88 protein-coding genes and 31 pseudogenes (1 of these 119 cut by a window edge) are annotated in these 115,343 nt (G+C 58.7%); 48 read left to right on the top strand and 71 right to left on the bottom strand.

What is annotated here, in order from left to right; genetic code table 11:
- Positions 1-263: 263 nt before the first annotated feature.
- Positions 264-701 carry a helix-turn-helix domain-containing protein gene (locus B0G69_RS39085; protein WP_121325359.1) on the bottom strand — a complete coding sequence of 146 codons (438 nt, stop codon included), beginning with the start codon at positions 699-701 and terminating at the stop codon, positions 264-266.
- A gap of 72 nt (positions 702-773) precedes the next feature.
- On the opposite strand from B0G69_RS39085, the gene B0G69_RS39080 reads away from it, so the two are divergent.
- From B0G69_RS39080 to B0G69_RS39055, 6 genes are all read left to right on the top strand, one after another.
- Positions 774-1,634: a methyltransferase domain-containing protein gene (locus tag B0G69_RS39080; RefSeq protein WP_121320451.1), complete on the top strand. Its 861-nt coding sequence runs from the start codon at positions 774-776 to the stop codon at positions 1,632-1,634.
- 314 nt (positions 1,635-1,948) lie between these two features.
- Positions 1,949-2,479, top strand: coding sequence for a DUF6151 family protein (locus B0G69_RS39075; protein WP_121325358.1), 531 nt, complete (start codon positions 1,949-1,951; stop codon positions 2,477-2,479).
- A gap of 519 nt (positions 2,480-2,998) precedes the next feature.
- The gene (locus B0G69_RS39070) at positions 2,999-3,985 is read left to right on the top strand and encodes an aldo/keto reductase (protein ID WP_121325357.1); all 987 of its coding nucleotides are present in this window, start codon (positions 2,999-3,001) and stop codon (positions 3,983-3,985) included.
- A 357-nt stretch (positions 3,986-4,342) separates the two neighbouring features.
- On the top strand, positions 4,343-5,503 hold the full coding sequence (locus tag B0G69_RS39065; protein WP_121325356.1) for an IS30 family transposase: 1,161 nt from the start codon (positions 4,343-4,345) through the stop codon (positions 5,501-5,503).
- 314 nt (positions 5,504-5,817) lie between these two features.
- Entirely contained in the window at positions 5,818-7,581 is a 1,764-nt protein-coding gene (locus tag B0G69_RS39060) for a serine hydrolase (protein ID WP_121325355.1), read from the top strand.
- A 256-nt stretch (positions 7,582-7,837) separates the two neighbouring features.
- On the top strand, positions 7,838-8,398 hold the full coding sequence (locus B0G69_RS39055; protein WP_241991743.1) for a hypothetical protein: 561 nt from the start codon (positions 7,838-7,840) through the stop codon (positions 8,396-8,398).
- A 227-nt stretch (positions 8,399-8,625) separates the two neighbouring features.
- Here the strand turns inward: B0G69_RS39055 and B0G69_RS39050 are convergent.
- The 13 genes and pseudogenes from B0G69_RS39050 to B0G69_RS38990 all read right to left on the bottom strand — a co-directional run.
- Positions 8,626-9,138 (bottom strand): annotated as a pseudogene (locus B0G69_RS39050) (IS21 family transposase); the annotation flags it as partial.
- A 169-nt stretch (positions 9,139-9,307) separates the two neighbouring features.
- The gene (locus tag B0G69_RS39045) at positions 9,308-10,549 is read right to left on the bottom strand and encodes a hypothetical protein (protein WP_121325354.1); all 1,242 of its coding nucleotides are present in this window, start codon (positions 10,547-10,549) and stop codon (positions 9,308-9,310) included.
- A gap of 22 nt (positions 10,550-10,571) precedes the next feature.
- A complete protein-coding gene (locus B0G69_RS39040) occupies positions 10,572-11,189 on the bottom strand; it encodes an acyltransferase (RefSeq protein WP_121325353.1) in 618 nt (205 codons plus the stop codon).
- An 8-nt stretch (positions 11,190-11,197) separates the two neighbouring features.
- Positions 11,198-12,574 (bottom strand): oligosaccharide flippase family protein, encoded by a 1,377-nt coding sequence (locus tag B0G69_RS39035; protein WP_121325352.1) that lies wholly within the window; start codon positions 12,572-12,574, stop codon positions 11,198-11,200.
- Positions 12,571-13,848: a capsular biosynthesis protein gene (locus B0G69_RS39030; protein ID WP_121325351.1), complete on the bottom strand. Its 1,278-nt coding sequence runs from the start codon at positions 13,846-13,848 to the stop codon at positions 12,571-12,573. The genes B0G69_RS39035 and B0G69_RS39030 overlap by 4 nt, the downstream gene beginning before the upstream one ends.
- A gap of 58 nt (positions 13,849-13,906) precedes the next feature.
- A complete protein-coding gene (locus B0G69_RS39025) occupies positions 13,907-14,638 on the bottom strand; it encodes a WecB/TagA/CpsF family glycosyltransferase (protein WP_241991742.1) in 732 nt (243 codons plus the stop codon).
- An 85-nt stretch (positions 14,639-14,723) separates the two neighbouring features.
- Positions 14,724-15,596 carry a glycosyltransferase family 2 protein gene (locus tag B0G69_RS39020; RefSeq protein WP_121325349.1) on the bottom strand — a complete coding sequence of 291 codons (873 nt, stop codon included), beginning with the start codon at positions 15,594-15,596 and terminating at the stop codon, positions 14,724-14,726.
- A gap of 24 nt (positions 15,597-15,620) precedes the next feature.
- Positions 15,621-16,760, bottom strand: a complete 1,140-nt coding sequence (locus tag B0G69_RS39015; protein ID WP_121325348.1) for an NAD-dependent epimerase/dehydratase family protein — start codon at positions 16,758-16,760, stop codon at positions 15,621-15,623.
- Positions 16,757-17,782 (bottom strand): dTDP-glucose 4,6-dehydratase, encoded by a 1,026-nt coding sequence (gene rfbB, locus B0G69_RS39010; protein WP_121325347.1) that lies wholly within the window; start codon positions 17,780-17,782, stop codon positions 16,757-16,759. The genes B0G69_RS39015 and rfbB overlap by 4 nt, the downstream gene beginning before the upstream one ends.
- Positions 17,782-18,672 carry a dTDP-4-dehydrorhamnose reductase gene (gene rfbD / locus B0G69_RS39005; protein WP_121325346.1) on the bottom strand — a complete coding sequence of 297 codons (891 nt, stop codon included), beginning with the start codon at positions 18,670-18,672 and terminating at the stop codon, positions 17,782-17,784. The genes rfbB and rfbD overlap by 1 nt, the downstream gene beginning before the upstream one ends.
- A gap of 52 nt (positions 18,673-18,724) precedes the next feature.
- Positions 18,725-19,300 carry a dTDP-4-dehydrorhamnose 3,5-epimerase gene (rfbC, locus tag B0G69_RS39000; protein ID WP_121325345.1) on the bottom strand — a complete coding sequence of 192 codons (576 nt, stop codon included), beginning with the start codon at positions 19,298-19,300 and terminating at the stop codon, positions 18,725-18,727.
- The gene (gene rfbA, locus B0G69_RS38995; RefSeq protein ID WP_121325344.1) at positions 19,297-20,199 is read right to left on the bottom strand and encodes a glucose-1-phosphate thymidylyltransferase RfbA; all 903 of its coding nucleotides are present in this window, start codon (positions 20,197-20,199) and stop codon (positions 19,297-19,299) included. The genes rfbC and rfbA overlap by 4 nt, the downstream gene beginning before the upstream one ends.
- Positions 20,200-20,262: 63 nt before the next feature.
- Positions 20,263-21,678, bottom strand: coding sequence for an undecaprenyl-phosphate glucose phosphotransferase (locus tag B0G69_RS38990; RefSeq protein WP_121325343.1), 1,416 nt, complete (start codon positions 21,676-21,678; stop codon positions 20,263-20,265).
- A gap of 574 nt (positions 21,679-22,252) precedes the next feature.
- On the opposite strand from B0G69_RS38990, the gene B0G69_RS38980 reads away from it, so the two are divergent.
- The 11 genes from B0G69_RS38980 (at position 22,253) to B0G69_RS38930 (ending at position 34,321) form a co-directional block, all read left to right on the top strand.
- Complete coding sequence (locus tag B0G69_RS38980) at positions 22,253-22,504, top strand: hypothetical protein (protein WP_121325342.1); 252 nt, start codon at positions 22,253-22,255, stop codon at positions 22,502-22,504.
- A gap of 126 nt (positions 22,505-22,630) precedes the next feature.
- Positions 22,631-23,212 (top strand): YjbF family lipoprotein, encoded by a 582-nt coding sequence (locus B0G69_RS38975; protein ID WP_121325341.1) that lies wholly within the window; start codon positions 22,631-22,633, stop codon positions 23,210-23,212.
- 103 nt (positions 23,213-23,315) lie between these two features.
- Positions 23,316-26,177 carry a YjbH domain-containing protein gene (locus tag B0G69_RS38970; RefSeq protein WP_241991741.1) on the top strand — a complete coding sequence of 954 codons (2,862 nt, stop codon included), beginning with the start codon at positions 23,316-23,318 and terminating at the stop codon, positions 26,175-26,177.
- A 161-nt stretch (positions 26,178-26,338) separates the two neighbouring features.
- On the top strand, positions 26,339-27,403 hold the full coding sequence (locus tag B0G69_RS38965) for a polysaccharide biosynthesis/export family protein (RefSeq protein WP_241991740.1): 1,065 nt from the start codon (positions 26,339-26,341) through the stop codon (positions 27,401-27,403).
- Between the two features lie 3 nt (positions 27,404-27,406).
- Positions 27,407-27,844 carry a low molecular weight protein-tyrosine-phosphatase gene (locus B0G69_RS38960; protein ID WP_121325338.1) on the top strand — a complete coding sequence of 146 codons (438 nt, stop codon included), beginning with the start codon at positions 27,407-27,409 and terminating at the stop codon, positions 27,842-27,844.
- A gap of 61 nt (positions 27,845-27,905) precedes the next feature.
- Positions 27,906-30,146, top strand: coding sequence for a polysaccharide biosynthesis tyrosine autokinase (locus B0G69_RS38955; RefSeq protein ID WP_121325337.1), 2,241 nt, complete (start codon positions 27,906-27,908; stop codon positions 30,144-30,146).
- The gene (locus B0G69_RS38950) at positions 30,124-31,179 is read left to right on the top strand and encodes a hypothetical protein (protein WP_241991739.1); all 1,056 of its coding nucleotides are present in this window, start codon (positions 30,124-30,126) and stop codon (positions 31,177-31,179) included. The genes B0G69_RS38955 and B0G69_RS38950 overlap by 23 nt, the downstream gene beginning before the upstream one ends.
- Positions 31,180-31,248: 69 nt before the next feature.
- Complete coding sequence (gene kdsA / locus B0G69_RS38945; RefSeq protein WP_121325335.1) at positions 31,249-32,115, top strand: 3-deoxy-8-phosphooctulonate synthase; 867 nt, start codon at positions 31,249-31,251, stop codon at positions 32,113-32,115.
- Positions 32,112-32,615 carry an HAD hydrolase family protein gene (locus tag B0G69_RS38940; RefSeq protein ID WP_121325334.1) on the top strand — a complete coding sequence of 168 codons (504 nt, stop codon included), beginning with the start codon at positions 32,112-32,114 and terminating at the stop codon, positions 32,613-32,615. Before kdsA ends, B0G69_RS38940 begins: the two co-directional genes overlap by 4 nt.
- Positions 32,551-33,429: a 3-deoxy-manno-octulosonate cytidylyltransferase gene (gene kdsB / locus B0G69_RS38935; protein WP_241991737.1), complete on the top strand. Its 879-nt coding sequence runs from the start codon at positions 32,551-32,553 to the stop codon at positions 33,427-33,429. Before B0G69_RS38940 ends, kdsB begins: the two co-directional genes overlap by 65 nt.
- Positions 33,386-34,321: a KpsF/GutQ family sugar-phosphate isomerase gene (locus tag B0G69_RS38930; protein WP_121325332.1), complete on the top strand. Its 936-nt coding sequence runs from the start codon at positions 33,386-33,388 to the stop codon at positions 34,319-34,321. Before kdsB ends, B0G69_RS38930 begins: the two co-directional genes overlap by 44 nt.
- Positions 34,322-34,365: 44 nt before the next feature.
- Here the strand turns inward: B0G69_RS38930 and B0G69_RS38925 are convergent, their stop codons facing one another.
- Positions 34,366-35,391 carry a helix-turn-helix domain-containing protein gene (locus B0G69_RS38925; RefSeq protein WP_121325331.1) on the bottom strand — a complete coding sequence of 342 codons (1,026 nt, stop codon included), beginning with the start codon at positions 35,389-35,391 and terminating at the stop codon, positions 34,366-34,368.
- Positions 35,392-35,815: 424 nt separating this feature from the next.
- Here B0G69_RS38925 and B0G69_RS38920 point away from each other — a divergent pair, with 424 nt between their 5' ends.
- Together B0G69_RS38920 and B0G69_RS42920 are read left to right on the top strand one after the other, a co-directional pair.
- Positions 35,816-36,931, top strand: coding sequence for a hypothetical protein (locus B0G69_RS38920; protein ID WP_121325330.1), 1,116 nt, complete (start codon positions 35,816-35,818; stop codon positions 36,929-36,931).
- A 411-nt stretch (positions 36,932-37,342) separates the two neighbouring features.
- Positions 37,343-37,663: an acyltransferase family protein gene (locus B0G69_RS42920; protein WP_277873623.1), complete on the top strand. Its 321-nt coding sequence runs from the start codon at positions 37,343-37,345 to the stop codon at positions 37,661-37,663.
- Here B0G69_RS42920 and B0G69_RS38910 read toward each other — a convergent pair.
- A pseudogene (locus B0G69_RS38910) lies at positions 37,606-38,397 on the bottom strand (IS3 family transposase); the annotation flags it as partial. The gene B0G69_RS42920 and the pseudogene B0G69_RS38910 sit on opposite strands and share 58 nt — an antisense overlap.
- On the opposite strand from B0G69_RS38910, the pseudogene B0G69_RS38905 reads away from it, so the two are divergent.
- The 6 genes and pseudogenes from B0G69_RS38905 to B0G69_RS38880 form a co-directional block, all read left to right on the top strand.
- A pseudogene (locus tag B0G69_RS38905) lies at positions 38,396-38,554 on the top strand (ATP-binding protein); the annotation flags it as partial. The pseudogenes B0G69_RS38910 and B0G69_RS38905 overlap by 2 nt on opposite strands.
- A gap of 675 nt (positions 38,555-39,229) precedes the next feature.
- Complete coding sequence (locus tag B0G69_RS38900; RefSeq protein WP_121325328.1) at positions 39,230-39,604, top strand: DUF3564 family protein; 375 nt, start codon at positions 39,230-39,232, stop codon at positions 39,602-39,604.
- A gap of 82 nt (positions 39,605-39,686) precedes the next feature.
- Positions 39,687-39,836: a hypothetical protein gene (locus B0G69_RS41255; RefSeq protein WP_158609063.1), complete on the top strand. Its 150-nt coding sequence runs from the start codon at positions 39,687-39,689 to the stop codon at positions 39,834-39,836.
- Positions 39,833-40,694, top strand: a pseudogene (locus B0G69_RS42625) (IS110 family transposase); the annotation flags it as partial. The gene B0G69_RS41255 and the pseudogene B0G69_RS42625, both read left to right, overlap by 4 nt.
- A 277-nt stretch (positions 40,695-40,971) precedes the next feature.
- Positions 40,972-41,514, top strand: coding sequence for a hypothetical protein (locus B0G69_RS38885; RefSeq protein ID WP_121325323.1), 543 nt, complete (start codon positions 40,972-40,974; stop codon positions 41,512-41,514).
- A pseudogene (locus B0G69_RS38880) lies at positions 41,504-41,806 on the top strand (SDR family NAD(P)-dependent oxidoreductase); the annotation flags it as partial. The gene B0G69_RS38885 and the pseudogene B0G69_RS38880, both read left to right, overlap by 11 nt.
- A gap of 208 nt (positions 41,807-42,014) precedes the next feature.
- Here B0G69_RS38880 and B0G69_RS38875 read toward each other — a convergent pair.
- Positions 42,015-43,457, bottom strand: a complete 1,443-nt coding sequence (locus B0G69_RS38875) for a PHB depolymerase family esterase (protein ID WP_241991736.1) — start codon at positions 43,455-43,457, stop codon at positions 42,015-42,017.
- A 493-nt stretch (positions 43,458-43,950) separates the two neighbouring features.
- Here B0G69_RS38875 and B0G69_RS38870 point away from each other — a divergent pair.
- Positions 43,951-44,865, top strand: a pseudogene (locus B0G69_RS38870) (IS5 family transposase); the annotation flags it as partial.
- Positions 44,851-45,427, top strand: a pseudogene (locus tag B0G69_RS41610) (IS6 family transposase); the annotation flags it as partial. The pseudogenes B0G69_RS38870 and B0G69_RS41610, both read left to right, overlap by 15 nt.
- 184 nt (positions 45,428-45,611) lie before the next feature.
- On the opposite strand, the gene B0G69_RS38865 reads toward B0G69_RS41610, so the two are convergent.
- Positions 45,612-46,358, bottom strand: coding sequence for a beta-ketoacyl-ACP reductase (locus B0G69_RS38865; RefSeq protein ID WP_121325324.1), 747 nt, complete (start codon positions 46,356-46,358; stop codon positions 45,612-45,614).
- Positions 46,348-46,890 carry a hypothetical protein gene (locus B0G69_RS38860; RefSeq protein ID WP_121325323.1) on the bottom strand — a complete coding sequence of 181 codons (543 nt, stop codon included), beginning with the start codon at positions 46,888-46,890 and terminating at the stop codon, positions 46,348-46,350. Before B0G69_RS38860 ends, B0G69_RS38865 begins: the two co-directional genes overlap by 11 nt.
- 337 nt (positions 46,891-47,227) lie before the next feature.
- On the opposite strand from B0G69_RS38860, the pseudogene B0G69_RS38855 reads away from it, so the two are divergent.
- Positions 47,228-47,380, top strand: a pseudogene (locus B0G69_RS38855) (IS6 family transposase); the annotation flags it as partial.
- A gap of 416 nt (positions 47,381-47,796) precedes the next feature.
- Here B0G69_RS38855 and B0G69_RS38840 read toward each other — a convergent pair.
- The 6 genes from B0G69_RS38840 to B0G69_RS38815 are packed head-to-tail and all read right to left on the bottom strand — an operon-like array spanning position 47,797 to position 54,298.
- On the bottom strand, positions 47,797-48,954 hold the full coding sequence (locus B0G69_RS38840) for a PLP-dependent aminotransferase family protein (RefSeq protein ID WP_121325321.1): 1,158 nt from the start codon (positions 48,952-48,954) through the stop codon (positions 47,797-47,799).
- A gap of 18 nt (positions 48,955-48,972) precedes the next feature.
- Positions 48,973-50,556 carry a class I tRNA ligase family protein gene (locus B0G69_RS38835; protein ID WP_121325320.1) on the bottom strand — a complete coding sequence of 528 codons (1,584 nt, stop codon included), beginning with the start codon at positions 50,554-50,556 and terminating at the stop codon, positions 48,973-48,975.
- A 1-nt stretch (position 50,557) separates the two neighbouring features.
- A complete protein-coding gene (locus tag B0G69_RS38830) occupies positions 50,558-50,893 on the bottom strand; it encodes a cupin domain-containing protein (protein WP_121325319.1) in 336 nt (111 codons plus the stop codon).
- Positions 50,894-50,909: 16 nt separating this feature from the next.
- On the bottom strand, positions 50,910-51,689 hold the full coding sequence (locus tag B0G69_RS38825; RefSeq protein ID WP_121325318.1) for a phytanoyl-CoA dioxygenase family protein: 780 nt from the start codon (positions 51,687-51,689) through the stop codon (positions 50,910-50,912).
- Between the two features lie 40 nt (positions 51,690-51,729).
- Complete coding sequence (locus tag B0G69_RS38820) at positions 51,730-52,971, bottom strand: MFS transporter (protein WP_121325317.1); 1,242 nt, start codon at positions 52,969-52,971, stop codon at positions 51,730-51,732.
- Between the two features lie 4 nt (positions 52,972-52,975).
- Positions 52,976-54,298 (bottom strand): SidA/IucD/PvdA family monooxygenase, encoded by a 1,323-nt coding sequence (locus B0G69_RS38815; RefSeq protein WP_121325316.1) that lies wholly within the window; start codon positions 54,296-54,298, stop codon positions 52,976-52,978.
- 496 nt (positions 54,299-54,794) lie between these two features.
- Here B0G69_RS38815 and B0G69_RS38810 point away from each other — a divergent pair.
- Positions 54,795-55,917, top strand: a pseudogene (locus B0G69_RS38810) (IS3 family transposase).
- Positions 55,918-56,205: 288 nt separating this feature from the next.
- Here the strand turns inward: B0G69_RS38810 and B0G69_RS38805 are convergent.
- A complete protein-coding gene (locus B0G69_RS38805) occupies positions 56,206-57,276 on the bottom strand; it encodes a porin (protein ID WP_241991734.1) in 1,071 nt (356 codons plus the stop codon).
- A 298-nt stretch (positions 57,277-57,574) separates the two neighbouring features.
- Between B0G69_RS38805 and B0G69_RS42620 the strand changes: the two are divergent.
- Positions 57,575-58,058, top strand: a pseudogene (locus B0G69_RS42620) (transposase); the annotation flags it as partial.
- Between the two features lie 166 nt (positions 58,059-58,224).
- Here the strand turns inward: B0G69_RS42620 and B0G69_RS38795 are convergent.
- On the bottom strand, positions 58,225-59,523 hold the full coding sequence (locus B0G69_RS38795; RefSeq protein ID WP_121325313.1) for a cytochrome P450: 1,299 nt from the start codon (positions 59,521-59,523) through the stop codon (positions 58,225-58,227).
- Between the two features lie 435 nt (positions 59,524-59,958).
- On the opposite strand from B0G69_RS38795, the gene B0G69_RS38790 reads away from it, so the two are divergent.
- On the top strand, positions 59,959-60,984 hold the full coding sequence (locus B0G69_RS38790; RefSeq protein WP_121325312.1) for an IS630 family transposase: 1,026 nt from the start codon (positions 59,959-59,961) through the stop codon (positions 60,982-60,984).
- Between the two features lie 119 nt (positions 60,985-61,103).
- Here the strand turns inward: B0G69_RS38790 and B0G69_RS38785 are convergent.
- From B0G69_RS38785 to B0G69_RS38765, 4 genes and pseudogenes are all read right to left on the bottom strand, one after another.
- Positions 61,104-61,859: pseudogene (locus B0G69_RS38785) on the bottom strand (IS4 family transposase); the annotation flags it as partial.
- 73 nt (positions 61,860-61,932) lie between these two features.
- Complete coding sequence (gene istB / locus B0G69_RS38780) at positions 61,933-62,748, bottom strand: IS21-like element helper ATPase IstB (RefSeq protein WP_121315180.1); 816 nt, start codon at positions 62,746-62,748, stop codon at positions 61,933-61,935.
- Positions 62,745-64,244, bottom strand: a complete 1,500-nt coding sequence (gene istA, locus B0G69_RS38775; RefSeq protein ID WP_121315179.1) for an IS21 family transposase — start codon at positions 64,242-64,244, stop codon at positions 62,745-62,747. Before istA (B0G69_RS38775) ends, istB begins: the two co-directional genes overlap by 4 nt.
- A gap of 464 nt (positions 64,245-64,708) precedes the next feature.
- Positions 64,709-65,589: pseudogene (locus B0G69_RS38765) on the bottom strand (IS5 family transposase); the annotation flags it as partial.
- 111 nt (positions 65,590-65,700) lie between these two features.
- Here B0G69_RS38765 and B0G69_RS38760 point away from each other — a divergent pair.
- Positions 65,701-65,865, top strand: a pseudogene (locus B0G69_RS38760) (transposase); the annotation flags it as partial.
- Positions 65,866-66,070: 205 nt separating this feature from the next.
- Here the strand turns inward: B0G69_RS38760 and nodU are convergent.
- The 3 genes from nodU to B0G69_RS38745 all read right to left on the bottom strand — a co-directional run bounded on the left by nodU (position 66,071) and on the right by B0G69_RS38745 (position 70,644).
- Positions 66,071-67,792, bottom strand: a complete 1,722-nt coding sequence (nodU, locus tag B0G69_RS38755; RefSeq protein ID WP_121325311.1) for a nodulation protein NodU — start codon at positions 67,790-67,792, stop codon at positions 66,071-66,073.
- A gap of 16 nt (positions 67,793-67,808) precedes the next feature.
- Complete coding sequence (gene nodS, locus B0G69_RS38750) at positions 67,809-68,438, bottom strand: nodulation methyltransferase NodS (RefSeq protein WP_121325310.1); 630 nt, start codon at positions 68,436-68,438, stop codon at positions 67,809-67,811.
- Between the two features lie 193 nt (positions 68,439-68,631).
- On the bottom strand, positions 68,632-70,644 hold the full coding sequence (locus B0G69_RS38745; protein ID WP_121325309.1) for a carbamoyltransferase: 2,013 nt from the start codon (positions 70,642-70,644) through the stop codon (positions 68,632-68,634).
- A gap of 490 nt (positions 70,645-71,134) precedes the next feature.
- On the opposite strand from B0G69_RS38745, the gene B0G69_RS38730 reads away from it, so the two are divergent.
- A complete protein-coding gene (locus B0G69_RS38730; protein WP_121325308.1) occupies positions 71,135-72,082 on the top strand; it encodes a LysR family transcriptional regulator in 948 nt (315 codons plus the stop codon).
- 59 nt (positions 72,083-72,141) lie between these two features.
- On the opposite strand, the pseudogene B0G69_RS38725 reads toward B0G69_RS38730, so the two are convergent.
- A pseudogene (locus B0G69_RS38725) lies at positions 72,142-72,312 on the bottom strand (IS3 family transposase); the annotation flags it as partial.
- A gap of 12 nt (positions 72,313-72,324) precedes the next feature.
- On the opposite strand from B0G69_RS38725, the pseudogene B0G69_RS38720 reads away from it, so the two are divergent.
- Positions 72,325-72,501, top strand: a pseudogene (locus B0G69_RS38720) (nitrogen fixation protein NifQ); the annotation flags it as partial.
- Positions 72,502-72,660: 159 nt separating this feature from the next.
- On the opposite strand, the gene B0G69_RS38715 reads toward B0G69_RS38720, so the two are convergent.
- The 14 genes and pseudogenes from B0G69_RS38715 to B0G69_RS40890 form a co-directional block, all read right to left on the bottom strand.
- Positions 72,661-73,146 (bottom strand): hypothetical protein, encoded by a 486-nt coding sequence (locus B0G69_RS38715; protein ID WP_121325307.1) that lies wholly within the window; start codon positions 73,144-73,146, stop codon positions 72,661-72,663.
- 122 nt (positions 73,147-73,268) lie between these two features.
- Positions 73,269-73,523, bottom strand: a complete 255-nt coding sequence (locus B0G69_RS38710; RefSeq protein ID WP_121325306.1) for a ferredoxin family protein — start codon at positions 73,521-73,523, stop codon at positions 73,269-73,271.
- Positions 73,520-74,294, bottom strand: a pseudogene (locus B0G69_RS38705) (NAD(P)-binding protein). The gene B0G69_RS38710 and the pseudogene B0G69_RS38705 overlap by 4 nt, the downstream one beginning before the upstream one ends.
- Positions 74,291-75,414 (bottom strand): annotated as a pseudogene (locus tag B0G69_RS38700) (electron transfer flavoprotein subunit alpha/FixB family protein). The pseudogenes B0G69_RS38705 and B0G69_RS38700 overlap by 4 nt, the downstream one beginning before the upstream one ends.
- Entirely contained in the window at positions 75,411-76,049 is a 639-nt protein-coding gene (locus B0G69_RS38695) for a nitrogen fixation protein FixA (protein WP_347232546.1), read from the bottom strand. Before B0G69_RS38695 ends, B0G69_RS38700 begins: the two are co-directional and overlap by 4 nt.
- 95 nt (positions 76,050-76,144) lie before the next feature.
- A pseudogene (locus tag B0G69_RS43055) lies at positions 76,145-76,189 on the bottom strand (hypothetical protein); the annotation flags it as partial.
- A gap of 89 nt (positions 76,190-76,278) precedes the next feature.
- Positions 76,279-76,616, bottom strand: a pseudogene (gene nifW, locus B0G69_RS38690) (nitrogenase stabilizing/protective protein NifW).
- A gap of 42 nt (positions 76,617-76,658) precedes the next feature.
- On the bottom strand, positions 76,659-77,795 hold the full coding sequence (gene nifV, locus B0G69_RS38685) for a homocitrate synthase (protein WP_121325305.1): 1,137 nt from the start codon (positions 77,793-77,795) through the stop codon (positions 76,659-76,661).
- A gap of 142 nt (positions 77,796-77,937) precedes the next feature.
- The gene (locus tag B0G69_RS38680) at positions 77,938-78,375 is read right to left on the bottom strand and encodes a glutamine synthetase (RefSeq protein WP_121325304.1); all 438 of its coding nucleotides are present in this window, start codon (positions 78,373-78,375) and stop codon (positions 77,938-77,940) included.
- Positions 78,376-78,945: 570 nt separating this feature from the next.
- Positions 78,946-79,992, bottom strand: coding sequence for a chitooligosaccharide synthase NodC (gene nodC / locus B0G69_RS38675; RefSeq protein WP_199731511.1), 1,047 nt, complete (start codon positions 79,990-79,992; stop codon positions 78,946-78,948).
- Positions 79,970-80,662 (bottom strand): chitooligosaccharide deacetylase NodB, encoded by a 693-nt coding sequence (gene nodB / locus B0G69_RS38670; RefSeq protein WP_121325303.1) that lies wholly within the window; start codon positions 80,660-80,662, stop codon positions 79,970-79,972. The genes nodC and nodB overlap by 23 nt, the downstream gene beginning before the upstream one ends.
- Positions 80,659-81,252, bottom strand: coding sequence for a NodA family N-acyltransferase (locus tag B0G69_RS38665; protein ID WP_121325643.1), 594 nt, complete (start codon positions 81,250-81,252; stop codon positions 80,659-80,661). Before B0G69_RS38665 ends, nodB begins: the two co-directional genes overlap by 4 nt.
- A 35-nt stretch (positions 81,253-81,287) precedes the next feature.
- Positions 81,288-81,935: a hypothetical protein gene (locus tag B0G69_RS40895; protein ID WP_147440842.1), complete on the bottom strand. Its 648-nt coding sequence runs from the start codon at positions 81,933-81,935 to the stop codon at positions 81,288-81,290.
- A 115-nt stretch (positions 81,936-82,050) separates the two neighbouring features.
- Positions 82,051-82,293: a hypothetical protein gene (locus tag B0G69_RS40890; protein WP_147440841.1), complete on the bottom strand. Its 243-nt coding sequence runs from the start codon at positions 82,291-82,293 to the stop codon at positions 82,051-82,053.
- A 142-nt stretch (positions 82,294-82,435) separates the two neighbouring features.
- Between B0G69_RS40890 and B0G69_RS38655 the strand changes: the two genes are divergently transcribed.
- The gene (locus B0G69_RS38655) at positions 82,436-83,383 is read left to right on the top strand and encodes a LysR family transcriptional regulator (RefSeq protein ID WP_121325301.1); all 948 of its coding nucleotides are present in this window, start codon (positions 82,436-82,438) and stop codon (positions 83,381-83,383) included.
- Positions 83,384-83,657: 274 nt separating this feature from the next.
- Here B0G69_RS38655 and B0G69_RS38650 read toward each other — a convergent pair.
- Together B0G69_RS38650 and B0G69_RS38645 are read right to left on the bottom strand one after the other, a co-directional pair.
- Positions 83,658-84,232: pseudogene (locus tag B0G69_RS38650) on the bottom strand (IS6 family transposase).
- 120 nt (positions 84,233-84,352) lie between these two features.
- A pseudogene (locus B0G69_RS38645) lies at positions 84,353-84,700 on the bottom strand (ATP-binding protein); the annotation flags it as partial.
- Between the two features lie 44 nt (positions 84,701-84,744).
- Between B0G69_RS38645 and B0G69_RS38640 the strand changes: the two are divergent.
- Positions 84,745-85,551 (top strand): IS5 family transposase, encoded by an 807-nt coding sequence (locus tag B0G69_RS38640; protein ID WP_121315303.1) that lies wholly within the window; start codon positions 84,745-84,747, stop codon positions 85,549-85,551.
- Between the two features lie 8 nt (positions 85,552-85,559).
- On the opposite strand, the pseudogene B0G69_RS38635 reads toward B0G69_RS38640, so the two are convergent.
- Together B0G69_RS38635 and istA (B0G69_RS38630) are read right to left on the bottom strand one after the other, a co-directional pair.
- Positions 85,560-85,982: pseudogene (locus B0G69_RS38635) on the bottom strand (ATP-binding protein); the annotation flags it as partial.
- Positions 85,979-87,643, bottom strand: coding sequence for an IS21 family transposase (gene istA / locus B0G69_RS38630; RefSeq protein ID WP_241991762.1), 1,665 nt, complete (start codon positions 87,641-87,643; stop codon positions 85,979-85,981). The gene istA (B0G69_RS38630) and the pseudogene B0G69_RS38635, both read right to left, overlap by 4 nt.
- A 450-nt stretch (positions 87,644-88,093) precedes the next feature.
- Here istA (B0G69_RS38630) and B0G69_RS42610 point away from each other — a divergent pair.
- Positions 88,094-88,309 (top strand): annotated as a pseudogene (locus B0G69_RS42610) (integrase core domain-containing protein); the annotation flags it as partial.
- Between the two features lie 636 nt (positions 88,310-88,945).
- On the opposite strand, the gene B0G69_RS38615 reads toward B0G69_RS42610, so the two are convergent.
- Entirely contained in the window at positions 88,946-90,106 is a 1,161-nt protein-coding gene (locus B0G69_RS38615) for an IS110 family transposase (protein ID WP_121325298.1), read from the bottom strand.
- Positions 90,107-91,167: 1,061 nt separating this feature from the next.
- On the opposite strand from B0G69_RS38615, the gene B0G69_RS41605 reads away from it, so the two are divergent.
- Complete coding sequence (locus B0G69_RS41605) at positions 91,168-91,479, top strand: alpha/beta hydrolase (protein WP_199731524.1); 312 nt, start codon at positions 91,168-91,170, stop codon at positions 91,477-91,479.
- Between the two features lie 403 nt (positions 91,480-91,882).
- Here B0G69_RS41605 and B0G69_RS38600 read toward each other — a convergent pair whose 3' ends face one another.
- From B0G69_RS38600 to B0G69_RS40885, 6 genes are all read right to left on the bottom strand, one after another.
- Positions 91,883-93,013: an FAD-dependent oxidoreductase gene (locus tag B0G69_RS38600; RefSeq protein WP_121325295.1), complete on the bottom strand. Its 1,131-nt coding sequence runs from the start codon at positions 93,011-93,013 to the stop codon at positions 91,883-91,885.
- Positions 93,006-94,643 (bottom strand): methionine--tRNA ligase, encoded by a 1,638-nt coding sequence (locus B0G69_RS38595; RefSeq protein WP_121325294.1) that lies wholly within the window; start codon positions 94,641-94,643, stop codon positions 93,006-93,008. The genes B0G69_RS38600 and B0G69_RS38595 overlap by 8 nt, the downstream gene beginning before the upstream one ends.
- 43 nt (positions 94,644-94,686) lie before the next feature.
- Complete coding sequence (locus tag B0G69_RS38590; protein WP_121325293.1) at positions 94,687-95,751, bottom strand: FAD-binding oxidoreductase; 1,065 nt, start codon at positions 95,749-95,751, stop codon at positions 94,687-94,689.
- The gene (locus B0G69_RS38585; RefSeq protein WP_241991732.1) at positions 95,748-96,104 is read right to left on the bottom strand and encodes a cupin domain-containing protein; all 357 of its coding nucleotides are present in this window, start codon (positions 96,102-96,104) and stop codon (positions 95,748-95,750) included. Before B0G69_RS38585 ends, B0G69_RS38590 begins: the two co-directional genes overlap by 4 nt.
- 170 nt (positions 96,105-96,274) lie before the next feature.
- Positions 96,275-96,958, bottom strand: a complete 684-nt coding sequence (locus B0G69_RS38580; protein WP_147440839.1) for a putative adhesin — start codon at positions 96,956-96,958, stop codon at positions 96,275-96,277.
- A 100-nt stretch (positions 96,959-97,058) separates the two neighbouring features.
- Positions 97,059-98,018: a hypothetical protein gene (locus B0G69_RS40885; protein WP_147440838.1), complete on the bottom strand. Its 960-nt coding sequence runs from the start codon at positions 98,016-98,018 to the stop codon at positions 97,059-97,061.
- 296 nt (positions 98,019-98,314) lie between these two features.
- On the opposite strand from B0G69_RS40885, the pseudogene B0G69_RS38565 reads away from it, so the two are divergent.
- From B0G69_RS38565 to B0G69_RS38560, 3 genes and pseudogenes are all read left to right on the top strand, one after another.
- Positions 98,315-98,494 (top strand): annotated as a pseudogene (locus B0G69_RS38565) (IS110 family transposase); the annotation flags it as partial.
- 63 nt (positions 98,495-98,557) lie between these two features.
- On the top strand, positions 98,558-98,752 hold the full coding sequence (locus tag B0G69_RS41600) for a hypothetical protein (RefSeq protein WP_199731510.1): 195 nt from the start codon (positions 98,558-98,560) through the stop codon (positions 98,750-98,752).
- Positions 98,722-99,330 (top strand): annotated as a pseudogene (locus B0G69_RS38560) (IS256 family transposase); the annotation flags it as partial. The gene B0G69_RS41600 and the pseudogene B0G69_RS38560, both read left to right, overlap by 31 nt.
- Positions 99,331-99,473: 143 nt before the next feature.
- On the opposite strand, the gene B0G69_RS38555 reads toward B0G69_RS38560, so the two are convergent.
- Together B0G69_RS38555 and B0G69_RS38550 are read right to left on the bottom strand one after the other, a co-directional pair.
- Entirely contained in the window at positions 99,474-100,556 is a 1,083-nt protein-coding gene (locus B0G69_RS38555; protein WP_121325288.1) for an IS630 family transposase, read from the bottom strand.
- 441 nt (positions 100,557-100,997) lie between these two features.
- On the bottom strand, positions 100,998-103,487 hold the full coding sequence (locus tag B0G69_RS38550) for a phospholipase D-like domain-containing protein (RefSeq protein WP_121325287.1): 2,490 nt from the start codon (positions 103,485-103,487) through the stop codon (positions 100,998-101,000).
- 220 nt (positions 103,488-103,707) lie between these two features.
- Here B0G69_RS38550 and B0G69_RS41250 point away from each other — a divergent pair, with 220 nt between their 5' ends.
- Positions 103,708-103,857, top strand: a complete 150-nt coding sequence (locus tag B0G69_RS41250; RefSeq protein ID WP_158609061.1) for a hypothetical protein — start codon at positions 103,708-103,710, stop codon at positions 103,855-103,857.
- Positions 103,858-104,026: 169 nt separating this feature from the next.
- Here B0G69_RS41250 and B0G69_RS41245 read toward each other — a convergent pair whose 3' ends face one another.
- From B0G69_RS41245 to B0G69_RS38515, 7 genes and pseudogenes are all read right to left on the bottom strand, one after another.
- Positions 104,027-104,200, bottom strand: coding sequence for a hypothetical protein (locus B0G69_RS41245; protein ID WP_158609060.1), 174 nt, complete (start codon positions 104,198-104,200; stop codon positions 104,027-104,029).
- Positions 104,201-104,282: 82 nt separating this feature from the next.
- Positions 104,283-104,636, bottom strand: a complete 354-nt coding sequence (locus B0G69_RS38545) for a hypothetical protein (protein WP_121325286.1) — start codon at positions 104,634-104,636, stop codon at positions 104,283-104,285.
- A 607-nt stretch (positions 104,637-105,243) separates the two neighbouring features.
- Positions 105,244-106,227, bottom strand: a pseudogene (locus tag B0G69_RS38540) (IS110 family transposase).
- Positions 106,187-106,291, bottom strand: coding sequence for a helix-turn-helix domain-containing protein (locus B0G69_RS42605; protein ID WP_121325285.1), 105 nt, complete (start codon positions 106,289-106,291; stop codon positions 106,187-106,189). The pseudogene B0G69_RS38540 and the gene B0G69_RS42605 overlap by 41 nt, the downstream one beginning before the upstream one ends.
- A gap of 349 nt (positions 106,292-106,640) precedes the next feature.
- A pseudogene (locus B0G69_RS38530) lies at positions 106,641-106,985 on the bottom strand (transposase); the annotation flags it as partial.
- Positions 106,986-107,022: 37 nt separating this feature from the next.
- Entirely contained in the window at positions 107,023-108,045 is a 1,023-nt protein-coding gene (locus tag B0G69_RS38525; protein ID WP_121325284.1) for an IS30 family transposase, read from the bottom strand.
- Between the two features lie 163 nt (positions 108,046-108,208).
- Positions 108,209-109,231: pseudogene (locus tag B0G69_RS38515) on the bottom strand (IS3 family transposase).
- A gap of 572 nt (positions 109,232-109,803) precedes the next feature.
- Here B0G69_RS38515 and B0G69_RS38510 point away from each other — a divergent pair.
- From B0G69_RS38510 to B0G69_RS38500, 3 genes are all read left to right on the top strand, one after another.
- A complete protein-coding gene (locus B0G69_RS38510) occupies positions 109,804-110,424 on the top strand; it encodes a helix-turn-helix domain-containing protein (protein WP_241991731.1) in 621 nt (206 codons plus the stop codon).
- Positions 110,425-110,784: 360 nt separating this feature from the next.
- The gene (locus tag B0G69_RS38505) at positions 110,785-111,063 is read left to right on the top strand and encodes a hypothetical protein (protein ID WP_121325282.1); all 279 of its coding nucleotides are present in this window, start codon (positions 110,785-110,787) and stop codon (positions 111,061-111,063) included.
- A gap of 31 nt (positions 111,064-111,094) precedes the next feature.
- The gene (locus B0G69_RS38500; protein ID WP_121325281.1) at positions 111,095-112,117 is read left to right on the top strand and encodes an IS30 family transposase; all 1,023 of its coding nucleotides are present in this window, start codon (positions 111,095-111,097) and stop codon (positions 112,115-112,117) included.
- A gap of 126 nt (positions 112,118-112,243) precedes the next feature.
- On the opposite strand, the gene B0G69_RS38495 is transcribed toward B0G69_RS38500, so the two are convergent.
- The gene (locus B0G69_RS38495) at positions 112,244-112,651 is read right to left on the bottom strand and encodes a group II intron maturase-specific domain-containing protein (protein WP_121325280.1); all 408 of its coding nucleotides are present in this window, start codon (positions 112,649-112,651) and stop codon (positions 112,244-112,246) included.
- Here B0G69_RS38495 and B0G69_RS38490 point away from each other — a divergent pair.
- The 3 genes and pseudogenes from B0G69_RS38490 to B0G69_RS38480 all read left to right on the top strand — a co-directional run.
- A pseudogene (locus B0G69_RS38490) lies at positions 112,620-113,005 on the top strand (transposase); the annotation flags it as partial. The gene B0G69_RS38495 and the pseudogene B0G69_RS38490 sit on opposite strands and share 32 nt — an antisense overlap.
- A 128-nt stretch (positions 113,006-113,133) precedes the next feature.
- Entirely contained in the window at positions 113,134-114,153 is a 1,020-nt protein-coding gene (locus B0G69_RS38485; RefSeq protein WP_121317783.1) for an IS110 family transposase, read from the top strand.
- Between the two features lie 272 nt (positions 114,154-114,425).
- Positions 114,426-115,274 (top strand): annotated as a pseudogene (locus B0G69_RS38480) (IS3 family transposase); the annotation flags it as partial.
- A 21-nt stretch (positions 115,275-115,295) separates the two neighbouring features.
- On the opposite strand, the pseudogene B0G69_RS38475 reads toward B0G69_RS38480, so the two are convergent.
- A pseudogene (locus B0G69_RS38475) lies at positions 115,296-115,343 on the bottom strand (reverse transcriptase domain-containing protein); its annotated part runs 177 nt beyond the window's last position; the annotation flags it as partial.

The following is a 115,343-nucleotide window of genomic DNA, read 5'->3' as shown; positions in this document are numbered from 1 at the left end:
ACGGCAGTTGCGGGTCGAGGCTGTGTGAAAACGCAAAAGTACTCGGTTTTCGGGTGTCGCTTTACCCTTCCCAAGTTGCTGCCAAGCCGATACGGCGCGATCTGAAGGGTCAGTTTTTCAGAACGCCGCGTTCAGCATGCGTTTTCACACAGCCTCGGTCGATTTCTGCCAACTGGGCCGGGCAGGAGTCGACCTTGGTTGTATCAGATCTCGCGGCTTTCCCGGCCAGAGTGTCGCGACCGCGCCCGGTCGAACGCCAGAAACTAGTTCCGTCCTCGCTTCGGAGCCTTCTTCCTTTGGACGCCCATTGCGCCAGACCCGGCGGCACGCAGGATGCGACGAAAGGTGGGGCACTCCATGTGGCTCGATGCGGGACAGGCAGCGGCGTGCCGCAGCCCGTCGCGCATGGCGGTCAGTCTGCGGATCGTGCTGTCCAACTCCGCAGCCTTGGCCGCGAGCATCTGCCGATCGATGCGCGGTGGCCCCTCGGGCGCGAACATCAGCGCAATCTCATCGAGCGAGAAGCCTGCGGCGCGCCCCAGCGCGATCAGCGCCAGCCGTTCCAGTACGCCGGAATCGAACACGCGGCGCAATCCGCGCCTGCCGGTAGAGGCAATTAGCCCCTTTTCCTCGTAGAACCGCAGCGTGGATGCGGGAACGCCGGACTGCTGCGCCACCTCGGCTATGTCTAGCTTGATCACCTCTTGACCTCAAGTCGACTTGAACTAGCATAGTTTAGCTTCCGCTCTGGGAGCTAGCTAAGGACGACAACCATGACTCTCAAACACCAGACCGAAAACGAGCAGACGGCGCTGTGGAACGGCAGCGCCGGACGTGCCTGGGTCGCCGAGCAGGAGGTGCTCGACCGGATGTTCAAACCTTTTGAAGACCTGCTCGTCGAGATGATGGGCGGTGACGGCGGGCACTGCGTGCTCGACGTTGGCTGCGGCACCGGCAGCACGACGCTGGCATTGGCGCGGCGGCTCGGCGTGAAAGGCCATTGTATCGGCGTCGATGTTTCGACTCCGATGCTCGCCACCGCCCATGCGCGCGCCGAACGGGAGGGATCGACCGCAAGCTTCATCCGCGCGGACGCGCAGACTTATGCCTTCGATCCGCAGAGCTTCGACAGGATCATGTCGCGCTTCGGCGTGATGTTCTTCGATAACCCGGTCCAGGCGTTCGCGAACCTGAGGCGCGCCGCGAGGGACGACGCCGAACTCCGGTTCATCGCCTGGCGGAGTGCCGCTGAAAATCCGTTCATGACGACGGCCGAGCGCGTCGCGGCACCGCTGTTGCCAAACCTTCCCGTCCGCAAGCCGGATGCGCCGGGACAGTTCTCCTTCGCAAAACGAAGTAGGGTCACCTCGATCCTGGAAGATAGCGGTTGGGCCGAGATCGACATTCGTTCGGTCGATGTTGGCTGCATCATGCCGGAAACGGAACTGATCGGTTATCTCACCCGGCTCGGTCCCGTCGGTCTGATCCTTCACGATGCGGACGAGGGGACGCGCAAGCAAATCATAGAAACTGTCCGCACCGCCTTTGATCCCTATGTGCACGGAACTGAAGTTCGCTTCACGGCTGCCTGCTGGTTGGTCAGCGCGCGAGCCGGCCTGCGTCACTCGCGCTAAAGGAGGCAGCCAGGGGGCTGAGGCCGTGGAATATCGGGTGTCCGCGCTTCCGGTCGGGAATATCCGCTTGGGCCAATGCTAGTTGCCCATCCGACTCCGAGGGATCAATGACCGCTATATCGAAGAGCCGCTGAACGGAGGCTTTGCGGTGCGGCGATCGCAGTGGGTCGAATTCTGCTCGTTGTCCTCTACCGGCAGGGCCCGGCCAGTTTCGGTCGCTCGTCGCCATGCAACTTGCGGCTTTGACCTCTCTTGCCAACTGCGTCGCCTTTAAACTGTCGGGTGAGATAGTCAAACCTCACTGAGTGGAGCCTATGGCCACAAGAAATCCAACACACGTGGCGCATTGCCAATGTGGCGCGGTCGAGATCAGCGCCTGGGGTCAGCCCATTATGGTCAATGCGTGCTACTGCGACGACTGCCAGACCGCAGCCCAACGTCTCGCCACATCCGTCAATTCAGGGCGAGCGTCCAGCGTCGACGGTGGCACGGAGTTCATTGTGTTCCGCCGCGATCGCATTGCCTGCACGCGCGGCGCAGACCGACTCCAGGCGATGAGGCTGACTGCCCCCTCGAAGACCAGACGCATGATCGCAAGTTGCTGCACAACACCGATGTACATGGCCTTTGACGACAAGCGGCCCTGGGTGTCAGCGTTCCGCGTCCCTTTCGGAGCGGATGCGCCGCCGGTGGAAATGCGGATCTGCACCCGATTCAAACGCTCGGAACTGGAGGCCGATGACGGCTTGCCCAGCCATCCCGGATACCCTCCCGCAATGATGGTCCGGATCCTGGCCGCCTGGCCGTTCATGCTGTTCAGCAAGCCGGTCGGCGCTTTGCCGTAGCGCGATTGTTGGATGCCATTGGATGCGCCAATGACCGCCTGGGGTCAAACTGTGCCGATCGCGGCGGTCGGCGGTCGGCCGTCTTCGGCCCTTCGACCGCGCGCCGGCCGGCCATCATGTAACTCGTAGCCATTGACGGAGGGCGGAGGCCGGCGACGCGATACCCTGAGGTGCTGAGTACGAGGCCTGCTTACGCTGAAACGGCTGGACGGACGGGCACCGTGAACTGAAAGATGGCGCCGTTACCGCCAGATTTTGCACGGATCGAACGATTACCCCGAGATCAAGGCGGGCACGCCGGCATGTAATCGCGCGCGGTTAACACACGGCTTGAGTGCGTTGCCGGAGTCGGTAGGCTAAACACCGGCTGGGTTTAAGGTCTGTCTTGGTCGAGAAGAAGTTACGACTCTCATTGCGCGCCTGTCCGGAACAATCAGGCAATGAATCAAGAGGATCTGACTAACATCCCCTTCCTGCATATGCCATCATAAACGGAGCACTTTTCGATGGAGGAGCAGCATGCTTAAGACTCGGAAGCTTGGACGTGAAGGACTTGTGGTGTCGGAGATCGCGCTGGGCTGCATGGGCATGTCCTTTGCATACGGCACGCCGGACGACGAGGAATCGGTCGCAACGATCCATCGGGCGATCGAACTGGGTTGTACGTTTCTCGATACTGCGGAAATCTATGGCCCGTTCACCAACGAAGAACTGCTCGGCCGTGCGTTGAAGGGGCGCCGGCACGAGGTCACGATCGCGACCAAGTTCGGGTTTGCCTTTGAAAATGGTGTTCGCGGCCTCAATAGCCGCCCCGAGCACATCAAGGGAGTGATTGATGCTTCGCTAAAGCGCTTGCAGACTGATCACATCGATTTACTGTATCAGCATCGGGTCGATCCCGATGTGCCGATCGAAGATGTTGCGGGCACGGTAAAGGATGCGATCGCGGCCGGCAAGGTGCGCTTTTTTGGCTTGTCCGAAGCGAGCGTCGATACCATCCGGCGTGCGCACGCGGTGCAACCGGTTTCCGCCCTGCAGAGTGAATATTCGCTGTTCGAGCGCGGTGTCGAAGACAAGGTCTTGCCGGCGCTTCGTGAACTCGGCATTGGTTTTGTGCCATATAGTCCGCTTGGCCGCGGGTTTCTGACCGGCGCGGCGAAGCGGGCGGAAGAGTTGCCCGCCGATGACTGGCGTGCTGCCAACGATCCGCGAATTCAGGGCAGCAATTTCGACGCGAACATCAAGCTCGCCGACTTCGTCAAGGCGCTGGCGAAGGACAAGTCCGTGACGCCGGGCCAGATTGCCCTCGCATGGCTGCTTCATCAAGGCGACGATCTTGTGCCGATCCCGGGCACCAAGCGGCGCAGGTACCTCGAGGAAAACCTTGGGGCGGCTTCAGTCACGCTCACGGCAGCCGAGCTGGAAAGCATTCGCGCTTTCCTCTCGCAGCACAAGACGGCGGGTGCGCGCTACCTGCCGGCGATGCTATCGAATCTCGATCGGTAGCGCAGCACGGACGATCAGGCGAACTCCGCGAGGCAAGCCTCGAGGGTGGCGATCAGGCGGTCGACGTCAGTCGTAGAGGTTTGGTTTGTTTTTATTGAGCGCGTTGTAGTACCTTCGACAGTTCCACATTCTGATGCATTGGCGCTGGATGATCGTCAGGTCATCCAGCTGCTCCTGACGAGCGACAACGCAAATAGCAGCCTTGGCCAAGCGTGCTTGACTCGTACACCGTGAACGTCTGCTCTACCTCGGGAAGAGCCGTAGATGGCTCGCCATGTCGAACGTCGGTTCAGGGTTGCGGATTCAACCGGTCGATGCAACACAATAGAAGCTGCGTGAGCGGCGGGAGTGTTGCAAATGAAGTACCGAACCCGGATCTATTACAGCGAGAGCCAGAAAGCGTTAATGTGGGAACTCTGGCGGAAAGGTGAATCACTCCAGCATATTGCGCAACTGTTCGATCGGAATCACTCGTCGATACAGGGAATTCTCGCGGAGACAGGCGGAATACAGCCGGCACCGCGACGTCGTTCCAGACTGGCGTTGACGTTAGCCGAGCGCGAGGAGGTATCGCGCTCACTGGCAGCCGGGGACTCGATCCGTTCGGTGGCCAGCCGGCTTGGAAGAGCACCGTCCACCATCGGTAGGGAAATCAGGCGAAATGGTGGATCTCAAGGCTATCGGGCGAATCAGGCTGATGCGCTTGCCTGGGATCGTGCCCGTCGTCCCAAGGAATGCAAGCTCGTCAGGAACCGCGAGCTCGCCCGGGTTGTGGCGAGCAAGCTCCAGTTGCAGTGGTCGCCAGAACAGATTGCCGGTTGGCTCAAGCACTCATACGCGGTCAACGGGGACTATCAGGTGTCGCACGAGATTATCTACCGGAGCCTTTATATACAGGCCCGCGGCGCACTAAAGAAGGAACTGCTGGAGCATCTGCGCCGGACCCGGGCGATGCGTCGTTCACGTCACCACACCATGAAGACCGACGATCACGGCAGAATCTGCGACGCCGTATCGATCAGTGAACGCCCCGCGACAGCGGAAGACCGTGCGATACCCGGACATTGGGAAGGCGATCTGCTGTTTGGTAACGCGAACAGCCAGATTGCCACGCTCGTCGAACGTCAGACGCGCTACGTCATGCTGGTGAAGATTGCCAGCAAGGATACAGAGACCGTCGTCAACGCCCTCATAAAACATGCTGGTAAGCTGCCTCAGGAACTGTACAGGTCACTGACCTGGGATCGGGGCAAAGAGATGGCTGGGCACAAGCGCTTCACGGTGGCTACTGACATCGCAGTTTACTTCTGCGATCCGCAGCATCCATGGCAACGCGGCTCGAACGAAAACACGAATGGATTGCTGAGGCAGTACTTCCCGAAAGGGACCGATCTCTCCGTCTACTCACAGGCCCGGCTTAATGCAGTAGCAAGGCGGCTCAATGAACGCCCCCGGAAAACACTAAACTTCGACACACCAGCTGAGCGATTTCATCAAACTGTTGCATCCACCGGTTGAATCCGCAACCCACAACGGTCGTTCAGCTTTCTCCATAACGGCCGCTCGTTCGGGAGTGGAAGCGTTTTGTAAGCGCTCATCAATCCGAGTGCTCTTTTATTGTCCACTGTAAAGTTTCTTGCAGGTTTTGACTTGCTCCAGTCTCCACAGCCTCACATCAAAAAGCCATATCCCTCAAGGCAGGATGAGTGCCTTCAAACGGCTGCTTGAGTAGCACAAGCTAGCGCGACGGATTTTGCCATTTACTCCGCGCTCGTAAAGGAACATGAGAGTAACCTCTCTCGACAATTGGCTTTCGAACCTAAGGACGGTAGATGCTAAGCGATCTGGGTGATTTCGACGATTACATAAATTCGCAGGTGCATGAATGGAATGCGCCCGGCATAGGCGTCAGTATTGTAAAAGACGAAGAAGTCATCTTCACGAGACGCTATGGTTACCGCGACTATGCAAACAGACTGCCGTTTTTATCTTCGACTTTGTTTCCTATCGCGTCGAACACCAAATTATTTACAGCCATTGCGGCCGGCATTTTAGTCGAGAAAGGCGCGCTGACCTTCGACCAGCCGATTCGCGACGTTGTCCCGAGTTTGCGCTTTTACGACAAGTCGCTTGATGCCGCGGTGACACTACGCGATATGCTCGGCCATCGTACCGGCGTGCCGCGGTACGACATGATCCTGCATAGAGCCGAGTTCTCAAAAAAGGAACTATTCGACCGGATCCGATTCATGAAGCCTGTCGCTCCGTTCCGGTCGAAGCTTATCTACAACAACATGATGTACGAGGCTGTGGGCCACGTCATCGAGTTGCTAAGCGGCAAGTCGTGGGATCAATTCATTCGCGACGAGGTTTTGACTCCTGTGGGTATGCCACAGACTGCTTTCACCATTGCCGACATGCTGGCTCATCCGAATCATGCGGTACCGTTCACGGAGATGCGCGATAGTGAGGAGCTCTGGCAGACACCATATCCAGAGATGAACTGGTCGAGTCCAGCGGGCAGCATCGTCTCCAGCCTCGATGATATGAGTCGATGGCTGGCCATGTTGATGAACAACGGAGTGATGGCTGGAAAGAAGGTGCTTCCCGAGCAGGTACTCCGGGCTACTTTGGCGCCGGGGCTCGCATTTCCGGACCCGCTGGGTGACGTCCTAGGCTTTCAGCCGGAGATCAATTCAATCTATGGGATGGGCCGGCAAACCTCTTCGTATCGGGGACATCTGCTTGCAAGTCATGGCGGCGGTCTCCGCGCCTTCCATTCGCAGGTCTCGTATTTGCCACGCGAGAAATTGGGCGTAGTCGTGTTCGTGATCGGCGACCACTGCTCAATGCTGCGAAATGCCGTCGGCTACAACGTCTATGACCGCCTACTGGGACTGGGTGAGTCGAGTTCGATGGATGCATTGCGCGAGTTCCATTCGAAAGCAAAGCAGAATATGCGCGAGTCGCGCGAACGGGTAAAGCCAAGCGCCATTCCAGACACACGACCCTCACACGATCTCGCAGACTACGTCGGTCGCTACGAGCATCCTGCCTACGGGCAACTGTATATCCTGCTCACGGATTCCGAGCTTCAGTTTCGCTTCCGTCAAACGAAGCTGCCATTGCATCATTACCACTATGACCGGTTCGATACCGACGATGACGAGGCTGAAGGCGCATGGTCCATGTCGTTTCTGACCAGTCCACTCGGCGATATCGACCGCGTCAGTTTGTGGCTCGACGCGACGGATGCCGTGTTCGTCCGGATTCCAGATGCGCCTTCGCCGAGTGTGCTCAGGCAGCTCACCGGCACGTACCAGGCTGCTTTCGGCGCCAAGTGCTCGATCAAGCTGCGGCGGGACAACCAGCTCATGCTGCACTTTCCAGAGGCTCCCCCGGAAGTTTTAACTCCGTTCAAAGATCTTCAGTTTCGCAACCCGAAATGGCCACAAAGGACATTCGAGTTCGTGATGGAAGACGGGCGAGTGACCGCATTGAGGCACTGGAACTCGGTAGCCGAGTTTGTTTTAACTCGGGTCGAGAATGCTGAATCCGCCGATACGATGGAGGACGAAGAGCCGATCGCCGATTAAACCAGGCGGCCCATCCGCATTCGAGAGGCGTTGTATCGAGGAATGCGCTGGTGGTTGAGATCTCGTGAGCTTGTTCGGGCTGACTTCTGCTGAAAGCATCCTGCTCATGTCGAACCACATAGGAAGGTCGCATTGGTTGGTCCAAGACATCCATCCAAATGCATCACGCAGAACTCTGCCGCCTGTCAGGCTGTCATCAATGCCTGATGGTCAAGGAGCCGTAAAGCTTGTCGCCTGGATAGATGGAGCCAACACGATGACTATAGCTGCATGTCCGATTGATCCGATCACCGGTATTCTCGAAGCTTGCAGATCCCACAATGTCGTCGCGATTTGCGACGGCGGCCACGGATGTGAACAGGCTTATGCTTTTCGGATTTCGCTGATCCGGGACCCCAGATTTGCTTATATCGTGAACGATATCGTCGTTGAGAGCGGCAATTCCCTTTATCAGGAGATGATGGACCGGTTTGTTGCGGGGGAAGACATACCCGGAAATCAACTACGCCAAGCCTGGCAAAACACTACGCAACCCCACGATGTGTGGGATCGTCCCGTCTTTGAGGGGCTTTTTCGTGAAGTCCGTCATCTCAATGCCTCGCTTCCAAGAGAGCGTCAGATCCGGGTATTGCTGGGCGATGCGCCGATAGACTGGTCGAAAATCAATAGCGCCGAGGAACTCGATAAAGCTTGGCGAGCGTTAGGCGACCGTGACGGTTGTGCAGCGGAAATTATTCAACGCGAAGTGCTGGGCAAGCGGCGCCGCGCCCTGGTCGTCTACGGCGGCATGCATTTATTGCGTAAGAAACTTTTCTGACAAGCGAAGAACCCGGAAAAGGCGGAACAACAATTCAGCCCCCTACCAAGTAGCCTGGTTTCGTTGCTGGAAAGCCAAGACGCTAAGGTCTATTCTGTTTGGGTGCCGGTGTTTGTTGATTTGGCGACTCTCCAGTCCGAAGCCTCGTCATGGCACAGGCCAAGCCTTACGCTCATCCGAGGCACACAACTTGGAGAAGCAAGCTTCCGATCGTATTATCCGCACCCGTGCCCCTGGCTCGGATAGGCAACCAGCCAGAACGCCCGCGACGCACACAGCTTCATGTGCGACACCTGCAGCTTGCGGTAAATGCCGCCGACAACCAGTCCTTCCTCGGACCAGTCAAACTGGAATGCCTCGCCCAGCTCGAATCGCAACGGCACAAACGCCGACTTCAAAGCCGCCTTGCCTTCACCTTGCCGCCAGGCCCGGATGAAATCGGTGACCCGCGAGTAACAGCCGTCGTAGCCGCCGCCCTTGATCTCCTGGAACAGCATCCAGGCGGTGCGCCGCTCCTTCTTCGGTCGCCGCGCGTCGACACTGAGCGCCTGCACCAGCACCTCATGAAACGGCGTTAACCGGGTCGGCTGGGAGCGCCGCTGATACTTCGGCTCCTCCTGAACATCCATGTTCAGATATTTACTAATCGTGTTGCGCGACAGGCTTGTGAGACGCGCTATCTCGCGTACCGACTTGTTCTGGCGGTGGAACATCCGCCGCACCTTGCCAATCATCGTCATCGGGATCATCCCCAAACACCCTGCCAGAAAAACTAGCGGGATAGGTTGATTGCCCGGCTCAGTTTTCAGTCGGCGCGATCCCTACATGTGGCTGAATTTTCGGTCGGCGTAAACACGCGTTGCGAGAATGTTTTGTGCCAATGTTTCTGATAGATTCATACAAAAATGCTTACGCGGAGGACGATGCCGGAGACATATCAGCTTTACGTTCTACGACCACCTGTTCGTTGGTGAATGAGACGTTGATCGGCGTGGGACCATCCCGGTACGCTAGCAGCATGAACATAAAGATAGACAGGCCGAGCGGTTCGATCATGAGCAGGCCACACCATGCGCCGAAGACGATGGGCGCGACACTCCCAAAGTCGCGCCTGACACGCCGCCACAAGACTGCGCAATAGATCAGCGCAACGGGTACGCCGAATTTGTATACGAGCGATGTCAGAGAGTTCGAAATGCCGCTGTCTTCCATCTTTACGTATCCGAACTCATCGAGAGCGAGTGCGTTGTAGGCGTCCATGTCGCCGCTTGGTCTGCCAAGCAGCAGGCTATCGGATGCGGCGCGCAAACCTAGCGTCAGATCGTTGATGCGCACAAGGATGCTGGCATCATTGTTGACACTGCGTCCAAACAGCACCGTGAACGCGTCGCCTATAATGCTGGGGAGCGATATTGCCGCGAGCACCAGCAGGACGACCGTGGCGGCAAGGATTTTGGCAAGTTTGGGCTGTCGTGAGTAGATGTAGAGAAAACCAGCCAACGGGAGCAGAATCGAGAGAGCACCCATCGATTGCGTCGTTGCCGCTGCAAGCAGGAACACAATGTTGCGCCGCCTGCGAAACATCAATGCGTTGTAAATGTAGGCGAGCGTCAGCATCACGCCATACACGCCAGCCTCCCAGAAGAAGCCCTGATTCCGATAGTGGGCAAAACGTTCGAAATCCGTCGCTCGAACGTAGAGCAGGCCGAACACGGTGCTGTATTCGGCGTCGATATGACGCGCGATGCCTGGTGCAAGGTAAGCGAGCGGGTACAGAACGAGAGAAATAATGGCGGTGTAGTACATCACGTCGACGAACAGTTCCCTGAAGTCAAGGCGACACCGCTTGAAATGGATGCAGGCGATCATCGCGATGATGCCTTTGAGAAGGATAAATAGCTCCTTGTCGTCGATTGAAAGATCCTGCGCGAAGCTTGCGATGAAGATGAAACCAAGGAGCAGCACGGACATGCCGCTGACGGAGCGAGGAGACCGAGAAGACCCGAGGAACCCGCAAAGAAGTATGATCGATATTGCAGCAATCAGCGGGGCATTGCCGACGCGTACGACAACGATCCAGCCCCCACTCGCGAGCAGAATGGCGATCAAGAGCAACGCATTGGCGCCGTGGTTTCCAAAACGGATTTTCATATGGAGCTGCTTGCAAAGCGGGTTAGTGATGAACCGACGTGACGGGTGACGAGTCCCGTACACGCGCCCATTCCCCCGATTTTGGGTTCCACCGTCGGATGACCTTGGCGGGTGCGCCGACAGCTACGCAGTAGTCTGGGATATCCGCCGTTACCACCGAGTTGGCTCCTACCACACTGTTGCGTCCGACCTTGCAGCCGATCAACGAGACATTTTCACCGATCCATGCACCGGTTCCGATGCGTACGGGGGCACGAGGCGTCAATGGTTGATGCTTGATCGGCGTCTCGGTGTCGTGATACCCGTGAGCGTAGTCGGCAATGTAGACGCGATCGGCAATGAGAACGCCGCTCTCGATGACAACCGATTGCGTCACGATAATGTGACAATGATTGCCGATGTAGACGTCTGGCTGGATCTCAAGCACCGGATCCCGGTTGAAAAATGCAATCGCTTCGATCCAGGCGCCGTTGTTGATGAACACGCCTGAGCCGATCGACATGTTGCCGGATCCGCTGATCCTCAGTGGGCGGAGAATACGTGTGCCTCGGCCGAACCTGGCGAAGAATATCGGAAACAGTACACCTTGCAGGCACGTACTGATGCGATTGCGAATCTTGAACCAGATACCCATGTCCATGGTTGGTCTCATGATCGTTGTCCGTGGTTTCGGGCCAGCCAGGTCCTCACATGCAGCGCGTAAAGTGCGACCGAAGGAAAGACCAGGATGCCAAGCCTGCGGCGCGCAACGACACCTTCGATGATCTTCTCGCCCGCGAGCGCAAGCGACGTCGCGATTGCGGCCCCAAGAGGGCCGATGTACGGGAGGAGAAGAAAGCACAGGACGATGCAGCACGTCGCTGCCCCGACCATTGCGTTGCGGATGGCTTTTTCCATGCCGTGCACGACGAGCAACGGTCGTATCGAACCGCTCGCGACAATTACCAGTTGGCCGAAGGTCAGGCACACAAGCGCACCATAGCCTTCACCAAATTCGTTGCCGAATAGCTTCAGGATTTCCCGGCCGAACAGCAGGATGAGAGCAAAAACTACCGCGGCAACGATAAAGAGCAGTGACGAGATGCGTCGGACCATCTCCTCGATTTCATCGCGCGTCTTGATGCCTCGCATGACCGCGATGCGTGGGCCCACGAGGGCGTCGATAGGGGGCAGGAGGAAGCCGGACAACGTCAACGCGACCCGTTGTGCGATCGAGTATGCACCCACTGCGCGCGGCGAAGCCGATATACCCACCGCAAACACCGCGATCCAGAGCAAGGCGATCTGACCCACGTTGCCGATGAGCAGCGGCACGGCCGCAGCCAACAGAGGGGATGGCTGCACCGCTTGCTCTTCGTTGCTGTGGCCGCTGCGACATGCAATAAAGCTGCGCCATTGTGCGTAGGCAAACGCTGCATTGAACACGCAGGCCACAAGGTAGATCTGTGCACCCTGAACCCCAGTTTGTGGATGGATGAGAAGTATCAGCGGCAACGAAACCAGGGGTATCCACAGGCTGAGGACAGCGATGCTCCCTTCGGGGCGGTGGATGATCTGCAGGAAAGGCACGTGCATCAACGCATACGCGAGGGGAATGATCGAGGCTGCAAACCACGGCATGACGTCTCCGAGCGAATCTTGATGAAAGACGTAATGCGCTAGTGGGTTATTGATGAGCAGAAGCAGAGCAGCAATCGCAATGCTGACGCATAGGGACAACGTTAGTGCGCGACGGTATAGACAGCGCAGCGCATGCCATTGGCTGTCGCGCACGAGTGGACCGCCCTCCCGAATGACGATCTGTTCCAGCCCCAGGCGTCCGATCGTCGAAAGCAGCGTTGCCGCGCCCAAGCCGATCATATATATGCCTGTCTGTGCGGCTCCGAGATATCTACCCAGATAGATGACGAATGCGAGATTGGCCACGGCGCCGAGCACCCGTGACAGGAAACTCGAAGCGATGCGCCGAACCATCGCGTTGGGCGGAAGCGAGGCAGCGATGTGTGCGAACCGGGACTGGGTCATGTCGCCGCTGGCAGTGAAGCAAGAACCCGCTGCGCGATGGACCGTGTGAACGTAAGGTCGATGTCCGTAAAGTGTCCTTTGAAGAAGTATCCGTCTATGAGCGGCCCAATCAGTTGCGCGCGCTTGGCGCCTGGCGTCACGTATTCGCCGATGAGGAGTTCCCGCAATTCCGCTTTTGACCGCGCGGTCAAGATACCCGGAATATGATCGTAGAACGACTCGCCGAGCACGATGACACGATGTTCTTTAGCAAACGCATCGAGCCCTGTCATCGAGTTGACCGTCACCGTGGTGCGGCTTCGTTCAAGATCTTGTGAAAGCGACGCGGCGCTCAGAATTACGTTGCCGGATGCAGCAATGAGGTCGTAGAAAGCGTGCGAGTATTTTCGGCGATACAGCGGATGCTCTCGGACCACGATCGTCCACGAGGGATCCGCGCTCGCCAGTACAAATTGCAGAAGCCCCACATCGTCGAGGCGTAGTGGATTATGGTAGATATTGTTCGCATCCTCGGGCACTTGCATGGCCACGAGGACCACTTTGCGCGCGTCGGCTTCCACGAATTCTTTGGAGCTGAGACTCGCATAGCGTGTCCGTGAACACTGGCGCAGACGGTACGGAATCAGGTCGGGCGGTACGAGCCCCGTGATTGCTCCTTGCGCGAGAGCGAAGCGGTCGAGCAGCGTGTAGGCTTTGTTGCTCCATCGCATGGCGTCCGTGACAGGTGGCTTGAACGGTGTCCCTGACGCTTCGAGGCGAGCGAGCTCGCGCCGAAACGAACAGTTTGCATTGACGCCTTGCCGATCGAGGACCGTGGTGCGATACGGTCCCTGCTCGAAATACCAGGTCACAGCTCTTGTGCCTTTCAACGCATGCATGAGCGATTCGGCGGGTAGCCGCGTATCGCCGCTGACGATCGCCACGTCGGGATCGAATTGCGTCACCAATAACTCGCAAAGACCCAACATCTTGTGGCCCTGTCGCTGCAGCTTTTTTTGCTGCGCAGGCGCGATGTTCGGGTCGGACGCATGGAACCGGATCAGGCTTTCAAGTTCATCGTCCGACAGTGCGGCACCGGGAGCCAGACTCGCATGAGCACGCCAGGAAAGCGGCACAACCTGTCGCCCGTGTATCTTGAAATAGGCCCACGCGCCTGGAAAAACGGCGAGGTGCAGAAACTGTGCGTCGGGTTCGAGCTGTTTCCATGCGTCTTCAATCGCGCAAAAGAAGCGAGCCATGGAGTGGTAGTAGACAAGCGTGAGGATCTTTTTCATCGGTCTGTGCGGAATGCGATAGTGTTAGGCGGGCTGCCGCGGCAACCAGAGCCCCGTGTCAAACGAGCGCTTGCCCTTCCTGACGAACACGCCTCAACGAACGCCGTATTCGTATCGCGCGGAACAGGAATATGGCGTTGCCCATCACATATCGGCGAAAGAGTCGCTTCGGTTCTTGTGCAAGGCGGAAGAGCCATTCGAGATGGAGCGACTGAACCACATTCGGAGCGCGGGTTACACGGCCCGAGATGAAGTCGAGGATGGCGCCGCCGTTGACGATCAGGCACGGCCACGTGACAGCGTTTTTCAATGCAAACGCAACGCGCTCCTGCTTGGGCATACCCATCGCTAGAATCACGATGTCGGGCCTGCTCGAAAGAATGGCTTCCACATAGCGATTTTCAGGATGAAATCCATCGAGCTTGAGTGCGATCGGTATGCCGGAAGAAGCGAGCTTGTCGGCGGCTGTGGATAGATAGGGATCGCGTGTGCCCAACAGGGCGACGCGTCCGGTGGAGCGCTCGAGCATCTTGGGAATCAGGTCGGTCCCGTTCATGTTGATTCCGGGATGGATGCCGAGCATGGTCAAAAGGATCGAGACGCCGACGCCATCACGAAACAGGACATCCGATTCCACGAGACTTCGTCGGAATTCTGTCTCCTTCCACGCCAGATTGAAAGCTTGCGCGTTCAGAAATGACACGATTACAGGTCGTTGCATCTGGCGCATTGATTCGAGGATGCGCTCATGCTCCCGCTCGCTCTTCACGAGCGTCAGTTTTCTTATCACGCTGTTTCCGCGCATATGGTATCGATAAACCACATCTCCTCCCGATTACCTGTAGTCCGTATAGCCAAGAGGTCGCACAAAGACATCAACCTTTTGATAAGGCACGCGTCATTTGCAGCGCGTCGCGCATCGCGCGCATCTCGATCTTGTTGCGGGCGAGGAAATGGAATCCACCAAGGGCGAACGCGGACAGGAGCACCGCAAGGTTGCGACGTCTGATGCCCCAGTAGAGCCAGTTGCGGGTCATGAAGTAGCGGGAGAACTCCGACTTCGCACCGCCCGTCGACGAACTGATCTTGTGCCAGAGATGAATTCTCGGCGTGAAGTAAATCCGGATCCCGGCTTGAGTCAGTTCATGGCAGAAAACGGTGTCATCGTAATAGACGAAAAGCTCTTCCCACATCCGGATCCCGGCATCGCGCAGCGGCCAGGTCTTGACGATGAGCGAACAGGTGGGCGCGTAGTCCACGCGATACAACGCTTTGCGAGTGAGCCGGTCGCGTTTGTTGTGTCCGAAATGACGGCAGCCTCCCTTGAGGTAGCTCAGCTTGCCGCCCGCATACCAGACCTTTCCGTTCGGCTTGTAATAGAACATCTTTGGCGCGAGCGCATCAATTTCCGGGTGATCAGTCAGAACGTCGACCTGCTTTTGCAGGAAGTCCGGATTGACTTCGATGTCGTTATTCAGGAACAGAATGTGCGTGTACGTTGCGTCACCAAGAAAGAAGTCAATACCCTGATTGTTGCCCGCCGCGACACCCGCGTTCTCCCGATTACGTACGAAGGTAAAGGGAACGGTCAACTCATTTCCGATCGCCTGCTCGCAATGGAAACTGGCGACGTCGTTCTCAACAAACAGAATGTGGAAGTCGCGGAACGATTGAGCGTTCATGCTCTCGATGAAACCATCAATGACGCTGTCTGACTTGAACAGAACCGTCACGATGCCGATTTTCACAGACCTCACGGCTCGACTCGCTTGTTAAGTTACGGACTGGTTCATCAAACCGCGTGCACGCATCTCGGAGACTGACCGTTCATAGCCCGCGTCTTCGATCGTTTGTGATCGCACCCATTCGCAGAAGCGCGCTGCGCCTTCGCCGAACGACACGCCTGCCTGAAAACCCAGTTCGTCACGAATCCTGGTCACGTCCGCGAAGTTGTGGCGAATATCGCCGAGCCGGAAATCGCCCGTGACATTTAATTCGCCCGCGACGCCATAGATCCGCTTCAGCGTCTCGGCGACTTCGAGCACGCTCGTTGCCACGCCGGAGCCGACGTTATATGCGGCTTGCCGGATGTGCGCGGCATCGAGCGCGAGAACGATGGACTCGACGACGTCATCGATGTATACGAAGTCGCGCGTTTCCCGCCCGTCTTCGAAGATGTTGACGTTCTTGCCCTGAAGCAAAAGGGTCGAGAAGATCGACAGAATGCCGGTATACGGATTCCGGAGCGACTGCCCGGGGCCATAGACGTTCTGAAAGCGCAGCGCCGCGGCACCGATTCCCATTCCGGCACACACCAGGAGCACCAGTTGCTCCTGCACGAGCTTCGTGATGCCGTAGACAGAGCTCGGATGGGTCTTGGACGTTTCGTCAGTGGCGACGACCATGAGTGGTTCGCCCGTATCCGGATCCAGACACTCGAACCGGCCGTTGCGCATATCATGCGCGCTGCGCGTTACCGGGTAGAGGAACCCTTTAGGGCCCAGATACTTTCCTTCCCCATATATCGATCGAGAAGACGCGACGACCACGCGCTGAATCGTATTTTCCGGCCGCGCCAGGTGATCCAGAAGCAGCGACGTGCCGCGGATGTTGGTCTCAACATAACGATCGACCTGATACATTGATTGCCCCGTGCCCGTCTCGGCAGCGAGATGGACAACGGCATCCTGACCATCGAGCGCGCGTTCCCAATCGTTCCCGCTGCACACGTCGCCCTTGATGAAGCGTACCTGACTGGGCAGCTTTTGAAAAAGCGGTGATGCGTTCGGATTCTTACCGTGAATCTGCGGAGAAAGATTGTCGAGCACGGTGACGGTATCGCCCCGAGCGACGAGTACATTCGCGAGTGCGCTGCCGATAAAGCCCGCGCCTCCGGTGATGAGCGTCCTCATTGTGTCAATCCCAGTTGCCAGTCGATCGTCTTTCTGATGCCGCTCTCGAGGTCCTCAGCGGGACCCCAGTCGAGCGTGCCGGTGATCTTTTTTGTGTCGATTGCGTAGCGCCGGTCGTGTCCCGCACGGTCGGTCACGAACTCGACCAGCCGTTCGTGTGGGGCTTGTCCAGGCAGCCTTTCGTCGAGCAGACCGCAGATCAGCGAAACGACATCGTTATTGCGCCACTCGTTGCGGCCGCCGATGTTGTACGTCTGTCCCAGCTCTCCATGCGTGAGTACACGGTGAATGGCGCGGCAGTGATCATCGACGTAAAGCCAGTCGCGAATGTTCTGGCCATCGCCATACACGGGGACACACTTGCCTTCGAGGCAGTTGCGTATGACGGTCGGAATGAATTTCTCCGCGTGCTGGCGTGGACCATAGTTGTTGGAGCAGTTCGTCGTGACGACGGGCATTCCGTAGGTATGGAAATACGCGCGCACCGGATGGTCCGACGCAGCTTTGCTAGCCGAGTAGGGCGAATTGGGTGCGTAGGGCGTCGTCTCGGCAAATGGCGGATCTTCCAAGGTCAGCGTTCCGAAGACCTCGTCGGTCGAGATGTGATGAAAGCGCCGTGTGCGGGCAACTTCCGGGGGCTTGACGCCCTTCGCGCCAAGCCAGGCGGATCGTGCGGCTTCGAGCAGCGTGAAGGTGCCGTTCACGTTCGTGCGCACGAATTCACCTGGATCGGCGATCGATCGAACGACATGGCTTTGTGCGGCAAAGTGCACGACCGTGTCGATCCGATGTTCATCGAAGAGCTGCGCGACGAGCGATGAGTCGCAGATGTCGCCGTGCACGAACACGTGACGCTCCGGCGCGGGCAGATCGGTCAGGTTGTCGAGCGTGCCAGCGTACGTCAGCAGATCGAGATTCACGATCCGCACAGTATGATCGGCGCGCAGCATGCGGTGCACGAAATTCGATCCGATGAAGCCGGCACCGCCGGTCACGAGAATGGTGGAAGGAGTGTAGCGCATCAATGGGCAGCCCAATGGTCAAGTACTTCGATGAGGCCGTCTTTCCATGGGCGCGCTTCGAAGCGGAGCAGGGCTCTTGTCGTACCCATGTCGAGTGCGGAGTTTTTCGGTCGGGGCGCTGGCAGCGGGTATGCTTCTGTCGGGATGGGCCGCAGAAGCGGTATCTCGTCGATCATTCCGCGCTCCGCCGCGTATGCGAGCGTCGCGCTGGCCAGTCCGTGCCATGTCGTCACGGGCGACCCGGTGTAGTGATAGGTGCCCCAAGGAAGCGAGGTGTTGCGGCCTACGCGAAGGTGCTGGTCAGCGAGTGAGAGCAGCATTTCGGCAATGGCACCCGCGTACGTCGGTGCACCGAACTGGTCGTTGACGATGTTGAGTTCGCGACGTTCACGAGCGAGACGCAGCAGCACGGCTTTCACGAAGTTGTTGCCGTGCGCACCGAACACCCACGAAACGCGCAGAATCACGTGTTCCCGCAGCCGCCTACGGATTGCCTCTTCACCTGCCCACTTGCTCTTTCCATAGATGCCGACGGGCGTTCCGGGAGCGTCGGGCGCGTACGCAGCGCGATGCGAGCCGTCGAACACATAGTCCGTGGACAGATGGAGGAGGGGCGTGCCGGTTCGCGCGAGCGCGCCAGCCAGTACGGCGACAGCGTCGCGATTGACGGCGAAGGCGCCTTCGGCATCGCTCTCGGCGCGGTCGACAGCCGTATACGCGGCCGCATTGATGACGATGCGCACGTCATGCACGCGCAACGCTCGCGTCACGGCATCGCGGTCCGTGATGTCGAGGGCATGCCGGTCGAGCCCGACGACCTGGCGATGGCCCGCGCGCAACACGAGTTCGCGACCCACCTGACCTCCTGCACCCAGAACGAGGATCGTCATCGGGTATCTCCTCGTGCAGCGTGGATCGCGCCGCAGGCGTGGTCCATGAGGCTCATATCGTGACCTCGAGGGACGTAGCCACCTTCAGTGGTTCCAGTTCCGACAGCAGAGGGAGCGCGCGATCCTTGTCGGACAATTTCGGGGTTGTGTCCGTTGGCACGAGCCATTCGATCCCGATGGCCGGGTCGCTCCAGCGCACGCCGGCGTCCGAATGCGGGTCATAGTAGGTCGTGCACTTGTAGGCAAAGTCGGCTTCCTCGGACAGCACGCAAAAGCCGTGCGCGAAGCCGGGAGGAATCCAGAGCATTTCGTGATGCACGTCGTCGAGGATCACGCCGACCCATCGGCCAAAGGTCGGCGAGCCCTCGCGGACGTCGACAGCAACGTCGAACACAGCGCCGCGGGCCACGCGTACGAGCTTGCCTTGCGGGTTGAGCCGCTGGAAATGCAGGCCGCGTAGCACGCCGCGGCGCGAGCGCGACTGGTTGTCCTGCACGAACGTGACATTCACGCCCGCGGTTGCGAGCCATGCTTCGCGGAAGGTTTCGACGAAGAAGCCGCGTTCGTCGCCGAACACATTCGGCTTGACGATCAGCACGCCGGGAAGATCCGTTTCGACGATGTTCAAAGCGCGACCTCCTGCCGCAACAGGTTGACAAGATATTGGCCATAGCCGTTCTTCAGAAGAGGTGACGCGAGGCGTTGCACGTCGTCGCCGCCGATCCATCCGCGTCGCCAGGCTATCTCCTCCGGACATGCAATCTGGAGACCCTGGCGCGCCTGCATCAGATGGACGAAGTTGGCGGCATCGAGCAACGATTCGTGCGTTCCGGTGTCGAGCCGGGTGTAGCCGCGACCCATCAGTTCGACGCTGAGCTGGCCGTGCTCGAGATACGCGCGATTCAGGTCGGTAATTTCAAGTTCGCCGCGCGCCGATGGCCTGATCTCGCGCGCCATCCGCACGACGTCGCGATCGTAGAAATAGAGGCCCGTCACTGCATAGTTGCTGCGCGGCGCGCGTGGCTTCTCTTCGAGGCCGGTTGGGTTGCCGTTGTCGTCGAGCGTAACGACGCCGTACCGCTGAGGGTCGCTTACGTAATAGCCGAAGATGCTTGCGCCTACCTGCCTCGCGCAGGCACGCTCGAGCAACGCGGTGAGACCCGTTCCGTAGAAGATGTTGTCGCCGAGGATCAGTGTGGACGGGCTGTCGCCGAGAAACTTCTCGCTGATAAGAAATGCCTGCGCGAGGCCCTCCGGCTGCGGCTGGACCGCGTACGAAAGATTCAGGCCCCAACTGGAACCGTCCCCGAGCAGCGCGGAGAAAACTTCGCTATCGTGCGGGGTCGTAATGATGAGGATGTCTCTTATCCCGGCGAGCATCAGCGTCGTGAGCGGGTAGTAGATCATCGGTTTGTCGTAAACAGGCATTAGTTGCTTGCTGACAGAACGTGTGAGGGGATGCAGGCGCGAACCGGTTCCTCCGGCGAGGATCAGGCCCTTGCGGGTGACGAGGTGCGTGACGGTCATGGCAATCTCATGCGTGAGAGAAGGAACGCGGAAAGAAGCAGAGCGACGTGAGGGGGTGTCGCGTCAATAGGCATGCAATCCCCTGAATCCGCGCAGGAGCGTCAGCAGGACGATCTTCAAGTCGAGGCTAAAGGTCCAGTTCTCGATGTAGTTGAGATCGAGGGCGACGCGGCACTGCATCTTGTCGATGTGATCAGTCTCGCCGCGATAGCCGTTGATCTGTGCCCAGCCGGTGATGCCCGGCTTGATGCGATACCGGCACATGTAGCCGTGTACGAGATCCTTGTATTGCTCGTCGTGCTGAAGCGCATGCGGGCGTGGCCCGACAACCGACATCTCGCCACGCAGCACGTTGATGAACTGCGGCAGCTCGTCGAGGCTCATACGTCGCAGAAATGCGCCAACAGCCGTGACGCGCGGATCGTGACGCCTCGCCTGAGTGAGCTTGCCGGCGTCTTCGGCGTGCACGACCATGGTTCGGAACTTGTAGATCTGGAACTTGTTGCCGTTGACGCCCTTGCGCCATTGCCTGAAAAACACCGGACCCGGCGACGACAGCTTGACCATGATCGCAATCGCGATCATCAGCGGCAGGATGCTGATGAGCGCCGCCGCCGCGAAGAGCCGGTCGAACACTTCTTTAGGCAGGAAGCGATGATCGGCGGGTGGAGACGCCAGCAGGTTGATTGCGGGCACGCCGATCACTTCGTCGACGGCATGGTTGAAAAGCGGCGAGCCTTCGACGTTCGGGATAAAGCGGATGTTGACGAATTCGTGCTTGAATTCATGCAGAATTGCCTGAATGCGCGCTTCTTCGCGGAAGGTCACGAGCCACAGCTCGTCGATCACACCACCGCGCACCGCGACCGCGAGCGCATCCAGCGAGCGGACGACGGGCAATCCGCAGGTGAACTGCTCGGCTTCAGGGGTATCGTCGAACACGGAGACGCACTTGAAGCCCCCGGTGGGCGTGCGGTTCAGTTTCTCGATGAGTTGCCTGCTGTACGCGTTCGCGCCGACGATCGCGACTGGCTTCATCTTCACGCGTGTGTGGGACTTCGCGACACGGAACAGGCGATGATTGGCCGAGCGCACCATAATCAGCAGCGCGAGCGTGACGGCGAACCACGCGCAGCACCAGAGCCGCGATACGGAAAACGCCTGTTGAACAGCGACCATGAACGCAATGCCGATCACAAAAACAGTCGTCCAGCCAACGATTATGCGCATTGCAACATGCCATAATGAATCACGGTCCGATGCTTTATAAATGCCGAGCGCTGGAAAAAGGATTGCACTCATTGCGGTATTGAATGCAACGAGCACCATAATGGGTTGCGTCCATGACATGAAAATATCAAAACGCATAGAAAATGCGATCGCGGCACCAATAAGAACGATGCAAGCGTCGAGCGTGCGCGAAAAGAAACCCAGGCGGTAAACAATGGGATTGCTTTCCAGAAAGCGAACCGCTTGCATGACGTTCCCCAATAGTTGTGAGTGCCAGTATTAACGGAAACACGTAATCTCACCACGCCGGAAAAGCACAAATAAGCCTGCCCTCAGTGCCGCTCCCTGGCCTGTCGCACATAGTCTCGCGTTCGTGTGTCGGACGAATCCACAACGTCTGCTTATTACCGAATGCTCGGCCGACGTTCCATTTCAATTCAAATGAGTCGCCGAAATTTCGTTGACTGGTATCAACGAAGTGCCAATGCTATTTTGCGTTGCATCATACACAAGCAAAAAAACGGGAAACCCGTAGTGACGAAAAAGGCCAAGGTATTGACGGAGAAAATCAACCAAATTGGCAATGAATGCCTGTGGGCTGCATTCGCACGACAATGGTATTTCCATTTGTCGTCAAAATCTTGCAGTTTTTGGTCACGGACGTCGATTGCACTGCAGCAAATGTACTATTCGCCTCATTGCGACAGCGCCGACATAATCCCGTCGCTTCCGCATCGCAGCGACCGGTCGCCTTTGGCTGATTCAAGGCGGCGGATACCCGTCCTTCAAGTGCGGCTCATGTCGCCATCCAACGAGGTGATCTATGAAAAAGCTCCTTACGCTGGTCTCGGCAGCAGCGCTTGCGTTGCCTTCACTTTCATTCGCACAGGGCGAAGAGGGCGCAGCGGCGGCTGTGACCGTCGCGACGCCGGGTGGCATCAGTGGCACCGCGTTGGTGGTGGCCGGCGTCGTCGCGACGGCTGCCGCTGTTGCTGCCGTCGCGAGCGGTGGCGGCAATGGCACGTCCTCAACGGGCACGACGGGGACGACGGGCACCACTGGCACGACGCCCTGATCCTTGCGCATTACAGAACTGGCGGCTCGTGCCCGCCCCCGCCCATATGTACAGCGGTATCCGGCGACGCTCGCGAGAAGTCTGGTCTGCGCGTCGATCACTTTGCTGTGCGCCTGCACCCACCCCATGCGCGCGATATCCGACAGCTACGCTTTTCTCCGTCAAACCAGCGAGGCGCAAGTCGAGCGTACGGTCCTTGCGATAGGTCATCAATATCTTAAGGTTTCCTCACAGGGACGCGCTGCGCTTCTCGTGCTGGGCAATGTCGAGCGCGATCCGCAGGGCGATATCGAGGTGTGGTACTCCGGGGCGCGCGAGGTGCTACGCATTCAGAACGGCCGCCTTCTGGGCGCTACCGGCCTGTCGACGGAATGGATGAATGTGCGGCTTGCGTCGCCGCCGGACTGGCTCTCGGTTGCGGGGCCGACATCATATGTGCGCCGACGCGACATGATGCCGGGCTACGACTTCGACGAGTCCGACAAGGTGACGGTGCAGCCAATCGGCATGCCTTCGGACACCCGCTACACGGGCCCTGGCGCTGCGCGTTTGCGCTGGTACGTCGAGCATTCGCAGGGACGCATCGCATTGCGCGACGCGCGCTACGCCGTCACGCAAAAAGATGGCAGGGCTGTGGTCGTGTACGGCGAGCAGTGTCTCGATCCACGGCTATGTATCAGCTGGCAGCGTTGGCCCGCCGAAGCTTGACGTCATGGCCAGCGGAATTAAGGACGCGCTGGAGCGCGGAAGAGTCTATGCGTTTTATTGTTTGCTATCGTGCACAAGCCTGCCCGCATTCGGAGAGCATGTCGTGACCATCAGCACATCCGTGCGACTGGGCGACTGGCTCGCCGAGCGGCTCGCCCTTCCGCGGGGGCGGGAGCGGGATATCTACGTGACTGGCATCCAGTGGCAGTCGGCGCGCGAGCGTACGTTGCAGCAAGGAGCAAGGCAGACGCTGCTCGACCAGATCGACTATCTGTCAGGACCACACGTACCGCCCCAAGCCAACCGGGACGGCCTCGCTGCACTTGTCGCATCTCGAAAGGCGACGGGTCGCGTCGTGCTAAAGCGTGCCGATCCGCGCTGGCTGCAGGCCAATCCGAGCGACGATCCGATCCTGAATGCCGGTGACGCCGTCGCCATTCCTGAGCGCCCGTCGAGCGTCACCGTGATCCGCAGCGATGGCTCACTATGCGCCGTGCCTCACGTCGTGCAGGCCGAGGCCCTCTATTACATCCGTACTTGTGATCCAGATGCGGCGCCAGACTGGGTCTGGGTCGTACAGCCCGACGGTGTGGTGCAGAAGGCGGCCGTCGCGCTATGGAACCGGGCACCGCAAGACCCGCCCACGCCCGGCGCATGGATCTGGGCGCCCGGCCGTTCTTCGGGCTGGCCCGAGTCGCTCTCGATCCGCCTCGCTACATTTTTTGCGACGCAGGGGCCATCGGGACTCGACGACGCGGGACACGACGTTGAGGCCGACGTCGCGCCGCAACAGCCGGGACCCGCACAGGCAGTGCCGCAACTGGCGCAGTTTCACGCGCGCGGCCTGCCTGTCACGGCCAGCGACTGGGGCACGGCCGGCCTCCTGCAAACCCCTACCGCGCGCATGAACGAAGCAGGCGAAGCGTCGATTAGCGTTTCGTCCACGTCGCCATACACGCGGTTCAACGTGATGCTGCAGCCGCTCGACTGGCTCGAGTTCGGCTTCCGCTATACCGACATCAGTTCGCAACGGTATGGCTCCGTGGCGCTCAGCGGCACGCAAAGCTACAAGGACAAGAGCATCGATTTCAAGGTTCGCCTGCTGAAGGAGACGGCAACGACGCCGGCGCTCGCATTCGGGATGCGCGATGTCGGCGGGACCGGTCTTTTCTCCGGCGAGTATTTCGTTGCGAGCAAACGCACGGGAGATTTCGACTGGAGTCTTGGCATTGGCTGGGGCTATCTTGGCGCACGCGGCAATATTCCCAATCCGCTATCCGTGTTCAGCGACCGGTTCAGGAACCGGCCCACGGCGGACGTGAATGTGTCCAACGCAGGGACGTTCTCGCGGTCCTATTTCCGCGGACCGATGTCGCTGTTCGGCGGCGTGCAATATCAGACGCCGTGGGACAGGCTGATCCTGAAGCTCGAGTACGACGGCAACAATTACCAGAACGAACCGTTTCACCAGCGATTCCCGACGCGCACGAGCTTGAATTTCGGCGCGGTGTACCGCGTGAACTCGAATATCGACGTGACGGCCGCGCTCGAGCGCGGGAACCGCGCCATGTTCGGTGTGACGCTGCACGGCAACCTGAGCAACATCGGCACGCCGAAGGTGAGCGATCCGTCACCGGTACCGCTCGCGATCCCGTCTGCGGCGGTCCCCACGACATCGTCTGCGGCAACGTCCACAGCGTCGTTTGCGGCACCGCCCGTGGCACCGCTCGCGAATGCGGATGCATGGAGCGGGACCGCGCGGGAGCTGGAGCAGCAAACCGGCTTCTCTGTGCAGAGCGTCTATCGCGATGGCGCGCAACTGATCGTCGTGTTCGACCAGGTCGACGCGTTCTACCTTGAGGACAAGGTCGATCAGATCGCGGCCGTGCTGAACCGGAATGCGCCGCCAGAGGTGAGCGTCTTCCGTATCGCGCTGCGCTCACGCGGTCTGCCCGTCACTGGTTACGCGGTGGTCCGCGACGCATGGGTGACGAACCATACCCGTGCATTGCCGCCCATCGACAGACAGCAGGCCTTGTACACATCGCCGCCTGCGAGCGTGCCGGCCGACGACTCGCGCCGGTCGGACGTCTACGAGGGTTCGCCGCAGCGCTTCTATGTCTCCGTGGGTCCGGCGTACCAGCAGACCCTCGGCGGGCCGAACGGATTCGTGCTCTATCAGATATCGGCGAATGCCTATGCGGAAGCGCGTCTGCGACGCGATACTTGGCTCGCAGGCGATTTTAATCTTGGCATCGTCGACAACTACGACAAGTTCACCTATACAGCGCCGAGCAATCTGCCGCGCGTGCGCACGCATCTGCGCGAGTACCTGACTACATCCCGCTTCACGATGCCGCTGCTGCAACTCACGCATGTGGGTGCAATTGGCCGCGATCAGTTTTACAGCGTCTATGGCGGATACCTGGAAAGCATGTTTGCGGGGGTCGGCGCGGAATGGCTCTATCGACCGTGGGGCAGTTCGCTTGCACTCGGCGTCGACGTCAACCGCGTGCGTCAGCGTGACTTCAGACAGGACTTTTCGTTGCGCGACTACTCAGTGACGACGGGCAACGTGACGCTGTATTGGGACACCGGCTGGAACGGCGTGCGTGTCGAACTAAGCGTCGGGCAGTATCTGGCGAAGGATCGCGGCGCGACGCTGGATATCAGCCGTGTCTTCCGCAACGGCGTGACCATCGGTGCGTATGCGACGAAGACCAACGTGTCGAGCAAACAGTTCGGTGAAGGGAGTTTCGACAAGGGCATCTACGTGACGATTCCGTTCGATGCGCTGTTCACTCGCTCGACGGGCGGCGTCGCGGCGATTCGCTGGTCACCGCTGACGCGCGACGGCGGTGCAAAGCTAGCCCGCCAGTTCGCGCTGTACAACATCACGGACAAGAGCAATCCGCGCAATTTGTGGTTCGCGCCGCCGTCGGCTGCGCAGACAGGCTCCGAGTAGCGCCCTTTGCGTCCGATTGCCAGGGGCGGCCGAACCATCCGTGATTACGTGTACTGACTGCACTATCCAATCTGCTGACTATGAAAATAATCACGTCGTCAAAACTGACTCTTGCCTTCTTCCTTGCCCTTACGCTCGGCGGGTGTATGTTCGCACCCGGCATGGGTTTCGACGCGTCGCGGCCCGTTGACCCAGGAGATCCGAACTCGTTTCCGATCGTGACGCCGATCACCGTCGCGCTGATCCAACGCGATCTGCTAGACAGCCGCGAGCGCGTCAAGTCGGACGATAGTTACACGCCGCTCGTCGGTAAGCCGAAGCCCTACCGGATCGGCCCGCAGGACGTGCTGTCGATCATCGTCTGGGACCATCCGGAGCTGGTGATGCCGAACCTCACCTACGACGTTGGGGGCGGCATGGCGGGCGGCGCGGGCATGGCCTCGCAGGTCGCGCCAGGCTTCATCGTGGACGACCGGGGTTACGTTCAGTTTCCCTATGTGAAGCAACTTCGGGCTGCGGGGCTGAGCGAACAGCAGTTGCAGCGCGTGTTGATCGACAGGCTCGCCCCCGTGATTCCCGATCCGCAGGTCAGCGTGCGGGTGGTCGGCTTTCGCAGCCAGAAGGCCTATGTCGACGGGGAGGTGCGCAATCCCGGCGTCAAGCCGGTCACCGACGTCCCCAGCACGCTCGCGGAATTGCTGAACCAGGCAAACGGCATTCCGCCGACGGGTGATCCCTCGCGCATCCAGCTGACGCGCGGCTCGGTGACGTACCGGATTGATTTGCCACAGATGCGCGCGAAGGGGCTGAGCCTCAACGATATCGTTGTGGAAAACGGCGATGTTATCCGGGTGCCGCCGCTCGCTGAGCATCGCGTCATCGTAATGGGAGAAGTGGGCAAGCAGAGCCCCGTTCCGTTTCGCACCGACGGGCGTCTCTCGCTAAGCGATGCGCTGGGCGATGCCGGTGGGGTCAGCCAGGTCACGGGCGATGCGAGCGAAATCTACGTGATACGCCGCAATGTGGAGGCCGCTCTGCCGATCGTTTATCACCTCGACAGCAAATCGCCGTCGGCCATGTCGCTCGCAAGCGGTTTCCAGCTCCAGGCCGACGATGTTGTTTACGTAGGCGCGCCCGGCGTGATCCGTTGGGACCGCTTCATTACGCCACTCCTGGGCAGCACGACGGGGGCCTATTACTTGCAGCGCACTGCACGAGGCAATTGACGCATGATTCGATCGATCCTGACCGTTTGCATTGGCAACATCTGTCGCAGCCCGATGGCCGCAGGTCTGCTGCGCGCACGCCTGCCGAAGTACCAGATCCCGTCCGCCGGTCTCGGGGCCCTTTCCGGCATGCCGCCCGACCGGCTCGCCCGCGAGCTGATGCATGAGCGCGGCATCGACATCGACGCGCACCGGGCGATCCAGCTCGGCGCGCTGCATTGCTCCAGCGCGGACATGATTCTCGTCATGGACGGCGAACAGAAGCGAATGATCGAGGAGCGCTATCGGTTGACGCGCGGCAAGGTCTTTCGGCTCGGCAACTTTCAGGACCGCGACATCTTCGATCCCTATGGCGGCACCCGCGCGGACTTCGAGCGCTGTCTCGAACTGATCTCACTCGGAGTCGACGAGTGGGTCGAGCGGATCAAGCTCACTGCGTGAATCGTGGCACGACTTTCGTGCTTCCACTGTATTGGTGCATTGCTTACCTTGGCGTAATTGAATGAACGTAATGACCCGTCCTCCCTCGCATCCCGTCGATGAAGAAGAGCAGTTCGACCTCGTCACGATCCTGGATGTCGTCATCGAAAACCGCTGGCTGATCGGCATCGTGGCCTGCGCGTGTCTCACGCTCGGCGTGCTGTACGCGTTCATCGCAGAACCGGTCTATCAGACCGACATCATGATTCAGGTCGAGGAAAGCCCCGACGCGTCTGCGGCCAAGAGCATGCTGGGTGACGTGTCGTCGCTTTTCGACGTGAAATCGACGGCCGCCGCCGAAAGTCAGATCCTCGCTTCGCGGCTCGTCGTGACACGCGCGGTCGAAAAGCTGCGCCTCTACATCGACGCCAGTCCAAGGCGCTTTCCACTCATCGGCAGCTGGCTCGCTCGTGACCGAAGCGAGCTATCGAAGCCCGGTTTTTTCGGTTTCGGCGGATATGGATGGGGCGCCGAACGTATCGACGTGCCACGCTTCGACGTGCCCCAGACGCTGGAGGGCGAGCGTTTTCGCGTGACGGTCGTTGACGCGAACCACTACCGTCTGTCGGGCAGCGGCCTCGATGAGCCTTTCGTCGGTCAGCCTGGCAGGCTCGAGACCATTCCGTCGGCGTATGGAGCTCTGTATCTCCGCGTTGACACACTGCGAGGCAATCCGGGAGCGAAGTTCAATTTGACTCGTTATTCGAAGGTCAAGACGATTTCGAACCTGCAGGACAAGCTCGACGTGCAGGAGAAGGTCAAGCAGTCGGGTGTTCTAATCGCAAACTTGCAGGATAAGAATCCGCTGCGCGTCGCCAGCATACTCAACGCAATCGCCGAGCAGTACGTCTTCCAGAACGTCGAGCGGAAGTCGGCCGAAGCGGCTCAGTCGCTCAGGTTCCTCAACACACAACTGCCCGAAATCAAGTCGCGGCTTGAACAGGCGCAGGCGCGCTACACCGCCATGCGGGACAAGCGCGGCTCGCTCGATCTCACCGAGGAAGCGAAGATCGCCCTCGGCCAGTCAGCCGACGCGAAAACACGGTTGCTCGAATTGCAGCAGCGGCGCGATGAACTGGCCCGGCGCTTCAACCCAGGGCATCCCGCAATTCGCACAATCGATGCCCAGATGGCAAACCTGCGCCATTTCAGCGACGAAACCTCCGCGCGGATCAAGGCACTGCCCGATGCACAACAGGATATCGTGCGGTTGATGCTCGATGTGCAGGTGAACACGGATCTCTATACGTCGTTGCTGAACAATTTCCAGCAGTTGCAGCTCGTCAAGGCTGGCAAGACGGGCAATGTGCGGCTCGTCGATCGGGCCAGCATTCCTGAAGATCCCGTAAAACCGAAGCGGGTGCTCGTGATTGCCGGGGCGGCGCTGGTCGGCGTGTTTCTTGGCGTTGTCGTCGCCTTCGTGAGGAATATGCTGTTCCGTGGCATCAGCGATCCAAACGAGATCGAGCGGCGCAGCGGATTACATGTCTACTCGACGATTCCGCTGAGTGAGCTTCAGCCTGATCTTTACCGTCGCATCCGTGCAAAGGAACCGGGGGTCAAGTTGCTCGCAGTCGATGCACCGGAGGACCCCACCATCGAAAGTTTCAGAAGCCTGCGTACTGCGCTTCAGTTCACAATGTTCAATGCGAAGAACAACGTCGTGCTGATTACCGGTCCGGCACCCTCGGTGGGCAAGTCGTTTGTCTCGGCGAACTTTGCCGCTGTGCTGACGACGGCGGGCAGACGTGTACTCCTGATCGACGCCGACTTGCGCAAAGGTTACCTGCACCAGTATTTCGGCTTCGAGCGCGGTATTGGTCTGTCCGAGATCATCTCGGGGCAACAGACGGTCGAATCGGCGTTGCACAGGAGCGTCTTGCCAAATCTGGACTTCATCGCGACGGGCGTGCAGCCGCGCAACCCCGCTGAGCTTCTGCTCAGCGAGCGCGTACCCAACCTGATTCGCGAAGTCTCGGCCATGTACGACATCATTGTGATTGATACGGCACCTGTATTGGCGGCTGCCGATGCAGGCATCCTCGCGCCGGCTGCGGGAACTGTGTTCCTCGTTGCGCGAGCGACAGTGACGAAGATGGGCGAACTCACGGAGTCTATGAAGCGCCTCGCGCAGAATGGCGTTTCGGCGACAGGCGTACTCTTCAATGGTCTTAATCTGAGGCACGCGAAGTACGGATATGGCTCAAAGTACGGCGCCTATCGTTACGCGGCCTATACCTATGAAAGCGATGCCACGAAATAGACGCGTGCGTGAAGGATCGGCCAACGAGTGGATGGGTCGCATTGTGTCGGCTTGCGTGTTTGGAGCCTTGCCGATTCTTGCGGCCGCACAGGCAGCGAGCGCCAGCGGAGATACTGCGCCGGCGCCGGCCGGCAGCGCGGGCTATGTTTCGCACACGTTTCATAGCCGCTTTACGGCCGGATCTGTCGACTTGCAGGATGAGCGCACGGCGAACTTCCAATGGTTCCGCGGGCGCTTCTTCGGTTACCCGCCGCTTGAACGCTCGGCCGTATCACTGGCTAATGGGGGGGAGGGTGTCGTGCTGGCCGACAGCCGTCGCGCAAATTACGGCATTGCGACGGCTGCCCCCACCCGGGACGGAAAAGGCTGGGTTGGTATTGCTTTTGGCGGCGGGGCTTATATCGAGGCGCAACTCCAGTTAGATCCCGCCGCGTCCCGTGAAGCGCCGCAGAAGGGCTGGCCGGCGTTCTGGGGGATGGCGATCGAACATTTGGCGGCGTTGCCTGGCGAGCAATGGCCCGGCCAGCCGAAGGGCTATCAACGCTTTATCGAGGTGGACATTTTCGAGTACGACCTCACCCGCTTTGGTCTTCCTGATGCGTGGTACGGAAGCGCGATTCACGACTGGTACGGACGCTACCAGGCGACATGCACGGGAGGCTACTGTCATCACTCGACGGCAACTCCGGACGTGCGCATGAAGCCGCCGCCCGCAACCGATTTCAACTGCTTTCATACGTACGGCTTCCTCTGGATTCCAGCGACCGCGCATACACCCGGACGCGCTCAGTTCTTCTTTGATGGCAAGCCCATCGGCAAGCCGACTAGGTGGGAACGTCACACGGATCGCGAGCCTGAACTGGAGATGAAATCCGCCGGGTTCAGTGTGCTCGACAAGAATCATCTCGTGCTGATTCTCGGCACCGGCCGCACCCAGCCTATGACAGTGCGCACCGTTGACGTGTGGCAGGCATCGCCCGCGGCCAACCTGGTTTGCGGCGGGGCGGCCGCGGACGCTTGCGGGACAAACTGACTTTTGCGTCTACGCCACGACGCCCGGGGGCGGGCGCTGAATACGCATTTGATACCGGAGATATACGACATGAATGCTAGTCAACAAGAGCTGGTCATCGCGAACAACGTGACCGTTTCCAATCAGGATCCGTTCGTGCTGTTCGGGGGAATCAATGTGCTGGAAGACCTGGATTCGACCCTTACCGCATGTGCGCGATACGTGGACGTCACGCGACGTCTCGGCATTCCCTTCGTGTTCAAGGCTTCGTTCGACAAGGCCAACCGCTCATCAATTCATTCATTTCGTGGCGTCGGGTTAGAGGAGGGGCTTCGGATATTCGAAGTGGTCAAGCGCGAATTCGACTTGCCCGTGCTGACCGATGTGCACGAGATTGACCAGGCCAAGCCGGTCGCCGAGGTAGTGGACGTGTTACAGGTGCCCGCGTTCCTCGCGCGTCAGACTGACCTCGTCGTCGCGATCGCACAGACGGGGCGCGTCGTCAATATCAAGAAGCCGCAGTTTATGAGCCCCGCACAGATCAAGCATGTCGTGGGCAAATGCCGTGAAGCGGGCAACCCGCGTGTCATTCTTTGCGAGCGGGGCAGTTCATTCGGTTACGACAACCTCGTCGTCGACATGCTCGGTTTTCGGACCATGCGTGAAGTGTCGGACAACTGCCCCGTGATCTTCGACGTCACGCACAGCCTGCAATGCCGCGATCCATTCGGCGAAGCATCCGGGGGACGTCGCAAACAGGTATTTGAACTCGCACGTGCCGGTATTGCGGCGGGCGTCGCGGGATTGTTCCTCGAGTCGCACGAAAATCCCGATCAGGCACGTTGCGACGGACCGAGCGCGTTGCCGCTCGACCTGCTCGAACCGTTCTTGACGCAAATGAAGGCATTGGACGATCTCGTCAAGTCCTTTGTCTCTGTCGAGGAAGGCCGGCTGTGAGTCCGCAATATCGCGGGGCAATCCGGCTGGTGCTGTTCGACGTGGACGGCGTGTTAACGGACGGCTCGATCTATCTGGATGGCGAAGGCGAGTGTATCAAGCGCTTCAACGTGAAGGACGGCGTCGCGGTCGCATTGCTTCGCTCGCACGGCATCGCGACAGGAATCCTGTCGGCAAACTCGAGCCCAGCGTTGACGCTGCGGGCCAGTCAACTGAAGTTCGATGTCGTTGTGACCGGGTGCGATCGTAAGCTGGTGGCGTATGAGCAAATCAAGGCCGAGCGGAACCTGCTGGATGCACAGATCGCTTTCGTCGGCGACGATGTCATCGACCTTGCCGTGATGCGCGTTGCCGGGTACGCGTGCGCACCGGCTGACGCGCATCCGCTCGTGCTGCGCGCGGCGGCTTACGTCGCGCAATGTGGTGGTGGTCACGGTGTCGCGCGACGCCGCCTATGCCCTCTCATCGAATCATGGAGCCGACATGACGTCACCCAATAACGCGTCACGCTTGCATGTCGTGATACCTGCGCGATACGGATCGACGCGTCTGCCCGCCAAGCCGCTCATTGAACTGGCGGGCGTACCGATGATCGTTCGCGTGTATCGGCGCGTCAGGGAAGCGTTGGGTGCCGACGCGCAGATCATCGTCGCGACCGACGACAGCCGCATCGCGACTGTGCTCGTCGACAGGGGGATTCCAACGCTCATCACCGATGTTCAACATCAGTCGGGCACCGACCGGACTGCAGAAGTCGCACGGCGGCTCGGCTGGCACCCGAACGACATCGTCATCAACGTTCAGGGAGACGAGCCGCTTATTCCAACGGCGTTGCTGAAAGAGTTCGTTGATTTCTGCGTCGCCGACCCCGCATTGCTCATGGGTACCATCGCTGCGTACGTCACGGAGCGTACGCATCTGCATGATCCAAATGTCGTGAAGGTTGTCCTCAATGCACGTGGCGATGCTGCACTTTTCTCCCGCTCAGCCGTCCCTCACTTTCGTGATTTGAATCCCGACCAATGGCCTTTGTCAGGCTTTCTGCGCCATATCGGAATCTACGCGTATCGGCGCGATGTCATCGACACATTGACGCGGGCACCTGTGTGTGTGCTCGAACGGTCGGAGAAGCTCGAGCAATTGCGTGCGATCTGGCTCGGCATTCCGATCAGGGTCATGACGTGGCCTGAAGCGCCGCCACATGGCGTCGACACCTGGGACGACGTGCAACGCGTAACCGATTATCTACTTGCTATAGCGGAGGTTCGTCATGAGCAATCCAGGGTTTGTTGCGTCGGCCGCACGCGTATTTGAGGTCGAGGCGCGTGCCGTCGCTGCGCTGGCGGCGCGGCTCGACGACAATTATTCGAAGGCTGTGCGGACGATTATCGACTCGACTGGCCGAGTGATCGTGTGCGGAATGGGCAAGTCTGGCATCGTCGGACGCAAGATTGCGGCGACCCTGTCGAGCACGGGCACGCCGGCGTTCTTTATGCATCCAGCGGAGGCGTATCACGGCGACCTGGGCATGGTGCAACAGAGCGACGTTTTCATTGCGATCTCGAACTCGGGAGAAACCAATGAGGTGATTCAACTCCTACCGTTTCTCAGGCAGAACGGCAACAAGATGATTGCTTTTACAGGCAATCCGTCTTCAACGTTGGCTAAAGCTGCCCATTGTCATCTGGACATAGGCGTGGAGACCGAAGCGTGTCCGTTACAGCTCGCGCCCACCGCTTCGACGACAGCCGCGCTTGCAATGGGCGACGCGCTTGCTGTGACGCTGATGGAGGCTCGCGATTTCAAGCCTGAGAACTTCGCCCGCTTTCACCCCGGAGGCTCGCTCGGCCGTCGACTGCTGAGCATGGTCGAAGACGAGATGGTCAGCAACAATCTGCCCTTCGTTGATGGGACGGCCAAGGTCATGGAAGTCCTGTCAGTGATGACGAAGAGCAAGCTTGGTCTCGCCATCGTCAGAAATGAGGCGGGTGACGGGCTCATTACCGACGGCGACGTCCGCCGCTTGCTTGAAGAGCACGAAGAGACCGCGTTCGAGAAGTCCGCAACGGAGTTCATGTCCCGCGATCCCGTCGTGGTGCAAATCGGCACAAGGGTGGAAGATGCGCTTGTGCTGCTGGAGCGACATAGGATCACGTCGCTAGTGGTTGTCGATCACACGGGGATCGTCGGAATATTCAAGAAGTAACGCTGGGAAGTGGGCCCGCGGTCGCGCGGTGCCACCCCCGTCGCTCATTTATTGTCGAAGTCGGTTCGCGCGAAAGTGCGGTAGTCGCTCGCCGAGACTGCCAGGCGACGTTTGAAAATCTTTGCGAGGCGAATGCCATTGCCCATGCCGCATCGCCTTGCGATCTTGTCGATCGGCAAGGTCGTGGTAATGAGAAGCCTGCATGCGATGTCCAGCCGTACGCGCAGCAGATACTCCGAAGGCGGCATTCCTATTTCTGCCTTGAAATGCCGCAGGAACGTCCGATCGCCCATAGAAACGCTCCGTGCCATGTCGTGCGCGGTAATGGGACGTGCACAGTTCTCCTCGATCCAGCGCGCAGCTTCCTTCATGGTCGATGCAATGTTTGCGTTAGGCGCATCCCCGAGAAGCGGTGCAAGCCAGCGGCCAGAGAAGGGCATGAGTTGTTCTGCAATGCCTTCTGCCGTTTCATAGTCGAAGTCCGTTTTTACAAGCGAGAGCGCGGTGAGCATCAACGAGCCGGCGTTGATATCGAGCTGGAGGTTATTCTCCGAAACAGTGTTCAGGCGGGTGCCCGCCGGGCTGATCGGGACGATCATGCCACGTGCGCTTGGAAGTTGCGCTCCTTTGAGAAGTAGCGCTCCATTTCCCGAGGCCTGCACGACCTTGACCGTCTGGAATACTCGCTTGAGCCAGTCGGTGGTCCGTTTATCGTCGGCAGCCGCTGATGCCCCCTCTCCGTCAGCAATGAAGAGCACGTCATATGAAGCAGGTTCCGTCGCGTCCAATGATTCGGTTTCGACGGTGATCGAGTTCGTGCAACGAATCTGGCCTCCCTTGCTTGACAGCAACGACACCGCATACGGATGAGCCGTTTGCTCGTGCCAAGCCACCGCCACAGAATTGGCAAGGCTGAAAATTTCAACGACCAGTCCGATGTCCAGGAATGAGCAGTTCTCGAACAGCAAAAGCCCTATGCGCTTGTCCCGCTTTTTCGCTGTGCGGAAGCCGGTTTGCGGAATCGAGACCGCGCGCGACTGAAATACTCGGGAGTGTGCTTCTTGCTTCATTATTGTTCTCATTGAAGGTGCATTGCACCAATTCTATCCAGGTGAAAAAGAATCAATCCATGCTTGACGACAAAGGGCATGACTTTGTCTGATATAGATAAACGTATAACCATATAATTTGTTGTACACGAATTCATTTGCTTGACAAGTTGACCGTTCAGGACATTCGACGCAAGCTGATGATTAAACGATTTCGTCGAAATTAAGATCAATGAAAACAGGTGATCGGGGGTGTCGTTTTGGAAACTGAACACAGGAATACAGGAAGGACGTTAGGTTACCGCCTAGTCGGTTGATTTTTTCTTAAGGTCGCAAACGCTTTCCTGGCAATAAATGCGATTTTCATGGAATCATATGCAATACGTCCCGCATGAAAAACAATATGACTGTTTCAGCGGCGGGTGAAAAAATCTCGAGGCATTGAATGTTGCTACGACGATTAATCGACGGTAACGAGGGAAAATTGACATCAGAATTATTTTTTGTAATCCCCGTCGTCCGGCGCGGCACGCTTGAATTGGTGATGGACGGGGTGAAAGGGATTCGCTCGATTTCTGGAATGGGGATTAAAATCATTGCTCCGTTCAACGACGAATTTTTCAGCTGCTATTCGCCGGCTGAGGAGCTTGAGGCGGTCGATCTGGTCGACGTTGGGAATATCGAGTGCAATACATTCAGGTCCAACGCTGCGAACACTCCGTTGCTTGCGGCGTTGACGTGCGCAGCGGCCGTCGCGGAGGAAGGTTGTCCGGATATACTTATATTTGTCGGACTCGAATCATGCTCCGACACCCTCGCTGACTATGAGTTTCTGCTGAGGCGGCGCCTTGCTCCGGCACGTGTATTCGTGCTGGATACCCAGCACACGACATCGACAAGTTTGCTCTCCACTGACATGGCGCGCGGGTGCTCCCTTCGTGCGTCGTCAACGATCAGGCTTTTGCCACCGCAACAAAAACGCGTCGAACGTGGCGCGCGCGAAGGAGCAAGAGCTGCGTTCGGTCTGACGGATAGGGACTTCGCCGTCCTTATTCCAGACGATGAGAGCGTCCGGGAAGAGTCGAGTCGCATTGCCCGGTTCGTACGTGCATTGTCGAAAGCACAGAATACGCATTTTCTGGCCGGTACGAGCGTGCTCCAATCATGGCCGTCCGTCGGCGTGCCGCTTGTAGATGCGGATATCAAGGCGCCCTTTGTGGCTGCTGCGCTCGGCGGCGCAAACGCGATCGACGCAGCAGACATGATCGTGAGTTTCGGGAGCGGGAAGGGTATATCGTGTTGCTTCATCGACGCGGACGCTGGAATTTTCCTCGCCGTCCGCAACAACCACACCGAGAAGTTTGCCGTTCTCGCAGACAGCGACGCGTGCGACGCGATCGACGATTTCATTAAAGCAATTGACATGTTACCGAGCGACACAGATCGATCGGCCGAGATGTTGCGATGTGCGCTCGTTAGGGATCTTCAGGCTCGAGCGAGTCGTGGCTTCGGGAGAAGCCTGTTTCGGGCGATAACGCAAAATCACGGGGCGCATGCGTAACTGGTGGACGCGTGCAATGGGGGGCAGTGATTCATTTTGGGGCTTTGTTTCGTGTCGCGGTGCTGAAGCTCACGAAAGGTTTGCCAAGCCAAGTTCATCGACTTGTTTATTCGTTTCACATATCGGCGTTAATCCCAAAGCCGCGTCTACGGGAGTCCTGCGCGACGAACTACCGCGGAAGATCACGGAATTATTGCCTTTTCGTCCGAAGCGCGTCGATTGATCATGGAATCGGACTGGTTCGGCAGACCCGAAAACCACGGGCATCAACGAATACTTTCCGGTCCCCGTCAAACTATTTCCTTTTTCCGTCCGAAAGGATGCGAAAGTAATTGGAGGGAGTTATAAGGATTCGTTGGTCGCTCAACCTGGCCCGGTCGGCGACATAGCTCAGTGACAAGAGAGTGCTATATGGGGAAAAATCTGCCGATCCAGTATCTACGCGCATTCGCGGCACTACTGGTCGTCGCCTTTCACGCGCCCGCGACGATTGCCGCATTTGGCAACTCGCTGCCCCTGCTGCGGGCGGGCGCGTACGGCGTCGACATATTCTTTGTCATCAGCGGATTCATCATGGGAGCGACCGGCGCTAGTGGTGGATCGAGCCGTGCAGAGAGAGGTGGCCTCGTTCGTTCGGACAGGAGCTGCGAGTTTTTAAGTGGAATTCTGGGTAATCAAGCTGCCGATTTTATCGCTGGCAGCGTGGCGAAGTATGCTTCATCCGGTGTCTGATCGGCCAGCCTGGAATGAGGCCGATTCTGGTTATACCAGTTCAGGTAATTGTCGATCGAGCGGCGCGCGTGGCCGACCGAGTCGTACGCTTTCAAATAAACCTCTTCATATTTGGCGCTGCGCCACACCCGTTCGACGAACACGTTGTCACGCCAGGCGCCTTTCCCATCCATCGACAGAAGAACCTTCCGGCTGAGAACCGCGTCGGTGAATTCGGTTGCGGTGAACTGGCTTCCTTGATCCGTGTTGACGATCTCAGGCAGGCCGCATTTCGCAAACGCTTCCTCCAGCGCCTCGACAGCATGGCAGCTCTCCAGCGTGATCGCCACCCGGTGTGCCAACACCCGGCGGCTCGCCCAGTCCACGACGGCCGTCAGATAGACGAAGCCGCGCGCCATCGGGATATAGCTCGTATCAAGCGCCCAGACCTGATTGGCCCGGTCGATCTTCCGGTTGCGCAGCAGGTACGGCCAGATCCTGTGGGCCGCATGCTTGCGGCTCGTGTTCGGCTTGCGATACAGCGCCTCGATACCCATGCGCTTCATCAGGGTGCCGACGTGCCTGCGTCCGAGCTTGATGCCTTCGCGACGCAGCAGCCGTGCCAGCATTCGCGCTCCTGCAAACGGATGCTCGAGATGAAGCCCGTCAATCCGGCGCATCAATTTCAGATCCGCTTCGCTGACTCCACGCGACTGGTAATAGGCACTCGAGCGGCTTATGCCTAACAGCCGGGCGAAGATGACCATGGCATAGCTGGACCGGCTGACGCATCACTGCCACATCGTGGAGACCGGCAACGAAAGCTACCGTTTCCGCCATAGCAGCGCCAGTGCAAAGAAGTATATCCGCTCGCGCAGAGCCGACGGTGCGAGCGAGAACGAATCGGCCTGATCGTTGCTTGCCGCGCAGTGGAAGCCGCTACGGGCTACGCTCTTCGCAGCTTCTACTGCGCAATGCCACCTCACACGAAGGAGGACAAGCACTCCCCAAACTCATACACTTATCCACAACCGGTCTTTCTTCAGACCGGTCTCCACCCCGGCTCAAAGCCCGGTCGGCGCGTTAGCTTAAAATTCATTCGGCGCGGACACCGCCGCGCGCCAGCCATCAGCATAGGCGCTACCACAACACGTCAAATACACGCACATTCTCGGCTTGATCGAGATCAACGACGCGGTCGGTGGCCGGCCGTAAACTGAACTCGTACCCTAGCGTAGGAGCGCGTACCATCAATGCCTGCCCCGCAGCTCGCAGCTCGCATATACCGCGTTATTCGTATGTGCCGCCGCTGCCGCGCATGCCGACCCCCTAACCGGCCGCCTTAGTGACGAGCGTCACTGCACATTTTGTCGTACACGCGACGCGCAGTGCGCGCACACGCTGATCCTCCTCGCAAGATGCATTGGGGGAGATGGCGATACCCCTACGGGCCGGTCGGGTGGCCCGACATAGACGTACGACTCGCATGCGCTGATGCAATGAGCACTCGGTCAGTGATTTCGCGGCAAGCGCCGCGATTTTCTCGGTACGTCTCAGCTTGGCGGAATATATGTTCGGAGAATCTTCATGCGTCTTACTGTCCAGCTCGACATGTTCAATCGGGCCCATCCGATGGCATTTGCAATCCTCTGGATCGACAAGGAAAAGCGGCAATGGTCGCGCGAAGGTCATTTTGGACTTGAACTGCCTAAATGGGGCTCGCTGCACGTGGATTGCGGCAATACGCTAGTGTGCGAGCCCAACGACAGGGCACCAGTATATGTTCTAGAAGGACTGAATCTAGACTGTTGCTACGGACTCTTCCAAGGTGAAGCTGGACGCGTGCAGTGGTACACGGAAGGCGACCTCGCTCTGATGTCCGGCCATTGGCGTGTGCAGTGTATCGACAACGAACGGGCGCAGCCGGAACACGGACTGTTCGCTACCGCTGGCGACTCCTAACGCAATCTGGGTTACAGGTTGTGTCTCACTAAGAGACGGGCGGTAGAATCCGGCTGATACAAAGTCGCTGGTGGGTGAATCGATGAAGACGCCGAGCCCGGGGTTGGCCAAGGTACTGAAGCGCCTGCATTATCCGCTGGAGGTGATTCTGGCGGGCTTTGGCCCTTCGGGGTTCGGCATGTGCCAAAGTGAAGAAGTCGTGACTTCCACGGCAAAGGAGCGTTCATCATGAAGATTGCCACTGTCGGACTGGATCTTGCAAAGACTCTATTCCAGGTTCATGGAGTGGATTCTCAGGGGCATGTTGTCGTACGCAAGCAACTGCGCCGCGCTGATGTACTGGCGTTTTTCGCGAAGCTTGAACCGTGCGTGGTCGGCATGGAGGCATGTGGGTCGTCGCATTATTGGGGCTGGGAACTCACGAAGCTTGGACACACGGCGTGCCTGATTGCCCCGCAGTTCGTTCGACCTTACGTAAAGAGCAACAAGACCGATGCAGCCGATGCTGAGGCAATCTGCGAGGCGGTAGATCGACAGCACATGCGCTTTGTGCCGATCAAGACGCAGGCGCAACAGACGATGCTTTCACTGCATGGGGCACGCGCCGGGCTCGTTACAGCAAATCCCGTACGGCATTGGCCAATCAGATTCGCGGTTTGCTGAGCGAGTTCGGTATTGTCCTGCCGCAAGGCATCCGGCTGCTCGGACAAAGGGTCATCGAAGCTCTTTCCAATCGCGAGCATGAGCTTTGTGAACAGTTCCGGACCCTGATCCAGTTACTTGTGGAGCACTTACGCGAACTGGGCAATAAGGCACTGAACTGGAGGGGCGCATCCGCGCGATGCATCGTACGGATGCGGCTGGGCAACTTCTTGAAACGATTCCCGGAGTCGGGCCGCTCACCGCTTCCGCGCTGGCAGCATCAATCGGTAGCCCCCGAGCCTTTCGGGACGGCCGTGAACTCGCCGCATGGCCGGGTCCGGTCCCGCGTCAGCACTCCTCGGGTGGCAAACCACGTTTGCTGGGCATCAGCAAGCGTGGCGATACAGCACTACGAACGCTTCTGATTCACGGCGCTCGTGCTATTATTCGTAATCCTGAGGGAAAACCCGGGGCGCTTCACTCTCCACTCTGGCATAACTCTCTCGCTGCGTAGCGGGAGTCGTCCGTCACGTCAGAACGTACGGCGAAACGGCCGACGGACAGCGCAAAGCGTTCGCGCTCGCAGAAAACTATCTCGCGGTTGACACGAGTCAACCAACTTCTGACTGCCTCGTGTACATTGGACGCACTGTTGCCGCGCACACATTTGCCGCAGCCTCCCGTTGCACGCATGCGGACCGCTTCATCACGTCAGGAGAGCCATCATGGCAGGAAAATCCGTCACACCCTTCGATCTGTACCGCGCGAATCTCTCGTTTGCGCTGCAAATGGGGAGTTTCAGCCACGAAGCCCGGCAGTGGGTTTCCGAGTTCGAGATGCAGCGCATCCGGCGCGATCTGGCGGCGGCGCATGCCATTCGCAACGCGGTGTCGACCGCTCATGACTGGAGCGAACTCTCGGCGTCTTACCAGTCCGCGGTGCGCGATTACATGGCGACCACCACAAACCTCTGGCAGCAAGGGCTGGACTCTGCCGTGCGGCTGCAAAGCGGATTTAGCGAAGGCCTGCGCGAAGCGTCGGCGACCTGGCAATCGGCCTGGAGCGAGCAATGGCCGACGCATGCCCCCATGAATCCGCTCATGCTGCCGTGGCAGGAATGGCTGCGACGTATGGAAAGCACGGCGGCGGGCATGGCCTGCGGACAAGCGGGCCGAGGCGGCGTCTCCAGTCAGGTTACGCCGGAGACTTCGGCTAAATCGCCGGCCTCCAGCAACCGTCCGAAGCAGGGCGAGCATCATGCCGGCTAAGCGCGTAGCTTTCATTACCGGTGGCATGGGTGGCTTGGGCGCCGCGATCAGCCGGCGTCTTCACGATGCGGGCATGGTGGTCACCATGTCGCACTCCGAGCGCAACGATCACGTTGCCACCTGGCTCATCCATGAACGCGATGCCGGTCGCCATTTCGTCGCCTATGAGGCCGACGTCTCCAGCTTCGATTCGTGCGCCCATTGCGCCGAGCGCGTGCTCGCCGAATTCGGTACGGTGGACATTCTGGTGAACAACGCGGCCATCACCCGCGACTCGACTTTTGTCAGGATGAACGCGCCAAACGTTTACTCCGGGCCAATTGCTCAGGAGCACGAACAACGCGCGCGACGTCGACACCTTCCTGTTCCGCCCGCACGACGGGGCGATCAGGAGCGCGCAAATGGTTGAATCCCTCAATGCGCTGCGCACGCAACCCGGGCGCAAGCTGGTGAAGATCAGCAAGAAAGATACCGGGTGCCCCTCGGGAAGGCCCGGGCCATTATGGACAACTGCCGATCACGTAATACCCTGCTGCGATTTGTGCGAGAGTACTCGTGTAGTATACGTTATCGAGTCCCATGTTCTGGTTGGAGCCGTTGGCGTAGGCAGTACCAAGGTCGTCGTGCGCACGGCCGGCCTGCACGTGCGCGTAATTGGTGGCCGTCGTAGCGGTACAGGCGTAGCCGGATTGCGTCGTGGCCGTAATCGCTGTCGATTGGGCGCTTTCTCCGCTAGTCGGGTCAATTTCGGTCACCGAATAAGTGTAGCTCGTACTCGCGATCAGGCTCGAATCGGTATAACTCGTCGTGGTGGATGACCCGACCTTCGCGCTGTTGCGGTAGACGTTGTAGCTGGTCGCGTTCGGCACCGGATTCCATGTCAGGGAGACGCTCGTCTGCGTCGTTCCCGTGACGGTCAGCCCGGTCGGCGGCGTGCCTGTTGGCTGAGTGCCGCCGCTGCCCGCGCGCAGATTGTTGGTGGTCCAGAAATCGATCACGAACTGCGGGTAGTTGATGTGCGTGGCGTCCACGTAGTTGGTATTACCGCCCCCAGCGCCGGCCGGCCATGCGTGCGCCATGCCTGAAACGGTAATTTCATGTGTGCGGACCTTACCGTTGCTGTCCGTGTAGGGCGTATTGGTACCTCCGCCAGCAATTGAAGCAGCGGAGCCTTGCGTGAATGTGCCGCCATAGAGTTGTCGGAATGCGGCGGTATCGATCGGGCCGTAGCCTTGCGCCACGGTGTAATCCGACGTACCCCACACGGCACCCGCGATCTGCGTAGCGAAGCTACCCGAGTTCGATCCGGCCCATGCCCGGCACGCGTTGGCCGCCGTCGTCGCCGTATATCCTGACGGTACATAGCTGATTTGTGCCGTCGTCGTACCCGGCGGCGGCCCGGCGTTAATGCCGATGCCAGCGAAAACGTCGGGCGCGATACAACCCAGCACCATCGTCATTCCGCCACCGGACGAGAGCCCCGCGACATAAACCTGATTGGGGTCGACCGCATACTGAGCGTTCGTGACAAACCGGTTCACGAGATCGAGCAATACGCCGACATGCCCCCTGGTGCGGGTCGGTGAGGTGTTCGCATAGTCCCAGCAATGGTTGCTGTAGACATTGCCAGTGGCATTGGGCGCGAGGATCACTGCGCCATATTTGTCGGCGATGGTTTTCCAGTTGAACCCCCCGCCGTTTGAATTGGCGATGACGTCGCCCGACGCCGTTTGCTGGCATCCGTGCAGCACCAGAACAAGGGCGCGTTTGCCGTTTGGCGTGCTCGGCTGGCTCGCGGGCCAGTAGAAATAGCCGGTCAGATTTCCGCCGTTGACGGTGTCGGCCGCCCAGGTCTGTTGACTACTCCAGGTGCCGGGGCCTGCCGTGACCGTGGCGTGTACTGAAGTTGCGGTCAATAGTGCCAGCCAGAAGACGGCCAGCATCTTCCTCCATAGACTTTCTATGCAAAATGATTTCATTCCCAATTTCCTTATTCAGTTTTTATGAGGCGTCGCGAAAAGACGTCCAATATGCGCCGGGTAGGCGTACAGGACATCGCACGACAAGGCGCTTTCTTAACTTCGCCAGGTTTTGGAACGGGACGACAGAAACGTTGCTCCGGGACGCGCGGGTCACGGACGGGGAAAAACGTTGAGACTACATGGACACCGCAGCCTGGCTCTGCCTGGGCGCATTACTCTAAGCACCGCGCAAATGATGGTGGCATGCTGACAAGAAGCGCGTCAACCCGTGTTTTAACTTAAGGAAGGTCTGCACAACTCGTCTTCGAAGTGCCTCCCTTGCGGTTTCAGCGTGGCGTCAACGTTGAGAGAATGTTAGGGCTTTAGCAGGTTGCGGAAATACCTCGCGCGGAAGTCATCGCGACGGATAGTAAAAGCGTTGATATGAGAAGCTCACCTGCCCCCCAAGGAGATCATGCGCGGCGCCGACACGTTCACCGAAAGTCTGTTTTCCGTGCGTAAGCTGGACGATTTCGTTCCGGACTCGCATCCGCTGCGCTCGATTCGCGTCATGGCGAATGAGGCGCTGGCGAAGATGGACCGGTTGTTCGCCGGAATGTATGAGGCTGACACCAAGGGAGGTCGGCCAAGCATCGCGCCAGAGAAACTGCTGCGGGCGATGCTGCTGCAGGTGCTGTACAGCATCAGGTCCGAACGCCAGCTCATGGAACAAACGCAATACAATCTGCTTTTTCGATGGTTTATCGGCCTGTCGATGGACGATTCAGTGTGGGTGCCGACGGTGTTCACGAAGAACCGCGAACGTTTAATCCGGCACGACGCGGTGGTCGAATTCTTCAACGAAGTGCTGGCCATCGCGCAGAAGAAGAACTGGTTGTCGGGCGAGCACTTCAGCGTGGATGGCACGCTGATCCAGGCGTGGGCGGGGCACAAGAGCTTTGTGCGCAAGGACAGTGACGACAGCGATAACGACGGTGGCAGTGGCGACGGCGGCTTCAGGGATAGCAGGCGAAGCAATGACACGCACGAGTCCCGGACCGATCCCGATGCACGGCTTTACCGCAAGGGCAAGACGGCTAGCGAACTGCGTTACATGGGCCACACGCTGACTGACGACCGTCATGGACTGGTGGTCAACGCCCGCGTGAGTCGTGCTGACGGGCATGCCGAACGTGATGCGGCCAAGGTCATGATCAACGATGCGCGGCAAACGGCGCGCGATGCGGCTGCGCCAATCACGCTGGGTGCGGACAAGGGTTACGACGCGCAGGAATTCATCGAAGCGTGCCAGCAGATGAAGGTCACGCCGCACGTGGCACAGAACACCTCGGGTCGTCGTTCAGCTGTGCCCGATGCCATCGCGCACAGCGTGGACTGTTGGGTGAAGCGCTTCACGCCGGAGTTCGTCAGGCGCTGGAATCGTTTTGGCATACCCACAGGGCGGTCATGGCGCGTTGACGAAACCTACCTGAAGGTTGGTGGCAAATGGGTCTATCTGTACCGTGCGGTAGATCGAGCCGGCCAGACGATAGACTTCATGCTCAGAGCGAAACGTGACGTGGTCGCGGCCAAAGCCTTTTTCAGCGAGGCAATCAAACATCAGGGCCAGGCGCCGGAGACGATCACGCTCGATCGGTATGCCGCCTCACACCGGGCGGTGCGTGAAAATGAAAGCCGACGGCCTGCTGCCAAAGGGCACAAAGATCCGGTCCTCGAAGTACCTCAACAATCTGATCGAGCAGGATCATCGAAACATCAAGTTCAGAACGAACCTGATGCTCGGCTTCAAACGATTCAGGAATGCCATGACCACGATTTCAGGCATCGAATTGACGCATCATATTCGCAAGGTTCAGTTCAACTTCTCCATGCTCGGGCTTAAAGATACCGCTGCTCCCGCTGTCTGGAATGCCGTCCTTTTCAATCGATAAGGTATCCATACCGATAGGAAAAATATCGGCCTGACCAGCCATTTGCACCAGAACCGCCGTATGAACCGTCCGTGCCTCCTAGCCTCGAATCATGAGGCAGGCACCGCGCCGAGTCCTGCCCGTTGGCCGGGCAATGCCGCTGTCCTAGCCGGAAGTTGTGTGACGCGCGCCAGATTGTCGTCTTTCATCGCATGTGCATGCCGCCGTTGATGGCGAAATCCGCGCCGGTGACAAAACCGGCGTCGTCAGAACAGAGAAAGTCTACTAGGGCTGCGATTTCGTCCGGTTGACCGAGGCGGCCCAACGGAATCTGCGGGAGGATCTTCGTTTCCATCACGTCCTTTGGGACCGCCGCGGTCATCGCCGTGGCAAGGTAGCCAGGTGATACCGTGTTGACGGTCACGCCGTGTCTGGCCACCTCCAGCGCGAGCGACATCGTGAAGCCGTGAATGCCTGCCTTGGCCGCCGCGTAATTGGTCTGGCCGAACGCGCCGCGCGCGCCGTTCACCGAACTGACATTGACGATCCGCCCGAACTGCCGCTTGAGCATTCCGCCGAGCAGCGGTTTGGTCATGTTGAACATGGAATCGAGATCGGTGCGCAGCACCTTGTCCCAATCTTCCTTGTTCATCCTGACAAAAGTCGAGTCGCGGGTGATGGCCGCGTTGTTCACCAGAATGTCCACCGTACCGAATTCGGCGAGCACGCGCTCGGCGCAATGGGCGCACGAATCGAAGCTGGAGACGTCGGCCTCATAGGCGACGAAATGGCGACCGGCATCGCGTTCATGGATGAGCCAGGTGGCAACGTGATCGTTGCGCTCGGAGTGCGACATGGTGACCACCATGCCCGCATCGTGAAGACGCCGGCTGATCGCGGCGCCCAAGCCACCCATGCCACCGGTAATGAAAGCTACGCGCTTAGCCGGCATGATGCTCGCCCTGCTTCGGACGGTTGCTGGAGGCCGGCGATTTAGCCGAAGTCTCCGGCGTAACCTGACTGGAGACGCCGCCTCGGCCCGCTTGTCCGCAGGCCATGCCCGCCGCCGTGCTTTCCATACGTCGCAGCCATTCCTGCCACGGCAGCATGAGCGGATTCATGGGGGCATGCGTCGGCCATTGCTCGCTCCAGGCCGATTGCCAGGTCGCCGACGCTTCGCGCAGGCCTTCGCTAAATCCGCTTTGCAGCCGCACGGCAGAGTCCAGCCCTTGCTGCCAGAGGTTTGTGGTGGTCGCCATGTAATCGCGCACCGCGGACTGGTAAGACGCCGAGAGTTCGCTCCAGTCATGAGCGGTCGACACCGCGTTGCGAATGGCATGCGCCGCCGCCAGATCGCGCCGGATGCGCTGCATCTCGAACTCGGAAACCCACTGCCGGGCTTCGTGGCTGAAACTCCCCATTTGCAGCGCAAACGAGAGATTCGCGCGGTACAGATCGAAGGGTGTGACGGATTTTCCTGCCATGATGGCTCTCCTGACGTGATGAAGCGGTCCGCATGCGTGCAACGGGAGGCTGCGGCAAATGTGTGCGCGGCAGCAGTGCGTCCAATGTACACGAGGCAGTCAGAAGTTGGTTGACTCGTGTCAACCGCGAATTAGCTTTCCGCGAACGCGAACGCTTTGCGCTGTACGTCGGCCGTTTCGCCGTGCGTTCTGATGTGATGGACGACTCCCGCTGCGCAGCGAGAGATTTATGTCAGAGCGGAGAGGTCGTGATATCCACGGAAAAGGAGTGTTCATCATGAAGATAGCGATTGTTGGACTGGATCTGGCTGATACAAAGTCGCTGATAAGTGAATCGATGAAGATGCCGAACCCGAGGTTGGCCAAGGTGCTGAAGCGCCTGCATTATCCACTGGAAGTGATTCCGACGTGTGTGCGCTGGTATGTCGCGTATCCACTGAGTCTGCGTCATCTGGAGGAGATGATGGCCGAACGCGGAATCGAGGTCGACCGATGGCGTTCGACCGGAATGCTGGCCGGATCGACGACATGGCACTCAATGTGTCGGGGGCTGCAGCGCGCGACAGATCCAGAGCGCGTCCTGCCCGGCCTTATAGCTCACGATGATCCGTACGTCTCGAGCGCGAAGAATTTCAAGGTTCGATCCGCGATCCGGCATTACCTGCTTGTCTTGATGACGGTGGGGCGACCGCAAAGAGCCTCCGGGAGTGGGGAAATGATCGCCGGTCGCGTAGTCGAGATAGTGCGCTTGATTGGCTTTGGTCCTCGCGATGCAGGTATCTTTCTTTTTGACTCTGTGCTCTATGGCGACGAGTTCGATCTATGGACGGTCTTCTGTTCGTATACGAACCTTTTCAGCGATGATCTGTACATCTCGCACCGACTATCCGTAGTACTTGGCATTCTCTAGCCACGCCGCTTAAAGCGCGTCGATGTCAGAAGGCTCGCATGCGCATCGTCTATCTGAGCCAAGCCGCGCTCGATCAAACGCGGTTGGAGATAGCTGAAGCTTAACCGTACACGGGCTGCACCGCACGGTCCATGGTGCTTTCCTTCGACGAGTTTCACATTGTGCTTCCGGCGCACCTCGCCGACCAATTCGGCGGAATCGACGCCTTCGGCAAGCGAGACCCAGAACGAAAATCCTCCACTCGGAATCTCGTAATCCGGTTTGCAGAATCGGCAGGCCTGTAACAGCCTATGCATTGCGTCGCGCTTGCTCCGGTAGTGCGTCCTTAGGTGTTCGACGTGAGCGTCCAAAGACGACGACTGCAATAAGGCGAGCGCCATATTGCTTACAATGGGACTCACACCTCCATCGCATTTCAGGTGGGCTAAGCGGTCGACAATTTCCGGCTCGGCCAGCACCCAGCCTACGCGAAGACCGGGGCCTAAGATTTTGGAGAAGCTATGCACATTGATGATGTTACCACCCGCCTGCAGAATCTCGGGTGACGCGCAATCATAGGGCAACTCGCTATAAACCAGGTCCTGCACCAGCCGCACGCCGTTGCGGGACAGTAGAGCCTCCACCTCGACCATATGCCGGTGTGCAAAGTATTGTCCAGTCGGATTGTGGAACGCCGGAGTGGTGTAGTACAACTTGGCTCGCCCCTTTGCGTGCAGCAATGCTTGTTCGAGCAGATCGAGGTCGACGCCCGAGGGATCCGCACCTACTTGAACCACCGTGGCGCCCGCAATAGAGAAGATGCGCAACGCACCGAGATAGGACGGGTCCTCGGTCAGCACGACGTCTCCTGGGTCGATAAAAGCATCGGCGAGCAGTTGCAGGGCTTGTGAAGCGCCGTTCGTCAGAATGACATTGCCGCGCGCCAACCGGTACCTTTGGCCAAGCTGTCCGCGCAGTTCTGGAAGGCCATAGGCGTCGGTGTACTGCGGTAGGTCGGAGATGCTGACGCCGGTCTCGACGGTAAGCGGGTCCGGCCATTGCAAGCGGGCGAACGTCAAAGGATCGGGAAGCCCATACGCGAAGTTGACTGTGTCCTTGCCTGAGGTGTAGTCGAATACCCCATAACTGAGCGAAGTGCGACTGCGCATCGACATGACTGGCTCCATCGTGGGTTACGCGGCATCGACGGCGCGCTGGAAGCGCGATTGATATTGGCGGATGAACGAGTCGGCAATCGGCATTCCGAACGGCGGAAATTCGGCCGTCGCTCTGGGAGGCGTAGCCAATAGCGTGGCGTTTGCGCCGAGTGCTGGTGTCCAATTCTCGCCAAAGAACACGTTTCCATAGCGTTCGGCCAGCACTGGCATCACGGGATGGAGCATGCTCAGAAAGACGGATACGTGCACCGGCCGCCACGTTTCCGGGCTCGTGCCGAAGACCGTCGCGACGAAGTATTCGTCAATCAGATCGAGGGCGTTCCAGAAGCGTACCTGGTCCATCGCGGTGATATAACGTTGGACTATGTCGTCGTGCGCCGGCGTAAGACCGTTTCCATCGATATTCGCCGAGTGCAGTGAATCGCGGCGGAGGGCGCTTTCCCACGCAAGGATGTGCGAAGCCGACCGGATCAGTTCGCCGATCTGGAAATCGTTATTGTTGGTGCCGAACGGCTTGGCAATCCGAGCGAGCGCATAGCGCAACACACTCGGGTCGACCTGCCGGGATACTTCATCTGCCCAGAGTGCGTGGTCGCGGCTGGTCGAGAACTTCTCGCCCTCCAATTTGTAGAAGTCCTGTATCGAATGATTTGCCGGAAGCGGATAGCCGCGCGCAAGCAGGCTGCCAGTCACGCCGATGGTGTAGTAGAAGCGGTTATCCTGGCCCATGAAAAACAGGAGGCGTGTATCGGGGGCGCGCATCACGGTGTCGTAGTTGACCTCGTCGCGCGCGCACTGCAAGCGGATCCCCGTCTCGAAACACCAAAGCCCTTCGAACCACGTCATCAACGTTTGCCCCGCAATCTTCGCGGGTGCTTCAAGTGTCACACCCCGGTCGAAAATACGCGACATAGGCAGCGGCCGCAATTCGTCACGCAACCATGCACGCGCTTCACGCTGGATCGTTTGATCCCATTCACTCCCCTTGATCGCGCCGTCAAGCATGGCTGCCATGCGAGGGATGTCGAAAACCGCCTGTTCGATGGGGCGAAGCGATAGCGGTTTGCCGCACGACGTGTGGACTGGCGTTCGCAACTTCGAGTGCTGTTGCGCCAAACCGCAGTTTTCGCACAAGTTGCTGTCGGTGGACGCATCGCACGCGGGGCAGAGGCCGACGGCAAGCGAATCGGCCACGAACTCGTCACAGTTTTCGCAGTAGAGTTGATGGCCATCACGCACATCAATGTAGCCTGCGGCTTCCAGTTCGCGAAAGATCTTCAGACTGTTCTGCTTGTGCGTAGCGTCGGTTGTTCTGATGAAGACATCGGGCTCGATGTGCATTGCCCGCAAGCAATCCATTATCTCGTCAATATGCAACTGCGCGACTTCGTCAATCGGGCGACCGAGCTTGCGCGCCTTCACTACTGTGTAGGTGCCATGCTCGTCCGCACCTGTCACGTGGTAGGCGAGGTGACCTCTCATGCGTTGAAAGCGAACGAAAAGATCGGTGAGCAGATAGACCCCGCCAATATGGCCGAGATGCAGTTTGCCGTTCGGGCAGGGCGGTGCGGGGCAAACGAAAAAAGTGCGTGTGTTCACGTTAGCCCCACCATATCGATAGAAATTTCAGGCTCGCTGCCGGCTCGGTATTGCGAATCGCGTGCTCCTGATTCGGCTCGATATAGAGCAGCGTTGAATCTGCGACTGGCCGCGCCTGACCATGCACCTCGAAGACTCCCTTGCCTGAAATGAGTATCCACAGTTCATGCTCGGAATGGGAGTGCAGATTGACAGCGCCCGCCGGCACGACCTCAACAATCGACGTGCCGAACGCTGTTGTCAGGCCAGCGGGCAGATGTTCGAGCAGCCGGCAAACAAGAACGCCGTATTCCGGCCGCATCATGGATTGGTCAATCTGCTTTGTGTACACGCACATCCTCCGGTGAATTACATTAGGTGCGATAGAAAATGCCATTTGGCGGCTTCAGATCGTGGATATCCGATTCCTTGCCTTCGGGTGGGTTGTAGGCACGCTTCAGTTTGTTGTATTCCGTACGCGTGGGGCCACCAGTTGAGGCGCGCTGGAACACCAGATAGAGCGTGCGGCGCGAACGGTTGCTTTTGTTGGGCTGCGAATAGTGCGGCGCGTAGTCGTCGAAGACGAAGATGTCGCCGGCCTTCCAGGGCACGGGTTCCCACTTGAACGTCTCGGCCACCTCCGGATGAATCACGCCGCCGGCGTCCATCGGAAACACACCTTTCTGATGGTTGCCCGGACTGAAGAACAGGCCACCGTTGTCCGGATCGGAATCGTCGATGCCGATGGCGACAACGGCATGCACCATGCGTTCAGGAATGTTGTGCGGGATGTGATAGATGTCCTGATGCGGATGATACCCGCCGCTGTCCGGGTACTTGAAGATGAGCAGTTCCTTGAGCATGCGGGTATCTTCATCGAGAAGCGATTCGACGACCGTCTGGACGCGCTTGTCGGCCAGCAACAAGTCGCGCAGCTCGTTGTTGAAGTCCAAAAAGTTCTCTATCTTTGACACGATCCTGCGGTCGTCCTCGGTCTTCTCGAACCACATCATCCATTTGTTGTCGCTGATTTCCCACCGCGAGACATCGTTGACCAGAGCAGAAATCTTTTCGCGGGTGACCGGATCGAAAAAGCCCTCTACTTTTAGATATCCATCTTCGTGCCACTTGGATTTTTGCGTTTCATTCAGCATACGAACCACCTCGTTAAAGAACGGAGTTTTCAAGGAGAAGTCAGGCGGCGAAATGCGCCTTCATGCGCATGACGCCGAGTAGCCCCACATTGGCGAGTACGGCGCCTAGCAGGACGACGAGCATTGCATCGGCGCCGAAAACGTGAATCAGGGCGCCACATAGGAAAGGGCATCCGAACAGACCGATGAAATAGGCAAGCGTAAAGATTTGCGAAGTCACCGGCACCGAAACGCCGTGGTCTCCGGCGAGGTTCACGGCCATGCCGTTCAGGGTCGAGTAGCTCAGTCCGTAGCCGGTGGCGAATAGCGCGGTAGCGACGATATAAAGCGTCGTGCTGCCGTGGTTCAACAGGAACAGTACGAGCGAGGCGCCGGTCAGCAAAAACAATGCGAGCGCCAGGCGCGCGGGCTTGATGCGTCCCATGGTTCTCGCGAGCGACAAGCGCAGTGCCACGCTGGTTATCGTGAACGTCAGGAAGAACAGGTCTGGCCTGAGGTTACGCGAGACGGCATAGGGTGTCTGGTAAGTCGCCAGCCCGGCGAAGACACAGGCTGCCAGTGCGATCATTGCGATCGGCACTGCTGTTCGTGCCCTGAGCAGGGCCAACGTGTCGGTCGCGGTAATGGCCATGCGCGTCATCGGCAAACAGGACCTATCCCTCATCGCCTCGGTGGCGACCTTGACGCAGACTGCCGACACCGCGCATGCCGCAGCGAACAGAAGGTAGGCCAGCGCGATCGAGCCGGTATGTTGGGCGATCAGGCGGCTCAAAGGCGCCGCCATGCCGAGGCCGGCCATTTGCGTGCCGGAGACGAAGGTCAGGTACTGGATACGCGCGTTGGGGCGCAGATGATGGATGATTTGCAGCGGCGCGAGTATGAAGAACACGGACCACCCAGCGCCCAACAGCAAACCGCCTGCATAGACGGCACGAATGTCCATTGGCGCAGCGGCGAAGCAGAGCATGCTGCCTGCCATGACGAGCGAGGCCAGCGCGACGGTCGGCATGACACCGATACGCTGGGCTATGCGCCCAGCCATGCAGCAGCAGATCATGGTCGAGACCATGCCGCTCGAAATCACGGCGCCGGCGACATCGCTCTTCATGCCCAGGGATTGCAGGTACTCGGGCAGGAGAAAACTCGTCCCGTACGAAGCGGCGATCACCAGTGACGCGATCAGAAACGGAATGAACGCCCGTAATTGGAGGGATGCCGGCAAGTGCTCGGCGTGTGAGATCGCACGCTCGCCAGTCGATAGATAAATGGAGGAGCCAGTCATGCGCTTACGCCACTGCCGGTTGATGCGAGGCCTGAGGCGCGTCGCACAGTATCGATCCTGCTTCAGTCTCCTGATCCTCAAGGCTGTCGAGCAGTTGCCGGTCCGGAACATCCGGATAGAACGCACGACCTAGCAGACTGTTGATGATGCGGCTGTTCCTGTACGCGACCAGCGAAAGATTGACGCTTTGCAGGCCATGCTGCACGCGGCTTTGGTTTTGCAGATACACGGGACCCGGCATTGACGCATCGAAGCGCACGGCGTAATCGGGATCGAGCGTTGGCAGACCGTCTTCACGGCTTGCGCCGTCAAGCAACTTCTGAACGAATGGCAAATGGCGCGGCTGAAAACCGGTTGCTAGGATGATTCTGTCCGCGCTTATCCCGTTGCGCTGCGACGTGACGAGCGAGGTCAACCCGATATGCCAGCGACCGCTGTGGCGTGTGATCTCGTCCATTGTCACCGAAGGCAACAGACGAAAGCAGTCGGCTAGCGTGCCATGGACGCTGCGTTCGTACAACGCTTCATAGAGCCGGTTGCACAGGCTGGCGGAGATGCCGTCGCTGGTGAGCTTTTCGCTTTCGACAATGGCCCAGCGCCGCTGGATCGGCAGCGTGTGAAAGCGTTGGCTATAACTGGGCATGTATGCTTCATTGACAAATGCGTTGTCGTCCATCGCAAACAGATTGGCGCGCGACGTCGCCCAAGTGATCTTGTCGGGACCTGACTCGGTCAGCATGTGCTCGACGACTTCCGCGCCGCTCTGCCCGCCGCCCACCACCAGCACATGTTCGTCTTCGCTGAACGGTTTCCGGTTAAGGTAGTCGTCTACGTGATAGACCGTCTCGCCAACCACCTGCCGCGCACATGCCGGCACCTTGGGTTCGACGCCGACCCCGACCACTACTGCGCGCGCATGATATGTGCGCGCGGTAGTGGTCACGCAATAGCCCTTATTGCAAGGCCTGATATCGATCACCTCCTCGCCGAATCGAAGCGTGTCTAGGCATTGCGCGACCCATTGGTAATAGTGGGTGAACTCACGTCGCGACGTGCTGTTTCCACCTTTATTCACGAAGCTGTACAGGCGTCGATGTACTGCGAGATAGTTGAGAAAGGAATATGGGCTTGTGGGATTCACCAGGGTCACACAATCCTTGAGCGGCGACACCTGGAGTTGACTTTGGGGCAGCATGAGCCCCGGATGCCAGGAGAATTTTACGCGCTTCTCAAAGAAAAGCGCTCGCAAACCGGTGGGCTGAATGAGCGCCGCGAGGCTTAGATTGAACGGTCCAATACCAATACCGATGACGTCTAGCATGTCCATAGGAACTTGTTCCGCCGTTAGAGGGGAATTGGCGAACCGATATAGTGCAGCGCAATTCCCGTAGACTAAGATTGAGGCGGTGGTGCCGCCGGCGTACTGCGTAGCCGATGCCCGCTGCAGGAAAACGAAAGCCGTAGATGACGATCGCTCTTCTTCCCAATGGCATTCTGACCAGCGCTATGCTTGGTTTGACATTACCTCGGGCCGCCTGGGTGAATCATAAGAGGAATTGAGACGCTGAACACCCTGAACATACGCAAACCTTGCGGTGCGTCAATTGTCCACGTGGCGTTGTCGGATTCAGACGCCGGATCACCCGCAGTCCAAAGAGAATTGTCACGTTGCTCAGTGGTTCGGATAACATCCGGGACTCAGAACATCGAATCGGTCTATCGTGGTCATCGCTTCCGGCGATCGTCATCAATCGCGTCGTGCGATGGTCAGGCAGGTTGAAAAAAGTGGATGCCAACATTCCGTAAAATTGAGGAATGGAGGCATTGATGAACCGAATCCCAAGGCTGTGTACACGAAGGAAATTCGTGAAGAAGCAGTAAAGCTGGTAATAGCCGATGGCCTCGGCGTGTCCGAAGCCGCGTGTCAATTGTCAATTTCGATGAAGACGTTAGCAAACTGGGTTGGTGCTGCAAAGGACGGCAAGCTGGAGAATGTTGCGCAGCATCAGAGACCACTGACAGAGGTCGACTGTTAAAAAAGTTCGCAACGTACTTCGCGACCGAGTCGCGGTGAAGTACGGCGTAACTGAACAGATGCGACAGCAATATCCAGTGCGTTCAATGTGCCGGTTCATGGGCGTGTCCATCAGTGGCTAGCGTGCCTGGCGCAAACGGCCGCTGTCGTTACACGCTCAGCAAGAGCGTCGATTCGAAGCACAGGTGCGTGCAGCTCACGAGCGGACGCGAGAAACCTTTGGCCCGGAACGGCTACAGAACGATTTGGCGCACCACGGCGTCCAGATTGGTGTTCACCGCATCATGCGTTTGCGCACGAAGCTCGGCCTGCGCTGCAAGAAAAAACGGAAGTTCAAGGCGACGACCAATTCAACGCACGACCTGCCAGTCGCTCCGGATATACTGGACGAGGACTTCCGTGCGAGCGTTTCGAATCAGGCTTGGCGTAGTGACATCACTTACGTCGCGACCGATGAGGGATGGCTGTATCTGCCCGGCCCCAAGGACCTGTTTAGCGGAGAAGTAGTCGGCTATGCGATGAGCGAGCGCATGACAAAACAGCTGGTAACGCGGGCGCTGTTTCGTGCCGTCGCGTCGCACTGATCACCGGCCAGTCTAATACAGTATTCGGACCGCGGCAGCCAGTACTGCGCCCATGCCTATCAGAAGCTCCTCAAACAGTCCGGCATGCAGGCCTCAATGAGCAGACGCGGAAATTGTTTCGATAACGCACCAATTGAATCATTCTGGGGCTCACTGAAAAATGAACTCGTCTATCATCGCAAGTTCGCGACCCGCGACCAGGCCCGCAACGAGATCACGGAATACATCGAAATCTTTTACAACCGGGAGCGCACACAGGCGCGCTTGGACTATCTGTCGCCGGCCGCTTTCACGCAGCGATTCCATTTGATTAAAACCGCTGCTTAACCCGTTGCCGTCCACGAATTCCGACAGACCTCAAAGTTGATCAGGTCGGCCAGTCGCACCAACGGGTGCTTCAGGCTGATCTGCTCTGGCAGCGGCTGCCGGAGAAATCTTGTTCCGGCAGAGGCGTCTTTGGACCATCTGCACCTCGTCGAAAAATGCAGGATTTACGCGTCAATATGCCAAGTTCCCGCAATTCCCACAACACCATTTCGGCCCCAAAGCCATGCCATATAAGGCTCGCCGGATTGTTCAGGCTCGACTAATTAGCCGCGGATTTTCAACTTCAATCTAGAAGGTCGTTCGCATTCCGAATCTAAACACGCGTGCCGTGGAGTTGGGGTGTGCCGGTTCCCCGTAATATAGGGCTTGCCCCAACGTGTAAGCGGACCCATTTTTATTTTTTGTTTGTGCATACCCGATATATATATTGGTGTTTTTAAAAAGAGAATAAAAAACACCTAGTCCTACAATGTACGAGTTTTTTGACTGAGTAATTCCATTCGAGGAGTCAATCAATTTGATAACTTGTGCCATTAATACGGTCGAGCGGGTGATTTGGTAGCTCGCCCCAAGATTGGCAATTGCATACCGCAACGAATTATTCAACGATGCTGCGCCAGTTATGATCGAATAGTCATCTTTAGTGTATCCGAGATACACTCTTACCGGCCCAATCCCATAGTTACCGCCGACACCCCATGCTTTGTAATATCCCTGATCCAATGCGTCTCTCTGATAGACATATCCGGCATGAAACCTTGCGGGGCCATTGGTGTAATTGATTGCTCCGCTAAAAGTTGTTCCGCCACTTGTAGATTTCGCAACACCGCCGAGACCGTACATCAACGCAACCGAGAATCCATAAATTTTCGGGGATGAGTAGAGAACGGAATTATTAACGCGGCACGTAATGACCTCTGTAAGAAGCGTAGCTTGGACGGTACCATTAGGCAAAGTACGATCAACGCCCCAGATGCTCCCTCCTAAGCCTCCCAAAAAAACGTCGTCATCACTCATAGCAAGAAACTCTGGCGAGTATTGACGACCAAAAGTTAAAGTCCCTTCAGGACCTTCGAAGCCAATATACGCTTGCCGGCCGAAAAGTGCACCGCCCTGCTGTATGGTGCCGGCATTAGGCGCGAAACCACTCTCAAGTCTGAAAATAGCTTTGTAACCGTTGCCGAAGACTTGGCTACCCATAAGGCCAAGTCGCGATCCGAACGTGCCGCCATTCGACATTTTAATTAAGGTTCCTCTGCCCTGATTTGAGATATCAATGAGAACATCTAATGCCCCATATAGCGTAACGCCACTCTGCGCTCGGCTTGAATCGCACGCTAATCCAAAAAATACTCCCATCACCACTGCGCATACCGATTTTATCATTTGGAAGCCAAATCTCTTTTTGCTTCTGATGAGCCAATTTCATGTTCATTGAACAAATCCGACAGAAGATGGAGTTGCATGGAGTAACAGAAAAAATCGATGCCATGCGCACTCCGTTACTATCTTCACGCCTCGATAATTGAGAATTGGGAATCTAGGCCCGGCATGATTCTTCAAGTTGCAGTCGTGAGCCGGGGGCACCGGGCTTGGTGGGGCAGGTGATCGCTAATAGGAGTTCAGCCGGAACATCGTTAGGCCATCCAGTACGTGAATGCGGAGACTTGCCGCCGATGTTGCAGACCGAGCCGTGCAACGTGCGAAGCCCTCGATGCATGAAAAGCCAACAACATCGCTTAGTCGACCCATTCATGAGCGTTGACGTAGGCAAAGGTCACCATCACCCCGTAGCCCTCGGCCGAACCCGAAAGCGTTGGTACAGCAAGGCGCTGGCCAGCCGATGAGGCCAAGCTGTGCACGCATCTCTGAACTGAAGACGTTCGGTGAACTTTTGTTCGTCGTAGATCACCCTCACCATCGAAACATTGTCCGTGGCAGTCGCTCCTGACCTTGATGTCCTAGTCGCATCCTTACCAGCCTGGCTTTGCGCCGCATTGCCGACCTTGCTCGATGGCAATGCCAAGATTGATGCGCGCGATGCCGCTGTCATTGCTATAGCCGCGCGCTCAATGCCGCTTACACTGCGCTGCCTCCGACTGGCTGACGTACTGCTCGCCGAAATCACCATGTTGTTCGGCCGCCACAACCCACGCTGCATGCAGAGGTGCGGAAAGAGGACACTCGGTTCATCGTCAAGCCCGAGCTCATATGCGGCATCATGCCGGGACCCGTACATAGGCGGCTGGTAAGTTCCGCAGTGAAGGCCGAGCTCAAGGGTTCACTCCAACTACAGGCTCCGGTGGCTCAATGCGGATGCACCACGCAACGAACTGGAAGATGCTTCGGGCCGCTCACGAAGCTGGACGCAACGAATTCGATTTCGCCCGCCGGCTCAATAAGCCGCAACCTCGGGACCAGTTCCTCAAACAAGATGCGCATTTCCATGTTCGCGAGATGCTGACCCAGGCACACGTGGGCGCCGACGCCGAAAGCGAGATGCCGGTTCGGTTTGCGGTCGATATTAAATGCGAACGGCTCAGGGAAGACTTGCTCGTCACGATTTGCCGAGCCATAGCAGAGCATCAGCCAATCGCCCTTGCGGATTGTCCGACCCCGGACGTTGGTGTCGGCAGTCGCTGTACGCATGAAATGACGCACCGGCGATGCGTAGCGAAGGGTTTCGTCGATAAACTGCGGAATCAGCGAACGATCCGCCTGTAGTCGCGGCAGTAGCTCAGGGAAGCGGCTCAACGCCCACATCGCGACCGATATGGACGACGAAACGGTATCATGTCCTGCTGCGGCGATGATCACGTAATAGCCAAGACGGGTCGCTTCATCGATAGGCTGTCCATTGATCACCGCGTTGGCCAGCAAGCTTGCGATATCGTTACGTGGGTTCTTCCGGCGGTCTTCGGTCAGGCGGTCGAAATAATCCTTGAAGTCGGCCACAATGGACAGCAGAGCCTTGCCCATCGCACCGCTCGCATCGCCTTGGCGCTGCACTTCGCGCTTGTATTCGGCATCCTCGCTTCCGAACATCTCCTGAGTCAGCGTCAACATGCGCAGGGAATCTTCCTGCGGAACGCCGAGAATATCCATGATCACGTTCAGTGGGAAATGCAATGCAAAGTCATTCGCGAAATCGATCACTTGCCCGCTGTGATGCAACAGCTTCGCGATCGTCATATTTGCCAGCGATCGAATGCGGTCGTCAAGCTCGAGAATGCTGTTCGGCATGAACCACGACTGTGTCAGCGCACGTAGACTCTTGTGCTCGTCGCCGTCGACGTGCACGAGCGATCGGACGATGTTTGGACTACCGGTGGTGGAAATGACATGCTCGATAGACGCTCTTGGCCTGCAGACGACGGAATAGTCGCCGTTGCGGAACAAGACATTGTCTCGTGAGATCATGGAGACGTCGGCGTGTTTCGTGACCACCCAGAACGGATCATGTCCGTCCGCCATTGCGCGCCCGACAGGGTTGTTTGCGCGCGCCCAAGTATAGGTTTCATGGAGACGATTGAGGTTTGTATAGGACTGCGGATCAACCAGATAGTTTGCTATGTCTTTCGGTAGGTCGTAATTTGGCATGTTCATGATATTGATAGTGCGGTTTGTTGGTGGGCGGGCGGCACCATCGAGGCAAGAGAAGGGCGCCTCTTCCCGCCCCATTCCGCTATTGGGCTCCCCGCGGACTCAATGACTGATCTCAACTTTTGACGGCCGCTCGCTCGTGTGTACTGAGATCCTTTCCACGGGCTTTGAAGTAGCATTCATGTAGCTTTCTGTCATCCGATATCTGCAGATCGGTCCCCGTTTGGCGTAGGCACTGCAGCGTTCGCATCGGTAATGTGGGTGAACTGGCGTGACGGACGTCGATATCCGCCCGTCGTATTCCTTCATACTATCCGCGGTCTCCCTGTGTACCTTTAATCTAGGTCAACTCTTCTTGGTTACTAACCAGTGCATAAATAAGCGAACATAAATCGACGCCATGGTCTAAGCTTTAAGGGGCTTAGGGAGAGAGGCGAGATGCGCGAGGACGACGGCCGGCAGCTTTCACATGCAACGCTTGAAGAGATCCGTATTCGGGCGGTCAAGCGCGTCGAAGCGGGCGAGTCGCCGGAGGACGTGATCCGCACGCTGGGATTCTCGAGGGCGCGTATTTACGAGTGGTTGGCGGCCTGGCGCGAAGGGGGCATCGAGGCGTTACGAGCCAAGGCAATCCCTGGTCGACCGATGAAGCTGTCGTCCGAGGCTATCCGCTTCGTCTATCAGACGGTCACAACGAAGAACCCCATGCAGATGAAGTTCGAGTTTGCATTGTGGACGCGAGACATGGTGCGGGAGTTGATTCGCGAACATTTCAACGTCAGGCTCTCCGAGGTGTCTGTCGGTCGACTGCTGCGCAAGCTCGGGCTTTCACCCCAGCGGCCGCTTGCGCGTGCTTACCAACGCGACCCTGAACTGGTCGAGTCATGGATGCGCGACGAATACCCGGCCATTGTCGGGCAGGCCAAACGCTGCGGGGCACAGATCTTCTTCGTCGACGAATCGACGGTGCGATCGGACTATCACAGCGGCACGACCTGGGCACCGGTCGGTCAAACACCGGTAGTTGAAGTCACTGGCGCGCGCTTCAAGGTGAACCTGATCTCAGCGATCAGCCCGCGTGGCCAACTTCGATTCATGTGTTTCGAAGGCAGCTTCAAGATCTCCGTGTACGTCGACTTCGTCAAACGGCTGATGCTCACCGCCGATGCGCCTGTCTTCCTGATTGCCGATGGTCATCCGGTACATCGTTGCAAAGCGATCCGGCAGCTTGCCGCGGAATCGAATGGGCGCCTTTGTCTGTTCTTCCTTCCTGCTTACTCGCCAGACCTGAACCTGGACGAGTTGGTATGGGGTTATCTCAAACATCACAAGATCGGCAAGCTCGCCATCAAAGGTCCCGGGCATCTCAAGCAGCGAGTTCGAGCGGTCCTGCGCTCGTTGCAGAAGATTCCAGCCTTGGTCCGATCCATGTTTCAACATCCGTCAGGCCGCTACGCGGCTTGACCCATGTCCGGTTACTTTGTTTCGGCTTAGGGCTAAGCTGAACAAGCCACTAAATCGGCGACGTGTCAGCGATTTGAACTTCGCTAGGTCATGAGACCGGGCTTAAGCCGTAATGCCGTTCAGTTAAGGTCTCTCTTCAGGAATCGAACGGTGTAACGGAAAGGTCTGGATTTGACGGCCCGGGCGCAAGTGCGCCCGGGCCGTTTTTCGTTGGGAAGCTGCTTGAGCCGCTCGCGCAAGCGAGTCAGCAGCATGGGAAGTTTGCCGTACGAGCGCGTCACGGCCGCCCATGTCATTTCATACTGGATGATATGGAAGGCCCGAATAAAGCTCAGATCCTCAGGCGCGTGCCCAGCATCAAGCGCGGCTTTGGCTATTTCCAGACGGATCAGGTTGTAGGCGACCAGGGCGCCCCAAAGCTCCTGGTAGACCCCTTGCACAGTCTGACTGCGAAGCGTCAGCTCCATGCCCAGCATCGACTGCTTCAATTCATGGTAGCTGGTCTCGATCTGCCAGCGACGCCCGTAGCACGCCACGATGTCGGCCGCCTTGAACCGCCGTCGATCGGTCAGGGACGTCAGCAAGATCCGTTGCCTGCCGCGGACATCGACGGCAAGCACCGCGCGAGCTTCCCAGAATTGGGGTAGTTGCGGGCATTTCGTTCGTGCCTGCGGCGAAACGCGCATGCGCACGATCTGGTCCCCTTCGTGCCCCCTCACCACCTCCCAACGCGTATTGGACCTGGCCGGGATGATGAAATGCCGGTTCTCGCCACCCGAGACCAGGTTGCATAGCAACTGGGCCGACAGGAACCCCTTGTCGAACACGGTAATGGAGTTATCTGGCACGCGCGGGATAAGCTCACGCGCCCAGATCTGGACAGCGTCAAGCAGGAAGTCCGGTTTACCGACAAACATCTTGGCCGGTCGGTCGAGATGTTTGTCGCTGTCAATTGGACATGGTTGTCGCTCCGTTCGGATTGTCAGCGGGTAATTGACGGCGCCGCTCCTTCTGTTTGTCGCTGGCTTTGCGGCGTCGATAGCTTTCAACATTCAGTTCGAAGATCGTCGAGTGATGCACAAGCCGGTCAATGGCCGCCACTGTCATGCCGGGGTCCGGGAAGACGTCATTCCAGCCTGAGAACGGCTGGTTGGCTGTTATCAGAAGACTTTTCCGCTCATACCTCTCGGCGATCAGCTCGAACAGCACGCTGGTTTCGGCCTGGTCTTTCCTCACATACGACAGATCATCGAGGATGATCAGGTCGAAGCGGTCAAGCTTCGCGAGCGCCGAAGGCAGTTGCAGACTCTGGCGCGCGACCTGGAGCTTCTGCACGATTTCGCCGGTGCGCGTGAACAAGACGCGATAGCCGGCGTCGATTAACGCATGGCCGATGGCGGACCCCAAGTGACTTTTTCCGCCGCCGGGTGGACCAAACAGGAGGATCGTGGCGCCTTTCTCAAGCCACGAATCGCCGGTGGCCAGCGCCATCACATGCGCCTTCGAGACCATCGGCACAACGCCGAAGTCGAAGGTGGCGAGCGTCTTGGTCGGATCCAGATGTGACTCGGTTCGATGACGCTCGATTCTCCGTTTGGCCCGCTCGGCGAGTTCATGTTCGAGCAATGCGCCGAGTAAGCGCGACGCCTGCCAGCTTTCCTTGTCCGAGCGTTCAGCGAAGTCCGGCCACAACCGGCTGATCGTGGGCAGCCGCAATTCGTTGAGCATCAGCGCGATACGGCCAGCATCGTAGGCGGCGTTCATGCGAGCAGCTCCTCATCGAGCAACGTGTCATAAAGCGCGGCAGACGGCATCTCGACGACAACCATCGGACACTCGGCCTGGCGCGGCGCCAACTCATCGAACAGCGCCCTCAGATCGGGTAGTTCACCGAGTTCGAGCAATGCATCGAGCCTCTCGGCGAGTTGCGCCTCGACGCCGTGGTTTCCTGCCAGCTCAAGCAGGCCGACCATGGTCTTGCATGCGCTGCGCGGCGTCAGCGCCTGCTCCAGTCGCTCCCAGGTCCGACGGTAGGCTTCACGCGGAAACAGATCGTCACGGAACGCGAGGCCCCGGAAGGCCTGCGGCTTGCGTTTGAGCGAATCGATGAAGTGCCGGTAGTCGATGCCGCGACCGCGCCGTTTGCTCGTGTGTGTGGCTCTCGCCGTGCTGTGCACGAGCGCGCCGGACAGATAGCAATCGAGCCGGTCACTGTAGAGGCGTACCTTCAGGCGATGACCGATCAGCCGCGACGGAGCGCTGTACAGGACGCAACGCACGGTGAACGTGCCGCAGCGTGTCACGCGCGCCTCTTCTTCGTCGAAGTCGGTGGTACGGTGCTCAGGTAGATCCAGCAGGTGTTCGCGCTCGATCTGGAACGCTGCAGCATTACGCCGGTTGCGGCGCATCACCACCCCGCGCACGAACTCGTCGTACGCGCCCCGGTCCGCGAAGTCGCGGTGACCTCGCAGCTCCAGGGCCTGATCGATCTGATCCTTCAGATAGCGATGCGAGGATTCGACACTGCCATTCTCATGACCCATGCCACGATTGTTGCGCGTGCCTTGCATCCCGTAGTGCTCGAGTAGCGCCGCATAGCGAGCTGTGAAGTCTTCCTCTTCCTGCAGGTTCCTGAAGGCCGCCGACAGACTGTCGGAGCGGTGTTCGCGCGGGCACCCGCCGGCCTGCCACAGCGCGTTCTGCAATCCCGTCGCGAGCGCCTGGAAGCTCTCTCCGCCATCGACCACACTGGCGTATTCCCAGCGCGAGAACGCCAGCACAAAGTGATACAGCAGGTGGTTAAACGGAACGCCGCCAATCGTCACGCACAGCTTGTCCATGTGGGTGAAGTCCGACAGGCCTCGCGCGCCTGGCTGATACGTTTGAGGGAAGAACACTTCCCGGTTCGGCCCTTCGAGCGCGCGCCACTGGCTGACATGCCGCTCAAACGTGCGACGCATGCTGTCGGGAAAGCGCTCGGGATGGTCTTCCTGCAATTTGCGCAGCAGCGTGATCGCCTTCAGCTTTGGGGCACTGTGCAGCAATGGGACGACTTCGGCTTCCCATACGTCGGCAAATGGATCAGGACGCGAGCGCCAGTAGCGCCGGGGCTGCTGCGACGGAAGCCCGGCTTCACGTTCGACGCGGCGCGCCGTGCGCTCGCTCATGCCCGACTTCGCTGCGGCGACCTTCTGTGGATGAAGTTTGCGCTGGTTCATGTAGAGGCGGACCTGTTGGTCGGTGATGCGGGTTCCAGACATGGGCTGACCGCCTCTTTTTAGATTCAGTCAGCCATCCTAGACCTCGCCGACCCGGCGCCGCCGGCAGCTCGTCGTCTGCGGCGGCTACGCCGCCTCCGACTCCTCACTACCGGCCAAGATGAATGTCGCTACACCGGACGCAATCATTGTCGCCCTCCACCCAGATCATCTCATTGATGTAGTCAGGACCGAAGCTGGCATCGCGCACCAGACGCGTCGCAATGGTGGTGAGCGTGACTGCGCGCAATTGGGGATAGCTGCCCACCCGGTCATGAGTGGCGGCTGAGGCGCCAAAGTGCTTGCGGTTGGCGGCACTGTCGGCGGTTTGCAGCGTGGTGCCATCCATCGCGAACAGCGCGAAGCCCTTGAAGAGATACTTCGCCTGATCCTGCGCGACCCAGTTCCTGGCCGATTCGTGAAACAGCCACGCCAGAGGAGCGGCGCCGGTGCGCTGCCGCGCCTGGGCGATGGCGCACCTTGGTAAATCCCCACAGTCGCTTCACGACGGCGAAGACATGCTCCACCCGGGCGCGAATCTTCGACTTGTTGCGATTCTTGCCGCGCTGCACCTCGTCAACTTCGCCTCCCGCACGGCGCGTGCGCTGATTGGTAAAGTCGCGCGCCCTGGGCGCCTTACTGTGGATCAGTTCCTTCTGGCTCGCATAGGCGCTGTCGCCGTAGACGCGCCGCTCCTGGCCGTGCAGTAATCGCGGTAGTGGATGCTTGTCGTGCACATTGGCCGGCGTGAGCACCGCGCTGTGCGCCAGGCCGCTCTGGCTGTCCACACCGATGTGCAGCTTTGCACCGAAGTACCATTGCCTGCCCTTGCGGGTCTGGTGCATCTCGGGGTCGCGCGCCTTCTGTTCATTCTTTGTCGAGCTCGGCGCGCCGATGATCGTGGCGTCCACAATGGTGCCGCTCTTGAGCTTCAGGCCGCTGGCCTGCAGCATCCGGCCGACCTCGGCGAACAACTGCTCGCCCAGTTTGTGCGTCTCCAGCAGGCGCCGGAATTTGAGCAGCGTCGTCGCGTCCGGCACGGCTTCGCAGCCCAGATCAATCCCCACAAAGCGACGCAGGCTGGCGCTGTCGTAGAGCGCTTCTTCGCAAGCGAAGTCGGTCAGATTGAACCAGTGTTGTACGAAGTGGATCCGCAACATGCGCTCCAGACCAATCGGCGGGCGGCCATTGCCGCGCTTCGGATAATGCGGCTCGATCACCGCGCACAGCTGCGCCCATGGCACGATCGCATTCATCGTGTCGAGAAACTCGTCGCGCCGCGTGCGTTTGCGGTGCGTCTCGAAACCCGCACTTGATCGGCTGCCATCGCCAGCGTCTGCTGCTTCATCCTGTTCTGCCTGCCTCTTTAAACACGATCTCTATAACGCATGAAGTACCAACTCGGTGGACTTGATCAGCATTGCCCTAAGGCGCGCGCGCCAGTTCTCGACCCTACAAGACCCAGACCCGCCAGACCAATGGTTTCATCGAGGCCATCAACGGCTTGTTTCAAGCTGCCAAGCGCAAGGCTCGCGGTGACACGCGCTTCACGACGATGCGCACCGTCCTCTTTCTCATCGCCGGCAAGCTGGATTTGTCCAGCTTCAACCCGCACGCCCCGTGAGCCCCATTACCCACAGCATTTTGAAGAAGATGCCAAGTTTCCGAGGATGGCATCGAGGTTCCGCGGGTCGATGAGCAACCTCCGCCAGGGATAAGTGCTTGCGAAAATCGAGCCAGGGGCGGCCTGCTGACCGCCTTCGGACCGTAGCGATAGAGCGAGCTGCCGGGACAATTGACTGCGTCGTACTGACCACTGAGCTGCAACGTCAGCAATCTTCGAACGGCGACGTAGCGAAAAGTGTTTCGTCGACTGACGGCGACAGACCAGTCCTGGTCAGTAACAAACCATCGCACCACACGCGTTCGACGCGTCCCCACGCACAGGCTGAAGCAGCGTCCGGGAAGAAACCTCGTCCGTGATAGTTGGCGCTCGTGTTGCAGAGCAACGGAATACCCGTCAGTTTTTCGTATTCGACCAGAAGTTGCGCCACCGGATGCTCGGAAGTTCTTGAAATGGTCTGCAATCGGGCAGATCCGTCGAGATGCACGACGGCAGGGATTTTTTCTCGCCATTCCGCGCGCGTCTGATGATCGAACAACATATAGGGATCAGGGCTCCCCGGGCTAAAAATGGTCGGCGCACGATCCTCAAGGCAAATTGGCGCCACGGGACGGAAGTGCTCTCGAAACTTGATGTCGTTGAGATGATCCTTCATTGTGGGCAAAGTCGCGGCGGCCAGAATGCTTCTGCCCCCCAATGCTCGTGGTCCGAGCTCGGCTCGGCCGGCAAGGAAAACGACGGGCTCGCTACTGGCGAGTATGCTGGCGAGTTCTGCAATGGAGCAAGTAGACGCCGTCCATCCGGGCGGTACTTGGCAACCTTTTAAGGCCGGTCCGCTATATACCGACCACTCCAGCGGCACGAAGCCCTTCTCGGCTGCCAGCGCGCAACAAGCGGCGCCAATCGCAGACCCGCTATCGTTGGGAAACGGCGGCACCCAGATTGCGTCGAACAAACCGCTCGCGCGCAGGGCGCTGTTCCATTTGATATTGAGTCCGCATCCGCCGGCGATGCACAAATTTTTCGGCCCCGCAATCGAGTGGCGCTGCAGCGCGATACCCATTTCATGAACGAGAAGACGCTCGAGGAATACATGGAACGAGGCGAGTACGTCTTCGGGCGGCTTGGCTTCCAGTCGCAGCGCGCTTGCTTCGAAGAACTCTCCTACAGCCGCTAGTGACGCGTCCGCGCTGTGGATGTTCTCGCGATAAGCTTGCGCACACTCCGTGTCGCCAGCAAAGCGTGCCTGATAAAGCCCGCGAAATACCTCAACGATATCTTCGTCAACGGAGCCCAGCGCGATGTAAGCCATCAGCTTGCCGGCCACACCCAGATCCCACCGGGCGCCGCCCGGCTTCTTATAAGGACCAAAGTGATGACCCGCCGCAGCGTAGATGTGACCTATCACGGGGAACAGGCAGTCAACATGGCGGGCGTGGTGGCGTTCTACATGATAGAGGCGTGGGACGATGCCACCATCCCACACCAAACAGAATGCAGGTTGCCCGCTTTGGGCAAAGGGACTGGTGCAGTACGCGGAGGCCACATGGCCTGACACGTGAGGATAGCTTTTATAAGGAAAGGACTGGCCGCCGACAAGCAGTCCGGAGCCGTCGAGCGAAGCGAGAAGATCATCGGCTCGGCGTTCGGCATAAGGAGCCCCTTTCAGGCTGACGGGAATCGACCCACTGAGGACGCGAAACTGCGACTCGACTACTCCGTCCCAGCCGTCGATGACAAACTGGTCGATATCGTGCGCACGGAAACCATGCTCGGCCAATGCGATCGCGATCGCGTCGAGGTCGTCGATCGCTTGATACCGCGGATTGTTGTCTCGCTTTTCCTGCTCCACGCAAAAAACCAGTTTTCCATCCTCGACAAGGGCGATCGCTCCGTCGTGCGTCAATTTGATCCCACAGATGCGCATAATAATGTCTCCCGGCCTAACGCTGGTAAGTTGGTCCACACGAAGGCGAAGCGGCGTTCCGAAAACAGGCGAGCAGGCAGTCTTCATTCAACGACTGACCGACGCACCTGAAACGATCGATTTCAACCAGCTCTTCTTCCAGGATGGCTATGACCGTCTCGGCTCCGGCAATGTGGCCCCATCGCCGGCAATTGGCGTCACGTGCCGATCCGAAAACCAGCTGTCCACCGGGCGCAAGCATCCGTGCTAAATTGCGGACAGCCGCGCGCACCTCGGCGCTGCCGTCGAGGTAATAGAGAACCTCCGCCACCACGACCAGATCGAACTGTTGCTCAGTCGAAAAATGCTGGACATCGGAGACGATCCAATTGATGTTCGGTGGGTCCATCATCCGTTCGCGTGTCCTAGCAATTGCGCGTGGCACGATATCGATCACGGTGAGCCGTTGGCAGTGCGGTGCCAATTTTTCCGTGAAGGCTCCGCCTGCGCATCCGACTTCGAGCGCATTTTTGACGGATCCCTGCGAAAGTGCCATCCGAAGCATTTGCCTGTGGCGCTCGTGCTCAAAGGGATTGCTGTCGAGCCGCCATGGATCGTCTGCGTCCAATTCCCGACGCAGCAATTCGAAGTTCGTTTGATGTGTCAATTCCGCCTACCTTTTATGGTGCGCCGCTGCAAGTGTCCGGACCTTGGGCCGGGACTGGTGCTCCGTTGGAAACCGGAGTGTTGGTACAAGAACTGCACGGCGGCCAAACGCTATTGTTTAACGTTCTAGAAAAATAGCTCGCGAGCGCTGTTACCTAGTTTCAGATCTTCAGCCACTCATTGGAAGGGCGTCGTTACCGTGACAACGCCCGTGAGGGATGTAGCCGAACCCGACGCTGTTCCCACAATCCGCGCAGCTCCTTGACGAGGGCTTCACGTCGAGTCTGCTCAGGCGTAATCGTATCGAGAAGATGTCCGAGCACGGCTTCGCCTTCGATCAGCATCAGCAGATCGAACAACTCATGTGAAATACGCACACTGTCACAGTTGGAGCCGCCGGTGCGAATTTCGCACACCGTCTCCTGACGATCCCGCGCCGTGTGAGCGCGGACTCGATAGAGCGATGCATAGGGCGGCAGTGAAACCGCGAGCGCAGTCCAATGTTCCTGCGTTGCGAGCCGCTTTTTGACGAGGAACGGCCCGACCACAAGTCCATCCAGCTCTGTCGTCAGAAATGTGGCAATTGCGTCTGCAACCGAATCTACGATCGGCTCAGCGTTGTTATTAAAGGAAGTATTGAGCAGAATTGGGATTCCTGTCCGCTTCTTGAACGCATTAATAACCTCCCAGTAGGCGGGATTGGTCTTGCGCGATACTGTTTGCAGCCGCGCTGTACCGTCAATGTGCGTGATGGCGCCGAGCAAGGCACGCTTGGAGTCGCGCACGCGAACTACAAAATTCATAAAAGGGAATTCGCGGGTGCCCTCTGGGAGGTCAAAAAATTCGCGCGCATCGTCCTCGAGCACTGATGGCGCGAACGGTCGGTAACCCTCACGCTTTTTGACCATGGCGTTGATCCGGTCCTTGTTTGCCACCGGCCTGGGATCGGCAAGAATGCTGCGGTTGCCAAGCGCGCGTGGCCCGAACTCCGAACGACCCTGCACCCAGCCGATCACGGCGCCATTGGCCATCCAGTCCGCTGCTCTGCCTGCCACGTCATCACTGCGTTCAACGTCGAGGTGTCCGGCCCACGCATCCAATTCTTGTTCCACGACCAGATCGCTCCCCAGATCGGGCCCCCAATAAACCTCCTGCAATCGCTCACGCGGCGCGGGCCGACCGAAGTCGTTTGACATCATAAGGGCAGCGCCTAATGCGCAACCGGCGTCATGCGCTGCGGGCTGCACGAAAATGTCTTCAAAAAGTCCCGAATACAGCAGCTTACCGTTCATGGTGCAGTTATGAGCTACTCCTCCGGCTATACACAGCCGCTTCATACCGGTGACATCGCGATGATGGCGGAGAATGTGAAACACGATCCGCTCCAGCGCTTCCTGCAATGACGCACCCACATCTCGATGCTGCTGTGTGAATGGCATTCCCTTTCGCCGGACCTCGATGCTGCGGAGCAACGTCGGACCGATGCGGTCCAGGTAGACGCGGTACTCACCGTTGGCGGTCAGTTGATAGAATTGCTCGAAGAGCCCGCGATAGGGAGCGGGATCCCCATAAGGTGCAAGCCCCATGACCTTGTATTCGTCGAACAAGCCGTAACCGAGATACCGGATTGTTTCGAGATAAAACAGCCCTAGAGAATTATGCTCTGCGAAAGTCGCGAGTTGCGTAATTTCGGTTCCAGATCCGAGCGCCAAGAGCCCCGAGAGGAAATCACCGCCGCCATCGACCGCGAGGATCAGACTTTGCTGGAATCCAGACATCGCAAACGCGCTCACGGCATGCGCCAGATGGTGACTCACGAATGAGACTCGCGAAGGATCGACCTCGGTACCGAATTCCCGCATTAGTAAGTTACGCAGAAACAGCTTGGCATCCACCGGAATGGAGATGTTCGGCTGGGACAGGAACAGGCGTTCGAGCATGACGTTGCAATAGGCCTCGGTAGCGTAAAACGCGATATGGTCGATATCGCTGAGCTGAATCCCTGCGGATGCGAGGCAGTATTGAATTGAACTGCTCGGGAACTTGTTAGAGTGCTTGATCCGGTTGAGGCGCTCCTCTTCGACGGCCGCTATTACGCGTCCGTCCCGGACAAGCACCGCAGCGCCGTCGTGCAGAAATGTGTTCGGCAGTTCGAGTGAATTTTCATGAACTTTGTCTAGCCCGCCGCTCACTCCTAAGCACAGCATGTCTCTCTCCTTCATCGTGGTAGGAAGGCCCTATTGGCAAGACTCGAACCCCTACCACCTAAGTAAGGTAGGATATCGCTCGCCGCTGGGAACACCGGTCAGACGTCACCAGCCCCAAAGAATCTCGCCGCAATTCATGAAAATTCTGTACCGTTTGGTCCAGGGGTTGCGTTTCTTGGCGCTGAAGGATGGCGCGACCAGAAAGCTGAAGCGCTGGAACCCCGAGGAAATCCCCAATCTCTGCCAAACATGCGGCGGGTTCGCGAGGAGGCTCCCGATGCATGTGATTGATCGACAACTGCTGCAACGTCATTTCCTCGGCTTCGCTCAGTTTTACGACACACTTCATCCGCTACCCCCGGCACCACGAAGGCGCCAGCAAGTTGCGAAAATGAAATGGATCTACCAGGAACACTATCCTCCATGCCGTACAATTCGTAAAATCGATTGTTTTGATGGAACACATCTACATTATGGATAACTTGGGATCATGCGTTTCAAGGGCCTCGATCTGAATCTCCTCGTCGCGCTCGATGCGCTGATGACCGAGCGTAATCTCACCGCGGCGGCACGCAGCATCAACCTGAGCCAGCCGGCCATGAGCGCGGCCGTCGCCCGGCTACGCGCCTATTTCTGCGATGAACTATTTGCGATGAGGGGCCGGGAACTTGTCCCAACGCCGCGTGCAGAAGGGCTCGCTGCTCCAATCCGCGAGGCTCTGGTGCACATCCAGCTCTCCGTTATTTCCCGGGACGTCTTCAACCCAGCCGAATCGGATCGCCGCTTCAGGATCATCCTTTCCGATTTCATGGCAGTCGTATTTTTTCGAAAGATCGTGGAGCGTATTGCACGGGAAGCCCCCGCCGTCGGCTTCGAAATGCTGCCACTTGCCGATGATCCCGATGAGGTTCTCCGGCGCGGCGAAGCCGATTTTCTTATCTTGCCGGAATTGCTCATGTCGAGCGCGCACCCTAAAGCGAAGCTGTTCGAGGAGACGCTCGTGTGCGTAGGCTGCCGCACGAACAAGCACCTATCAGGGCAGCTTACATTCGAGAGATACATGTCGATGGGGCACGTTGTGGTCAAGTTCGGGCGTACGCGGCAGCCCTCCATCGAGGAGTGGTTTTTGCTTGAGCACGGTCTCAAGAGACGGGACAAGGTCATCGTGCCGAGCTTTAGCATGATCCCGCCCATGCTATTAAACACTGACCGTATAGGGACGATGCCCTTAAGGCTGGTCAAGCATTTCGAAAAAACGATGCCTCTGCGGATCGTCGAACTTCCGCTGCCACTTCCCGCATTCACCGAGGCCGTCCAATGGTCTGCCCTTCACAACAGTGATCCGGCAAGCAACTGGATGCGGGAGATAATATTGCAGGAGGCGTCACGCATGGTTGCTCCACGTGAGACCACGCGAAGATCAATCCACCCAAGTTAGGAAATGGGATTTTTTCAGCAAGGTTTTTGCGGCATGGATTTGTGGGGTTTCGAGGGTTTTGTGGCGATATAACGTGTATCGCCACACCAGGCCTCATTCGGCGCGGTGACGGCAAACGCCTGATCGAGCAGGTTCGGCGCGACCGGCAAGCCGTGTGTCAATCTGGTCGTTGCCTTGAATTTGCGTTTCTGGTTGCAACGCAACCCCTGCTTGCGACGCAGTCTCTTTATCGGATGTACGCCGAATTATCGGCACCGCTGGGCTACCGGTCTCCACGGCTCGCTGAAAAAAACGTCCACGGCATGAAGTGGAAAAAATTCCTCTGCAAGCATGTGTGCGAGCGCGAGGCGTTGATTATCTGCAAGGCTTCAAACTGCGGCGATTGTGCCGATTTCACGGATTGCTTCGGGCCAGAATGAAGGTCTGGCTGTCTAGGTAGCCCAGCGTGCGCGCCCGCGCGAAGTGTGCGGTGAGCGTCGGCTTTGACTACTGAAACGATCGCCATGAACTGCAATGGAGTTCTGCCATCGCCATGCCGGGACATATTGTCAATCTGTCAGTTGATCTTCCGGCGGCGATTATCGGGACCCGGACTGTGCGAGCAAGGCTTCCACGACGTCCAAGCCTATGCAATCGATCGGGTCCAGCCTGCGCAGCTTGGCGATCAGCTTCAGTGCAACGACGCGCTCACCGCGCCGCACGCTGATGAACGCGAGCGCCTTCAGTGTGAAGAGCCAGAAGCGGCCCGGACCAGGAATGGTGAAGTCGGTGTCGCCCGGCTGTACCGCACACCAGTCGCTGTCGAGCGACGCTTGCCGGGCGGCGACCGCCAAAGCCTTGGTCGCGACCTCCTGCGCCTCGCCAAGTTCACCCCGGTTCGCATGAAACTTATACAGCAGATAGTAGGGTGGCAGGCAGCGCGGGTACGACAGGACCGCAGTCCACAACGCGGCGGCCACATCGTCATTGCTGCCGCCGCGGGTTCTCTCGATCAGCTGTAGCACGGGGGAGGGAACGTTGCCGCCGAAGAGATCGGTCGATTCGATACCAGTAATGAGATTCATCAGTTTGCTCCGATATGGTGAGGCGTCCGGCCGCTTTTGCGGCGCTCAGAAGCCGATGTGACGATGGATGTGTTTGTCTACCCGAACTTGAACTGGATGCGATGCCCGCCGCGCGGAGACGCCTATTCGAGGTTGTGATGGTCCGTGCACAGAATGCGGCAACTACCGCATTCCAGGCAGCCACCGGTAATCAGCGTGACCGAGCCGTTGCTCTCCTTCCGATAACAGGAGGCCGGGCACACGAACGTGCAGCTTTTTTCGGCAAAGTCGTTGGTGCAGACTTCAACGTTTTTGATGTGGACGTGCGGCCGCCCGACGTCCACGCGATAGCGGTTCTGAAACAGCTTTTCCTCGATATTGACAATGACCGTTTTCATCGGAAGGCTCTCCAGAATTTGTATGCGTCGCCGACCAGCCGGTCAGCGAGCGATTTTTGCGGAAACTGACCATGACATCGTGCTGTTTGGTCTTCTTGTCGACGCCATCTGCCGTAATCACGGTGCGGGCCGCTTGAGCGACGAGATCAGGGTATGTTGTAAAGAACTGTAGATTGCGGTGCGGAATTTCTGGCATGTCGCGGTACTTGTGCAAATCCTTCATCACGAAGCTCTTGTCGAGCGCGGCCTTGTATGCCGACAGCACGTTAGGGCGGTAGCCGCGGCAGCCGGCTGCATTTGCGGCTATCGCCGTCTCGGCGGTGAGGCGTCCTGTGGTCATGGCGAGGTTGGAATCTTCGCGATGCGCAGCGTTGACGAAGCCGCCCGAGTTACCGATGATCATCCAGCCATTGCTATACGCTTAGAGAACCACTTGTCGAACTGCGCGCGGATGATCGTATAGCGGTTATACGGCGGCTTGTTGTAGTCGTCGCTGCGTACGTGTGTGCCCACGAACGAAGTATCGTCGAGCATCCACATGCGCTGCTCGATGATATGGCGCTCGAGTGGCGCGTGGTCACGAAAGTCCGGAATGATCTGTTCCAGCGCGTCGGCGTAGAGGATTGCGCCTTGAACGTTCTCGCTGCCGGGATATTCGCCGCGCTCGATCTGAAGCACTTTCAGTCCGCTCCTGGCCATAACGTAGGCTGCAGCGTTGCCGGACGGTCCGGCGCCCACGACGATCGCATCGAATTGCGAGCGCTCTCTCATCTAACTCTCCTTATGTGCGGTATTTGCCGCAGCGCCAGGTGTTCCTTACTGGTGTGCGTCAACGCCGGCAGCAGTTGCAGTGCGTCCCCGACAATGCCGTAGCGCACGTAGTCGAAAATCGGTGCGGTCTGGTCGGTGTTGATTGCGACGATTACGTCCGAGCTTTCCATGCCGACGCGATGCTGGATCGCGCCGGAGATGCCGGCTGCGATGTAGAGTTTTGGTCGCACGGTTTTTCCAGTCTGCCCGACCTGGCGGTCGGGCTCGACCCACCCCGCCTGCACGCACGGGCGGGCTGCGCCAGCTTCGCCACCGAGTACCCGCGCCAGATCGAATACGAGCTTGAAGTTCTCCGGATTCTTCAGTCCTTTGCCGCCGCTAACGATCACGTCCGCGTAGGAGAGGCTGATCTGGTTGCTTTTCGCATCGGCGATGAAGACGAGCAATTTGGTCACAATATCGGCCTCGATGATCCCAAGCGCCTCCTGCACGATCTCTCCGCCGCGGCCTTGGCCTGCGGCATCGCCATGCCCCGTGGACGCACTGTCGCCATCTGCGGGCGGTATGCGAGCGTCATGATCGTATAGAGCAGCGAGCCGCCGAAAGTCGGCCGTGTGGCCGACAGTGCGCGCGAGGCCGGGTCAATGGTCAACTCAGTGCAGTCGGCGGGGAGGCCGCTCAAGAGCGTCGTTGCGACAGATCCGGCGAGATCCCGGCCCATCGAGGTTGCACCGAGCAGCAGAATCTCGGGGCGGTACTTGTTGACCAGGTCGGTCAGCCCCTTCGTGAACGGTTCGTCGCGATGGCCGAGCGACACAGGGTCGTGATTCACATACGCTTTGTCCGAGCGGAAACTGAACGCCTCACTGGCAAACCGCTCAGGCGGCTCGTCGGTACCGCCGAGCACGGCCATAGCGACACGACTGCCGAGTTTGTCGGCGAGCTTGCGCGCCTCACCGAGCAGCTCCCACGACACGCTAAGTACGTGGCCGCGGTCGTGCTCGAGAAAGACCCAGACGCCCTGGTAGGCTTTCAGATGTTCAGGCAGATCGAGGTTACGGCCGGCGGCCCGTTTGACCGGCGCGGCCGGCTTCTTTTCCGAGGCAGCGGGCGAGTTCATGAGGCCCTCTTCATCAACAGGTCCGCCTCCAATGTCGGATGGCGAGCGAGTATCTTGTGCACGAGTTTCAGCGACACGTCGCGCAGGCTGGACGCGTCCAATTCGAGCATCTCGGCCTTTTCGTCGCGCGGCGTCGGCGCGAACACTTTGCTGACCACGGTAGGTGAACCTTTCAGCCCGATCTTGCTCACGTCCTCAATGCCGGCCCGCTCGCGATTCCATTTGCGCACCGGGAAACCTGCCGCGTGGATCATCGCGGGCAGTGTCGCGAAGCGCAGCTCGTTCTTATTCTCGAGCATCGTCACGAGGCAGGGCAGTGCGGTTTTCAATACTTGCACACCGCCTTCGGCGCGGCGCTCGACTACGATCGTGCGCGCGTCGAGGTCAGTCTCGACGATCCGGGATACATACGTGAGCAACTGGACGCCCAATCGGCTCGCGATGCCGGGGCCGACCTGGGCAGTGTCGCCATCGATGGTCTGCTTGCCGGTGAAGATGATGTCCACTGCCTGTGCATTTGCAATCTGCCGGATTGCAGAGGCGAGTGCATACGATGTCGCGAGCGTGTCTGCGCCAGCGAAAGCGCGATCGGTGACGAGTACAGTACGGCGTCGTCCGCGCCGTAGCTGATGCATTTGTGCAGCGCGTCCTCGGCCTGCGGCGGTCCCATGGAGAGTATCGTGACCGTTCCGCCGAAGCGGTCCTTTAGCCGCAACGCTTCCTCCAGCGAGAACAGGTCGTACGGGTTCACGATCGCCGGAACACCTTGGCGCATGACGGTGTTCGTGACAGGGTGAACCCGGATCTGCGCGGAATCCGGGACCTGCTTGATGCAGACGACAATATGCATTGAGGTACTCCAGGTCAGGCGCCGCCGCGTGCCGGCAGCGACGCACGCAGCTCGTAAGCTGGGACGAGCCGCCGTCCGACCGCTTCCTGAAAAACTTTGAAGACCTTTTGCTCCGCGGGCGTGAATACAACGAAGTCGTTGTAGGCCTTCTGCAGTAAGCATCGATAGACGGCGAGTACGGCCGTCGCGTTGTTACGCGGCAGTTCTTTCTGTCGCTCGATATACTGAAAGAAGCGCTTGAGGATGTGCAGGCGGCTACGTTCACCACCTTCTCGTCGAATGCGATGTCGAAGAATCGCAGGAAATCCTCGGCCGACGACAGGTGACGCAGTTGTTCGATAACTTCTTGCATGTCGTTACTTCTATTGGACAAGTTTGGCCGCCATAACCACACTCACGACACCTTCACCCGCGTGCTGTGGGCTTGGGTCAGGAAGCGGCGCAAATCGCTTGCATTCGGTGCCTGCTTGTGCTGCGTGACGAAAGAGCGGATGCGCGCATGCACGAGCGGGATGAGCCGCTCCGACACCTTCACGCCTAGAGAGTCGTAGGCCTCACGCACACTTTGAGATCCAGAATGTTTTCCGAGTATCGTCGACCGTTGCCGGCCGAGCTCTGCCGGATCGAATCCCTCGTAGGTCGTGGGGTGCTTCGCGAGGCCGTCGGTGTGAATGCCCGACTCGTGAGTAAAGATGCTCCGACCGATGATGCTCTTGTTGAAGGAAACTGCGCGGCCCGAGGCTTGTTCGACCAGCGACGAAATGTCGGGCAGCGCTCTGGTGTCGACGCCAGTGTCTCGTCGCAGCAGGTGCCGCACGCCCATCACGACTTCTTCCAGCGCTGCATTGCCGGCGCGCTCACCCAACCCGTTGACGGTAGTGCTGGCATGGTTCGCGCCGGCCCCAAGGGCGGCCAGTGTGTTGGCTGTGGCGAGCCCGAAGTCGTCGCGCGCATGGATTTCGATCTCCAGATCGACGGCAACGCGCAGCGCTGCAATGGCGTAGAAGGTCTTAAAGGGGTCTAGGACTCCGACAGTGTCGGCAAAGCGCACGCGCTGGGCGCCGTGCTGCTGCGCGCATTGAGCCACTTCTATGAGAAATGAGGGATCCGCGCGCGAGGCGTCTTCCATGCCGAGGGAAATCCTGGGATGGTTTTTCGCTGCCTCGTCGACGACGCGTGCGATCTGCGCCAGTACCCAACTGCGCGACTGCCGCAGCTTGTGTTGCAAATGAATATCCGAAACGGGAACCGAGAGATGAACGATATCGGCATCGCAGCGCAATGCCGCGGTGAGATCCTCGTCGGTGAGGCGCCCCCAAACCATCAGGCGGGCGTCGAGGTTCAGGTCGACGATTGCAGCGATGCACGCCATTTCGTCTTCACCCATGGCAGGAGTTCCGATTTCGAGTTCGGCCACGCCGGCTTGCGACAGTGCGGCGGCGATTGCGCATTTTTCCTCAGTGCGAAACGCGACGCCGGCGGTCTGCTCGCCGTCGCGAAGCGTCGTGTCATTGATGATCGGATTGAGCATGTCAGGTCTCTTGAGTTGTCGCCGATGGATTGCAAGCGTTGTGCCAAGCGAGCATCTACGGTCGGAGCACAATTTGCGGGATGTTGACCGGCACAATGTCGGGTTTTGGCGGTGCATTGTCCGATTGTTCGTGTCGCGAATGTTACGTTCCGGACAATGCGGCCGCGCTGGAGGTGGCTCGATCGGTTCCATCCGCTAGCGGACAGAATGTCGAACTGATGTCGGTGGCGTCCCGCAGCGTTTTCGGAATTTCTGGTAGCTCGGCATCCCGAGAAGCGTCGCCGACAAGCGGGTCTGGCAATTCCAGCTTCTCGTCGATGCCCGTAAGACCCGCCGCGATCAGGGCCGCAAAAGCGAGATACGGGTTCAGACCCGCACCGCCAATGCGGCACTCCACGCGGACGGCGTCCGAGCCTTCGCCGTAAAGGCGGAAACCGACCGTCCGATTGTCTTGGCTCCATGCGACCTTGGTCGGCGCGAACGTACCGATCTGGAATCGCTTGTAGGAGTTGATGTGGGGCGCTAGAAAGAGGGTGATGTCCTTCAAATATTTCAGCAGGCCCCCAAGGTAATGGTGCATCAGATTGAGACGTTTATATGCGGATGCGGTACGTACGCTTTGCCGCGCGGCAACGTTTCACAGGGGAATCTTCCTGTCCGTGCAAAATCTGGCGGCGGGCGAGTGCCGAGCTGCTTGCGGTAAGGCTCAGTAGCTCTCAGTTTTCACGGAGTCGACGGATGCACAAATCGTTAGTCGGTAAGGGATTTTAGAAACCAACTGCTAGATTCTCAAAGGAAAGCACGATCGTCTCTAGATGCTCTGGGAGTGCAGTGGAAGTAAGCCCGCTGGAGTACTATGGGTTTTCCAGACACATTTCTTCAAAGGAGCACGCAAAATGGGTGCGACTGACACGGCCCTCCCATAGCATCTAAGATAAGTGGCGTGCACGATCACTCGTCGCTACAAACGCCGTCATATGCAACCACCAACGTCGAAGAACCGCGCGTAAGATCCGCTCTGCGAAGCGCCATCGCAATTACCGAAAATTCTGTAGCGTTCGGTCCCTCCTTCGGGTTTCCGGTGGCGGCCTGTTTCCACCCCCGTGTGGTACGTTGGCAGCAGCGCTCCGTGACAGCCAATCGCTATTGCTCAATCTACATAGAAAGATGCGATTATCAGGGCAGTCCACCACGGCACTGTCGCTGTCAATGCGAGCTGCGCGAGCCCCGCTAGAACCGATAAGGCGAGAAATAGCGAGCCCAGATTCTGGCCGATCACGTCCAGCGTAAGGTAGCGAGCGAGGTTAGGCAGCAGGCGCAGCGAAAGCAACGTGTCCCGATAAGTACTGCGCGCCCAGCGCAGTTGTTGGCGCAGATACGCCCCGAGTCTGTCCGGAACGACTGTCGCCGCAATGGCGTCCGGAACGTACTCGGTCCGAAAACCTGCCGTCAGCATGAGAATCGTTAGATGACGGTCCTCGCCGAAGTCGCTCGGTTTCCCGCGAAAAAGTTGCGTCTCGTACTGATCTAGCAGCAAAAGGAGCGCGGACCGGCGGTACATAGCACACGGATCGCAGCAGCACGTAACGGCACCGAAGCGAGCCTGTGCCGCGCGCTCTTCGTTGCAAGCCAGCCAGTACTCCATATCGATCAACCCGATCAACCAGGTGTCGCTCCGGTTGCTAGCGGTCAACTGACCCATGGCCGCGCCGATCGCTGGATTTTGCATTTTCAATGCAAGCTTCGTGACCACGTCTGAGCCGATTATCGTGTCCGAGTCGACGTTAAGCACCAAATCTCCAAACGAGCGGCGTATCGCGGCGATCTGTGCCTTGCGCTTTCCCATATTTTGGGGACGCGTAATGAAGTTGAATCTGGGGGCGCACGTGTAGGCATCGTATACCGGCCTCACGGCGTCCAGATTTGCAGAACCATCATCAACCACATAGACCCGCAGTTTTCCGGCGTAGTCCTGGTTTGCAATGGACTCCAGGCATGCCGAGAGCGTGCGTGGGTCCTCATTGAAGCAGGGAACGATGACATCCACGCCCGGCAGAGTGTCGGAGTCGATCAGGCCGTCCGACAGCGATGACACGTTTGTCGGCTGAGCATAAAGCGCCTGCGTGCTTTTATAGACTGTCGAGGGCAGCGCATAAAACGAGACGGCGACAGTGCTAGTTGCGGCAAGCATGTTCATAGGGTATCTGGTTCGTCCGGTGAGGTTGAGGAAGCGATCGGATTGCAAACCCCCGGTCATGCAATGCTGGAATCATGAGGGAAAGCGCCATGAGGGTCTGCTCGCGCAGACCAGCGTGAGTGCATCGTCCCAACTCATCGGGAGGGCATCCGTCGTGCAAGAGCACAATTGCGCCAGGCCGGACAGAGGCCAGCACTGCGCTGACAATCGCGTCCACGCCGGGACGAGACCAGTCTCGCGGGTCTACCGACCAGTGGAGGGGCGCCAGACCAGCGCTCGCTGACGTAGTGAGCACTGCTTCGGTCCACATGCCATACGGGGCACGCATATACCGCAGCGAAGCATGCGAGCCCGCCATCCTGATGACCCTGCTTGCCGTTAGTATTTCCTGTTGTACTTCGGTGGGTTCGCATCTGGACAGGTCCGGATGAGGCATCGTGTGGTTTGCGACCTCGTGCCCTTCTGCGATCATCCGTCGGATCAGCTTCGGCTGATCCGCTGCGTACGCGCCGATAACGCAGAAAGTCGCTGGCACCCGGTGTTCCGCCAGCACATTGAGGACGTCCGGTGTGCAAAATGGATTAGGGTCGTCGTCAAACGTCAAATAAACGCTGCGACGTCCGGTGGTGTCAGCGCACTCGCTGAGCGCTTCCGATAAGCAGTGCCTCACAGCTCTGGCCCGTTCCGGTCAATTATCGTTCCGGTCGGCCAATCGCTCATTGACCGTCCAATCGGTAAGACGACAATGAGTACGTCCTCGATGCGCGTGGGCGGCGTGTCGAGATGCACTTCTCGAAGGGTCGACCTCACGCGAACTCCAGACACAATAGTCGCCAGACCGGGGCGGCCGAGCAGCCTTGCAATATGTTGCCGCAACGCGTGTCGAACCGTGCCGAAGCCGAATGGAACGTCAAGTTCCTGCAACACGGGATACATCACGCGCATTAAATGAGGGATTCCGAGTCCCTCAAGATCCGGACGTACCGCGTACAATCCTAGTTCGGCCACTAGTAGATCGACTGCGCCAACCTTGATGAAACGACGCAGTGCGCCGATATGAGCCGCTACGCCGCGCGCGTCGTAGCCGATTGCACGGACCTCTGGCCTCGCACCAGCCCAACTGTGATTGCCTTCGAATGGTTTTGCATTAAATGCCCCGGTCGGCCCGTAGGTCTTTCGGAAGAACTCGGACAGTTCGATGTGGTCGGCGAGTTGCAACTCATTTTCCCAAACCAGCCTCCACCGCACCTGAGAGCGCATGGAGAGAGGTCCTCTAGCTGTGGACACGGCCAAATTCACGACTGCCTCCTATGCGCCGTCCGGCCTTTGAGGGTGGACCTGACGCGCGCGAAGGACTTGCTGAGAAAGCGGTTCGATTTCAAGAAATCATCTGCACTCTGGAACAGTTCTGGGATGAAGCCCGAAGAAAAGAGCATTTCCGTCAACGCTTCACGGACCGATCGAACCTCATCGACGATGGAGAGTACATCGAGTGCGCGTGCCTTTCGTACCAGATCTACCAAAGACTCCCCCCGCATCTTCCGCACGATCTGACCGCGATTGACACGAGATCCATTTGGCCGGGTCGCTGAAGCATTTGGCACCTGCAATCGGCTGCTCCCGATTCGTCGCGAAGCCAAGGCGAAGTCGAGGGTTGCCTCAACTGTACGAAGATAAGCGGCCGATATAGAAAGGCTTTGGAGAACTTTGCGAAGGTTTGCCTGTAGTAAGCGCCTACGCGACCTGCCAGACGCTTGTCGCGTCGTGTCGGCGCGATGCAGCTCGCCCATGCCGCCGTAGGCCGTGGCCGCATTGGACATGTGCCTCGGTGGATGCTCGACGTACACCTGAGGATTTTTCTCGAAGTCAGGGCAAAGATCGACAACCATCTTGATATGCCTAAATTCTATTTCTCCGGCCCGACGTTTTGTTAGAGCATTCATGAGAGCGTCCACGAGAAATTGACTTGAAATTTGGTGCCGTATCCGCCAAGAAAGTTCAGCGAGTTCGGCATCGGCGTTTCCTTCGTGCAGGTGATGAAGCGTCGCCAGTGGTGCTTCATGTTCCCACCGTTATGGCCGCCCGTCGGGCCGTACACGCCGCTGTTGCGCCATGCGTGAGCCAGTCACATACCGACTGACCGCTCACGCGGAGTTGCTCGGCGGTGAGCTTACGCTTGGTCCTGTGTCCGAGCAGCGACAGGGCCGCCGCTCGCGTGCGCGTGTTCCGATGCATGTGATTGATCGACAACTGCTGCAACGTCATTTCCTCGGCTTCGCTCAGTTCTACGACACACTTCATCCGCTACCACCGGCACGACGAAGGCGCCAGAAGGTTTCCGAAATTGAAATGGATTTACCCTGAACACTATCCTCCATGCCGTACAATTCGTAAAATCGATTGTTTTGATGGAACACATCTACATTATGGATAACTTGGGATCATGCGTTTCAAGGGCCTCGATCTGAATCTCCTCGTCGCGCTCGATGCGCTGATGACCGAGCGTAATCTCACCGCGGCGGCACGCAGCATCAACCTGAGCCAGCCGGCCATGAGCGCGGCTGTCGCCCGGCTACGCGCCTATTTCTGCGATGAACTATTTACGATGAGGGGCCGGGAATTTGTCCCAACACCGCGTGCAGAAGGGCTCGCCGCTCCAATCCGCGAGGCTCTGGTGCACATCCAGCTCTCCGTTATTTCCCGGGACGTCTTCAACCCGGCCAAATCGGATCGCCGCTTCAGGATCATCCTTTCCGATTTCATGGCAGTCGTATTTTTTCGAAAGATCGTGGAGCGTATTGCACGGGAAGCTCCCGCCATCGGCTTCGAATTGCTGCCACTTGCCGATGACCCCGATGAGGTTCTCCGGCGCGGCGAAGCCGATTTTCTTATCTTGCCGGAATTGTTCATGTCGAGCGCGCATCCTAAAGCGAAGCTGTTCGAGGAGACACTCGTGTGCGTAGGCTGCCGCACGAACAAGCAGCTATCAGGGCAGCTTACATTCGAGAAATACATGTCGATGGGGCACGTTTCGGTCAGGTTCGGACGTACGCGGCGGCCCTCCATCGAGGAGTGGTTTTTGCTTGAGCACGGTCTCAAGAGACGGGACGAGGTCATCGTGCAGAGCTTTAGCATGATCCCGCCCATGCTATTAAACACTGACCGTATAGGGACGATGCCCTTAAGGCTGGCCAAGCATTTCGAAAAAACGATGCCTCTGCGGATCGTCGAGCTTCCGCTGCCACTTCCCGCATTCACCGAGGCCATCCAATGGTCTGCCCTTCACAGCAGTGATCCGGCAAGCAACTGGATGCGGGAGATAATATTGCAGGAGGCGGCACGCATGGTTGCTCCGCGTGAGACCACGCGAAGACCGATCCACCCAGGTTAGAAAATGCGATCTTTCAGCAAGGTTTTTGCGGCATGAATTTGTGGGGTTTCGAAGGTTTTGTGGCGATATAACGTATATCGCCACACCAGGCCTGATTCGGCGCGGTGACGGCAAACGCCTGATCGAGCAGGTTCGGCACGACCGGCAAGCCGTGTGTCAATTTGGTGGTTGTGTCGCAGTAAGACGGGAGGGACGAGAAATGCGATATCCAAAGGCTACCTTATGAAACGAACTGCTGCGCAGCGGACAGCGGGACTTTACCCCGGCATTTCATCTACCCTTTCTTGATCATGTGCATGGTCTCAATGCCACTGAGAATAACGCGAGCGCAGTCAAAGTCCTTGAACCCTGCATCGGTCGAGTGATGCGTTTGATGGCCCGATGGTCCTGTTCCACGATGTTGTTCAAGTACTTGATCTGACGAACCCTGATGGGCATCTCGCGCTCGGCATTCACCGCATGAAGCGCTGCCAGATTGGAACCGCTCTTGTCGATGGTCACTGTCTCGGGCGAGCCGTTCTGACCGATTGCCTTTTCAAAAAACCGCCGGGCAGCAGCCTTGTCCCGCTTGGCTCTAAACAGAAAGTCGATGGTGTTGCCCGCCTTGTCCACGGCGCGATAAAGATATTTCCACGAGCCTTTGACCTTGATATAACTTTCATCCATGCGCCAACTCCTGCCCACCGGGCGCTTGTGCTTGCGAAATGTCTTTTCGAACAAAGGCACTCACTTGATGACCCAACGATGCACTGTTGAATGATCCACGCCAATGGCGCGCTCAGCCATCATCTCCTCAAGATTCCGAAGACTTAGCGAATAGGCCACACACCACCGCACGCACAACAACATCACGTCCAGCGGATAGTGCAACCGCTGCAGCACCTTGGCAACCCGGACGGTCAGTTGAAACTCCCCCACTTATGGTCGCGCAAATTCCCCCACCCTGTGCAGCAGGACTAAGGGTTTTATTTAGCTGGTTTTCGTTTTTCTCGCAAGCGTTTCAGCGGCCTCTTTAAGGCGATAGCTGCGACCATCGAACTCGAGCAGGTGGCAGTGATGCATGAGCCGGTCGAGGATCGTGGTGCTCATCGTGTTGTCGCCCAGGTATGCGCCCCAATCCTGCACAACGCGGTTGGATGTGACGACAACGCTGCGATGCAGTTTGTAGCGTTGATGGATCAGCGTTTGCAGCAGCGCGCCAGCGGCGTCGGGGATCGTACGCGACAGGAACAGGTCGTCCAGCACGAGCAGATCGCTTTCGAGGATGGCTCGCAGCCGGGCTTCGCGCTGGGCAGTCGGGCTCAGCGCGTACCGGTTAGAGGGTGTTAGGCACTTTTTGTCGGACCTGGTATCCTGGTGGGATGAAAAAACGCACGCCTTACCCAACGGATGTATCGGATGAAGAGTGGTACTTCGCCGCTCCGTACCTGACCTTGATGAACAAGGACGCACCGCAGCGCCGCTACGAACTGCGCGAGATGTTCAACGCGCTGCGCTGGATCGTACGCGCGGGTGCACCGTGGCGTTTGTTGCCCAATGACTTTCCACCTTGGGAACTGGTCTACCAGCAGACGCAACGCTGGATTCAGGCCGGCTGTTTCGAGGCCATGGTGAATGACCTGCGTTCGATCATCCGGATCGCCCAGAAGCGTCGTGGTCAACCCAGCGCGGTCATTCTCGATGGGCGGACCCTGCAGTCGACCTGCGAGAGTGGACCTCGCGCCGGTTACGACGGCTACAAACGCAAACGTGGCAGCAAGGTCCACATGGCGGTTGATACCTTGGGGCAATTGCTTGCTGTGCGTGTTACGCCGGCCAACGAACAGGAACGTGCGCAGGTCGGAGAACTGGCGCGTCAGGTTCAGCAGGCCACGGGCCAGACGGTGAAGGTGGCGTTCGCCGATCAGGGATATACCGGCGAAGAGCCTGCGCAGGCAGCACTCGACGAAGGGATCGAGCTTCAGGTAATCAAGCTGTCGGAGGCGAAAAAGGGCTTCGTGCTGTTGCCGCGCCGCTGGGTGGTCGAGCGCAGCTTCGGCTGGCTCAACCGCTTCCGCCGGCTGGCCAGAGACTACGAGCGATTGCCCGAAACCTTGGCTGGTTTGCACTTCGTCGTATTCTCCGTGCTTATGCTTGTCCACTTTGCAGCCCTTAACAAAAGTGCCTAACACCCTCTAAAGAAGTCGTCGGTCTCAAGATACTGAACCTTGTGGCCTTGCAGGACGGCCTGGTAGGCGACGGCCTTCGCAACGTGCGATTTGCCGGTGCCAGGTTTGCCGATGATCAGCGCGTTGTCGCCGGCCGCGATGAACTTCAGCGTGTGTAGCTGGAAGCAGGTCTGGCGAGGCACTTTGGGATTGAAGCCCCAGTCGAATTCGGCGAGCGTGAGTTTGTCTTCGAGGCCGGAGAGCTTGTAGCGGCGTTCGATGAGCCGGGACTGGCGGCGATCCAGTTCGTCCTGCAGGATCAGTGCGAAGGTTTCAAGGAACGGCTGCTGGGAGCCCTGGGCCTGCAGCACGCGCGTTTCAAGTGTGTCGCGTACGCCGGACAGACGAAGCTGTCCGAGGGCCCGTTCGATTTCCGGTAATGTCATGGTCATGCCTGCGTTTCTCCCGTCGGAGGTTGAGGTTCGGCGCCGTGCTGCGCACCGACGGTAAAGAGTTCGCCGTATTCGGCGGCAGGACGGATCAGCGGGTGGTCCTGCGTGAGAGGCAGTTCGAGTTGCGGTGCCTGATCGAGACGCTCGAGTGCCTGTTCGAACAGCTGCTCGACGATCGCGCGCACCTGTTTGTACCGGTAGACGTGATGACGTAGTGCGTGGTCGCAGGCCTGTTCAACGAGCCGGGCGGGATACTTCTTCGCCAGACCGACGATGCCCCACATGGCGCGATGGCCGACGCGACCTTCGCTGTCGAACATGTGCTGGCAAAGCGCCTTTGTTTGCGGCCCGATGTCGCCAGCGCTCGCGAGCAGGAAGGCGCTCTGGCGGGACGGATTGAACGGGCGTTCGTCTTCGGGCAGTTCAAGCGAACCGGCCTGCAGGGCGCGAGGATGGGTGCGCAGCAAGGCCTGCGTACGGCGATCGCGAATCTCGATGGTGGAATCGTAGATCCGCACTGAAACGAGACTACCGATCGGTGCGGGTCGTGCCGCATAGTTGCTGCGATCGATGTTGACAGTGGTGTCGTCCCAGACGGTACGCACGACCTCCATGAAGTAGCGAAAGCCGGTGGTCGGCAACGCCCGCAGATGCGGCCTCTCCTCCTGGAACATGGCCTCGACCTGTCGCCGGGTGCTGCCATGAATGCGTTTGGCCGCCCAGTTCGCCTCCCAGTGCATCAGGAATTCGTTCTGGGCTTCGAGCGACTCGAAACGGCGGCCGGCGAGCGCGGTGCCCTGCGTATGTTGAATCGCGTTCTCGACGGTCCCCTTTCGATTCGGGTCGCGCACTCGGGCAGGGTCGGCGACGACGCCGTAATGCTCGAGCATCGCCTCATAGAGCCGGTTGATCTCGGGTTCGTACAGATCGGGCGTGATGACGCCCTCCCGGAGATTGTCCAGGACGACATAACTGACAGCGCCGCCGAAGTAGCGGAAGGCTTCTTCGTGAAGCTGGGCCCAGACCTGCTTGCTGGACTTCCAGACCACGCGCCGGAAACTGCGCCGCGAATACCGCAGGGTCATCACGAACAACCGCGGGCGTCGGTAGCGGCCGGTCTTCGGATCGCGGGTCAGTGCGCCTTCGCCATAGTCGACCTGGGCTTCTTCGCCGGGGGCGAACGCGAGACGGTCGAACTGCTCGGGATCAATGTGGCGCAAGGCGCGCACGAAACGCTTGACGCTCTCGTAGCTCGCGGTGAATGCGAACTGATCGGCCAGATCCTGATAGATCGCCTGCGCGTTGCGCCTCAGGCGGACCTGCTGCTCGATCCATTCGCGGTGTGGTTCGCTTGCCGAGCGGGCGAAATTGAACGTTGTGGCCGCGCTGGAATCGGCGGTTGCCGGTGGTCGCGACGGTGGGGGAGTTTGCGGTTCAGCGGTTTCAGAGCCGGTGGTCGCCGTGGGGGAGTTTGCTGCAGCGGACTTCTCGGACTCGAAGATCGCCTGATAGCGACGGATCGTCTTGCGGTCGATGCCCGTGAGCCGCTGGATCTGGCGCTGGCTCTTGTTACGCTCTAGTAGTGTGAATACGGTGCTTTGCAGGTGCGGCTTCAAGACGTTCACTCCCTGAACTCCTTCTTGTTCGAAGGAGACGAAGATAGACGTCCTGCAACACCTCTCCCGGCAGCTTTAGTGGCTCAACCGACGGTCGTCAGGTGGGGGAGTTTGAAGTGACCATACCCGGGGGAGTTTGACCGACCGCCGGGGGCAACGCCAGCAGCAAGGGCCATTCGTGGTGTTGCGGTCTTTTTCATCGTGGGCACAAGCAAAGTTTTGGCAACCTGCACTTTACCGCAGCGTCGCTATTGCGAAAAAACCGTCCATAACCGCCCCCTGTTGTTGACACTTCTACTCAACTTTGCGCCGCCATCTAATGGCGCTTTTACACCGCCGCTATCTGTCGTCGGCCGCTTTCACGCAGCGATTCCATTTGCGTAAAATCGCTGCTTAACCCGTTGGCGTCCACGGATTCCGACCGACCTCAAATTCGCTCGGCGGCATGCTAGCGGCTTCCTCTCGGTCGATCTCGACGGCTTGGGTGAATCCGCCCAATACACGTCCATTGCCTTTGGGCGGCGATGCCGCGAAGCAGGCGTACAGCCGTCGATGGGCACGGCCGGCGATGCCTATGACAACGCGATGTGCGAGTCGTTCTTCGGCACACTCGAAGCCGAACTGCTCTGTCGCGAACACTTCGCGACCCACGAACAGGCACGGCGGCGTCTGTTCTCGTTTCTGGAATTGGGTAGCCCCGTGCCCTTGCGGACACGCACTCAGGGGAAGGGCGCTGAACCAGCTTGCGCCGGCCACTCTCAAGCTGCCTTTCCGAGACCTCAGGTGCGCGTCTGCGACAGCTGCACGACACGGAAGTCAGCACCCTTTCAGGTCGGGGCAAATTTTGAACCCCTGTCCGGGCGGTTACAGCCCGGCATTCGCTTTTTCCGCGTTCTCTTACCCACTCCCCCAACAGCTTGCCTCACGGCTCACCTGCCACGGACCCGACTTCAGACCGATGGCGGAGAATCGGGCTTACCACGTTCCCGTTCCTGCCGACCCAGATGCATTTTGAACTTCTCCTCGCAGCGGGCCTGTCCGTTTAGCGCCCGTCTTTTCCCCGGCAGCGTTGCGACGACGTGCTCCTACAACCGATATGACTTTCCGTGTCAATCGGAATGTGTGGTTTGCAGTCTTCTCATGCGCAAATGAATTCCCTGAGGGCGGCGTAGCAGTAAATCTCGACGGTGGATCATCCTGATATCCGCGGGTTGGTTACCGCATTACATGGACCGTCTCATGAGCCTGCCGCATTCTTAAGCCGCAAGTCGGGTGATATCCGTTGCGGGGTTGTGCCGCGGGTTACTCGAGTAGCCGGGCTACGCCGCCTTCAGGAAACTCGTGGATCTATGGGGTGAGCGACGTGGTGCTTCGTAAGCAGGTTGCCTCTGTGCGATAAGGTAACGCGAGCGACATCGCCAAGCGCCCGATGTCCCAGATGAAACCTGACAGTTCACGGACGACGGCCACGACCGTCGTATTGGCATTCTTGCCACGCGCGGCCAGCCTCCGGTATCGGCGACATAGTCGAACCTGCGCGTCCCAGGCGCGATCGATGATGGCCTTGGGAATGCCTTCATGCCGACACTGAATGTCGGCGCTTACACGTGCCGGATGCCGATAGCTCCAGGCCGCCTCCACGAGCAACTTTCTGGCGTAGCTATTGCCGGTCTTGGTGATGCTTCCCTGCCGTCGCTTGTCACCCGATGAGTGTTCTGACGGGACGACGCCGAGCCATGCCATCAATTGACGCGGATGCTCAAAGCGTGACAGATCGCCGAGTTCGGCAAGCATTCCAACGGCCGTGGTGAACTGCACACCGCGCATGGCCTGCAGACCCAGAACGGCCGGATAGAACCGCCAGTTTGTCACTGCCTCACGCAAGGCGGCTTCAACACGCTGGCATTGCGCGAGCCGATCTTCGATCGTACGCCGAAGTTCCTCGAACGCGAATTGTTGCCATTCGCTACCGAACGCATACTGGCTCACCCAGTGTCGGTGAGCTGGTCCCCAGTCGGCATGACCGGCATAGCGTACATCGTGCGCGAGCAGGAACGACTTGAGCCGCTGCCGCGCGTGTCTCAAATCGTCTTTGGCCGTCATCCATGCGCGGGCGAGGTCGCGAAATGCCTCGTCCTCGACGGTCGGCACGTACACAGCTGACAGGTCACCGGCCCGTAGGGACCGCACAAGCTTGACCGCATCGCGCCGATCCGTCTTGACGCGCTCGCCGGGCTTTCTGGGAATCAATGACGGCGCGCACACCATGCAGTCGAATCCCTTCTGGACCAGTTGCCGGTAAAGGCCGTAGCCACATGGTCCTGCCTCGTAAACAACGCGTACGTGTCGCGCTTTCGATTGAAGACGCTTGCACAGGCGATCGATATCCGTCTTCGTCGTACCGGTCTTGCCGAGCAGTTCGACCTCGCCCGTGCCGAACGCATAGGCGACAGTGATCGAATCCTTGTGAACGTCGAGTCCTACGTACAGCGTGCTATCGTGTTCCATGCTGGCCTCCGTGCGGGAAATCGCCGGGTGTGGCACCGTCCACACCGTGCGGCTCTGGCAGTGATGCTAACCCGCGTTTGATTCCTCACGGCGGGCCAGCCTCTACCTCACGGAAAGTCATAGTGTCTCAAAGGAGCATCCTGCTGCGTGCCTTTTTGAGCTCAGGCCTGTAAGCCGCTTCGGCCCGTTGTTGCTTACGAGGTTTATCAACGGTTCACATCTGTTGCGCATGCGGAACTTGCCTGGCCTCCCACGCCGCATTGCGGCTTGCAGCGTCGTCACTCACCGTCGCCAGTGATGACGTCTTTCGACGAGACGTTGTCCCTGGAGCTTCGCACCCGACCGTTACCAGTCACGCACGTCCAGGTAGACAACTGCCGGTCGTACGGCAGGTCACGGCACGGCAAGCCGCGCGTGACAAGACAGAAACAGACTTTGCCATCCACTACATTGCCGATTTACGTCCGGCGGACGGCGACACGTGGCGCACGAGCTGGTACAACATACGCCGCCTGCACAGCAGCATCGGCTACTGTTCGCCGCTCGAGTTCGAGAACCTGCATGCGCAAGATCAAGGCTTATCGCCGCGCGGGTTGCCCATCGCCGGGCAGCGTCGCGGTCGTGACAGGCGACCCGCCGCCCGGCCGTGGACAACCCGCGATTCAACCTTATCGGGAGGTGCCACACTGCATTGAACTCAACTGCAAATCTATCCGTCGAACCGGGTCAACCTCAGACACCCTGTTGCCCGGCAATCGCATCGTTTGCGAATCGGCGCGAGCCAGGCGACTGGCCAAGGCCGATGCCGTTGGGGCTTACACCCCCAATCAGGAGGAAACCTACATTGGAAGGTCAAGACCCGTCCGCGGACAGTCCGCTCGCCCGTGCTTTCGCCATTCTTGACTTTGTTGCCGGTCGGGGACGGCCGGTCCAGATTGCCGAAATCGTTGCCGCGATTGGCGTGCCACCGCCGACTGCACATCGGTTGGCCGTCAACCTTGAAGAACGGGGCATGCTCAGCGCGCGCTTGGATCCCGAAAGTTCAGCCAGAAGGTCGTGTCATGGGTCAGGCTCGCCAGTTGTTCGTCGACATGAACTCAGTTGCGCTCAGGGCGCCGCCGACCGGGGCGAATCTTGATACCGTGCCCGCCTACCATAGTTTGGGTGGGATATCGATGCCATCGCGTGTGATTTGTGGTGACCTCGATCTTCCCAACATTCAAGAACGAAGCCGTCATGTTGCAAACTTGGTGTTGAACGGGTCTTACCATGAATTGTCCGGCGCCGCCCATCTGCCGAGTCTGGAGCGGCCGGCGCACATCACGGGCCTCCTCGCGGATTTCATCAATCGCTGCTCCCGCCGCCGGGTATAGAAATCTGAAGCGTTCTCGAGGCAAGGAATCCGACACCCCGCCGGTGCGCGCAGGCAGACGTATCGGGCGCGGTCCGGCGCCGGCGTATTCCGGAGGGGCGGCCATTTCGCACCCGGAGGCATGGAACAGGTACTGCCCGGTGCCTCGATCTTCGGCGGCCAGGATCTCCGTGTTGGGCCACTCGGGGTGCGCTCAGGATTCGGACAAAATCGTATGCTAGCGGTCCGGAAAGCCTTGTCGCGTAAGGCTTCTTCTCCCCGCACATGTCGACAAACACCATAGCAATCAGCGACGAAGATAAGCGCTTGATTTTATTGGTTGTGCAGTGCGACTAACATACGATTACTCCGTTTCCTGACGGCACCCCGATACCGAGTAACAATCTCAACGGCACCGCCGAACGTTAGTCGATAAATCGGCTAACCTCAAACTGGTGGAGGTCAACATGCATTTTTCCTCCGTCGATTAATGCGGCGATTTCCTGTCCAAACACCGGCGCGAATTTGAATCCGTGTCCCGACAAACCCGCAGCGACAATCAGCCCTTCGATGCGCAGATCAACGCCCACGATCGGATTCCCATCGGGGGTATCGTCGAAAAATGACACCCTACTGCCAACCGGCGACGCACCCGAGAGTCGGGAAAAACGCTGCGCGGCACGTTCGCAATATCGCCGGATCACGTCACCGTCCATCTGGCGGCGAAGCGCGTCCGGATCGACCGGGCAACTGTCGTCCGGAGCGAGGGAGCCGATCATATAGACGCCAGGGCTATCCCGCCGCAGATAGAAACCGAGCCCCCTTTCGCTATACCCGGGCAACCGCGCTTCGTCCACCTGCGCCCCAATCCTGCAGATGGCCACGCTTTGCCTCGACGCGGAAATCGGCAGATTGGCGCCGCAAGTCGCAGCGAGAGACGCCGCCCAAGGACCTGCGGCATTGACCACGACTGGGGAGTCGATTCTGCCGCGATCGGTTTCCACGCCGGTCACCCGCCCGTTGACTGTGTTAATGCGGCGCGCGGCCCGGTGCTCGTCGATGACCGCACCGAACCGCCGCGCGCCCTGTGCGAAAGACCGCGCTGTCGCGCGTGCATCGCAGTAGCCGGCATCCGGCTCGAATACCGCGCCAGCGAGACCGTCAACCTCGAGGTCGGCCATCAAAGCTCGCATCTGCGTTGGCGAATAGAGCTCAACGCCGATGCCATCCGATTGCTGCTGATGCACCTGTCCGCCGGTGTGCTCCCACTCGGCTTGGGCCACGCCAGTCAGAAAACCGGTACGCTGGTAGCCGCAGTCGCCGTCGAACGTCTCGGCCCATTGCCGGTAGGCTCGCAAGCCGCGCGCCGCGAGTCGAGCCAACGCGGGGTTCGGATAGTACTGACGGACAATGCCTGGGGAATCGCAGGAAGAACCCGACGCGATTGTCCCGCGCTCGAGCAGTCTTACCGTAAGACCGGCACACGCGAGATGCCACGCGACGCTGCTACCGGTCGAGCCGCCGCCTATCACCACAACGTCGGCAGTCTCACGCATGGCTTTCCACTCCGTCTAGCGAGAGGCTGACTGGCAGGCATGGACGGAGCGATTCCAGCGATAGCGGTGAGAACCATGCGCGGCAGTTACCTTGCGCATTCGGTGTCGACGCGCAGAGCATATCGTGCCGCAACGGCATCCCTTCATGTCCAAGCCCGCGCCACAGTTCGGCAGCCAGCCGGGGCATGACCGGCGCGGCAAAATACGCGAGGCCTTTGAGCCAACCGTATGCCTCTTCTGGACTTGCGAGATGGACCCGCGGCAGGCCGACCCATGCAAGCAGCACGGCACACGCAGCGCGCACGGAGACGGCATCGAGTCGAAATGCGTGATCCAACGTACTCGACGACGCCTCGAAGCGCTCGGCCACTGAAGCCGAAATGGACCACTCGCGCTGCGGACCTCGCGTCAGCGTCTCCCAGGCGGCGTCGATCCGTGCTTGCACCATGCCTGCCAGGTCATCGTTGACGAAGCGGATGAAGTCGCCCACGTCGAAGTTGGTCGTCTGCTCTTCCGGGCTCTCGCGAGCCAGAAAGTAACGCACTGCATCGCTTGACGCAGGTGTCATGTCGACGATATCGGCAGCCCAAACGACATGCAGCCTGCTAGTCGAGAACTTGGAGCCCTGAAGGTTATAGAAGTAGTTCGTCAGCACGTGATCGAACGGCTGACGTTCCGGCAACGCGTTCATCACCGCAACCGAGCCCGCCAACAGCAGGACGGCATTGTCGATGCCAAAGCTGACCAGCGTAGTCACGTCGCTGCCGTGGATCATCGGATGAGCTTCGCGGCCTGCCATCTGCGCGTAGCGCTCGCCGCACGTTAAGCCATACTCCCATCCGGCCTCGAACAGTACCCTGGGATTGCCCCAGCGGTCCGCCGACCAGGCGACGCCCCAATCGCCGGGCGCAGTCAACCTGAAAAGGCCTCGCTCGTGCGATAAAAACCGCAGCACTACCGCGATGAACTTCTCCGGTGCACCCGCGGATTGCAGCCGCCGCAGAAGTTCCGCTTCATCCGGCACGCGCAGGAAGAGGTTTTCCGTCTCACGCCATTCCAGATCGGCGTCACCCATCCGTGGCTCGGGATGGAGCATCGACTCAGGACGAAAGTGGGCACCGCAGGCCTCGCAAAAATAACCGGCCGCCGGCGCTTCGCACTGCGGGCATTGGCCTGTCAGCCATGCGCCCGTAAGGTACCGGCCGGTCGCGCGGCTGTACAGCACCTTCTCGGTGATGGTTTCGGCACAACCGCTCGCCACGAGGGTCTCGACAGCGCGCCGTGCGTTATCAGCATGGCTGGCTGCGTACGGCCCTTGCACCAGATCGAGAAAATCATCGACTTCGATATCAAGCGCCGCCAGATCGCGGGCAATCTGCGCATGATAGTCACGACAGACGTCCTCCGGCTGGCGAGTCTCCTGTAGTCCCTTCCAGAGCACGTACGAGTCGAAACCATCGACGGCGGACACGACGCGCACACGATGGCCTTGACTGCGCAGATAGCGGCACAGCATGTCCATCCGCAGATAGGGCCCGGCGATATGGCCGAGATGCAGGCGGCCGTTCGGCGTCGGCGGTATAGGCATTAGGAAAAACTTCCGCCTCGAATAGTTCACAGTAGTGATCATGTGTGTGCATTTGAGAGAAACAGGAAGAGGGGAGGCATTTGCCTCATGCTTCGATCAGGCGCAAGGCTTCATCAGCGATGCCCGGCGCCAACCGGAAGCCCGCGCCGCTGCCAGCGCCAGCAAAAACCGCCGCGCGGCTTCGGTCGAGCGAGACCAGCGGTTCCCCTGTGGATGTGTAGGCGTCGCAAAACACCCGGCCACCGCAGCAGACATTGGCCAGCTCCGGCAGATAGCGATGCAAGACGTCTTTGGCCAAGTCACGATCGCGCTCGCTGATTTCCAAAGCGTGCTTGCGAGGCCGGCAGTCCCATTCGTCGCTGCGAAAGCTGAACAACCATTGGTTGCGGGCGGGCAACGGCATCAGATAGGCGTCGTCTTGTGGAAAGAATACGGCTGCGGCGTCAGGCTGCGGCGAGTGGTCGACGTGTAACGCGACGACTTTCTTGATCCGCACGTCGTGCGCGTCAGCGAACGTTTCGAAAGGCTCCTCCACGATCCAAGGCCCGACGGCAACCACAGAGCGCGCGGCGTGGAACGCACGACCATCCGCCAGCCGTACCTCGGCGCCCCCAGAAGACGGCCGCATCATCGTCACGGCGGCGCCTTCTACACAACTCACGTGCTCCGAACGCAGACTTGCACTGATCAACGACCTTGCGATAAGCCCTGGATCGTGGCTGACCGCCGTGCCGCCGCGCAACACAATCTGTGCGCCACCGAGATTCGCCGGAACACCGAGCCTGTTTTCCAACTCCGTCTGTGGGATCGAGTCGCCACCGATCGAGAAGTCGACCGCGCCCGAGCGCACCTCGTCGCTAGATTGGGCGTCGGCAACCCAGAATACGTCGGCCTGGGTCGTTTTCAAACCGAGCAGCGCCTGTACATCGCCGTAAAGATCGGCGCTGATCGCCGCCAGCTTGCGTTCGCGCGCTGAACGCCCCGTGGCGAGAAGCACGCCGGCCGAATGGGCGGTCGCTCCGTCGTCCACCCTGTATCGATCGACGAGCACGATACGCCATCGCGGGTGGCGTAGAGTCGCCAGATACAAGGTCCATGCGCCGACTATGCCACCGCCGACAACCGCCAGATCGTATCTGTCAGTCATCATGCCCACCACACGGAGAAAATCTGCGCTTCGATACCACCGTTATTCCTCGCGAAGTGAGGCTTGCACGATTCGAAAAATACCGCTTGCCTGGCACTCACGCGATGCCATGCATTGTCGTAACAGACATCGACGGTACCCTCGGAGATGAACCAGATCTCCCGGACCGCATGCTCGTCTTCCAGCGTCCTGCAACCGGGTAGGATCGTGAACCGCGAAGTGCGTAGCGGCGCACCGGCCAACCCGCCGGCGAAGCTGTGCATGAACAGCTTCACGCCTTCAATATCCACGGCTTCCTGCCGTTCCGGTATGACGGGAAACGGTGCCACCACCGCGTCCGCCGTTGCATCTTCCATGTGATTTTCCATAGCCATCCTTAAACGAGTCTCGCACCTCGCCGGTTGCGTTATGAAGCCATTTGCAGGCGGGGGCTCTCTTCTCCCCCGGAATTGCCTCGTGCGTCCCAACTCACGAAGGGCGCCGGCACTAGGCGGCGGGCATCGGAGACGACTCTAATCGTCCTGTGCTATAGCGGTTTGAGGAGACTCGCCGTCGTCACATCGATTTTGGCCGCCGCCGCAACAGTGCCGGCCGTATCGCCCGGGCGGCTCATAGACCATTGGTCCGCTGCTGCTGCGGCGTTCTTTGCAGGTATATTCGTCGGATTCGCTCTGGAATAGGCCAATGCCGCTTGCGCCACTGCGCGACCATTGAAGTAGACGCTCGGGAACTGGGGCCTCTGTTCCTGTACTGCGCACGCCGCCCAAAACACTCTGACCGTTTTCCCAGCCGATACAGCAGCCTTTACACGACCAGTCACAATCGGGTTGCTCGTGAGAAGGTCGGCGAGAAGGGCGTCCGCGTTGACGAGAACTACTGCGCTGTTCCCTTTGGCTGCCCAGCCGTTGATTGCGCCTGCCTGCGCGCCGATGTCGTGCAGGATTAGGTTGGGTGCCTTTGCGCCGGCAGCGTAGACCGTGACGAGGCCCAACGCCGCGAAATCGTCATAGCCCTTCGGCGGATGAATCAGCGCACCGCGGTTCACCGGGGGATTCGACAGCAGCATCCCGGCAGCGCTGACCGTCATTGCTGAGCCGACCGTCTGTGAGATGTGCAATTCAACACCGGCCGGAACAGTAAAGGTTGCTGCACCACCCCTATACGTGCCGTGTCCAACAAGAATCACATCATCCTTAGTTGTACTGATCATAATGTTTTTAAAATTCCAAAGTAGGCGTCTGAACGCTACCCGTGACGCATGTTGGTGTCCGGCAGAAGATCCCGCCGGGCCGTTACGAACTGCGCCAGACTCAGCTGCCGCTGCCGCCACTACCACCGCCACCGCCGTCACCAGACGTACCGCTGTCCCCACCACCACCTGTGCCTCCGGTGCCACCACCACTGCCGCTTCCGCCGCCAGTAGTGCCTGAGTCATCACCAGAGATCGAGAGGAATTTGTTCGGATAGTACTTGGTCATCCAGATTTTTGCGAGTTGCGAGGCCGTGATGCTCTTGAGATAGTAAGTGATCGGAGCGCCAATGTTCCCGGCGATGCACTTCTGGATGTAGTCATCCAGCGCGTCCATCATCGAGTTGGTATCGATCATTTTGTTCTGGCCATCGTCGATCTGCGCCAGCGCGGAGAGTGCGCTCTCCATCTGGCTGGACTTCATGGCAATGAACTGTCCACCAGTGCGGGCCGCCTCAGCCGACGACGCCACAGACTCCTGAACGCTCGCAGTGACCCCCTGCAGCTTAAGCAACGCAGCCATCGACGACGCGCCGTCGAAGTCCGTAAACTGCTGCACACCCATCTTGACCTGATTCGATCGGATCGACGGGATCGAGCTGATCGTGGTCAAGGTCCAGTGGGAGGTGACGTTCTGCGTGGACAGAAGTGCTTTCGCGTCATCGCTGAACGAGGCATTTACGCCGAGGCCGCCGGACACATCTTCGAACCACCCCGCGATCTTGAACTGCGACTGTAGAGAGTCAGCGACACTTTCCATCGTCTCGCTGCTTTCCGTTTCAGTCGAGTTGAGAATGTGGACCATGCCGATGAAACAGGAACCGACCGTAGCTCCCGATAGCAGTGTCAACGATTTCTCGTCCTTCGTGTTGGCCTGCGCCGCCGCAAGATCGCGCCGGATGCGCTGCATCTCGAACTCGGAAACCTGCTGTCGGGCTTCGTGGCTGAAACTCACCATTTGCAGCGCAAACGAGAGATTCGCGCGGTACAGATCGAAGGGTGTGACGGATTTGCCTGCCATGATGGATCATCCTGACGTGATGAAGCGGTCCGCATGCATGCAACGAGAGGCTGCGGAAAATGCGTGCGCGGCAGCAGTGCGTCCAATGTACACGAGGCAGTCAGAAGCTGGTTGACCCGTGTCAACCGCGAGATAGTTTTCCGCGAACGCGAACGCGAACGCGAACGCGAGCGCTTTGCGCTGTCCGTCGGCCGTTTCGCCGTGCGTTCTGATGTGATGGACGACTCCCGCTACGCAGCGAGAGATTTATGCCAGAGTGGAGAGGTCGTGATATCCACGGCAAAGGAGCGTTCATCATGAAGATAGCGATTGTTGGACTGGATCTGGCCAAGAATCTGCTGCAGGTTCACGCAGTGGATTTGCAAGGCCACATTGTTGTACGCAAACAGCTGAGACGCGCGGATGTGCTTCGGTATTTCGCAACGCTTGAACCGTGCGTGATTGGCATGCAAGCGTGCGGCTCGTCGCACTACTGGAGGGTGTAAAGATTTTTGTGTAAACGGTCATTTGGCAGGAGACTGTCAGCAACAGGAGCACAGATGACCGTAGCGAAACGCAACAAAAGAGAGAAACCCGATCCTGAACTCGTCAAGCTGGCAGACGGCCTGCTGGCGAATTACCAGAAGCCGGAAGATCTGATAGGCGAGAACGGGTTGCTCAAGCAGCTCACGAAGATGCTGGTGGAGCGAGCGCTTGAAACGGAGAGTTCTGGCTGCAAGTGGTCACTGAGCTGAAGACGCGCGGCGTGCAGGACATTTTTATCGCCTGCGTCGACGGGCTCAAAGGTTTCCCTGAAGCCATTGAAGCGGTCTACCCGAAGGCGGCCGTGCAACTGTGCATCGTGCATATGGTGCGCAACAGCCTGAACTTCGTGCCGTGGAAAATGCAGCAGGAAGTCGCCGCCGATCTGAAGACGATCTATACTTCATCGACCGTAGAGCTGGCCGAACAGATGCTGGGCGCCTTCGAGGTCAGGTGGGACAAGGACTATCCGTCCATCGGACAGAGCTGGCGACGCAACTGGGCACGTGTGATTTCGTTCTTCGATTACCCATCGGAGATCAGGAAGGTGATTTACGCCCCGGAGGAAGTCCCCTTGGGGGACACCACGAATGCCATAGAATCGATCAACATGAGCCTGCGCAAAGTGATCAAGACCCGCAGCTCGTTTCCGACCGATGAGGCCGTGACCAAACTGTTCTACCTGGCGCTGAACAACATCAGCAAGAAGTGGACGATGCCTATCCGCGACTGGAAAGCGGCCCTGAACCGTTTCACGATCCAGTTCGAAGAGCGGCTGGTGCCGGGTTAAACCTCAACCGTTTACACAAAATTCCGGACACCCCCCCAGAGCCAAATTCACCGAAACCGATCCTCATTTACTTCGTCATCCAGAAAAAATCCGCGCCATCCCATCTGCAAGCTCGGCAGCCCGGTCAATTAATCAGCGTTTCCCTAGTGTTCCGTCCCAGAAATAACTTTGCATAGCCGGGCCACTTTTTGGAGAATGGAATCGGCTGTCGCGGTCCATACGAACGGACGCTTGTGCTGGTTGTACTGCTCGGTATAGCGCTCGATGCTGGCGATGAGCTGGCGCACGTTTCTGAATGACCCACGACGGATCGCCTGCTGCGTAATCAGGCCAAACCAGCGTTCAACCTGATTCAGCCAGCTCGAGTAGGTCGGGGTGAAGTGCATGTGGTAGCGCGTATGCCTGGCGAGCCACGTCCTGACCCTCGGATGCTTGTGTGTCGCGTAGTTGTCGACGACCAGATGCACATCGAGATCAGCCGGCACCACCTGGTCAATATGCCTGAGGAACGCCAGGAATTCCTGATGTCGGTGGCGCGGCTTGCATTGAGCAATGACTTCGCCCGTTGCTGCATTGAGCGCAGCGAACAGGGTTGTGGTGCCATGCCGGACGTAATCATGCGTCACCCCTTCGAGATAGCCCAGCCCCATCGGCAGCATCGGCTGCGTGCGCTCCAGCGCCTGGCACTGGCTCTTCTCGTCGACGCACAGCACCAGGGCATTGGTGGGCGGGCTCAGGTACAGCCCGACAATATCGCGCACCTTCTCGACGAAGAATGAATCGGTAGACAGCTTGAAGCTCTTTGAACGATGGGGCTGTATACCGAACAGCGACAGATACCGGGCCACGGAACTCTTCGAAATCCCTGTCTGCGCGGCCGCAGAACGCACGCTCCAGTGCGTTGCCCCGTCCGGCTTCTCATGCAACACCCTGGCCAGCAATTCCGCGACCGCCTCGTCGTCATGTGTGCGCGGTCGGCCTGGGCGAGCTTCATCATGCAGACCCGCAAGCCCCTGAGCGACAAACCGCTTCTTCCAGTGCGTAATCGCCGGTGGCGTCACTTCGCACTGCATCGCAATTTCACTAGTCGTGTGATCGTCAGCAGCCATCAGGACAATCTTTGCCCGACGGACCAGAGAATGAGGCAACGAACGCGAGCGACTCATGGACAGCAACTGTTCTCGCTCCAGTTCTGACACCACAACCTCGATCCCCTTGCGTCCCATGATCGCCTCCTGTCCATCACCGCTCGATCATAGAACAATCCAGATTTACGTAAAGTTATTTCTGGGACGGAACACTAGACTCTGGCCGCCCCCTTTCGCTGGGGTGACCAGGCGGCCTTTCGGATGATTACCACTGGTACGAAAGTAATTTCGTCAACTCGCGGTGAGGCGACATCGGCGGGTCCGGTGAACCCCGCTGGGCAAGGCTTTGGACGACGCGAAATGAAAGCGTCACTGGCGAGAGCCAGTCCGAGTGGCCTTCAATGACTTACCGTTGGGACACCAGATCGCTCCGCCATGCGTGCCTTGCCGCTGCCGCGTCGCGCAGCCGCAAGAAGCGGACGGCCCAGCAGCGAGCTTCGCGCGAACGATTCAAAAAGGCGCCCGCTCCCAATGCGGGATTGACATCGACATTGCTTCGGAAGCGGGCACTGTTGCAAACTACGTCGCGATGGGCGACGCTAGATTATTCCAGTCATGGATAAAGATTTGCTCGAAGTAGGCCGCAGCGTCGGAGTTGTAGATAATCAATCCGGCGTCGCGGTTGCGTAGAGTGCCGTCCGCTGACCAGTTTTGACTACTCACCATGACGATGCTGCTGTCGACAACGATCCCCTTGTTGTGAACGTTCGCCTGACGCCGTAACACTGAAGGTGAGATCCCTGCGACCGTTAGCTTTTCGACCCAGTCGTCGGTTTGGAACTGGCTGGTGATTAGACGCACGTCAATCCCTTTCTCAATCAGTTCCTTGACTGCCTCGATCAATGCCTCATGGTCGGCGTCGGCAGGCTTGTCGCTCGGATGGATGTACTGCGTCTGCATGTAAAAAGAGCGCTGAGCCGACTCGATAAGCTGTTTTACGAGGGGCTGATAGTTATCGGGCGTCAGGAGAGGCTGTATTTTCATCGATGCGCTTACTGTTTGCGCGGGGAAAAACTGTCGCGGCATTCGGCCAGCCGCAAGGGCTTCGAGTGGTACAGCAAGTTGCGAATGTGCGTTGACTGCTTCTGAGGCCGCAGCCTGTCCCGCCATTCCCGCGATTGCGTTGCTCGCAACGTCATAGTCATGCTGCAGATATCCGCGAAACTTGTCTGCAAGCTGCTTGCTAGTGACGATCACGTGCCAGTCACGATCGTGGGTTGTGGCGAGTTTTCGCGCTGCGGGAAGGTTGCCAAGATCTATTTCGGGCTGGTTGCTATTGTTCCAGTTACCGGACGACAGCCAGAATGTGTCGTCTTCCCGGACCGCAACCTTGATGTGGTACGCGTTCGGATATATCCAGACGGGCGCCTTCGGGTCGGCATTGGTGAGTGCCCATGTTCCTTCGAACTTTTCGGCGAGTTTCTGGGACAGATCATCCTCGGTTTCTTCGTCAGACTGGTCCGCACTCGGATTCTTTGCGGGATGGTCTAACGTCAGCGTCAATGACTTTCCGCCGTCAAGCGCCTGTTCAAGAGCCGTCAATATGTGTGCTGACGTGAAGTCGTACATGCCGACCACGAGATCCTTCTTGATTCCAGCGAGAAAATCGGATAGTAGTTCCCAGCCTGCGTCAGGGCTTGCGTGCAGAACAAGTGACGCCGTACTTTCGACCGCATCAAGATCGAAGCCGGGTGCTTTGGTGTATGCAATATGTTCCTTGCCCGGATGCGCGGCGGCGAACGCCGCGAGTGGCGCAGGATGCTCCGGCAGAACATTGCCCTGACCGTCAAAGAACACCTCGTCAGTAAAATCCGGTTGCCTGAGTTCGTGACGGGCGTTTGCCAGGGCGAGATATTGCGAGGGATTGATTACACGCATCGTTTGCATCACGTCGGCCTCTCGAACGTCGACAGGGACGCTGTCGACCGTGGAGGGGAGAGCGGCTCGAAGCGCGTTAACGGTATCCTGCGACGCGGTGACGATGATAACGTAGCGGGGCTGCGAAGAATGTATGGTCCAACGAACCCCCGGCCGAACGGAGAGCACACCGGGCTTACCGAACTCCGCCTGATGCTTAGTCAGCGCAGCTCGTGCGCTTTCCTCATCTCCAGCTGCAGCCTGAGAGGCATCTGCGTTGACGGTTGCGACTTTCAGCGTGTTGGTAAATGCGGCCGAGAAGAGATGCGCACGGACTGGAGCGGCGCTTGCAAACATAAGCCTTCTCGCGTCGCGTTGCTCTACGGTCTTAACAGCGATGCCGAATTTCGACAACGTGCGGGGTGGAGGTGTCATGGCGTCCACGAACGTGCGAAGTGAGCGGCCGCCCGTCAACGATCCACCGCCTGGTTCCGCTTTACCGAGCGTCACGATTTCAGGTGCGCCGAAATGGCGCACCTGTTTCAGCGTATTGGTCTGCGAGTCAAACCAGGTGAGGTAGCCGTTAGGCAAGACCTCGCGCGGCCGGCTGATGCGGCCGGTGAAGCTGTACCTGGCAGCAGACGTGCCTGCGGGATCAAAATAATGCGGGGTGTAGAAGTCAGAGACTAGCACGTCGTCGATTAAATACGCGTATTCGGCATCCTCGGCGGGATCACAAATTTCGACCAGATACTCCACCTTGCCGTCGGCGTCCTGAACTTCGTTATCAACGATGTGAACTGCGCTCGCCGAAGCCAGACGGTTGCCACTCGGATCAACGAACATTTCAAGCACTTCATGACTGGCCGAGAGGGACCAGGTGCTGCCCGACTGTACAACTGCGTAAGGCTGGTTATGTTCGGTCAAGTGAAAGCCCGTGGTACCCGAGGGAACCTCATCAACGATGTACACTGGCCAGACACCGGGAGCAAGGTTGTCGGCAGTCTCAAGCGCAGCGACGGTGCCGGAGACGTTCCAAAGCGGAGAGAGGTCTCTGTAGACCTGGATGTTAAGCGCCTGCGCTACTCGTACGAGGTCTGCATAGTTAACGCTGTCAGATTGCGAAATCAGCCCAACGCGACAAGGAAGCATGACAGTCTCCTTTTTCTACAGTGGTTACAGAATCAGATTGATTTGCAGGCAGGAATATCGCTATTTTTCAGGATGAAGCGCGCATGTTTCACAAGGGTGACAACCCTGACTGTTTGATCTATTTGGAAGACGCACTCCCTCCTCCCAGGGCGAAGACGCGGGAACTCACGTTGTCGAGGAAATTACGAAAACGTCAGCGGCGTAACCCGCGAGAAATGCAATGGCCGATGCCGATAGCGTCATGACGAATGTCGTGCGGGCGCGGCAAACTTCTGGCGGCGTAACGAGCGGCTGGTCATCGGCATTGACCGCGCGCGATCATACCCAGGATTTTTCCGATGGCAGTATGCGCCATTTTCCGATGGCTTAGATTGCCATATTTGATGGAAGGTGCCGATCGCGGGCTGATCTCGGTTATTCGACACCGGCCACTTGGAATTCTAATTTCCATGACGCCTATCGAGGGTGCACCGGACATCCAGACGAACGGTGCAATTGTCCGCAGTCGATAAAGGACGATAGGTAGGCACTTCGACGCCTCAGCAGTTGGGGATTGCGCCTGGCCTTGGAAAGTCCTGATAGCCGTTATCCATCGGATAAGCGCTGTAGTCGTAGTGAGTGGTGGCGATGGTCCGCGACGGCTGCGGCGAAAACCCGTTGCGCACAAGGCCGATCTTCGCCTTGCACGTGACGAGGCGGCTAGTGCCCATCATTTCACCGAGGTAGCTGCCATCGGCGGCGTACGCCTCATTACCGATGAAGTGCCCAACGTGGCGGCCGTCATGCGTCCACAGGTTATCGCCGTCCCCTTAACCGAAACTCGTGCCTCCGAGGTCCACTCCATTCCACGCTGTCGCTCCTCACGCTTTGTTTTGGCTCGCCAGTCACGGCGACAACGTGCCGGGAGGTACCGGCATTGCCAGCATCGGGCGCAGGCCTGGCCAGCGCCTTAAGCCTCAGCACATCGTCGGCGTGGTGCGAGCCTTCCGTCAGCCCTATCCAGACCAGGTAGGCGCCCATCGCCCAGTCCCGGTTCATTGCCCGGGTGATTTCCAGCTGCGTCGCATCCGCATCGGTCATTGCGCGCCGGATCTGCCGCACGACCTCGGCTGTGATGTCGGCATAAGTCCATCTTCTTTCGCTGGTCATGGCGTCCTTTGTTCCCAATTTGACAGCTGGTGACCGGCCAGCGGGGGGCTTCGGCCACCCACCCGGGGGGATTTTTCGCGTGCGCGAAAATCGCTGGTGGCTTCAGTCACCCGCCCGGGGGGCTTCGGCCACCCGCCCGGGGGATTTTTCGCATACGCGAAAATCGCGGCCAAGCGATCGACCATCGCCGTTTCTTCGCGATTCGATTCAGTCCGTGGGCGCTGATAATCATATAGCCGGCCCCCTCCGTTCGACTCGAACGGCTGGCGTATCGGAGGTGCGAACACCAACGTGACGCACAGGAGGCCGGCATGAACAAGGCAGTATGACTTTTATATGGACGCCCCCCTTTTTGCGAAGGTTTTTCGTGAGGTCGACTTGATGGGGCGGTTGCTGCTTTATATCCGGCCTGTTGCAGCCAATCATTCGGCTGCGGGCCCCGATGAAATCCGCTGACTCCCACCTCATTTCCGTGTCGGGCTCAAGGCTCTTCGTCATACCCAGGTTTAGGGAGTCCCGGTCCGACCTATCTTGTCATTACACACGATTGCCAACGCAACCTGTCAAAGTGCCACCTGTGAGACAGCTTCTTTGTAACGCAAATTCTTTAATGAGGTTTCGAGCTTACGTACTCTCTGCCGTACTGCCTGTCGTGGGCGAGAAGTGCCCAAATGGTTCTTGCGATCTTGTTGGCTAGAGCCACGATTACCACGTTGAACGGTCGGCGTTTGCCGAGCTGCTCAACCCATGCGCCAGCCCTGTCTGGATGTCGTAGCACGCTACGAGCCCCGTGGATCAGCAGCGTGCGCACATACGTGTCGCCTCTCTTGCTGATGCCCAGCAACTGAACCTTGCCGCCAGAGCCGGCTTGTTTGGGCACCAGACCGAGCCAGGCGGCGAATTCCCGTCCTGAGCGAAAGGCCTTCGCGTCGCCCATCGTCGCGACAGCCGCCGTGGCGCTCAACAAACCAACGCCCGGTATGGCCGCGATTATCTGACATGCCTCGTCGTCTTTCATCCATGCCTGCAGACGGTGTTCGATCCCGGCAATCTGCCGGTCCAACTCCGTCAGGCCGCTCCATTGTTCACGCAACGTATCGATCAGCATGGCAGGCAAACGCTCCGACAGCTTTGCCAGAATGCCAGGCATCGCCCTGTCGAGTGCTTCCCGACTGCGGCCCATGACTTCGCCGTATTCGGCAAGTAGACCACGCAGGCTGTTGATCTGCATCGTGCGGAACTTCACCAGTTGCTGCCGCATCCGGTGCAGTGCCAGCACGGCCTGCTACGCTTCGGTCTTGACCGCGACCGGCTTGCTGGGTATCTGCGTTGCCATCCAGATGGCTCGTGCATCCGCTGGATCGTTCTTGTTGCCGATATTGAACGCCTTGACGAACTTCGGCGGCATCAGCTTCACTAGGTGACCCATCTTCGTCAGTTGCCGTGCCCAATGCTGCGCACCGCCACACGCTTCCATACCGATCGCGCAGGGCGCACGATTCGCGAAGTATTCAAGAAATTTGTCTCGCTTAACTGCCTTGTTGACGACTTCACCGGTGGACGGGTCGACCCAGTGCACCTGAAACAGCAATTTCGCGTACCCCAAGACCTTGTACAGAGAGCAACGCTATATCCTCTCGCTCAGCGAACGACAAGTATGCAGTATGACTTTATATGGACGCCCCCCTTTTTGCGAAGGTTTTTCGTGAGGTCGACTTGATGGGGCGGTTGCCAGCAGCAGCCTGACACGCGTGCGGCAGCAACCTTTCGACATCCCCGAGGCACAAACCTCGGGGATTTTTTTTGGTGCGCCCGGCAGGGCGCAGTCACTGGGAGGTGAAAGTCCTCCACACACTATGCCCTCTGCTGACTTCTGCACGACCATCCCGGCGCCTCTCGACGCCAGTAGCACACGGCAGCCGTGCAGATCTCCCCGGGTATGACGCACCCACCTGCTGTCCGCTGCGCAGCAGTTCTACTCGCTCGTTTCATAAGGTATCCTTTGATGAACGTGATCATCACTTCGGTCGGCGGTCGAGCTTCGCCTGTGCAAAATACGCTGACGCCTTGCAGGATTTCATTGACCTGCCGAAGCTCACGCACTTCGCGCTCCAGTTCCTTGATCCGATCCTGCTCCTGTGCGCTCGTGCCCGGGCGCAAACCCCGATCCCGCTCCTCCTTGCGCACCCAGCTACGCAGCGTCTCGCCCGAGCAGCCGAACTTCGCTGCGATCGACGCAATCACCTTCCATTGCGATTCGCGGTCGCCTTGATGTTCTAGCACCATTCGCACAGCCCGCTCACGAACTTCCGGCGAGTACCTTGGGGACTTCTTCTTCGTGTTTTCCATAGCTCGGCGGTTTCAAGGGTGAAGCGCAACAGCGGGATTAATGTTTAGAGCGTTGAGGTTGACTTGCTGATGCGAGGGTCGCGGCGAAGACCTCGAATGGTGAATGGAAGTTGTGAGTTGCACGAGGCCGGCTATTCAGGCTGTCGGCGATGGCGTCGAGTTCGTCCTGACTGTAGACCGAAAGGTCTGTGCCTTTGGGCAGATACTGCCGCAGCAGCCCGTTGGTGTTTTCGCAAGTGCCGCGTTGCCAGGGACTGTGCGGGTCGCAAAAGTACACGTTCACGCCGGTTGCGGCAGAGAGCTCTTTATGGCGCGACATTTCTTTGCCCTGGTCGTAGGTGAAGCTCTGGCGCAGTGGCGCGACAATCGAATTGAGTTTGGCGGAGAAGCCCGCCAGCGCCGAAGCTGCGGTGGCGTCTTCCATCTTTGCGAGCAGCACCAGGCGGCTGGTCCGTTCAACCAGAACGCCTACCGAGGACTGGTTGCCAGCGCCCTTGATGAAGTCGCCTTCCCAGTGTCCGGGCAGCAGCCGGTCCTCGATTTCGGGCGGCCGCACATGAATACTGACCATGTCGGGAATCTGTCCGCGCCGGTCTGTGCCGCGTGTACGCGGTATGCGCGTGCTGTGGCCATGGCGCAGGCAGGCAATGAGCTGGCGGCGCAGTTCGCCGCGCGGCTGGGCGTAGATGGCCGTGTAGATGGTTTCGTGCGAAACCTGCTGGGTCGGGTCAGTCGGATACATACGCTTCAGTGTGCCCGATATCTGCTGGGGTGACCATTTCCACTCCAGCAGGGTGAGAACGATACGCCAGCAGACGCTTTGCAGGCAAAGCTTTGTGGGGCGGCGGCTCGCGGTGCGGCGTGAGGCGCTGAGCGCTTCAGCCGGCACCGATGCGTAGCCTGCGGGAGAGCCGTTTCGCGTCAGTTCACGGCTAACGGTGGCCGGCGAGCGCCCGAGTATGCGGGCCATGGCCCGCATACTCGAACCCTGCAGATGCAGGCTTGCAATGATGAGGCGCTCTTCAGGTTGAAGTTGCTGGTACTGAGTTCTTTCGTGCATCGCAACACCTTATACGAAACGGTGTCGCACTTCAGATTTGAGGCCGCCCTCCATTTTCTCAAGAAGTTGAGTCTCCGGAAAACCCGCGGCGGTTCATACCGTAGAGGTGGCCTCACTCGTTCGGACAGTCTTCTGAGATTTTTAAGTGGAACGTCCGGGGCAGTCATGCTGCCAATTTGATCGCAGGCAGCGTCGCGAAGTATGCCTCATCCGGCGTGCGGTCTTCCAGACTCGAATGAGGTCGTCTCTGGTTGTACAGATTGATGTAATCGCCGATTGAGCGCCGGGCGTGGCCGACCGATTCATAGGCTTTCAGATACACCTCTTCATATTTCACGCTTCGCCACACGCGCTCGACGAACACGTTGTCTCGCCAGGCACCTTTGCCGTCCATGGACAAGCGAATGCCCCGGCTGAGCACGGCCTCGGTGAACACTGTCGCGGTGAACTGGCTGCCCTGGTCGGTGTTGACGATTTCAGGTTGCCCGTATTTCGCAAATGCTTCTTCCAACGCCTCGACAGCGTGCATCGCTTCCATCGTAATCGCCACGCGGTGGGCCAGGACCTTTCGGCTGGCCCAGTCCACCACGGCGGTCAGATATACGAAGCCGCGCGCCATCGGGATACAGCGCCTCGATACCCATGCGCTTCATCAGCGTGCGCACGCGCCTGCGGCCAATCTCGTGTGCCTCGCGACGCAGCAGTCGCGCCAGCATCCGCGCTCCGGCAAACGGAAACTCCATGTGCAGTTCATCGATTCGGCGCATCAGCAACTGGTCTGCCTCGCTCACCGGTTGCGCCCGGTAATACACGCTCGATCTTGCGATACCAACGAGTCGCGCCTGCTGCGAGACCGGCAATGCGTGCGTACGATCGATCATCGCTTTGCGCTCAGCAATCCCGCTTTGTTGAGCGCGCCGCTTAAAAAATCGTTCTCCAGCGTGAGCTGGCCGATCTTCGCATGTAGCTCCTTCAAATCGACTTGCGGCTCGCTCGACGCCGTGCCGCCTGCACCAAACACGTCGGCGGCACGTTCCTGCAACTGCCGCTTCCATTCGGTGATCTGGTTCGGGTGCACATCGAACTGCTGCGCCAGTTCGGCTAGCGTCCGCTCACCCTTGACCGCCGCCATCGCCACTTTCGCTTTGAACGCGGCTGAGTGCGTCCGTCGGGTTCTCTTCGTCATCTTCCTGGTTCCTTTGTCGGCATTATCGCCGGCTCAGGCCCCGAGCGTTCCACTTATCCGACTGTCCGAATTTACGCGGCCATCTCTCGTAGCACGGATTCAATTCCAAATAACTCATAGCAACCTTGACTTGAGCGAGTGGGGCGAGGCATTCGCCGGTGACCGCATCCCACGGCGGCTACCGCATCGTGCTTGACGGCGATAGCTTCCGGGCACCCAAACCGATGCCCGAACCCGATCAAACTCGCGGGGGAACTTGTCGCCCCGATGGATCGATCTGCTTTCCTTGATCTGGATCATGGTTTGCCTCGATTCAGTTGTGCGACAGTTAGCCGCGTAATTTCGAGATGACAAAGACGGGTTTGTGAAACAAACTTGGACATCGATTGAGTAAGGAGAATCACATGGCAATTGCGCACAATCGCCTTACCGCACCACAGACCGACACGTTTCGGCCTTCGAAAACGGCTTCGCGGACGAAGCCAATGGGTTCGAGTGGCACGTCATGCAAGACCTGCACGATGCGTCCGTTTTGCGCGATCAACCCCGATGAGCTCGCCTGCGACCGGCAAATGGACGACCTCGTTCTCAGCTATCGCCACGTGAGAAAAGGCGAAGCATTGCACCGCGCGGGCGATTCATTCTGCAAAGTCTATGCGGTTCGCACGGGATCGTTCAAGAAGCTCTCGCTGCTTCCGGACGGGCGGGACCAGGTCACCGGGTTTTACGTTGCCGGAGAGCCGATGGGCTTGGACGGCATCGCTACCGGCCACTATGCAAGCGACGCCATCGCCCTTGAAGACAGCAGCGTATGCGTGATGCCGTTCGATCTGCTCGAGTTGCTGAGCCGGGAAGTCAAAGCGGTGCAGGGTCACGTCTACCGAATGCTCAGCGCGGAACTCGTGCGGCAAGGCGGCTTCAGTACGCTGCTCCGCACGCTGGCGGCCGACGAGCGGGTTGCGTCGTTTCTTCTGGATCTCTCGCGGCGTTGGCGGGCACGCGCCTATTCGCCGACCGAATTCATCTTGCGAATGACGCGCGAGGAGACCGGCAGCTTTCTCGGGTTGACGCTGGAGACGGTCAGCCGGATATTGTCGCGGTTCCAGAGGCAGAGGCTCATCACCGTGAACGGCAAAGAAATCCGCATCCTCGACTTCGCCGGATTGAAGAAGGTCGCTCGTCTTTCTGCCTGAGGTAAGAAAGCGGCTTCCAACGCGGACAGGTTTCGGTTGTTTCATGAATCACATCGCTTGTCCAATCCGTTCGTGACTCCCCCAGAATCCGCCGAATGGAAATAGTCCACGTGTATTCGCACCATGATTCGGGTCAGACAAGTGCGCAGAGCCGGGGGCGGCGATGCGATTGAGTCGCCTCCTGATCGCTCCGCGCGTTCCTGATGTCTTACTTGACCCAAATCCAGGCGCAGGCAGGCGGTGTTCGATACGCTTGCGTCCATTTCAAAGACGAGAAATAGGGTTCGCCGGGAAGCCATGCCGAATCACACGTTGGATGTCGAAATCGGACGACTTGTATCAGGGCCGATACTGGAGTGCATGCCGCAGACGACCGTAAGCGACACTGCCATGCAGATGGCGGCGCGCCGGTGCCTGCTTGAAAGCAGGATGCGTCATATCGGCGTGCTGAGCGAGCAGGATACGCTGATCGGGCCGCTTGGCTTGTCCGGGCCCAACCGCTGGCCGGCAAGCCCGTTCCTGGTCCAACCAAAGGCGGATCAGTTGTCCTCGGCCCGACAGGGTGTTCACCATTTTCAAACCATAGCGGTCTTCGAAGTAGCGTTCCCATGCCGGATCGAAGGGCGGCCTCAAATCTGAAGTGCAACACCGTTTCGTATAAGGTGTTGCGATGCGCGAAAGAACTCACTACCAGCAACTTCAACCTGAAGAGCGTCTTATCATTGCAAGCCTGCATCTGCAGGGTTCGGGTATTCGGGCCATGGCCCGGATACTCGGGCGCTCGCCGGCCACCGTTAGCCGTGAACTGACGCGAAACAGCTCTCCTGCAGGCTACGCATCGGTGCCGGCTGAAGCGCTCAGCGCCGCACGCCGCAGAGCGGGCCGCCGCCCCACAAAGCTTTGCCTGCAAGGTGTCTGCTGGCGTATCGTTCTCACCCTGCTCGAATGGAAATGGTCACCCCAGCAGATATCAGGCACACTCAAGCGTATGTATCCGACTGACCCGACCCAGCAGGTTTCGCATGAAACCATCTACACGGCCATCTACGCTCAGCCGCGCGGAGAACTGCGCCGTCAGCTCATTGCCTGTCTGCGCCATGGTCACAGCACACGCATGCCGCGTACACGGGGCACCGACCGGCGCGGACAGATTGCGGACATGGTCAGTATTCATGTGCGGCCGCCCGAAATCGAAGACCGGGTGCTGCCTGGACACTGGGAAGGCGACTTCATCAAGGGGGCTGGCAACCAGTCCGCGGTAGGCGTTCTGGTTGAACGGACCAGCCGCCTGGTGCTGCTCGCAAAGATGGAAGACGCCACCGCAGCTTCCGCGTTGGCGGGCTTCTCCGCCAAACTCAATTCGATTGTCGCGCCACTACGCCAGAGCTTCACTTATGACCAGGGCAAAGAAATGTCGCGCCATAAAGAGCTCGCTGCCGCAACCGGCGTGAACGTGTACTTTTGCGACCCGCACAGTCCCTGGCAACGCGGCACTTGCGAAAACACCAACGGGCTGCTGCGACAGTATCTGCCCAAAGGCACAGACCTTTCGGTCTACAGTCAGGACGAACTCGACGCCATCGCCGACAGTCTGAATAGCCGGCCTCGTGCAACTCACAACTTCCATTCACCCTTCGAGGTCTTCGCCGCGACCCTCGCATCAGCAAGCCAACCTCAAGGCTCTAAACATTAATCCCGCTGTTGCGCTTCACCCTTGAAACCGCCAAGGGATTGGCTTCGCCACGGACTTGCGTATGTCGCCGGATTGGGACGTCGGTTGCTTTGCGTAGCCTCAATCGTCCTGGGTTCCCTTCGGCCGTTAGTTCACCAGTATCGCGGCCAATACCCAGTGGCGCGTTCCTTCACGATGGAAGTATCGCGCTCTGATCCATCGTGCGCCCTTGCACGGATGCCGCCCGCAGCACCACTTCCACAACGCCTGCCAGATGGCAGTGTCGACTGCGCTGTAGACTTCTTTCGAGACCACGTAACGATGATAGTTCGACCAGCCATCGATGATCGGGTTGAGCAGGCCGATGAGATTGACCTGTTTGGCCGATGCATTGTCCTTGATGACTGCGCGCACTTTCGTCAGAAACGTTCGAACAATTTTTTTTGATGGCTTGAGGAGTGGGCCGGCCCCGGCGAAAACCGGACACGAGGTAACGCTTAAACTTTGAGGTAGTCTTACGCCTATGTTTAAGCCCAGCTCTAACGTGGAACCCATTGAAGTTCTGACCCAGCCCGAACAGCGCCGCCGGCGCTCTGTCGATGAGAAGCTCGCGATAGTGCGCGAGACCTTCGAGCCCGGAGCAACCGTTTCCGGAGTTGCGCGTCGTCATCAGGTGAATGCAAACCAGGTGTTCGCCTGGCGCAAGCTCTATCAGGACGGAAGCCTGTCGGCAGTCAGTGCCGGCGAGCAGGTGGTGCCGGCATCCGACCTGGCCGAAGCGATGAAGCAGATTCGTGAACTCCAGCGACTGCTGGGCAAGAAGACGATGGAAGTGGAAATCCTCCGCGAAGCAGTGGAGTACGGCCGGGCAAAAAAATTGATTGCGCGCTCACCATTGCTGCCGGGGGAAATGGTATGAACGTCTCCCACCCGTGATCAGTGTGCTCAAGAAATGTGGACCCTCATGGGCCGACGGCATCAAAGTGCCCAATGTGGAAGATCATAAAGGTCTTCACAGGCAAACCGGAGGGTCCGTCATGAAGATTACGCCAGTCGGAGTTGACATCGCAAAGGCGGTGTTTCAGGTTCACTACATTGATACTGAAAGCGGAGAGATCGTGAACAGATCGATCAAGCGGGCCGCATTTCTGGAGCATTTCGCAAATCGCGAGCCTTGCATGATCGGCATGGAAGCCTGCGGGGGTGCGCAGCATTGGGCAAGACAACTCACGAAGCTGGGACATCATGTGAAGCTGATGCCTGCAAAGTTCGTGAAGGCGTTCAACGTCCGCAATAAGAACGACGCCGCTGACGCGCAGGCAATCTGGCTGGCCGTGCAGCAGCCTGGCAAGCCTGTGGCAGTCAAGACGGAAGCGCAGCAAGCGGTATTGGCGTTGCACCGCATGCGCCAGCAGTTGGTGAAATTCCGCACGATGCAGATCAACAGTCTGCGCGGCCTGCTGACCGAATATGGTGAAGTCATGGGCAAAGGCCGAACCGCGTTGGACAAAGCGATACCGGCGGTACTAGCCAGGGTCGCGGATCGGCTTCCAGCGGTCCTGATCGACACGTTACGCGAACAATGGAATGGTTTGCGGAAGCTCGACGACCAAGTTCGCGAGATAGAGCGGCGGCTTCGGCAATGGATGAAAGAGGACAAGGCAGTCAAGGCAATTGCCGCGATCCCGGGTGTTGGTGTGCTTACCGCAACAGCTGCAGTCGCAACGATGGGTGATGTAACCGCTTTCCGCTCCGGGCGAGAGTTTGCAGCGTGGATAGGTCTGGTTCCGAAGCAAACCGGATCTGGCGGGAAGGTGACATTACAGGGCATCAGCAAAAGGGGCGATACGTATCTGCGCACGTTGCTGATTCACGGCGCGCGCAGTGTGCTGGCACATGCGAAGGAGCCTAGTCCTTGGGTCGAGCAAATCAGAACACGCCGTCCGCCGAATGTAGTGACCGTGGCGCTCGCCAACAAGACTGCACGCATGATCTGGGCGATTCTTGCTCACGACCGACCGTATCAAAGGGAATATACAAGCCCGAAGCCGGCTTGAACATTACACGAGACATTAAATCTTCTACAGGATGATTCGTCGAAAGGTTGCGCAGGCAATCGAGCATGATGACAAAACAGGTCGGACCGGGACTCGTTAAACCTGAATCGGTCAGAGAGCTTCGAGCTCTTGGGGGAAATGAGGTGCGAGTCAGCGGATATCATCGGGGCCAGCGGTGGAACTGCACCGCAACAAGGCCGGATATAAAGGTGCAACCCATCCTGTCAGTCAACGCGCACGAATTCCTGCACAAACGGGAGACGTTCATATAACGACCGATGAAGACGGTCTGTGAAGTCCTGGGTGTGTCGCGCTCTCATCTTGCGGTGAAATCAAAGCGCGACGCTGAATGGGTCGACAAGCGCAAGACGCCCGCCCGTGACGACATACCGCTCGTTGCGGAGCTCCAGGGGCTGGTTGCTGATTTGCCTACTTACGGCTACCGGCGCGCCTGGGCCCTCCTACGCCGAAACCGGGACGCACAGGGGCAGCCCCGGGTTAATGCAAAACGGGTTTATCGGGTCATGCATACTCACGGCCTGCTGCTCGAGCGCCGCCCTCGACATCCCGAATCCAGGCGCCGGCACGATGGCAGGGTCGCGGTGGACCGGAGCAATGCGCGCTGGTGCTCGGACGGCTTCGAATTCCGTTGTGATGACGGCTCGCCGCTGCGCGTCATCTTTGCACTGGACTGCTGCGACCGTGAGGCCATGAGCTGGGCTGCGACCACTGGAGGCTATACCGGAGACATGGTGCGTGATGTCATGCTTCAGGCTGTAGAAAACCGTTTCGATGGTGCGTTGAAGGCCAACAACGAAATCGAATGGCTCAGCGACAACGGTTCCTGCTACATTGCCGAGGAGACGCTGACGTTCTCGAAAAAGGTGGGCCTGAAACCCATCACGACGCCGGTCAGAAGTCCGCAGAGCAACGGGATGGCCGAGAGCTTCGTCAAAACGATGAAGAGAGACTACGTCTCGTGGATGCCCAAGCCGGACGCGAGAACGGCGTTGCACAACCTGGCCATCGCGTTTGACCACTACAACGAATCCCATCCGCACAGCGCCCTGAAATACTGCTCACCACGCGAGTTTCGCCAGCGAGCAAATTCACCAACCTAAGCGTGACCGCATGTCCGGTCATGCAGGGGCAAGTCCAAGGAGTAGCTTGCCGTTCGGATATTTTCGAAT

Origin of the sequence: Paraburkholderia sp. RAU2J (genome assembly GCF_003634845.1) — a bacterium.
Lineage (GTDB): Bacteria > Pseudomonadota > Gammaproteobacteria > Burkholderiales > Burkholderiaceae > Paraburkholderia > Paraburkholderia fynbosensis.
This window is presented reverse-complemented; position numbering and strand designations above follow the sequence as displayed.

Excerpts from the sequence above, each read along its gene's own strand:
- B0G69_RS39080 (WP_121320451.1), top strand. The coding sequence starts at position 774 with ATGACTCTCAAACACCAGACCGAAAACGAGCAGACGGCGCTGTGGAAC.
- B0G69_RS39075 (WP_121325358.1), top strand. The coding sequence starts at position 1,949 with ATGGCCACAAGAAATCCAACACACGTGGCGCATTGCCAATGTGGCGCG.
- B0G69_RS39070 (WP_121325357.1), top strand. The coding sequence starts at position 2,999 with ATGCTTAAGACTCGGAAGCTTGGACGTGAAGGACTTGTGGTGTCGGAG.
- B0G69_RS39065 (WP_121325356.1), top strand. The coding sequence starts at position 4,343 with ATGAAGTACCGAACCCGGATCTATTACAGCGAGAGCCAGAAAGCGTTA.
- B0G69_RS39060 (WP_121325355.1), top strand. The coding sequence starts at position 5,818 with ATGCTAAGCGATCTGGGTGATTTCGACGATTACATAAATTCGCAGGTG.
- B0G69_RS39055 (WP_241991743.1), top strand. The coding sequence starts at position 7,838 with ATGACTATAGCTGCATGTCCGATTGATCCGATCACCGGTATTCTCGAA.
- B0G69_RS39045 (WP_121325354.1), bottom strand. The coding sequence starts at position 10,549 with ATGAAAATCCGTTTTGGAAACCACGGCGCCAATGCGTTGCTCTTGATC.
- B0G69_RS39040 (WP_121325353.1), bottom strand. The coding sequence starts at position 11,189 with ATGGACATGGGTATCTGGTTCAAGATTCGCAATCGCATCAGTACGTGC.
- B0G69_RS39035 (WP_121325352.1), bottom strand. The coding sequence starts at position 12,574 with ATGACCCAGTCCCGGTTCGCACACATCGCTGCCTCGCTTCCGCCCAAC.
- B0G69_RS39030 (WP_121325351.1), bottom strand. The coding sequence starts at position 13,848 with ATGAAAAAGATCCTCACGCTTGTCTACTACCACTCCATGGCTCGCTTC.
- B0G69_RS39015 (WP_121325348.1), bottom strand. The coding sequence starts at position 16,760 with ATGAGGACGCTCATCACCGGAGGCGCGGGCTTTATCGGCAGCGCACTC.
- rfbB (WP_121325347.1), bottom strand. The coding sequence starts at position 17,782 with ATGCGCTACACTCCTTCCACCATTCTCGTGACCGGCGGTGCCGGCTTC.
- rfbD (WP_121325346.1), bottom strand. The coding sequence starts at position 18,672 with ATGACGATCCTCGTTCTGGGTGCAGGAGGTCAGGTGGGTCGCGAACTC.
- rfbA (WP_121325344.1), bottom strand. The coding sequence starts at position 20,199 with ATGACCGTCACGCACCTCGTCACCCGCAAGGGCCTGATCCTCGCCGGA.
- B0G69_RS38990 (WP_121325343.1), bottom strand. The coding sequence starts at position 21,678 with ATGCAAGCGGTTCGCTTTCTGGAAAGCAATCCCATTGTTTACCGCCTG.
- B0G69_RS38980 (WP_121325342.1), top strand. The coding sequence starts at position 22,253 with ATGAAAAAGCTCCTTACGCTGGTCTCGGCAGCAGCGCTTGCGTTGCCT.
- B0G69_RS38975 (WP_121325341.1), top strand. The coding sequence starts at position 22,631 with ATGCGCGCGATATCCGACAGCTACGCTTTTCTCCGTCAAACCAGCGAG.
- B0G69_RS38965 (WP_241991740.1), top strand. The coding sequence starts at position 26,339 with ATGGGTTTCGACGCGTCGCGGCCCGTTGACCCAGGAGATCCGAACTCG.
- B0G69_RS38960 (WP_121325338.1), top strand. The coding sequence starts at position 27,407 with ATGATTCGATCGATCCTGACCGTTTGCATTGGCAACATCTGTCGCAGC.
- B0G69_RS38955 (WP_121325337.1), top strand. The coding sequence starts at position 27,906 with ATGAACGTAATGACCCGTCCTCCCTCGCATCCCGTCGATGAAGAAGAG.
- B0G69_RS38950 (WP_241991739.1), top strand. The coding sequence starts at position 30,124 with ATGAAAGCGATGCCACGAAATAGACGCGTGCGTGAAGGATCGGCCAAC.
- kdsA (WP_121325335.1), top strand. The coding sequence starts at position 31,249 with ATGAATGCTAGTCAACAAGAGCTGGTCATCGCGAACAACGTGACCGTT.
- B0G69_RS38930 (WP_121325332.1), top strand. The coding sequence starts at position 33,386 with ATGAGCAATCCAGGGTTTGTTGCGTCGGCCGCACGCGTATTTGAGGTC.
- B0G69_RS38925 (WP_121325331.1), bottom strand. The coding sequence starts at position 35,391 with ATGAAGCAAGAAGCACACTCCCGAGTATTTCAGTCGCGCGCGGTCTCG.
- B0G69_RS38920 (WP_121325330.1), top strand. The coding sequence starts at position 35,816 with ATGTTGCTACGACGATTAATCGACGGTAACGAGGGAAAATTGACATCA.
- B0G69_RS42920 (WP_277873623.1), top strand. The coding sequence starts at position 37,343 with ATGGGGAAAAATCTGCCGATCCAGTATCTACGCGCATTCGCGGCACTA.
- B0G69_RS38900 (WP_121325328.1), top strand. The coding sequence starts at position 39,230 with ATGCGTCTTACTGTCCAGCTCGACATGTTCAATCGGGCCCATCCGATG.
- B0G69_RS41255 (WP_158609063.1), top strand. The coding sequence starts at position 39,687 with ATGAAGACGCCGAGCCCGGGGTTGGCCAAGGTACTGAAGCGCCTGCAT.
- B0G69_RS38885 (WP_121325323.1), top strand. The coding sequence starts at position 40,972 with ATGGCAGGAAAATCCGTCACACCCTTCGATCTGTACCGCGCGAATCTC.
- B0G69_RS38875 (WP_241991736.1), bottom strand. The coding sequence starts at position 43,457 with ATGCTGGCCGTCTTCTGGCTGGCACTATTGACCGCAACTTCAGTACAC.
- B0G69_RS38865 (WP_121325324.1), bottom strand. The coding sequence starts at position 46,358 with ATGCCGGCTAAGCGCGTAGCTTTCATTACCGGTGGCATGGGTGGCTTG.
- B0G69_RS38860 (WP_121325323.1), bottom strand. The coding sequence starts at position 46,890 with ATGGCAGGAAAATCCGTCACACCCTTCGATCTGTACCGCGCGAATCTC.
- B0G69_RS38840 (WP_121325321.1), bottom strand. The coding sequence starts at position 48,954 with ATGTCGATGCGCAGTCGCACTTCGCTCAGTTATGGGGTATTCGACTAC.
- B0G69_RS38830 (WP_121325319.1), bottom strand. The coding sequence starts at position 50,893 with ATGTGCGTGTACACAAAGCAGATTGACCAATCCATGATGCGGCCGGAA.
- B0G69_RS38825 (WP_121325318.1), bottom strand. The coding sequence starts at position 51,689 with ATGCTGAATGAAACGCAAAAATCCAAGTGGCACGAAGATGGATATCTA.
- B0G69_RS38820 (WP_121325317.1), bottom strand. The coding sequence starts at position 52,971 with ATGACTGGCTCCTCCATTTATCTATCGACTGGCGAGCGTGCGATCTCA.
- B0G69_RS38815 (WP_121325316.1), bottom strand. The coding sequence starts at position 54,298 with ATGGACATGCTAGACGTCATCGGTATTGGTATTGGACCGTTCAATCTA.
- B0G69_RS38805 (WP_241991734.1), bottom strand. The coding sequence starts at position 57,276 with ATGGGAGTATTTTTTGGATTAGCGTGCGATTCAAGCCGAGCGCAGAGT.
- B0G69_RS38795 (WP_121325313.1), bottom strand. The coding sequence starts at position 59,523 with ATGAACATGCCAAATTACGACCTACCGAAAGACATAGCAAACTATCTG.
- B0G69_RS38790 (WP_121325312.1), top strand. The coding sequence starts at position 59,959 with ATGCGCGAGGACGACGGCCGGCAGCTTTCACATGCAACGCTTGAAGAG.
- istB (WP_121315180.1), bottom strand. The coding sequence starts at position 62,748 with ATGAACGCCGCCTACGATGCTGGCCGTATCGCGCTGATGCTCAACGAA.
- istA (WP_121315179.1), bottom strand. The coding sequence starts at position 64,244 with ATGTCTGGAACCCGCATCACCGACCAACAGGTCCGCCTCTACATGAAC.
- nodU (WP_121325311.1), bottom strand. The coding sequence starts at position 67,792 with ATGCGCATCTGTGGGATCAAATTGACGCACGACGGAGCGATCGCCCTT.
- B0G69_RS38745 (WP_121325309.1), bottom strand. The coding sequence starts at position 70,644 with ATGCTGTGCTTAGGAGTGAGCGGCGGGCTAGACAAAGTTCATGAAAAT.
- B0G69_RS38730 (WP_121325308.1), top strand. The coding sequence starts at position 71,135 with ATGCGTTTCAAGGGCCTCGATCTGAATCTCCTCGTCGCGCTCGATGCG.
- B0G69_RS38715 (WP_121325307.1), bottom strand. The coding sequence starts at position 73,146 with ATGAATCTCATTACTGGTATCGAATCGACCGATCTCTTCGGCGGCAAC.
- B0G69_RS38710 (WP_121325306.1), bottom strand. The coding sequence starts at position 73,523 with ATGAAAACGGTCATTGTCAATATCGAGGAAAAGCTGTTTCAGAACCGC.
- B0G69_RS38695 (WP_347232546.1), bottom strand. The coding sequence starts at position 76,049 with ATGCATCAGCTACGGCGCGGACGACGCCGTACTGTACTCGTCACCGAT.
- nifV (WP_121325305.1), bottom strand. The coding sequence starts at position 77,795 with ATGCTCAATCCGATCATCAATGACACGACGCTTCGCGACGGCGAGCAG.
- B0G69_RS38680 (WP_121325304.1), bottom strand. The coding sequence starts at position 78,375 with ATGCACCATTACCTTGGGGGCCTGCTGAAATATTTGAAGGACATCACC.
- nodC (WP_199731511.1), bottom strand. The coding sequence starts at position 79,992 with ATGAACATGCTTGCCGCAACTAGCACTGTCGCCGTCTCGTTTTATGCG.
- B0G69_RS38665 (WP_121325643.1), bottom strand. The coding sequence starts at position 81,252 with ATGCGCTCTCAGGTGCGGTGGAGGCTGGTTTGGGAAAATGAGTTGCAA.
- B0G69_RS40895 (WP_147440842.1), bottom strand. The coding sequence starts at position 81,935 with ATGAATGCTCTAACAAAACGTCGGGCCGGAGAAATAGAATTTAGGCAT.
- B0G69_RS40890 (WP_147440841.1), bottom strand. The coding sequence starts at position 82,293 with ATGAAGTGTGTCGTAGAACTGAGCGAAGCCGAGGAAATGACGTTGCAG.
- B0G69_RS38655 (WP_121325301.1), top strand. The coding sequence starts at position 82,436 with ATGCGTTTCAAGGGCCTCGATCTGAATCTCCTCGTCGCGCTCGATGCG.
- B0G69_RS38640 (WP_121315303.1), top strand. The coding sequence starts at position 84,745 with ATGAAAAAACGCACGCCTTACCCAACGGATGTATCGGATGAAGAGTGG.
- B0G69_RS38615 (WP_121325298.1), bottom strand. The coding sequence starts at position 90,106 with ATGGAACACGATAGCACGCTGTACGTAGGACTCGACGTTCACAAGGAT.
- B0G69_RS41605 (WP_199731524.1), top strand. The coding sequence starts at position 91,168 with ATGGGTCAGGCTCGCCAGTTGTTCGTCGACATGAACTCAGTTGCGCTC.
- B0G69_RS38600 (WP_121325295.1), bottom strand. The coding sequence starts at position 93,013 with ATGCGTGAGACTGCCGACGTTGTGGTGATAGGCGGCGGCTCGACCGGT.
- B0G69_RS38595 (WP_121325294.1), bottom strand. The coding sequence starts at position 94,643 with ATGATCACTACTGTGAACTATTCGAGGCGGAAGTTTTTCCTAATGCCT.
- B0G69_RS38590 (WP_121325293.1), bottom strand. The coding sequence starts at position 95,751 with ATGATGACTGACAGATACGATCTGGCGGTTGTCGGCGGTGGCATAGTC.
- B0G69_RS38585 (WP_241991732.1), bottom strand. The coding sequence starts at position 96,104 with ATGGAAGATGCAACGGCGGACGCGGTGGTGGCACCGTTTCCCGTCATA.
- B0G69_RS38580 (WP_147440839.1), bottom strand. The coding sequence starts at position 96,958 with ATGATCAGTACAACTAAGGATGATGTGATTCTTGTTGGACACGGCACG.
- B0G69_RS40885 (WP_147440838.1), bottom strand. The coding sequence starts at position 98,018 with ATGGCAGGCAAATCCGTCACACCCTTCGATCTGTACCGCGCGAATCTC.
- B0G69_RS41600 (WP_199731510.1), top strand. The coding sequence starts at position 98,558 with ATGACCGTAGCGAAACGCAACAAAAGAGAGAAACCCGATCCTGAACTC.
- B0G69_RS38555 (WP_121325288.1), bottom strand. The coding sequence starts at position 100,556 with ATGGGACGCAAGGGGATCGAGGTTGTGGTGTCAGAACTGGAGCGAGAA.
- B0G69_RS38550 (WP_121325287.1), bottom strand. The coding sequence starts at position 103,487 with ATGCTTCCTTGTCGCGTTGGGCTGATTTCGCAATCTGACAGCGTTAAC.
- B0G69_RS41250 (WP_158609061.1), top strand. The coding sequence starts at position 103,708 with ATGGCCGATGCCGATAGCGTCATGACGAATGTCGTGCGGGCGCGGCAA.
- B0G69_RS41245 (WP_158609060.1), bottom strand. The coding sequence starts at position 104,200 with ATGATGGGCACTAGCCGCCTCGTCACGTGCAAGGCGAAGATCGGCCTT.
- B0G69_RS38545 (WP_121325286.1), bottom strand. The coding sequence starts at position 104,636 with ATGACCAGCGAAAGAAGATGGACTTATGCCGACATCACAGCCGAGGTC.
- B0G69_RS38525 (WP_121325284.1), bottom strand. The coding sequence starts at position 108,045 with ATGCACGAAAGAACTCAGTACCAGCAACTTCAACCTGAAGAGCGCCTC.
- B0G69_RS38510 (WP_241991731.1), top strand. The coding sequence starts at position 109,804 with ATGGACGACCTCGTTCTCAGCTATCGCCACGTGAGAAAAGGCGAAGCA.
- B0G69_RS38505 (WP_121325282.1), top strand. The coding sequence starts at position 110,785 with ATGCCGCAGACGACCGTAAGCGACACTGCCATGCAGATGGCGGCGCGC.
- B0G69_RS38500 (WP_121325281.1), top strand. The coding sequence starts at position 111,095 with ATGCGCGAAAGAACTCACTACCAGCAACTTCAACCTGAAGAGCGTCTT.
- B0G69_RS38495 (WP_121325280.1), bottom strand. The coding sequence starts at position 112,651 with ATGGGTTCCACGTTAGAGCTGGGCTTAAACATAGGCGTAAGACTACCT.
- B0G69_RS38485 (WP_121317783.1), top strand. The coding sequence starts at position 113,134 with ATGAAGATTACGCCAGTCGGAGTTGACATCGCAAAGGCGGTGTTTCAG.